Annotated in this window: 95 protein-coding genes and 4 pseudogenes (2 of these 99 cut by a window edge); 52 read left to right on the top strand and 47 right to left on the bottom strand. The window is 71.0% G+C overall.

Features of this window, described 5'->3' with window-relative positions:
• Together purB and mug are read left to right on the top strand one after the other, a co-directional pair.
• Window positions 1–837 carry the 3' portion of an adenylosuccinate lyase gene (gene purB / locus AB0Q96_RS12720; RefSeq protein ID WP_365324509.1) on the top strand. 606 nt of this gene lie to the left of the window's left edge, so only the last 837 of its 1443 coding nucleotides appear in the window; the start codon falls outside the window, past its left edge; it ends in the stop codon at window positions 835–837.
• On the top strand, window positions 834–1406 hold the full coding sequence (gene mug / locus AB0Q96_RS12715) for a G/U mismatch-specific DNA glycosylase (protein WP_365324747.1): 573 nt from the start codon (window positions 834–836) through the stop codon (window positions 1404–1406). The genes purB and mug overlap by 4 nt, the downstream gene beginning before the upstream one ends.
• Window positions 1407–1539: 133 nt before the next feature.
• Here the strand turns inward: mug and AB0Q96_RS12710 are convergent, their stop codons facing one another.
• A complete protein-coding gene (locus AB0Q96_RS12710; protein ID WP_365324507.1) occupies window positions 1540–1923 on the bottom strand; it encodes a hypothetical protein in 384 nt (127 codons plus the stop codon).
• A 142-nt stretch (window positions 1924–2065) separates the two neighbouring features.
• Here AB0Q96_RS12710 and AB0Q96_RS12705 point away from each other — a divergent pair, with 142 nt between their 5' ends.
• Complete coding sequence (locus AB0Q96_RS12705; RefSeq protein ID WP_365324505.1) at window positions 2066–3223, top strand: ROK family transcriptional regulator; 1158 nt, start codon at window positions 2066–2068, stop codon at window positions 3221–3223.
• A gap of 115 nt (window positions 3224–3338) precedes the next feature.
• Here the strand turns inward: AB0Q96_RS12705 and AB0Q96_RS12700 are convergent, their stop codons facing one another.
• Both AB0Q96_RS12700 and sigJ read right to left on the bottom strand, forming a co-directional pair.
• Window positions 3339–4079, bottom strand: a complete 741-nt coding sequence (locus tag AB0Q96_RS12700; protein ID WP_365324503.1) for a GntR family transcriptional regulator — start codon at window positions 4077–4079, stop codon at window positions 3339–3341.
• A gap of 259 nt (window positions 4080–4338) precedes the next feature.
• Window positions 4339–5253 carry an RNA polymerase sigma factor SigJ gene (gene sigJ / locus AB0Q96_RS12695; RefSeq protein ID WP_365324745.1) on the bottom strand — a complete coding sequence of 305 codons (915 nt, stop codon included), beginning with the start codon at window positions 5251–5253 and terminating at the stop codon, window positions 4339–4341.
• 194 nt (window positions 5254–5447) lie between these two features.
• Between sigJ and AB0Q96_RS12690 the strand changes: the two genes are divergently transcribed.
• Window positions 5448–6287, top strand: coding sequence for an alpha/beta fold hydrolase (locus tag AB0Q96_RS12690; RefSeq protein ID WP_365324501.1), 840 nt, complete (start codon window positions 5448–5450; stop codon window positions 6285–6287).
• A 39-nt stretch (window positions 6288–6326) separates the two neighbouring features.
• Here the strand turns inward: AB0Q96_RS12690 and AB0Q96_RS12685 are convergent.
• A pseudogene (locus tag AB0Q96_RS12685) lies at window positions 6327–6926 on the bottom strand (EamA family transporter); the annotation flags it as partial.
• 284 nt (window positions 6927–7210) lie between these two features.
• Here AB0Q96_RS12685 and AB0Q96_RS12680 point away from each other — a divergent pair.
• The 5 genes from AB0Q96_RS12680 to AB0Q96_RS12660 all read left to right on the top strand — a co-directional run bounded on the left by AB0Q96_RS12680 (window position 7211) and on the right by AB0Q96_RS12660 (window position 16360).
• A complete protein-coding gene (locus AB0Q96_RS12680; RefSeq protein ID WP_365324499.1) occupies window positions 7211–8707 on the top strand; it encodes a PLP-dependent aminotransferase family protein in 1497 nt (498 codons plus the stop codon).
• A gap of 146 nt (window positions 8708–8853) precedes the next feature.
• Window positions 8854–10437 (top strand): alkaline phosphatase D family protein, encoded by a 1584-nt coding sequence (locus AB0Q96_RS12675; protein ID WP_365324497.1) that lies wholly within the window; start codon window positions 8854–8856, stop codon window positions 10435–10437.
• Between the two features lie 139 nt (window positions 10438–10576).
• Complete coding sequence (locus AB0Q96_RS12670; RefSeq protein ID WP_365324495.1) at window positions 10577–12004, top strand: SWIM zinc finger family protein; 1428 nt, start codon at window positions 10577–10579, stop codon at window positions 12002–12004.
• A gap of 161 nt (window positions 12005–12165) precedes the next feature.
• Window positions 12166–14856 (top strand): DUF6493 family protein, encoded by a 2691-nt coding sequence (locus tag AB0Q96_RS12665; protein ID WP_365324493.1) that lies wholly within the window; start codon window positions 12166–12168, stop codon window positions 14854–14856.
• Between the two features lie 106 nt (window positions 14857–14962).
• Window positions 14963–16360, top strand: a complete 1398-nt coding sequence (locus tag AB0Q96_RS12660) for a GNAT family N-acetyltransferase (RefSeq protein ID WP_365324743.1) — start codon at window positions 14963–14965, stop codon at window positions 16358–16360.
• Here the strand turns inward: AB0Q96_RS12660 and AB0Q96_RS12655 are convergent.
• Window positions 16281–16640: pseudogene (locus AB0Q96_RS12655) on the bottom strand (PLP-dependent transferase); the annotation flags it as partial. The gene AB0Q96_RS12660 and the pseudogene AB0Q96_RS12655 sit on opposite strands and share 80 nt — an antisense overlap.
• Before the next feature lie 60 nt (window positions 16641–16700).
• Here AB0Q96_RS12655 and AB0Q96_RS12650 point away from each other — a divergent pair.
• From AB0Q96_RS12650 to AB0Q96_RS12640, 3 genes are all read left to right on the top strand, one after another.
• The gene (locus AB0Q96_RS12650) at window positions 16701–17198 is read left to right on the top strand and encodes an Lrp/AsnC family transcriptional regulator (protein WP_365324491.1); all 498 of its coding nucleotides are present in this window, start codon (window positions 16701–16703) and stop codon (window positions 17196–17198) included.
• Window positions 17199–17247: 49 nt separating this feature from the next.
• Window positions 17248–18966, top strand: coding sequence for a DUF885 domain-containing protein (locus AB0Q96_RS12645; protein WP_365324489.1), 1719 nt, complete (start codon window positions 17248–17250; stop codon window positions 18964–18966).
• Window positions 18967–19053: 87 nt separating this feature from the next.
• Complete coding sequence (locus AB0Q96_RS12640) at window positions 19054–19503, top strand: Lrp/AsnC family transcriptional regulator (protein WP_365324487.1); 450 nt, start codon at window positions 19054–19056, stop codon at window positions 19501–19503.
• Here the strand turns inward: AB0Q96_RS12640 and AB0Q96_RS12635 are convergent.
• The 3 genes from AB0Q96_RS12635 to AB0Q96_RS12625 all read right to left on the bottom strand — a co-directional run bounded on the left by AB0Q96_RS12635 (window position 19493) and on the right by AB0Q96_RS12625 (window position 24396).
• The gene (locus AB0Q96_RS12635) at window positions 19493–22534 is read right to left on the bottom strand and encodes an SMC family ATPase (protein WP_365324485.1); all 3042 of its coding nucleotides are present in this window, start codon (window positions 22532–22534) and stop codon (window positions 19493–19495) included. The two genes, AB0Q96_RS12640 and AB0Q96_RS12635, sit on opposite strands and share 11 nt — an antisense overlap.
• Entirely contained in the window at window positions 22531–23703 is a 1173-nt protein-coding gene (locus AB0Q96_RS12630) for an exonuclease SbcCD subunit D (RefSeq protein ID WP_365324483.1), read from the bottom strand. Before AB0Q96_RS12630 ends, AB0Q96_RS12635 begins: the two co-directional genes overlap by 4 nt.
• 66 nt (window positions 23704–23769) lie before the next feature.
• Window positions 23770–24396 (bottom strand): YigZ family protein, encoded by a 627-nt coding sequence (locus AB0Q96_RS12625; protein ID WP_365324481.1) that lies wholly within the window; start codon window positions 24394–24396, stop codon window positions 23770–23772.
• Between the two features lie 98 nt (window positions 24397–24494).
• Between AB0Q96_RS12625 and AB0Q96_RS12620 the strand changes: the two genes are divergently transcribed.
• Window positions 24495–24902 (top strand): CoA-binding protein, encoded by a 408-nt coding sequence (locus AB0Q96_RS12620; RefSeq protein WP_365324479.1) that lies wholly within the window; start codon window positions 24495–24497, stop codon window positions 24900–24902.
• 10 nt (window positions 24903–24912) lie between these two features.
• Here AB0Q96_RS12620 and AB0Q96_RS12615 read toward each other — a convergent pair whose 3' ends face one another.
• Both AB0Q96_RS12615 and AB0Q96_RS12610 read right to left on the bottom strand, forming a co-directional pair.
• Window positions 24913–25473, bottom strand: a complete 561-nt coding sequence (locus tag AB0Q96_RS12615; protein ID WP_365324477.1) for a YbaK/EbsC family protein — start codon at window positions 25471–25473, stop codon at window positions 24913–24915.
• Between the two features lie 133 nt (window positions 25474–25606).
• Window positions 25607–26179 carry an XRE family transcriptional regulator gene (locus tag AB0Q96_RS12610; protein WP_365324475.1) on the bottom strand — a complete coding sequence of 191 codons (573 nt, stop codon included), beginning with the start codon at window positions 26177–26179 and terminating at the stop codon, window positions 25607–25609.
• A gap of 104 nt (window positions 26180–26283) precedes the next feature.
• On the opposite strand from AB0Q96_RS12610, the gene AB0Q96_RS12605 reads away from it, so the two are divergent.
• Entirely contained in the window at window positions 26284–27150 is an 867-nt protein-coding gene (locus AB0Q96_RS12605; RefSeq protein WP_365324741.1) for a DMT family transporter, read from the top strand.
• A 258-nt stretch (window positions 27151–27408) separates the two neighbouring features.
• Here AB0Q96_RS12605 and AB0Q96_RS12600 read toward each other — a convergent pair whose 3' ends face one another.
• Window positions 27409–28194 (bottom strand): acyltransferase, encoded by a 786-nt coding sequence (locus AB0Q96_RS12600; protein ID WP_365324473.1) that lies wholly within the window; start codon window positions 28192–28194, stop codon window positions 27409–27411.
• Between the two features lie 122 nt (window positions 28195–28316).
• Between AB0Q96_RS12600 and AB0Q96_RS12595 the strand changes: the two genes are divergently transcribed.
• The gene (locus tag AB0Q96_RS12595; RefSeq protein WP_365324471.1) at window positions 28317–28844 is read left to right on the top strand and encodes a gamma carbonic anhydrase family protein; all 528 of its coding nucleotides are present in this window, start codon (window positions 28317–28319) and stop codon (window positions 28842–28844) included.
• 60 nt (window positions 28845–28904) lie between these two features.
• On the opposite strand, the gene AB0Q96_RS12590 is transcribed toward AB0Q96_RS12595, so the two are convergent.
• The 4 genes from AB0Q96_RS12590 to AB0Q96_RS12575 all read right to left on the bottom strand — a co-directional run bounded on the left by AB0Q96_RS12590 (window position 28905) and on the right by AB0Q96_RS12575 (window position 33714).
• A complete protein-coding gene (locus tag AB0Q96_RS12590) occupies window positions 28905–29651 on the bottom strand; it encodes a hypothetical protein (RefSeq protein WP_365324469.1) in 747 nt (248 codons plus the stop codon).
• Window positions 29652–29754: 103 nt separating this feature from the next.
• Window positions 29755–30417 carry a DedA family protein gene (locus AB0Q96_RS12585; RefSeq protein ID WP_365324468.1) on the bottom strand — a complete coding sequence of 221 codons (663 nt, stop codon included), beginning with the start codon at window positions 30415–30417 and terminating at the stop codon, window positions 29755–29757.
• Window positions 30418–30465: 48 nt separating this feature from the next.
• Window positions 30466–33009 (bottom strand): glycoside hydrolase family 3 C-terminal domain-containing protein, encoded by a 2544-nt coding sequence (locus tag AB0Q96_RS12580; RefSeq protein ID WP_365324467.1) that lies wholly within the window; start codon window positions 33007–33009, stop codon window positions 30466–30468.
• A 267-nt stretch (window positions 33010–33276) separates the two neighbouring features.
• The gene (locus AB0Q96_RS12575; protein WP_365324739.1) at window positions 33277–33714 is read right to left on the bottom strand and encodes a DUF4442 domain-containing protein; all 438 of its coding nucleotides are present in this window, start codon (window positions 33712–33714) and stop codon (window positions 33277–33279) included.
• 109 nt (window positions 33715–33823) lie between these two features.
• Between AB0Q96_RS12575 and AB0Q96_RS12570 the strand changes: the two genes are divergently transcribed.
• Together AB0Q96_RS12570 and AB0Q96_RS12565 are read left to right on the top strand one after the other, a co-directional pair.
• The gene (locus AB0Q96_RS12570; RefSeq protein WP_365324466.1) at window positions 33824–34915 is read left to right on the top strand and encodes a hypothetical protein; all 1092 of its coding nucleotides are present in this window, start codon (window positions 33824–33826) and stop codon (window positions 34913–34915) included.
• Window positions 34912–36228 carry an MFS transporter gene (locus tag AB0Q96_RS12565; protein WP_365324737.1) on the top strand — a complete coding sequence of 439 codons (1317 nt, stop codon included), beginning with the start codon at window positions 34912–34914 and terminating at the stop codon, window positions 36226–36228. The genes AB0Q96_RS12570 and AB0Q96_RS12565 overlap by 4 nt, the downstream gene beginning before the upstream one ends.
• On the opposite strand, the gene AB0Q96_RS12560 is transcribed toward AB0Q96_RS12565, so the two are convergent.
• From AB0Q96_RS12560 to AB0Q96_RS12545, 4 genes are all read right to left on the bottom strand, one after another.
• A complete protein-coding gene (locus AB0Q96_RS12560; RefSeq protein ID WP_365324464.1) occupies window positions 36190–37035 on the bottom strand; it encodes a fused MFS/spermidine synthase in 846 nt (281 codons plus the stop codon). The two genes, AB0Q96_RS12565 and AB0Q96_RS12560, sit on opposite strands and share 39 nt — an antisense overlap.
• A 139-nt stretch (window positions 37036–37174) precedes the next feature.
• Window positions 37175–38353 (bottom strand): elongation factor Tu, encoded by a 1179-nt coding sequence (tuf, locus tag AB0Q96_RS12555; protein ID WP_365324462.1) that lies wholly within the window; start codon window positions 38351–38353, stop codon window positions 37175–37177.
• Window positions 38354–38449: 96 nt separating this feature from the next.
• A complete protein-coding gene (locus AB0Q96_RS12550) occupies window positions 38450–38671 on the bottom strand; it encodes a hypothetical protein (RefSeq protein ID WP_365324460.1) in 222 nt (73 codons plus the stop codon).
• Window positions 38672–38723: 52 nt separating this feature from the next.
• Window positions 38724–39434 carry a DNA alkylation repair protein gene (locus AB0Q96_RS12545; RefSeq protein ID WP_365324458.1) on the bottom strand — a complete coding sequence of 237 codons (711 nt, stop codon included), beginning with the start codon at window positions 39432–39434 and terminating at the stop codon, window positions 38724–38726.
• A gap of 87 nt (window positions 39435–39521) precedes the next feature.
• Between AB0Q96_RS12545 and AB0Q96_RS12540 the strand changes: the two genes are divergently transcribed.
• Window positions 39522–40253 carry a TVP38/TMEM64 family protein gene (locus AB0Q96_RS12540; RefSeq protein ID WP_365324456.1) on the top strand — a complete coding sequence of 244 codons (732 nt, stop codon included), beginning with the start codon at window positions 39522–39524 and terminating at the stop codon, window positions 40251–40253.
• Between the two features lie 86 nt (window positions 40254–40339).
• Here AB0Q96_RS12540 and AB0Q96_RS12535 read toward each other — a convergent pair whose 3' ends face one another.
• A complete protein-coding gene (locus tag AB0Q96_RS12535; protein WP_365324454.1) occupies window positions 40340–41509 on the bottom strand; it encodes a thiolase family protein in 1170 nt (389 codons plus the stop codon).
• A 113-nt stretch (window positions 41510–41622) separates the two neighbouring features.
• On the opposite strand from AB0Q96_RS12535, the gene AB0Q96_RS12530 reads away from it, so the two are divergent.
• Window positions 41623–42084, top strand: coding sequence for a helix-turn-helix domain-containing protein (locus tag AB0Q96_RS12530; protein WP_365324452.1), 462 nt, complete (start codon window positions 41623–41625; stop codon window positions 42082–42084).
• A 115-nt stretch (window positions 42085–42199) separates the two neighbouring features.
• Window positions 42200–43072 carry an undecaprenyl-diphosphate phosphatase gene (locus tag AB0Q96_RS12525; protein WP_365324451.1) on the top strand — a complete coding sequence of 291 codons (873 nt, stop codon included), beginning with the start codon at window positions 42200–42202 and terminating at the stop codon, window positions 43070–43072.
• Window positions 43073–43119: 47 nt separating this feature from the next.
• Here the strand turns inward: AB0Q96_RS12525 and AB0Q96_RS12520 are convergent, their stop codons facing one another.
• Complete coding sequence (locus tag AB0Q96_RS12520; RefSeq protein ID WP_365324449.1) at window positions 43120–43713, bottom strand: flavin reductase family protein; 594 nt, start codon at window positions 43711–43713, stop codon at window positions 43120–43122.
• Window positions 43714–43795: 82 nt separating this feature from the next.
• On the opposite strand from AB0Q96_RS12520, the gene AB0Q96_RS12515 reads away from it, so the two are divergent.
• A complete protein-coding gene (locus tag AB0Q96_RS12515) occupies window positions 43796–44233 on the top strand; it encodes a nuclear transport factor 2 family protein (protein WP_365324447.1) in 438 nt (145 codons plus the stop codon).
• Window positions 44234–44313: 80 nt separating this feature from the next.
• Complete coding sequence (gene lnt, locus AB0Q96_RS12510; protein WP_365324445.1) at window positions 44314–45909, top strand: apolipoprotein N-acyltransferase; 1596 nt, start codon at window positions 44314–44316, stop codon at window positions 45907–45909.
• Here the strand turns inward: lnt and AB0Q96_RS12505 are convergent.
• Window positions 45833–46738, bottom strand: a complete 906-nt coding sequence (locus tag AB0Q96_RS12505; RefSeq protein WP_365324443.1) for a Gfo/Idh/MocA family oxidoreductase — start codon at window positions 46736–46738, stop codon at window positions 45833–45835. The two genes, lnt and AB0Q96_RS12505, sit on opposite strands and share 77 nt — an antisense overlap.
• Before the next feature lie 193 nt (window positions 46739–46931).
• Between AB0Q96_RS12505 and AB0Q96_RS12500 the strand changes: the two genes are divergently transcribed.
• Window positions 46932–47462, top strand: coding sequence for a DinB family protein (locus AB0Q96_RS12500; protein ID WP_365324441.1), 531 nt, complete (start codon window positions 46932–46934; stop codon window positions 47460–47462).
• Between the two features lie 109 nt (window positions 47463–47571).
• Complete coding sequence (locus AB0Q96_RS12495; protein WP_365324439.1) at window positions 47572–48057, top strand: hypothetical protein; 486 nt, start codon at window positions 47572–47574, stop codon at window positions 48055–48057.
• On the opposite strand, the gene AB0Q96_RS12490 is transcribed toward AB0Q96_RS12495, so the two are convergent.
• The 10 genes from AB0Q96_RS12490 to AB0Q96_RS12445 all read right to left on the bottom strand — a co-directional run bounded on the left by AB0Q96_RS12490 (window position 48045) and on the right by AB0Q96_RS12445 (window position 56239).
• A complete protein-coding gene (locus AB0Q96_RS12490; RefSeq protein WP_365324735.1) occupies window positions 48045–48488 on the bottom strand; it encodes a hypothetical protein in 444 nt (147 codons plus the stop codon). The genes AB0Q96_RS12495 and AB0Q96_RS12490 overlap by 13 nt on opposite strands.
• A gap of 121 nt (window positions 48489–48609) precedes the next feature.
• Window positions 48610–49293: a uracil-DNA glycosylase gene (gene ung / locus AB0Q96_RS12485; protein ID WP_365324437.1), complete on the bottom strand. Its 684-nt coding sequence runs from the start codon at window positions 49291–49293 to the stop codon at window positions 48610–48612.
• Between the two features lie 129 nt (window positions 49294–49422).
• Window positions 49423–51003 carry an ABC transporter substrate-binding protein gene (locus tag AB0Q96_RS12480; protein WP_365324435.1) on the bottom strand — a complete coding sequence of 527 codons (1581 nt, stop codon included), beginning with the start codon at window positions 51001–51003 and terminating at the stop codon, window positions 49423–49425.
• Window positions 51004–51151: 148 nt separating this feature from the next.
• Window positions 51152–51919 (bottom strand): SDR family oxidoreductase, encoded by a 768-nt coding sequence (locus AB0Q96_RS12475; RefSeq protein ID WP_365324433.1) that lies wholly within the window; start codon window positions 51917–51919, stop codon window positions 51152–51154.
• 26 nt (window positions 51920–51945) lie between these two features.
• Window positions 51946–52707 (bottom strand): 3-oxoacyl-ACP reductase FabG, encoded by a 762-nt coding sequence (fabG, locus tag AB0Q96_RS12470; protein WP_365324431.1) that lies wholly within the window; start codon window positions 52705–52707, stop codon window positions 51946–51948.
• 221 nt (window positions 52708–52928) lie between these two features.
• The gene (locus AB0Q96_RS12465) at window positions 52929–53312 is read right to left on the bottom strand and encodes a DUF3037 domain-containing protein (protein WP_365324429.1); all 384 of its coding nucleotides are present in this window, start codon (window positions 53310–53312) and stop codon (window positions 52929–52931) included.
• Window positions 53309–54148: a HipA family kinase gene (locus AB0Q96_RS12460; protein ID WP_365324427.1), complete on the bottom strand. Its 840-nt coding sequence runs from the start codon at window positions 54146–54148 to the stop codon at window positions 53309–53311. The genes AB0Q96_RS12465 and AB0Q96_RS12460 overlap by 4 nt, the downstream gene beginning before the upstream one ends.
• A 110-nt stretch (window positions 54149–54258) precedes the next feature.
• Window positions 54259–55353, bottom strand: a complete 1095-nt coding sequence (locus AB0Q96_RS12455; protein ID WP_236244484.1) for a site-specific integrase — start codon at window positions 55351–55353, stop codon at window positions 54259–54261.
• 191 nt (window positions 55354–55544) lie between these two features.
• Complete coding sequence (locus AB0Q96_RS12450) at window positions 55545–55850, bottom strand: helix-turn-helix domain-containing protein (RefSeq protein ID WP_086824095.1); 306 nt, start codon at window positions 55848–55850, stop codon at window positions 55545–55547.
• A gap of 191 nt (window positions 55851–56041) precedes the next feature.
• Window positions 56042–56239, bottom strand: a complete 198-nt coding sequence (locus AB0Q96_RS12445; protein WP_365324425.1) for a winged helix-turn-helix transcriptional regulator — start codon at window positions 56237–56239, stop codon at window positions 56042–56044.
• A 389-nt stretch (window positions 56240–56628) separates the two neighbouring features.
• On the opposite strand from AB0Q96_RS12445, the gene AB0Q96_RS12440 reads away from it, so the two are divergent.
• Complete coding sequence (locus AB0Q96_RS12440; protein ID WP_365324422.1) at window positions 56629–57963, top strand: hypothetical protein; 1335 nt, start codon at window positions 56629–56631, stop codon at window positions 57961–57963.
• 66 nt (window positions 57964–58029) lie between these two features.
• Here the strand turns inward: AB0Q96_RS12440 and AB0Q96_RS12435 are convergent.
• The 3 genes and pseudogenes from AB0Q96_RS12435 to AB0Q96_RS12425 form a co-directional block, all read right to left on the bottom strand.
• A pseudogene (locus AB0Q96_RS12435) lies at window positions 58030–58206 on the bottom strand (DUF6879 family protein); the annotation flags it as partial.
• 23 nt (window positions 58207–58229) lie between these two features.
• Window positions 58230–59132: a phosphotransferase gene (locus AB0Q96_RS12430; protein ID WP_365324420.1), complete on the bottom strand. Its 903-nt coding sequence runs from the start codon at window positions 59130–59132 to the stop codon at window positions 58230–58232.
• Window positions 59133–59165: 33 nt separating this feature from the next.
• Entirely contained in the window at window positions 59166–60449 is a 1284-nt protein-coding gene (locus AB0Q96_RS12425; protein ID WP_365324418.1) for a helix-turn-helix transcriptional regulator, read from the bottom strand.
• 439 nt (window positions 60450–60888) lie between these two features.
• Between AB0Q96_RS12425 and AB0Q96_RS12420 the strand changes: the two genes are divergently transcribed.
• The 10 genes from AB0Q96_RS12420 (at window position 60889) to AB0Q96_RS12375 (ending at window position 71160) form a co-directional block, all read left to right on the top strand.
• The gene (locus AB0Q96_RS12420; protein ID WP_365324416.1) at window positions 60889–61434 is read left to right on the top strand and encodes an ATP-binding protein; all 546 of its coding nucleotides are present in this window, start codon (window positions 60889–60891) and stop codon (window positions 61432–61434) included.
• On the top strand, window positions 61431–61994 hold the full coding sequence (locus AB0Q96_RS12415) for an AAA family ATPase (RefSeq protein ID WP_365324414.1): 564 nt from the start codon (window positions 61431–61433) through the stop codon (window positions 61992–61994). The genes AB0Q96_RS12420 and AB0Q96_RS12415 overlap by 4 nt, the downstream gene beginning before the upstream one ends.
• 171 nt (window positions 61995–62165) lie before the next feature.
• Window positions 62166–62363 (top strand): DUF5999 family protein, encoded by a 198-nt coding sequence (locus tag AB0Q96_RS12410; RefSeq protein ID WP_365324412.1) that lies wholly within the window; start codon window positions 62166–62168, stop codon window positions 62361–62363.
• 50 nt (window positions 62364–62413) lie between these two features.
• Window positions 62414–64246, top strand: coding sequence for a glycoside hydrolase family 15 protein (locus AB0Q96_RS12405; RefSeq protein ID WP_365324410.1), 1833 nt, complete (start codon window positions 62414–62416; stop codon window positions 64244–64246).
• Between the two features lie 289 nt (window positions 64247–64535).
• Window positions 64536–65408, top strand: coding sequence for a GNAT family N-acetyltransferase (locus tag AB0Q96_RS12400; protein ID WP_365324408.1), 873 nt, complete (start codon window positions 64536–64538; stop codon window positions 65406–65408).
• A 45-nt stretch (window positions 65409–65453) separates the two neighbouring features.
• Window positions 65454–66974, top strand: coding sequence for a hypothetical protein (locus AB0Q96_RS12395; RefSeq protein WP_365324405.1), 1521 nt, complete (start codon window positions 65454–65456; stop codon window positions 66972–66974).
• Window positions 66967–67431: a hypothetical protein gene (locus AB0Q96_RS12390; RefSeq protein WP_086824661.1), complete on the top strand. Its 465-nt coding sequence runs from the start codon at window positions 66967–66969 to the stop codon at window positions 67429–67431. Before AB0Q96_RS12395 ends, AB0Q96_RS12390 begins: the two co-directional genes overlap by 8 nt.
• Complete coding sequence (locus tag AB0Q96_RS12385) at window positions 67428–68210, top strand: methyltransferase domain-containing protein (protein ID WP_365324403.1); 783 nt, start codon at window positions 67428–67430, stop codon at window positions 68208–68210. Before AB0Q96_RS12390 ends, AB0Q96_RS12385 begins: the two co-directional genes overlap by 4 nt.
• On the top strand, window positions 68207–70135 hold the full coding sequence (locus tag AB0Q96_RS12380; protein WP_365324401.1) for a phosphoribosyltransferase: 1929 nt from the start codon (window positions 68207–68209) through the stop codon (window positions 70133–70135). The genes AB0Q96_RS12385 and AB0Q96_RS12380 overlap by 4 nt, the downstream gene beginning before the upstream one ends.
• Window positions 70129–71160: an HAD hydrolase-like protein gene (locus AB0Q96_RS12375; protein ID WP_365324399.1), complete on the top strand. Its 1032-nt coding sequence runs from the start codon at window positions 70129–70131 to the stop codon at window positions 71158–71160. Before AB0Q96_RS12380 ends, AB0Q96_RS12375 begins: the two co-directional genes overlap by 7 nt.
• Here AB0Q96_RS12375 and AB0Q96_RS12370 read toward each other — a convergent pair.
• Complete coding sequence (locus AB0Q96_RS12370; protein ID WP_365324397.1) at window positions 71060–71614, bottom strand: flavoprotein; 555 nt, start codon at window positions 71612–71614, stop codon at window positions 71060–71062. The two genes, AB0Q96_RS12375 and AB0Q96_RS12370, sit on opposite strands and share 101 nt — an antisense overlap.
• Window positions 71615–71734: 120 nt before the next feature.
• Between AB0Q96_RS12370 and AB0Q96_RS12365 the strand changes: the two genes are divergently transcribed.
• The 13 genes from AB0Q96_RS12365 to AB0Q96_RS12305 all read left to right on the top strand — a co-directional run bounded on the left by AB0Q96_RS12365 (window position 71735) and on the right by AB0Q96_RS12305 (window position 89575).
• A complete protein-coding gene (locus AB0Q96_RS12365) occupies window positions 71735–72919 on the top strand; it encodes a helix-turn-helix transcriptional regulator (protein ID WP_365324395.1) in 1185 nt (394 codons plus the stop codon).
• Window positions 72920–72983: 64 nt separating this feature from the next.
• Window positions 72984–73238, top strand: coding sequence for a hypothetical protein (locus AB0Q96_RS12360; RefSeq protein ID WP_365324393.1), 255 nt, complete (start codon window positions 72984–72986; stop codon window positions 73236–73238).
• Window positions 73239–73440: 202 nt separating this feature from the next.
• Window positions 73441–74865, top strand: coding sequence for an FAD-dependent oxidoreductase (locus tag AB0Q96_RS12355; RefSeq protein ID WP_365324391.1), 1425 nt, complete (start codon window positions 73441–73443; stop codon window positions 74863–74865).
• Window positions 74862–75947: a hypothetical protein gene (locus AB0Q96_RS12350; RefSeq protein ID WP_365324389.1), complete on the top strand. Its 1086-nt coding sequence runs from the start codon at window positions 74862–74864 to the stop codon at window positions 75945–75947. Before AB0Q96_RS12355 ends, AB0Q96_RS12350 begins: the two co-directional genes overlap by 4 nt.
• Window positions 75944–76495 (top strand): hypothetical protein, encoded by a 552-nt coding sequence (locus AB0Q96_RS12345; RefSeq protein WP_365324387.1) that lies wholly within the window; start codon window positions 75944–75946, stop codon window positions 76493–76495. The genes AB0Q96_RS12350 and AB0Q96_RS12345 overlap by 4 nt, the downstream gene beginning before the upstream one ends.
• A gap of 6 nt (window positions 76496–76501) precedes the next feature.
• Entirely contained in the window at window positions 76502–77518 is a 1017-nt protein-coding gene (locus tag AB0Q96_RS12340; RefSeq protein ID WP_365324385.1) for a glycosyltransferase, read from the top strand.
• Entirely contained in the window at window positions 77515–79113 is a 1599-nt protein-coding gene (locus AB0Q96_RS12335; protein WP_365324383.1) for a hypothetical protein, read from the top strand. The genes AB0Q96_RS12340 and AB0Q96_RS12335 overlap by 4 nt, the downstream gene beginning before the upstream one ends.
• Before the next feature lie 43 nt (window positions 79114–79156).
• Window positions 79157–79636 carry an NUDIX domain-containing protein gene (locus tag AB0Q96_RS12330; protein WP_365324381.1) on the top strand — a complete coding sequence of 160 codons (480 nt, stop codon included), beginning with the start codon at window positions 79157–79159 and terminating at the stop codon, window positions 79634–79636.
• Between the two features lie 4 nt (window positions 79637–79640).
• Window positions 79641–80435, top strand: a complete 795-nt coding sequence (locus AB0Q96_RS12325; RefSeq protein ID WP_365324379.1) for a phosphotransferase — start codon at window positions 79641–79643, stop codon at window positions 80433–80435.
• 317 nt (window positions 80436–80752) lie between these two features.
• Window positions 80753–82321, top strand: coding sequence for a TIGR02677 family protein (locus tag AB0Q96_RS12320; RefSeq protein WP_365324377.1), 1569 nt, complete (start codon window positions 80753–80755; stop codon window positions 82319–82321).
• Window positions 82321–83742: a DUF2398 family protein gene (locus AB0Q96_RS12315; protein ID WP_365324375.1), complete on the top strand. Its 1422-nt coding sequence runs from the start codon at window positions 82321–82323 to the stop codon at window positions 83740–83742. The genes AB0Q96_RS12320 and AB0Q96_RS12315 overlap by 1 nt, the downstream gene beginning before the upstream one ends.
• A complete protein-coding gene (locus AB0Q96_RS12310; protein WP_365324374.1) occupies window positions 83739–88058 on the top strand; it encodes an SbcC/MukB-like Walker B domain-containing protein in 4320 nt (1439 codons plus the stop codon). Before AB0Q96_RS12315 ends, AB0Q96_RS12310 begins: the two co-directional genes overlap by 4 nt.
• Window positions 88055–89575 carry a TIGR02679 family protein gene (locus AB0Q96_RS12305; protein WP_365324372.1) on the top strand — a complete coding sequence of 507 codons (1521 nt, stop codon included), beginning with the start codon at window positions 88055–88057 and terminating at the stop codon, window positions 89573–89575. Before AB0Q96_RS12310 ends, AB0Q96_RS12305 begins: the two co-directional genes overlap by 4 nt.
• Window positions 89576–89821: 246 nt before the next feature.
• On the opposite strand, the gene AB0Q96_RS12300 is transcribed toward AB0Q96_RS12305, so the two are convergent.
• The 3 genes from AB0Q96_RS12300 to AB0Q96_RS12290 form a co-directional block, all read right to left on the bottom strand.
• Window positions 89822–90433: an amino acid transporter gene (locus AB0Q96_RS12300; protein WP_365324370.1), complete on the bottom strand. Its 612-nt coding sequence runs from the start codon at window positions 90431–90433 to the stop codon at window positions 89822–89824.
• Window positions 90427–90840, bottom strand: a complete 414-nt coding sequence (locus AB0Q96_RS12295; protein WP_256961703.1) for a GNAT family N-acetyltransferase — start codon at window positions 90838–90840, stop codon at window positions 90427–90429. The genes AB0Q96_RS12300 and AB0Q96_RS12295 overlap by 7 nt, the downstream gene beginning before the upstream one ends.
• Window positions 90841–90995: 155 nt before the next feature.
• Window positions 90996–91469: an NUDIX domain-containing protein gene (locus AB0Q96_RS12290; RefSeq protein WP_086823265.1), complete on the bottom strand. Its 474-nt coding sequence runs from the start codon at window positions 91467–91469 to the stop codon at window positions 90996–90998.
• 86 nt (window positions 91470–91555) lie between these two features.
• Between AB0Q96_RS12290 and AB0Q96_RS12285 the strand changes: the two genes are divergently transcribed.
• Window positions 91556–91939, top strand: a complete 384-nt coding sequence (locus AB0Q96_RS12285; RefSeq protein WP_107484088.1) for an HAD hydrolase-like protein — start codon at window positions 91556–91558, stop codon at window positions 91937–91939.
• Window positions 91940–92260: 321 nt separating this feature from the next.
• Here AB0Q96_RS12285 and AB0Q96_RS12280 read toward each other — a convergent pair whose 3' ends face one another.
• Entirely contained in the window at window positions 92261–92707 is a 447-nt protein-coding gene (locus AB0Q96_RS12280; protein ID WP_086823268.1) for a hypothetical protein, read from the bottom strand.
• A 32-nt stretch (window positions 92708–92739) separates the two neighbouring features.
• Window positions 92740–94281 carry a restriction endonuclease fold toxin-2 domain-containing protein gene (locus AB0Q96_RS12275; protein WP_365324367.1) on the bottom strand — a complete coding sequence of 514 codons (1542 nt, stop codon included), beginning with the start codon at window positions 94279–94281 and terminating at the stop codon, window positions 92740–92742.
• 395 nt (window positions 94282–94676) lie between these two features.
• On the opposite strand from AB0Q96_RS12275, the pseudogene AB0Q96_RS12270 reads away from it, so the two are divergent.
• A pseudogene (locus AB0Q96_RS12270) lies at window positions 94677–94979 on the top strand (hypothetical protein); the annotation flags it as partial.
• A gap of 19 nt (window positions 94980–94998) precedes the next feature.
• On the opposite strand, the gene pglX (AB0Q96_RS12265) reads toward AB0Q96_RS12270, so the two are convergent.
• On the bottom strand, window positions 94999–98589 hold the full coding sequence (gene pglX / locus AB0Q96_RS12265; protein ID WP_365324365.1) for a BREX-2 system adenine-specific DNA-methyltransferase PglX: 3591 nt from the start codon (window positions 98587–98589) through the stop codon (window positions 94999–95001).
• Window positions 98590–98849: 260 nt separating this feature from the next.
• Here pglX (AB0Q96_RS12265) and AB0Q96_RS12260 point away from each other — a divergent pair, with 260 nt between their 5' ends.
• Both AB0Q96_RS12260 and AB0Q96_RS12255 read left to right on the top strand, forming a co-directional pair.
• Window positions 98850–100265: an AAA family ATPase gene (locus AB0Q96_RS12260; protein WP_086823273.1), complete on the top strand. Its 1416-nt coding sequence runs from the start codon at window positions 98850–98852 to the stop codon at window positions 100263–100265.
• The gene (locus AB0Q96_RS12255; protein WP_365324363.1) at window positions 100262–100900 is read left to right on the top strand and encodes a hypothetical protein; all 639 of its coding nucleotides are present in this window, start codon (window positions 100262–100264) and stop codon (window positions 100898–100900) included. Before AB0Q96_RS12260 ends, AB0Q96_RS12255 begins: the two co-directional genes overlap by 4 nt.
• Window positions 100901–101249: 349 nt before the next feature.
• Here AB0Q96_RS12255 and AB0Q96_RS12250 read toward each other — a convergent pair whose 3' ends face one another.
• The 5 genes from AB0Q96_RS12250 to pglX (AB0Q96_RS12230) form a co-directional block, all read right to left on the bottom strand.
• Window positions 101250–103409, bottom strand: coding sequence for a DEAD/DEAH box helicase (locus AB0Q96_RS12250; RefSeq protein WP_179199660.1), 2160 nt, complete (start codon window positions 103407–103409; stop codon window positions 101250–101252).
• A 53-nt stretch (window positions 103410–103462) separates the two neighbouring features.
• The gene (brxD, locus tag AB0Q96_RS12245) at window positions 103463–104773 is read right to left on the bottom strand and encodes a BREX system ATP-binding protein BrxD (RefSeq protein ID WP_365324733.1); all 1311 of its coding nucleotides are present in this window, start codon (window positions 104771–104773) and stop codon (window positions 103463–103465) included.
• A gap of 163 nt (window positions 104774–104936) precedes the next feature.
• Window positions 104937–107852 (bottom strand): BREX-2 system phosphatase PglZ, encoded by a 2916-nt coding sequence (gene pglZ, locus AB0Q96_RS12240; protein ID WP_365324361.1) that lies wholly within the window; start codon window positions 107850–107852, stop codon window positions 104937–104939.
• Window positions 107852–111751, bottom strand: coding sequence for a phage resistance protein (locus AB0Q96_RS12235; RefSeq protein WP_365324359.1), 3900 nt, complete (start codon window positions 111749–111751; stop codon window positions 107852–107854). Before AB0Q96_RS12235 ends, pglZ begins: the two co-directional genes overlap by 1 nt.
• Window positions 111752–111774: 23 nt before the next feature.
• A protein-coding gene (gene pglX / locus AB0Q96_RS12230) for a BREX-2 system adenine-specific DNA-methyltransferase PglX (RefSeq protein ID WP_365324357.1) crosses the window boundary here: on the bottom strand, window positions 111775–115343 show its 3' portion. The gene runs 175 nt beyond the window's last position; only the last 3569 of its 3744 coding nucleotides appear in the window; the start codon falls outside the window, past its right edge — the gene reads right to left on this strand; it ends in the stop codon at window positions 111775–111777.

Here is a 115343-nt window from a genome sequence, read left to right as displayed (position 1 = left end):
ATGCTCGACCTGCTCGGCGGCGACGCCTCGAAGCTGGCCGACCTGGAGCAGCGCATCGCCGGACACCTCGGCTTCGCGCACGCCTTCACCTCGGTCGGCCAGGTCTACCCGCGCTCGCTCGACTACGACGTGGTCACCACCCTGGTGCAGCTGGCCGCCGCCCCGTCGTCGATCGCCAAGACGATCCGTCTGATGGCCGGCCACGAGCTGGTGACCGAGGGCTTCAAGCCCGGCCAGGTCGGCTCGTCGGCCATGCCGCACAAGATGAACACCCGCTCCTGCGAGCGCGTCAACGGCCTGATGGTCATCCTGCGCGGCTACGCGTCGATGACCGGCGAGCTGGCGGGCGACCAGTGGAACGAGGGCGACGTCTCCTGCTCGGTGGTCCGCCGGGTGGCCCTGCCGGACGCGTTCTTCGCCTTCGACGGCCTCCTGGAGACCTTCCTCACCGTCCTGGACGAGTTCGGCGCCTTCCCCGCGGTCGTCGCCCGCGAGCTGGACCGCTACCTGCCGTTCCTGGCCACCACCAAGGTCCTCATGGGCGCCGTCCGCGCCGGTGTCGGCCGCGAGGTCGCCCACGAGGCCATCAAGGAGAACGCCGTCGCCTCCGCCCTCGCCATGCGCGAGCAGGGCGCCGAGCGCAACGAGCTCCTGGACAAGCTGGCCGCCGACGACCGGATCCCGCTGGACCGGGCGCAGCTGGACGCGCTGATGGCCGACAAGCTGTCCTTCACCGGTGCCGCCGCCGACCAGGTCGCCGTCGTGGTCTCCCGCATCGAGGAGATCGCCAAGCAGTACCCGGAGGCCGCCGGCTACACCCCCGGGTCGATCCTCTGACCCGAACCCCCCGGTTCTCCGCCGAGGAGCTCCAGGCCGCCCGTGACCACGTCGTCCCCGACGTGGCCGCGGGCGGCCTTTCGGTCCTCCTGTGCGGGATCAACCCGGGGCTGATGACCGCCGCGACGGGCCACCACTTCGCCCGCCCGGGCAACCGCTTCTGGCCGGTGCTGCACCTGTCCGGCCTCACCCCGCGGCAGCTCGCGCCCGCGGAGCAGGACGAACTCCTCGCGTACGGCCTCGGCATCACCAACGTGGTGGCGCGGGCGACCGCGCGGGCGGACGAACTGAGCGCCGAGGAGTACCGGGAGGGCGGCCGGATCCTGACCGAGAAGGTGGAGCGGCTCGCGCCGCGCTGGCTGGCGGTCGTCGGGGTCACCGCGTACCGCACGGCCTTCGGCGAGAAGAAGGCGCCGATCGGTCCGCAGGAGCGGACGATCGGCACGACCCGGATCTGGGCGCTGCCCAACCCGAGCGGGCTGAACGCGCACTGGACGGCACAGTCGATGGCGGAGGAGTTCGCCCGCCTGCGCGAGGCGGCCGGACTGCCGGACCGACGCGAGGGCTGACCCGGGGACGGCTGGGCGGGGGCTGACCCGGGTCGGCGGTGCGGGGCCGCCACCGGGGACGGCGGAGCGAGGGCTGACCCGAGGTCGGCTGGGCGGTCGCGGGCCGGTTCACGGCGGTGCGGTCGCGGGCCGTTCACGGCGGGTCGACCTCGGTCACGCACACGAGCAGCCGGTACGTATCCCCGGCGGCGGCCAGCAGACCGAGCGCGATCCAGCGCCGCTCCACCCGCCAGAGTTCGACGTCGGGCACGGAGGCGCTCAGCAGGTCCCAGGGCTCCGGCATCCGCTCCCCGCGCTCGGCGCGCAGGAGCAGCGAGCCGAGCGCGAGGCGGTCGGGCGGGCCCCAGCGGGCGGCGAGCAGCCCGGCGAGGGCCGTCCGCTCCGCCTCCGCCTGACCCGCCGGGTCGGGGTCGGCGGCGGCGTCGCCGGTGGCTAACTCGGCCAGGTGGTGGGCGCGGTCGCCGAAGGGGCGGGCCCGCAGCAGGTCGAGGGCGGCGAGGTGCCGGTCCGGGGTCATGGGTCCAGTAAAGCGGCAGGCACCGACAGCTGGTGGTCCGTCAGACGCCCGGCCGCTCCGGTTCCGCACCGGGCGGCACTCGCCCCACCTACGCCCATTGAGTAACATCCGGGCAAAGAGGCGCACGAGCTGGGAGGCACACGTGGGGCGGCTGACCGGCGGAGATCCGTCGCTGCTGCGGCGGATCAACTCCGCGGTGGTACTCCATGCGCTGCGGGGCTCCGACGCGCTGACACTCACGGATCTGACCCGGGTCACGGGCCTGTCACGGCCGACGGTCGAGGGCGTGACCGAGGGGCTCATCGAGGGCGGTCTGGTCGTCGAGTCGGCGCCCGAGGAGGGCGAGGCGCGACGGCAGGGCCGGCCGGCCCGGAGGTTCCGCTTCCGGGCGGAGGCGGGGCACCTGCTCGGCGTGGAGATCGGCCCGCACCGGGTGGCGGCGCTGATCTCCGGTCTGGACGGCCGGATCATCGGCGCGGGCTCCCGTGAGGTGGCCGAGACGGCGCCCGAGGACGAGCGTCTGGACCGGGTGCGGACGGTGGTGGCCGACGTGCTGCGCAGGACCGGGGTGCCCCGGTCGAACCTGCGGGCGGTCGGCGTGGGCACGCCGGGGATCGTGGAGGCGGACGGCACGGTCCGCCTCGGCACCGCGCTGCCCGGCTGGACGGGCCTGGCGCTCGGCGAGCGGCTGCGGCGTTCGTTCCGCTGCCCGGTCATCGTGGAGAACGACGCCAACGCGGCGGCGGTCGCCGAGCACTGGAAGGGTGCCGCGAGCGACTCCGACGACATCGTCTTCGTCCTCGCCGGGCTGAGCCCCGGCGCCGGTTCGCTGATCGGCGGCCGGCTGCACCGCGGTTACGGCGGGGCGGCCGGTGAGATCGGGGCGTTGCACCTGCTCGGCCGGGGCGTCACGCCCGAGCACCTGCTCTCGACCACGGACGAGCCGCTGCACCCGCTGGACGAGCAGGCGGTGGCCGAGGTGTTCGCGCTGGCCCGGCAGGGCGACGCGCGGGCCGGGGCGGCCGTGGAGCGGTTCATCCAGCGCCTGGTGCACGACGTGGCGGCACTGGTGCTCGCGCTCGACCCGGAGCTGGTGGTGATCGGCGGCTGGGCGGCCGGCCTGGACGGGGTGCTGCAGCCGCTCCGCGACGAGCTGGCGCGGTTCTGCCTGCGGCCGCCGCGGGTGGTCCTGTCGATGCTGGGGGAGGCGGCGGTGGGCACGGGCGCGCTGCGGCTGGCGCTCGACCACGTCGAGGAGCAGCTGTTCGCGGTGGACGGCACGGTGTCGGCCCGCCGTTGAGCCGTAGGGCGCGGCCCCGCGCGCGGGGCCGCGCCGTACAACGGAGCGGGCCCGTCGTCCGGGCGCCGTACCGACGGCGTCCGGGCGACGGGCCCGGTCTGTGCGTGCGCGGGGGTCAGGAGGCCATGACCAGGTCTCCGGAGTCGCCGAAGGTGAGCTTGCAGGTGTCGGCCCGGTACGTGGCGACCGACACGGCGGCGGTGCCGCCCTCGGAGAGGTAGCGGGTGGTGACGACGAGGACGGGCGCGCCCGGCAGGCGGTCCAGTTCGCGGGCGTCGTCGGCGCGGGCGGAGCCGAGCTCGACGGAGCGGTCCTGCCCGTCGAGGACGAGGCGCTGGAGCTCGCGCAGCACGGAGCGGGCGCGGTCGACGCCGCCGGGGACGTCGACGGCACCGAGGCCGGGGACGGAACCGGCGGGCACGTAGAGCAGTTCGGCGGCGACCGGCTGGCCCTCGGTGACGCGCAGGCGGCGCACCACGTGCACGGGCTCGTCGGGGGTGATCTCCAGGACGCGGGCGACGGCGGCGGGCGCCGTGCCGGAGGCGGAGTCCACGGACTGCCAGGTGTCCTCGCCGACGCCGGGCCAGGTGTGCTGGGTGGTGGAGACGTCCACGCCGACCCGGGGCGGGGCGACGGTGGTGCCGACTCCGCGGCGGCGCTGCAGGCGGCCCTCCAGCTCCAGCTGCTCCAGGGCCTGCCGGAGCGTGGCGCGCGCGACGCCGAAACGGGCCGCCAGTTCGCGCTCGTTGGGAAGGATCTCCCCGACCGCGAAGTCCGAGTCGAGGGCTTCGCCGATCACGGTCTTGAGGTGCCAGTACTTCGGCTCCGGCACTGATTCCAGCTGCGTGGTCCCCACCCTGATCCTCCGCACATTCGCCGTGTCCCGCGGCGGTTTTCCGCGCCCTTGTTTATTAAAGGTTCCTGCACTAACTCTGCGACCATAAGGCGCCGCACACCCTTGGTCAAGACCAATCCTCCGCCGAACGCCCCCGAATGTGACCCTCTGACCTAGATCGTTCACAGGACGTTCGCGTCGTGGAGAGCCCCGCGCAGCAAAAAGCCCCGCCGGGGACCCCGATCGGGTCCCGGGCGGGGCGGCCGGGGCGGGCGGGACGTCAGTCGAGGACGAGGCCGCGCAGCTTGTCGGGGTTGCGCAGGATGTAGACGCAGGCGATCCGTCCGTCGCGGATGTCGATCTGGAAGACGGAGTCGACCGCTCCGTCGACCAGGGCGACCAGCGCGGGACCGCCGTTGAGCTCGGCGAAGCGGATCGCGAAGGCGTCCTCGGTGCCCTGGGCGATCGCGACCAGGAAGCGGCCGATCTTGTCGGCGGTCTCCATGATCCGCAGCGGGGCCTTGGACTTGCCGCCGCTGTCGCCGACGAGCCGGACGTCGGGGGCGAGGAGGGTGAGCAGCCCTTCGAGGTCGCCGCCCGCGGCGGCGGCGAGGAACCGCTCGGTGAGGGCGCGCCGTTGGGCCGGGTCCACGTCGTAGCGCGGCCGGGCCTCGTCGACGTGCCGGCGGGCGCGGCCGGCGAGCTGGCGGACGGCGGCCTCGGTGCGGTCGAGGGCGGTGGCGATCTCGGTGAAGGGGAGGCCGAACGCCTCGCGCAGGACGAAGACGGCGCGTTCGAGCGGGGAGAGGGACTCCAGGACGACGAGGAGCGCGAGGGAGACGGAGTCGGAGAGCAGAGCGCGCTCGGCGGTGTCGGGCACGGTCGGCCCGAAGTCGGTGACGATCGGCTCGGGCAGCCAGGGGCCGACGTAGGACTCGCGGCGGGAGCTGACCTGGCGGAGCCGGTCGATGGCGAGCCGGGTGGTGACGCGGACGAGGAAGGCGCGGGGTTCGCGCACCTCGGAGCGGTCGTCGGCGGCCCAGCGCAGCCATGCCTCCTGGACCACGTCCTCGGCGTCGGCGGCGCGGCCGAGCATCCGGTAGGCGACGCCGGTGAGCAGCGGGCGGTGCGCTTCGAACAGGCCGGTCGGGTCGGCCTGGCCGGTCTGGACGGTCGGGTCCGTCCGGCTGGTCAGGTCCGTCCGGCTGGTCGGGTCCGTCCGGCTGGTCGGATCGGTCGGGTCGGTCACGGTGTCGGTCGGCACGCTTCCATCCCAGCTCACGCCACGATCCCTGTCCAGTTTCGGGCTCCGGTCTTGAACTCGACTCTACTCACCGGTAATTGTTGCTGACAGGGTGTCTAAGGGGTTTTCCACGACAGGAGCAGCCGATGTCCGCACAGATCTCTTTCCCGGTGGAGTCCCCCGGCGGGCCGCGCACGGTGACGGTCGCGTACGAGCGCAGGGGCCGCGGCGAACCGCTGCTGCTGCTCCACGGGATCGGGCACCACTGGCAGGCCTGGGAGCCGGTGCTCGACGTCCTCGCGACCGAGCGGGACGTCATCGCGGTCGACCTGCCCGGCTTCGGCGCCTCCCCCGCCCTGCCCGAGGGGTACGGGTACGACCTGAGCACCGTCGTGCCAGTGCTCGGCGCCTTCTGCGCGGCCCTCGGCGTTGAACGGCCGCACGTGGCGGGCAACTCCCTCGGCGGGCTGCTCGCCCTGGAGCTCGGCCGCGAGAAGCTGGTGCGCTCGGTGACGGCGCTCTCCCCCGCCGGGTTCTGGTCGGAGGCCGAACGGCGCTACGCGTTCACGACCCTGCGCGCCATGCGGGGCGCCGCGCTCGCGCTGCCCGTCCCGCTGATCGAGCGCCTCTCCCGCAGCGCGGCCGGCCGCACGGCCCTCACCAGCACCATCTACGCGCGCCCCGGGCGCCGTTCACCCGAGGCGGCCGTCGCCGAGACGCTCGCCCTGCGGGAGGCGACCGGCTTCCACCAGACCCTGGCGTCCGGCGGGAGCGTGCTCTTCACCGACGACGTCCCCGCCGTGCCCGTCACCGTGGCCTGGGGCACCCGCGACCGGCTGCTGCTGCGCCGCCAGGGCGTCCGGGCCAAGCGGGTCATCCCCGGCGCGCGCCTGGTCCGGCTTCCGGGCTGCGGCCACGTCCCCATGAACGACGACCCGGCTCTCGTCTCCCGGGTGATCCTCGACGGCAGCCGCCCCGGCGTCTGAACGCGTCCGCGCGAACAGGCCCGTGCCCAGGGCCGCCCCGGCCCCCACCAGGAGGCTTCCGGCGGCCTGCGGCAGGCCGAAGGAGCCGTGCGCGACGGCGGCGGCCGTCAGTGCGGCGGCCACCGGGATGGCGCCCGTGTAGAGAGTGGCCCTCTCCATTCCGATGCGCTGGACGCCCATGTAGAAGAGGACGAAACCGACCACCGTCGCCAGCGCCGCCTGCCACACCAGGGCGCCGGTCTCGACCGCCGTCGGCACGCGGAGGGCGTCGCCGCCGTCAACGAGCAGACCGAGCAGCGCCGACTCCACCGCGGCCACCGCGCACACCACCGCCGTCAGCAGCTTCGGCCCCAGCGGGCGCAGCACCGGCACCGCGAGGACCGTGAAGCCGACCTCGCCCGCGAGGGCCGCCACCGACCAGCCCAGGCCCGCGAGGTCGGTGCGGCCCCAGCCCTGGACGGTGAAGGCGCCCGCGGCGACGAGCAGCGCCCCGTACAGGACCGGGCGGGCGGGCCTGCGGCCCTCCGTCAGGGGGACCAGGACGGCGACGACGACCGGCGCGCAGCCGACCAGGACGCCGGGGACGGCGGGCTCGGCGGTCCGCTCGGCGGCCAGGACGGCCAGGTTGAAGCCGACCATGCCGACGGCGGCGACCAGGGCCACCCGCAGCCACTGCCGCGCGGTGAGGGCCCGCAGCGGTCCGAGGGCCCCGCGGCCGAGGAGGGGCAGCAGGAGCAGGCAGGCGGCGGCGTAGCGCAGCGCCTGCCCGCCCGCGTACGGATAGGCGCCGAGCAGGCTGTTGGCGGTGAAGGAGGCGCCGACGAGGGCGTAGGCGACGGTCACCAGGAGGGCGCCGCGCAGGGAGTTCGCGTTCATGGTCCCGACGCTAGGAAGCGGCGCTCTCCGCATTAAGGTCCACTTCCATGACGTCATCGGGGACCACTTGGGGCGCGGGCCGGGGGGACGCCCCGCCGGCCGCCCCCTCCGCCGGTGTCCCGCAGCCCGCCTGGGAGCTGCTCCTCCCGGCGGCGGGCGCTCCCGCGCGGGGGCGCGGCCGGGCGCTCCAGGAGGCGCTGCGGGAGGCGGTGCGGACGGGCCGGATCGGCCCCGGTACCCGGCTGCCGTCGAGCCGCGCCCTCGCCGCCGACCTCGGCGTCTCGCGGGGCCTGGTGACCGAGGTGTACGAGCAGCTCACGGCGGAGGGCTACCTGCGCAGCGACCGCGGTTCGGGCACCTGGGTGGGCGGGGCGGCGCGTTCCGCCGCGCCGGGCGTACGGGACCTGGCGCCGCGCGCGCCGGGCGCGCGGAGCATGCGGGTCGACTTCCGTTCCGGCACGCCCGATCTGGCGCTCTTCCCGCGCGCCGCGTGGGGCGCCGCGCAGCGGGCGGTGCTCGCCGAGCTCGCCCACCGGCAGCTCGGCTATCCCGATCCGCGCGGGCTGCCGGAACTGCGCGCCGCCCTCGCCGCGCTCCTCACGCGCAGGCGCGGGGTGGTGGCCGATCCCGAGCGTCTGGTGGTGTGTTCGGGGGTGGCGCAGGCCGCGACGCTGCTGGGCTTCGTGCTGCGGGCGCGCGGGGTGCGCACGGTGGGCGTCGAGGATCCGGGGAGCCCCGAGCACGCCCGGCTGTTCGCCGCGACGGGCGTGGACACGGTGTGGCTCCCGGTCGACGAGGAGGGCCTGGAGCCGGGGCCGCTGGCCGCGTCCGGGGTGCGCGCCGTGGTGGCGACGCCCTCGCACCAGTTCCCGTCCGGGATCGCCTACTCGGCGCGGCGCCGGGCCGAACTCCTCGACTGGGCGCGGTCGGTGGACGGCTTCGTCCTGGAGGACGACTACGACGGCGACTTCCGCTACGACCGGGCCCCGGTGGGCGCGCTCCAGGGGCTCGACCCGGAGCGGGTGGCGTACGCCGGCTCGGTGAGCAAGTCACTCGCGCCCGGGATGCGGCTGGGCTGGATGCTGGTGCCGGAGTCCCTGCTCGACGAGGTGGTCGAGCGCAAGCGCACCATGGACCTCGGCAACCCGGCCCTCGACCAGGCCGTCCTGGCCCGCTTCGTGACCGGCGGCGGATACGACCGGCAGCTGCGCCGCTGCCAGCGCGCCTACCGCGAGCGCAGGGACGCCCTGGTGACCGCCCTGGAGCGGCACTTCCCGGGCAGCACCGTGCGCGGCATCGCGGCGGGCCTCCACCTCATCGCCCATCTGCCGCCGGAACACGGTCCGACCGCGCGTCTCCTGGACCGTGCCCGGGCGGCGGGGGTGTCCCTGCGCCCGCTGGAGGAGTACGGCACGGCACGGCCGACGGACGGGGCGGTCCGCCTGGTCCTCGGGTACGCGCATCTGACGCCGGGGGAGATCGCCCGGGGCGTGGCGCTGTTGGCGGGGCGGCGGGGGGACGGGCGGCGCGGGGCGGCGGGCTGACGGGCCCGGGCCCGGTGCGCGCGGGGCGGCCCCGCCCGGCCGGCCGCCGCCCCCGGCCCCGTTGTTCACGCGGGGTTCGGCTTCGCGCCTCCCCCGGGCGCTAGGCATGGGGGCGGCCCATCCCGCCGAGCCCCGGAGGCGCTTCGATGTCCCACCGCACGCCCGCCACTCCCCCTGCCCGCCGCACGGTCCTGCGCGGATCGCTGGCCGCTTCGGCCGCCGCCCTCGGCGTCGGCGCCGGCGCGTTCGCGACCCCGGCGCTCGCGCTCTCCGGGCGCCCGTCGGCCGCGTGGGGGGTGCAGACCGGTGACGTGACCGCGCACGCGGGCCTGGTGTGGGTCCGTTCGGACCGGCCGGCCCGCATGATCGTCGAGACCTCGTCCGGCGAATCGTTCCGCCGCGTCCACCGCCACTACGGGCCGCTCCTGGGGCCCGGCACCGACTTCACCGGCACCACCGCGCTGCGCGGGCTCCCGGCGGGCGAGCAGATCCACTACCGGGTCACCCTGGCGGACCCGGACGACCCGCGCCGTACCGGCGAGCCCGTCACCGGCACCTTCCGCACGGCGCCCGACCGGCGCCGCGACGGGGTGCGGTTCCTCTGGTCGGGCGACATCGCGGGGCAGGGCTGGGGCATCAACCCGGACATCGGCGGCTTCCGCGCGTACGAGGAGATGCGCCGGCTGAACCCGGACTTCTTCCTGTGCAGCGGTGACACCATCTACGCGGACGGCGTCATCCAGCCCAGCGTCACGCTGCCCGACGGACGCGTCTGGCGGAACGTCACCACGCCCGAGAAGTCGAAGGTCGCCGAGACCCTGGACGAGTACCGCGGCAACTTCCGCTACAACCTCCTCGACCACAACGTGCGCGCCTTCAACGCGCAGGTGCCGTCCATCGTGCAGTGGGACGACCACGAGGTCCGCAACAACTGGTACCCGGGACAGATCCTGGACGACCCGCGCTACACGGAGAAGGACGTCGACGTCCTCGCGGCCCGCGCCTCGCGCGCGTTCGGCGAGTACTTCCCCGTCTCCACGCTCCACGCGCGCGGCGCCGAGCGCCGGATGAACCGGGTGGTGCGGTACGGGCCGCTGCTCGACGTGTTCGTGCTCGACATGCGCTCGTACCGCAACGCCAACTCGCCGGGCCGGCAGGCCGACGACACCACCGGCATCCTCGGCGCGGAACAACTGGAGTGGCTGAAGCGGGAGCTGAGCCGCTCGCGCGCGGTGTGGAAGGTGCTCGCCGCGGACATGCCGCTCGGGCTCGTGGTCACCGACGGGGCCACCGACTTCGAGGCGGTCGCCCAGGGCGACCCGGGCGCGCCGCTCGGCCGCGAGCTGCAGATCGCCGAACTGCTCCGGTTCGTCAAGCACCGGCGGATCACCGGCACGCTGTGGCTCACGGCGGACGTCCACTACACCTCGGCGCAGCACTACGCGCCGGAGCGCGCCGCCTTCAAGGACTTCGCTCCTTTCTGGGAGTTCGTCTCCGGACCGCTGGCGGCGGGCGGCTTCCCGGCCAACAAGCTGGACGCCACCTTCGGGCCCGACCGGGTCTTCGTACGGGCGCCGGAACGGGCCAACCTCTCGCCGATGGAGACCCCGCAGTACTTCGGCGAGGTCGACATCGACGGCGACAGCGGGGAACTGACGGTCCGCCTGCGCGCCGAGGGCGGCACGGTGCTGTTCAGCAAGGTGCTCCAGCCGGGCCGCGTCGGGCAGTGACGCCGCGCCGGACAGCCGGCGCCGAACGGTCCTCGCACGGGTGGCCGGGACCGCCCCGAACCGCGGGCCGGGCGGCCCGAATTGCCTGGTCAGGGGCGGCCACGGCCGATTGTCAGTGCCGGGTCCTACCGTTTTTCCCATGACGCGATCCGTACAGGCGCTCGCCTACGCACGCCCTTCCGCCCTGGAGTCCCTGGGCTCCGGCCGGCTGCTCGGACTGGAGACCTCGGGGGGCCTCACGCCACGCGGCGCCGAGGCCCGGCCCCGGTTCTTCACCGGCTTCCTCAGCTCGCCCCAGATCGCCGCGCGCGGCCTGCTCGCCGTCGCCGACGTCGCCGCGGCCCGCTACTACCAGCGGATGCGGCCGGCGTCGCTGGACCCGGTGGTCACGGGCAACGGCGACCGGCTGCGGTTCGAGTCCTTCTCGGGCTGCGGTGGGGTGTACGCCCGCCTGGACGTGCTGAGCGCGGGCCTGGACGGGGCGGAGACCGGCCACGGCACGACCAACGTGGACGTGAACAACCCGCTGCGCGAGGCCCTTTCCCGGATCACCGGCGACGACCCGCTGCATCTGCGGGTCGGACCCGACGAACTGGCGGTCACCACCCTCGACGGCCCGGTCGTGGAGAAGAAGGTGCCGCTGCCGGACCGCTGGCTGCGCGGCTTCGCCGAGGCGCAGGTCGCCTCCGCCGGCTTCGACCTGCGCGCGGAGCTGTCGGGAGCGGAGGCGGTGCGCTTCCTGCGCTCGCTGCCGCGCACGCGGGCCCGGGGCGCCGCCCCGCTGTGGGTGGTGCCGTCCGGCCGGACGCTGCGGCCCACCACGCGGCCCGTCCCGGGCGCGGTCTGCCTGGCCGGACCCGACCGGCTCGTCGCCCTGGAGCGGGTGCTGCGGCACGCGACGGCGCTGCGGGTGTACGGGCCGGTGCCGGACGGCGGGCCCGCGCCGAGCGCCTGGGAGGTGGAGCTGCCCGGGATGCGGCTCACCCTGACCCTGTCCCCCGACTCGGCGCGCGGCTTCTCCGGCGAGGGCGGCGTCCTGGAGGCGCTGGCCACCGACGAGGCGGCCGGGGACGCGGAGCTGGTCTCGGTGCTGCTCGCCTGGGAGCCGCGGATCGACCCGGCGGACCTGGCCGAGCAGGCGGGCCTCTCCGTGGACCGGGTCCGGGCCGCGCTGACCCGGCTCGGCACGGCGGGACGGGTGGGGTACGACGTGGCCGACGCGGCCTACTTCCACCGGGAGCTGCCGTACGACGCGGACCGCGCCGAGCGGCACAACCCGCGGCTGGTCGACGCGCGCGCCCTGCTCGCCCACGGCGCGGTCGCCCTCGACGGCGACCTGGCCACGGTGGTCTCGGCGGACCGGCGCTACCAGGTACGGGAGTCGGCCGGCGGGCGGCTGAACTGCACCTGCGCCTGGTGGGCGGAGTACCGGGGCCGGCGGGGCCCCTGCAAGCACGCCCTCGCGGTGCGGATGGCCCGGCGGGGCGCGGCCGTCGGCACGCCCGGCGACGCGGGGGCCGTCGGGGCCGTCGGAGCGCCGGCCTCCCTCACCGGGGGTGCTCGATGACGCGGATCGGCACGGACATCGGCACGGCCCCGGACACGGGCACGGGCACGGGCACAGGCACAGGCACGGGCACGGGCACAGGCACAGGCACAGGCACAGACAGGGAGATCGACATCGCCACTGACACGGGCACGGGCACGGGCACGGACACAGGTACGGACATGAACGCGAGCGCGCGTGCGGGCGCGACCCTCGACGCGGCCGCCTCCACGGCCTCCGCCGCCCAGGTCGAGCAGTTGCTCGTCGCGGTGCGGCAGGGGCGGCGGGGCGATGTGCCCGGTCTGGTCGAGGCCCTCGGCGCGGCCGGGCGCAAGGCGGCGGTTCCCGGGCTGAAGGAGCTGCGCAAGGAGGTCCGCGGCTGGGACTGGGGGCGGTGGCGGGAGCAGCGGAAGGTGCGGGGCGCGCTGCGGCTCGCGGGGGCCGGCTGCCTCACGGGGGCGGCCGCCGCCGCGGACTGGATCGGCGGGCGCGACTTCCAGGAGTGGGGGACCGAGAGCCGCGCGGTGCTCGGCGTGCTCGCGCACCGCGACCACGCGTGGCTGACGGAGGTGGCGCGGCGGCTCGCGGAGCGGCCGACCATGGCGGAGGAGGAGTACGGCCTCGTGCACGGGCTCGTCCTGCTGACCGGCTGCCCGGCACCGGCCACCGACTCCTATGTCCGCGGCTGGACCGCGGCCTTGGACCGCCGCGACCTCGTCGCGAGTCTGCGGCAGGACCCGCAGACCCCGGTCCTCGTCCCGCGCCTCCTCGATCTGACCGAGACCCCGGAGGCGGTCGGCTGGCAGACCGCCGCCGCTTCCGACGACGGGCGCTCCCACTGGCCCGGCGCGCTGGCGGTCCTGGCCGCCGAGGGGCTGCTCGACCGGGCGGAGCTGGTCGACGCCTGTGTGGCCCGGCTGCTGCGGGGCGGCCGGCCGCGCGATCTGCGGCTGTCGCTCGCCCTGCTCCAGGCCGTCGGGGCCACGGACGAGGAGCGAAGGGCCCGGATCCCGGACTGGCTCGGCATGGTGGCCGACGGATCTTCGCCGGTGGCCGCGCACGCGCAGGAGGTGCTGGCGGGGCTCGCCCTCGACGGCGTCCTGCCGGTGCGGGAGCTGGCGGAGATGTCCGGCTCTGTGCTGTTCCGCACCGAGAAGAAGCTGGTGCGGGCGCAGTTGACGCTGTTGTCGAAGGTGCTGCGGCAGGCGCCGGATGCGGCGGACGAGCTGCTGCCGGTGGTGATGGACGCGTTCGGGCACGAGGACACGGCGATCCAGGAGCGGGCCCTGAAGCTCGTGGGCCGCCATCTCTCCGGTGTGGACGGGCAGGTCCGCGAGGAGCTGGCCGGGGCGGCGGTGCTGCTGAGCCCGATGCACCGGGCGGCGGCCGTCGAGCTGTTCGGGGCGGCGGCGGACGGCGGGGCGCTCCCCTATGAGGAGGTGCTGCCGCCGGTGCCGGAGCCGCGTCCGGTGGCGCCGACGGCGGGGAGCCTCGCCGAGCTGATCGAGGACCTGGTCACCGTCGTGCGGCGGCCCGGCGAGCCGGAGGAGTTCGAGCGCGCCCTGGACGGTCTCGTCCGGCACGCGCACGGGGACCGGGCGGCGCTGACGGCCGCGGTGCGGGAGACCTTCGGCGACGCGCACTGGATGCGCGGCGGGGACCACTTCGGGTACGGCCCGCAGGGGCTCATGGTCGTGATGGCCGCTCTGGCGGGCACGGTGCGCGTCTCGCGGATCACGGACGGGCGTCGCCGCGCCACGGCGACCTGCGGTCACGCGGGGCCCTCCGGGGTGGTGGAGGCCCGGTTGTGGGAGGCCGCGTGGCTGATCGCCTCGTCGGCTCCGGTGCCGTTCCTCCTCGCGACGCCGACGCTGCACACCGGTGCGATCGACGCCCCGGTGCTGGTCGAGCGGTTGGGGGCGTACCGGGACGCGGGGGCCGAGCCGGCCCCCGTCGACCTCGCCCAGGCGCTGCTGCGGGTGCGGAGGTCCGGCCCGGGGGTGGCCGAGGCCGCCGAGGCGGCGGCGGCGCTGGGCACCCGGGCGGGCGAGCGGCTCGCGGCGTGGCTGTCGGCGGACGTCTCGCTCGCGCCCGGGGTGCGTTTCCTGGACCGGGGGCCCGACATCCGCTCCGGGCGGTGGTGGCTGGCGGACCGGGTCGTGGTGGCGTTCCGGGAGCGGCGGACGATACGGGAGGAGTTCCCGCCGCCGTTCCAGTGGCTGAGCGGCGAGTCCACCGAGGCGGCCCGTCGGTGCCGTCACTGGTCGGGGCTGGAGTCGCACTGGCCGGGCGTGCTGCCGCAGGACCGGGAGCCGCTGGCGGTGTGGCTGCTGCCGGAGGTGGGCAACGGGTCCGAGTGGGACGCCCGGGGCTCGGCCCGGGGGCTGACCGCGCTCGCCGAGGGCGAGGGGCCGGTGGGTCCCGCCGTCCATGCCGCGCTGGCCGTGGGCCTCGGCGGCCGGCACGCGGAGGACCGGCTGACCGCCGTCGACGCGCTCCTGGTCCTCGCGGCCCGGGGCGAGCTGGACGCGCCGGCGCTGGGCGGGCGGCTCGTACCGCTGCTGGCCGAGGGCACGGTGAAGCCGAACCGGCTCGCGGACGCGGCCCGTACGGCGGCGGCGACCGGGGCGTACGGGACGGTCTGGGCGGTGCTCGCGGAGCTGCTGCCGGGGCTGCTCGCCGCGCCGAAGCCGTCGCGCGGGCTCGGGGAGCTCCTCGCGGTGGGCGCCGAGTGCGTCGAGCGGTGCGGGGCCGTGGGCTCGCTGCCGGGTCTCGCGGAGGCGGCGGCGCGGGCGGGTTCCTCGCAGGCGGTGGTGCAGGCGCGCCGGCTGCTGAGCGCGCTCGGCCAGGGAGCCGATCAGGTCGCGTCATAACCTGTCGAAATCGACCACAAAGCCAGCAGATCGGCACTTAACCCGTCGGTCACAAAGCGTTCGTGATCACGCAACACCGCTGGGTCACAGTGAGGTCATGGACTCCATGAATCCCCGCAAGAGCGCCCGCCCCACCCACCGCTGGCGGCACGACGTCATCGAGCTGGCCGCGATGTTCACCGCCGTGGTGGTGGCCGATTCGATCGCCAAGACCATCGCCAAGGGGCCCGACGGCCCCTATCTGCTGGTGTTCTCGGCGATCGCGCTGGTCGCCACCGCCGCGTTCCACACCTGGTGGGCGCGGCGACGCGGCCATGCGCCGCCCGCCGACGATCCCGGCGGCAGCGGTGAGCACCCGCCGCCGGCGGCCGGGACCGGTCCCGTGGAGGAGTCCGCGGGCACGGTCCTGTGGCGGATGCGGACCACGGTCCGCGACACCCCGGGCAGCCTCGCCGCGCTGTGCTCGGTGCTGGCCCGCCACGGCGTCGACATCCTGACCCTGCAGACCCACCCGCTCGCCGACGGGACCGTCGACGAGTTCCTGCTGCGGGCGCCCGCCGCCCTGGAGACCGGCACGCTCACCCGGGCGGTCGCCTCGGCCGGCGGCAACGACACCTGGACCGAGCGGGCCGACGCCCACGACCTCGTGGACACCCCGACCCGGCTGCTCGGCCTCGCCACCCGCACCGCCCTCGACTCGGCCGAACTCCCGCTGGCCCTGCGCCAGCTGCTCGGCCGGTGCACCCTCCACTCGATCCCCGCCGTCTCCCTCAGCGGCCGCCCCAACGGCGAGACCGCCCCGGTGGAGGGCGTCCTGGAGGAGACCAGCATGCGGCTGCGCGACCCGAACGGCGGCACGCTGGTCATCGAGCGGCCCTATCTGCCGTTCACCCCGACCGAGTTCGCCCGCGCCCGGGCGCTCGTCGAGCTCGACGCCCGCCTCGGCCCCCGCGTCCCGCGCGGCCAGGACGTGCTCACCCTGCCCGAGGGCAACGCGATCGCCGTCCGGCGCGCCGACCAGCGCGACCTGGCCGCCGCGCGCGCCCTGCACGACCGCTGCTCCCAGCGGACCCTGCGACTGCGCTACCACGGCCCGGTCGGCGACGCCGACCGCTACCTCGACCACCTGCTCAGCCCGCGCTTCGGCCGCACCCTCGCCGCGCAGACGGCCTCCGGCCGGATCGTCGCCCTCGGCCACCTGCTCTGGGACGGCGACGAGACCGAGGTCGCCCTCATGGTCGAGGACGACTGGCAGCGCCGCGGCATCGGCGCCGAACTCCTCGGCCGCCTGGTGGCGATGGCCGAGGAGGCCGGTTGCGACAGCGTCTACGCGGTGACCCAGTCCTCCAACACCGGGATGGTCGCCGCCATGCGCGGCCTGAACCTGCCGCTGGACTATCAGATCGAGGAGGGCACCCTGGTCGTCACCGCCCGGCTGGACGGCCGGCCGGCGGACCCGCGGGAACCGGCTCCGCGCCCGGAGCAGCGGCCGGCCGGGCGCTGAGCGCCCACGCCAGGTCCCGCCACAGGTCCCCGACGTCCTCCGGACCCATCGACATCCGCGGCAGCCGCTCGCCGATCCCGCCGGGGTGATCAGCCGCACCCAGGCGATCACCCCGTGCGGGTCCCCGTACACCTCGAAGGCGACCGTCGCCCCGCCGATCCGCGCCCATCGCCCCGCCCATCCACGGAGAGCGCACCCGCGCGATCCGCGGATCGCCGGCCGGCCCGCGGACGGGCTCCGCGACCGTCGAGGACGCCGCCCGTTCCCTGAGGGTGTCGATGGGCGGCACCGCGAACGGATACCGGCCCGTAGCGGGAAATCGCCGTGCTACGTTCGGCCGATGGCCGATTCTGTCGCACTGGACACGGTCGATCTGCACCTCCTTCGCCTGCTGCAGAACGACGCCCGGACCACCTACCGTGAGCTCGCCTCCGAGGTCGGCGTGGCTCCCTCCACCTGTCTCGACCGGGTGGCCCGACTGCGTCGCTCCGGAGTGATCCTCGGTCACCGCCTACAGCTGAATCCGGCCAAACTCGGCCGGGGGCTCGAAGCGCTGCTGCTGGTCCAGGTCCGCCCGCACCGGCGTGAACTCATCGGCCCGTTCGTCGACCGCATCCGGGCTCTGCCCGAGTCACGGGCCCTGTTCCATCTCACCGGACCCGACGACTACGTGGTGCACGTGGCCGTCGCCGACCCCGCCGACCTGCAGCGTCTCGTCCTGGACGAGTTCACCTCGCGGCGCGAGGTGGCCCGGGTCGAGACCCGGCTGATCTTCCAGCAGTGGGAGTGCGGACCCCTGCTCCCCCCGGTTCCGGGCGCTCATTTGTCAGCCGACTGAGATCGATCGAGGGTGACGCGGGCAGCTCGCCCGGGTGAGGATGACTCCCATGCCAGAGACTTCCAGCATCGTGCTTCCCCGTCAGGTCGCCGACGAATACGTCGACGCACTCATCGAACTCGACCCGATCACCGGTACCTACCTGGGAGTCAAGGAGAGTTCGGGTCGCCTCCCCGACTTCTCCCCCGCCGGCCAGGAGGCCATGGCCGAGCTCGCCCGTCGCACCCTCGCCCTCCTCGACGAGGCCGAGGGCCGGACCGGCGCCGAGGACGAGGCTGAGCGGCGCTGCGCCCGGCTGCTGCGGGAACGGCTGAACGCCCAGCTCATCGTCCACGACGGGGACGAGGGCCTGTGCACGGTGAGCAACCTCCGCTCGCCCGCGCACAGCGTGCGTCTCTCCTTCACCATGCTGCCCACCGAGACCGAGGAGGACTGGACGGCGGTCGGCAGCCGGCTGCGCGCGGTCCCCGAGGCCCTGGCCGGCTACCGCGCCTCGCTCGCCCTCGGCCTGGAGCGCGGGATGCTCGGCGGGCCGCGGGCCACCGCCACCTTCGTCGGCCAGCTCACCGAGTGGGCGGGCGCGGGCGGCACCGGCGAGAACGGTGAACCGCGCGGCTGGTTCGAGGAGTTCGCCTCGGCCGCCGACGAGCCGGTCGGCAAGGAGCTGCGCACCGAGCTGGTGGAGGCCGGCGCGGGCGCCGACCGGGCCGTCGTCGAGCTGCGCGACTGGATGCGCGACGTGTACACCCCGGCCGTGGCCGGCGCCCCGGACACGGTGGGCCGCGAGCGCTACCGCCGCTGGTCGCGCTTCTTCAACGGTACCGAGCTGGACCTCGACCAGGCCTACGCGTACGGCTGGTCCGAGTACCACCGGCTGCTCGGCGAGATGCGCGGCGAGGCCGAGCGCATCCTGCCCGGCGCGGGCCCCTGGGAGGCGCTCGCCCACCTCGACGAGCACGGCACCCACATCGAGGGCGTCGACGAGGTGCGGGCCTGGCTCCAGCAGCTCATGGACGAGGCGATCGAGTCGCTGGACGGCACCCACTTCGAACTCGCCGAGCGGGTGCGCCGGGTGGAGTCCCGGATCGCCCCGCCCGGCGGCGCAGCCGCCCCGTACTACACCGGCCCGTCCGAGGACTTCACGCGCCCCGGCCGCACCTGGCTGCCGGTCGACGGGCAGACCCGCTTCCCCGTGTACGACCTGGTGTCGACCTGGTACCACGAGGGCGTGCCCGGGCACCATCTGCAGATCGCGCAGTGGGCGCACGTGGCCGACCGGCTCTCCCGCTACCAGGCCACCATCGGCAAGGTGAGCGCCAACACCGAGGGCTGGGCGCTGTACGCCGAGCGCCTGATGGACGAGCTCGGCTTCCTCGGCGACGCGGAGCGGCGGCTCGGTTACCTGGACGGCCAGATGATGCGGGCCTGTCGGGTCATCGTCGACATCGGCATGCACCTGGGTCTGGAGATCCCGGCGGACTCGCCGTTCCACCCGGGCGAGCGCTGGACGCCGGAGCTGGCGCAGGAGTTCTTCCAGCGGCACAGCAGCCGCCCGCCGGCCTTCGTGGAGAGCGAGATGACCCGCTACCTGTCGATGCCCGGCCAGGCCATCGGCTACAAGCTGGGCGAGCGGGCCTGGCTGCTCGGCCGGGCCAACGCGCAGGCGGCGCACGGCGACTCGTTCGACGCGAAGGCCTGGCACATGGCCGCCCTGTCGCAGGGGCCGCTCGGGCTGGACGACCTGGTGGACGAGCTGTCCCGGCTCTGACCGGCGTGCGCCGGCCGGGCGGTCCGAGGCGGGGAAGTCCCCGGGGCTCGCTTGCGCTCCCGGGGATTTCCCTGCAAGGTCACGCCCATGACCAGCGGATACATCCCGGACGCCACGGACTGGCGGATTCTCGATGCCCTCCAGGAGCAGGGCCGGGCCAGTTTCGCCGAGCTCGCCCGCGCGGTGTCCATGTCGGCCTCGGCGGTGACCGAGCGGGTGCGGCGCCTGGAGGAGGCCGGGGTGATCGCCGGGTACACGGCGGTCATCGACCAGGAACGGCTCGGCCTGCCGATCCTCGCCTTCGTGCGGCTGCGCTACCCGAACGGCAACTACAAGCCCTTCCACGACCTCGTGGCGGCCACGCCCGAGATCCTGGAGGCGCACCACGTGACGGGTGACGACTGCTTCGTCCTGAAGGTCGCCACCCGGTCCATGAAGCACCTGGAGGAGATCTCCGGGAAGGTGGGCACGCTCGGCTCGGTCACCACCAGCGTGGTGTACTCCTCGCCGCTCCCCCGGCGGGCCATCAGCCGCTGAGCGCTTCCCCTCCGGTCCGGAGCCGGACCGCCGAGCCGTGCCGGTCCTTGACGACCTCCAGCTGGGCCGGGATGCGCCGGCGCAGGTCGCCGACGTGGCTGACGATGCCGACGCTGCGGTCCCGCTCGCGCAGCGAGTCCAGGACGTCCAGGACCTCGTCGAGGGTCTGGTCGTCGAGGCTGCCGAAGCCCTCGTCGATGAAGAGGGTGTCGAGCCGGATCCCGCCCGCCTCGTCGGTCACGACGTCGGCGAGGCCGAGGGCCAGCGCGAGGGAGGCGAAGAAGGTCTCGCCGCCGGAGAGGGTGGCGGTGTCGCGCTCGTTGCCGGTCCAGGCGTCGACGACGTGCAGGCCGAGCCCGGCGCGCCGGCCGCCGCTGCGGGCGTCGGAGTGGACCAGGGTGTAGCGGCCGGAGGACATGCGCTGGAGGCGGGCGGTGGCCGCGGCGGCGACCTGTTCGAGGCGGGCGGCGAGCACGTACGACTCCAGGCGCATCTTGCGCTCGTTGTCGGCGGAGGTGCCGGCGGTGAGGGCGGCGAGCCCGGCCACCCGCTCGTACTCCTCGCGGAGCGGTCCGAGGCGGCGGGACTCGGTGTCGGCCTGCCGGGAGAGCCGGGACAGTTCGGCGCCCCGCTCGCGTACGGCGGCGAGGGCGGTGGCGGCCTCGCGCAGGGCGCGTCCGGCGGCGGAGTGGACGGTGGCGGCGGCGCCCGGGTCGGCGGGCGGGAGCGCGGCGGCGGCCGAGGTGGCGGGCTCGGCGAGCCGGTCGGCAACGGCGGCGGCCTCGGCGTCCCAGGCGTCGACGCGCTGCTGGAGGCCGCGGCGGGTGGCCTCGGCGAGCAGCGCGTCGGCGGCCTCGGCGGGGGTGTCGAACCCGTTGCGGAAGGCGGCGTCCGCCAGCCGGGCGTCGGCCTGCTTCAGCGCGCCCGCCGTCTGCTCGGCGGCCCGTACGGTCTCGGTGGCCTCGATCAGCAGGGTGATGCGGCGCTCCAGGACCGTGGCGTACGCGGCGACGCTGCCGGACGCGCCCCTGGTGCGGTCGAGTTCGGCCTCCAGGGCGTTGTGCTGCTGCTCCAGCGCCTCGCGCCGCGAGGTGCGCGCGGCTACCCGGCGCTCGGCCTCGCGCTGGGCGGCGCCCCGCTCCTCGTACTCGCGCTCGGCGCGGGCCAGCGCCTCGCGGGCGGCGTGGGTCCGGGCGGCGAGGGCGTGCGCCTCGGCGTGCTCGCGGGTCAGCGCCTCGACCTGGTGGGCGAGTTCGGCGACGCTCGGCCCGGCTCCGGGGTCGGCCGTCGGGCCGGTGTCCGGGGCGAGGGCCTCGCGGGCCGCCGCCTCCCGGGCCTCGGTGGTGGCGGCGACGGCGGTCTCGGCCGCGGTGCGGGTCTCGTCGGCGCGGGTGTAGGCGGCGTAGGCGGCGTCCTCGGCGGCGCGGTCCACGTGGTCGGCGGTGGCGCGGGCGGGGTCGGGGTGGGCGGCGGAGCCGCAGACCTGGCAGGGGGCGCCGGGTTCGAGGGCGGCGGCGAGCTCGGCCGCGATGCCGCGCAGGCGCCGGGACTTGAGGTCCAGCCAGCTCTCGTGGGCCTCGTTGCGCCGCTCGCGGGCGGTGGCGAGCCGGTCGTGGGAGGCGGCGAGTTCGCGGGCCAGGTCGTCGCGGCGGCGGGCCGCGGCGAGTCGTCGGCGGGCCGGGTCGAGGCGGCCCGCGAGGTGCTCGGCGCGGGCCGTGGCGTCCTGGGCGGCCTCCACGTGCCGCTGGAGCCGGGCGTGGTGCGGCTCCCAGCCGGCCAGCCAGTCGGCGGCGTCCTGGAGGAACTCCTCGTCGGCGCGGGCCTCCCGGTCCAGGGTGGCGCGCTCGGCGGCGAGCTCGGCGCTGCGGAGCTCGGCCCGGCGGGCGGACTCCAGGCCGCCGCGCTCCTCGCGGAGCCGTCGTTCCCGCGCGGAGAGCTCTTCTGCACCGGCCTCGGCGAGCTCCGGGGGGAGGCCGGAGCGGACGCGGCCGAGGGCGGCGCTCGCGGTGCGGTGCGCCCGCTCGGCGTCCTCGCGCAGGTCGAGCGCGGGGGCGACCCGGTCGGCCTTGAGGGAACGGTCCAGGGACTCCTGCCAGGCGTCGCGCCGGGGGCGCCGCTCGGCCAGCTCCTCGCGGCGGCGGACGGCGTCGGCGTGCCGGGCCTGGCGGTCGGCGAGCTCCCGGGCCGCGTCGAGCGCCGCGCGGGCGCCGGTCTCGCGCCGCTCGGCGGCGTCGAGGCGCAGGCTCGCGATGGTGAGGTGCTCGCGGGCCTCGGTGCGGGCGAGGGCGGCGCGGGTCCTGACGGCCTCGGCGAGGCCCGGCTCCCCGGGGCGTTCCGCGACGGCGGGGCCGCCGTCGCCGGCGGCCTGGGCCATCCGGTGGGCGAGGGCCAGCAGTCGCTCGTCGCCCTCGCGGACCTGGTGTTCGGCGGACCGGCGCAGTTCGGCGAGGCGCTCCTCGACGGCGGCGAAGCGGCGGGTGTCGAAGAGGCGCCCGAGGAGCCGGCCGCGGGCCTCGGCGTCGGAGCGCAGGAAGCGGGCGAAGTCGCCCTGGGGCAGCAGGACGACCTGGCAGAACTGTTCGCGGCTCATGCCGAGGAGCTGGGTGATCTCCTCGCCGATCTCCTGGTGGGAGCGGCTGAGGCCCACCCATGCGGCGGTCTCCGGGTCGTAGTGGCGGAGCGTGCTCTGGGCCTTCTCGGTGGTGAAGCCGCCGCCGCGCTTCTTGGGGCGCTGCTGTGCGGGCCGCCGGGTGATCTCCAGGCGCCGTTCTCCCACGGTGAGTTCGAGGGTGACCTCGGTGGGGGTGCCGAGGGGGGCGTGGTCGCTGCGGAGGCTGGTGCCGGGGGCCTGGCGGGCGCCGGGGACGGCCCCGTACAGGGCGAAGCAGACGGCGTCGAGGACGGAGGTCTTGCCGGCTCCGGTGGGGCCGTGGAGGAGGAAGAGCCCGGCCGTAGACAGGGCGTCGAAGTCGATCTCCTGGGTGCTGCCGAAGGGCCCGAACGCGGTGATGGCCAGGCGGTGCAGTCTCACCGGTCGCTCACCTCGCGCGCGGCGGCGTCCACCCGGACGGCGTCGAAGGCGCCGTACAGGACCGCTCGTTCGGCGCCGTCGGGGCCGCTGCCACCGCGTACGTGGGCCACGAAGTCCTCCGCGATCTGCCGGTCGTCACGGCCCTGGAGCCGCCGGGCGTAGGAGACGAGCGGGTCGTCGTCGGTGCGTTCGGGGTCGAAGACCAGGTGGAGGGTGTGCGGGAAGCGCTCGGCGAGCCGGGCCATGGGCTCGGCGGGGCGCACCGGGTCGGTGAGGGTGGCCTCGACCCAGGACTCCTCGTGGCGGGTGAGGCCGGGCTCGGCGAGCAGGTCGTCGAGCCGGCCCCGGATCCGGGCGAGCGGCCGGGGCACCGGGCAGTCGACGCGCTCGGCGGTCTCGACGGCGCCGTCGGCGCCGAGGTCGATCAGCCACATGGTCTTGCGGTGGTCGGCCTCGGAGAAGGAGTAGGCGAGCGGTGAGCCGGAGTAGCGGACCCGGGGGGTGACGGTCTGGCTGCCGTGGAGGTGCCCGAGGGCCACGTAGTCGACGCCGTCGAAGACGCCGGCGGGCACGGAGTCGACGCCGCCGACGGTGATGTCGCGCTCGCTGTCGCTGGGCTCGCCGCCCGCCACGAAGGCGTGCGCGAGGACGACGGAGCGGGTGCCTTCGGGGCGGGTCGCGAGGTCGGCGCGGACCCGGTCCATGGCGGCGGTGAGCACGGCCTCGTGACCGGCCTTCTCGGCTCCGAACTGCTCGCGGACCAGGGCCGGTTCGAGGTAGGGCAGCCCGTAGAGGGCGACGTCGCCGTGGGCGTCGGCGAGGACGACGGGGGTGCCCGCGCCGGCCGGGTCGGTGCGCAGGTGGATGCCGGCGCGCTCGATGAGTCCGGCGCCGACGCCGAGGCGGCGGGCGGAGTCGTGGTTGCCGGAGATCATGACGGTGGGCACCCCGGCGTCGGCGAGCCGGTGCAGGGCGGTGTCGAAGAGCTCGACGGCGGTGAGCGGGGGCACGGCCCGGTCGTAGACGTCACCGGCGACGAGGACGGCGTCCACGGCGCGCTCGCGCACCGTCGCCACCAGGTGGTCGAGGAAAGCGGCCTGGGCGTCGAGCAGGGCGACCCGGTGGAACGACCGTCCCAGGTGCCAGTCCGACGTGTGCAGAAGCCTCATGAGGCCCGAGCGTATCCGTGCGGTACGACAGTGGCGGCGCCGTCGCGCGGGGCCGGCGGCAGCGGCTCACGCATCGCCGTACGCCTCTCCCCCGAGCTCGAACCCGGCGGTGCCCGCCGTCACATCGGCGAGCCAGGCGGTGAACTGAGTCACATCGGCGTCGGGCAGTCCGATCCCGATGGTGACCTCGGCGCCGTAGCTCACCTCGCGGACGGACCGCCCGGTGGCGCGGAGATCGTTCTGCAGCTTCCCCGCGCGCTGGTGGTCGACGGTGACGGTGGCGAGCCGGTAGCGGTGCCGGGTGACGGTGCCGAGCTCGTCCAGGGCCTCGCCGACGACCCCTCCGTACGCGCGGATGAGGCCGCCCGCGCCCAGCTTCACGCCCCCGTAGTAGCGGGTGACGACGGCGGCGACGTACCGCATCTCGCGGCGCAGCAGCATCTGCAGCATGGGCACGCCCGCGGTGCCCCCGGGCTCGCCGTCGTCGGACGCCTTCTGGACGGAGGCGTCGGCGCCGACGACGTACGCGAAGCAGTTGTGGGTGGCGGTGGGGTGCTCGCGACGGATGCGCGCGACGAACGCCTGCGCCTCCTCCTCGGTGGCGACGGGCGCGAGCGCGCAGATGAAGCGCGATCGGTTGATCTCGGACTCGTGGACGCCCTCGCCGGCGAGCGTGCGGTACTGCTCCTGCATCCCGCCAGCCTAAGCGCCCGGCGCGGGAACACCGTCCCGGCCGTCGCGGTTGCAGGCTCTGGAAGACCCAGCAGACCCGATGCGCCAGGAGGCGGAGCATGTACGGCAGCCCGGAGACCATCCGCAGGATCCTCACGGAGAGCGGCGACACCTGGGCGGTCGTCGGCCTGTCCAACAACCGGGGGCGGGCCGCCTACGGGGTGGCCCAGACGCTCCAGCGCTTCGGCAAGCGGGTCGTGCCGGTCCATCCGAAGGCGGAGACGGTCCACGGGGAGCAGGGGTACGCGTCGCTGGCCGACATCCCGTTCCCGGTGGATGTGGTGGACGTCTTCGTGAACAGCGAGCTGGCGGGCGCGGTCGCGGACCAGGCGGTCGCGGTGGGCGCGAAGGCGGTGTGGTTCCAGCTCGACGTCGTCGACACCGAGGCGTACGACCGGACCCGGGAGGCGGGCCTGGAGATGGTGATGGACCGCTGCCCCGCCATCGAGATCCCGCGCCTCGGCTGACCGCCGGGGCTCAGCCCTCGCGGCCGAGGCCCTCCAGGACGACCGCGCCGGGCAGTTCCGCGAACGCCTTGCCCGGCACGAGCAGCTTGCCGCGGCGCCGTCCGCTGCCGACCAGCACCCAGGGCAGGTCCACGACGGTGGCGTCGACCAGGACGGGCCAGGCGGCGGGCAGGCCGATGGGGGTGATCCCGCCGTACTCCATGCCGGTCTCGCCGGTCGCGGTGTCCATCGGCGCGAAGCCGGCCTTGCGGGAGCCGAGCTGTCGGCGGACGGCGCCGTTGACGTCGACCCGGGTCGACGAGCGCACCACGCAGGCGGCCAGGGTCGTCGTCTCGCCGCGCCGGCCGGCGACGATCACGCAGTTGGCGGAGGCGGCGAGCAGCTCCTGCCCGTGGTGCGCGACGAAGGCGGCGGTGTCGGCGATGGCCGGGTCGGTGTCGACGTAGAGGATCTCGGCCGCCGGGACACCGCCCTCCCAGGCGCGTACGGCGGCGGCGACCGGTGCGGTCAGCAGTTCCAGGCAGTCGGGGGCGGGCCGGACGTCGTCGAAGTCTCCGAGGGGTGCGCGCATGCCGGGCACGCTAACAAGTCCGCGTCCCGGCCGGGCAGGCGTCTCGGCGTACGGGCAGGGCTCGGCGTACGGGACGACCCGGGTGTACGGGCGGGGCTAGGCGTACGGGACGAGCTCAGCGGACCGGCTGGGCTCAGCGGACCGGCGGGATGGACACCGCCAGGGTCATCTGGACGGTCCGGTCGCCGTCGTTGCGGTAGGCGTGCGGCACGTTGCCCTCGAAGACGGCGGAGGTGCCGGCCGGGAGGGCGTGCTCCTCGCCCTCGACGACGAGGGTGAGGGTGCCCTCCGTGACGTGCAGGAGCTCGGTGGTGCCGTCGGGGTGCGGGTCGGAGGCGGTGCCGTCGCCCGGCATCAGGGTGTAGGACCACAGCTCCAGGGGGCCGCGGGCCTCGGTGCCGACCAGGAGGGTGGTCTGGCTGCCGGTGGAGGTGGACCACATGCGGACGGCCTGGCCGGGCGGGACGAGACGGACCTGCGGGCCCTGCTCGTAGTCGAGGAGCGTCGTGATGGAGACGCCGAGGGCGTCGGCCAGCTTCACGGTGGTGCCGACGCTGGGGTTGGTGCGGGCCTGCTCGATCTGGATGATCATGCCCCGGCTGACCCCCGCCCGGGCGGCGAGCGCGTCCAGGGTGAAGCCGCGCTCGTTGCGCCAGCGCTTCAGGTTCCGGGCGAGCGACTGCGTGAGCTGGTCGAGGTCCGACACATTCCGTCCAATATTTTGAATGACAGAGTTCAATACACTGCACTACGGTGTGATGCACCCGATTGTTCACTGCACTGTACTGCGAGGAACCCCCCATGACCGCCCTGACGGCCGTCTTCGCCCTGGCCACCAGCCTGCTCTGGGGCCTCGCCGACTTCGGCGGCGGACTGCTCACCCGGCGCTTCCCCGCCCTGACGGTCGTGGTCGTCTCGCAGAGCCTCGCCGTCCTGGTCCTCGGCTCCGTCGTCCTCGCCACCGGCGCCTGGCGCGAGACCGGCCCCCTGCTCTGGTACGCGGTCGCGGCCGGCGTGGTCGGCCCCGCGGCCATGCTCGCCTTCTACAAGGCGCTCGCCCTCGGCCCGATGGGCGTGGTCTCCCCGCTCGGCTCGCTCGGCGTCGTCGTCCCCGTCTCCGTCGGGCTGCTCGTCGGCGACCGGCCGGGGACGGCGCAGTTCGCCGGGATCGCGGTGGCCGTGCTCGGCGTCGTCCTCGCGGGCGGCCCCGAGCTGCGCGGGGCGCCGGTCCAGCGGCAGGCGGTGCTGCTGACCCTCGTCGCGGCCTTCGGCTTCGGCGCGGTGATGGCCCTCATCTCCGAGGCGTCCACCACCCTGACCGGCCTCTTCCTCGCCCTCTTCGTCCAGCGCGTCACCAACGTGGCCGTCGGCGGCGGTGCGCTGTGGCTCTCCGTACGGCGCGGCGGACGGGCGCTGCCCGAGGGCGGCGGCCTGCGCGCGGTCTGGGCGGTCCTCCCGGCCCTGGCCTTCGTGGGCCTCGCCGACGTCGCCGCCAACGGCACCTACGCGCTGGCCGCGCAGCGCGGTCCGGTGACGGTCGCCGCGGTCCTCGCCAGCCTCTACCCGGTGGTGACGGCACTCGCCGCGCGCGGGGTGCTCAAGGAACGCCTCCGCGCCGTCCAGGCGGCCGGCGCGGGCCTAGCCCTGGTCGGCACGGTGCTGCTCGCGACGGGCTAGGGCGGGCGGAGGGCCGCGCTCGGGCCGGCCCGCTCGGGCCGTCCCGCTCGGGCCGTCCCGGTCAGGCCGCCCGGGTCGGACAGTCCACCCCGGTCAGTCCACCCCGGACAGTCCCGCCCAGGGCCGTCAGTCCACCCCGGACCGTCCCGCCCAGGGCCGTCAGCCCAACCCGGACCGTCCCACCCAGGGCCGTCAGCCCAACCCGGACCGTCCCACCCAGGGCCGTCAGCCCAACCCGGACCGTCCCACCCAGGGCCGTCAGCTCTCCAGGTCGGCCAGATCGGCCAGGTCCTTCAGGTCCTTCAGCTCGTCCGGGTCGAGTGCGGCCAGTGCCCCGAGCTGGTCCGCCGTCATGCCGGCCGGGATCGCGCGCGGGGCGGGCGTCCGCAGCGGCGGCTGCCAGCCCTTCTCCGGGTCGTAGGAGCGGACCACCTTGGCGGGCGCGCCCGCCACCACCGCGTGGTCGGGCACCTCGCCCCGTACGACCGCGCCGGCGGCGACCACGACGTTGCGGCCGATCCGGGCGCCGGGCAGGATCACCGCGCCCGTTCCCAGCCAGCAGCCGGGTCCTATGACGACCGGCTCGGAGCGGGGCCACTGGCGTCCGACCGGCACGTCCGGGTCGTCGTAGCTGTGGTTGGTCGAGGTGATGTAGACGTACGGGCCGCAGTAGGTGTCGGAGCCGATGGTGATCGGCGCGTCGGCGATCACGTGGCTGCCTCGGCCGAGGACGACACCGTCGCCGAGGGTCAGCACGGTGTCCTCGCCGAGGTCCAGGTCCGGCAGCATGCCGGCGGTCAGCGTGACCTGCTCGGCGATGATGCAGCAGGCCCCGATCTCGATCCAGCGCTCGCCGAAGACCGTGCCCTGGGGGAACGCGAGCCGGGTGCCCTCGCCGATGCGGCGGAACCGCAGCCGCCCGGGGTGCTCGGCGGTGACGGCGCCCGCCTGCTGGATCCGGCGCCAACCGCCTTGCAGGGCGCGGGCGACGACCCGGCGCCGCCAGGCGCTGAGCGAGGAGAACGTGTTTCTGTTCCGGGGCACCCGGACACCGTAGTCGGCGGTGTCGTGGCTGATCAGTGCGGTGCGCTGTGATGTCCGTCATGGGCCACGGCTACGCTTCGCCGCAAGGCGCGACCGACGGAGCGAACGAGCAGGAGCGAGTCATGACAGAGGCGTTGATCAGGGCCGTGGGCGGCAAGGAGCCGCAGGTGGACCCGACGGCGTTCACCGCGCCGACCTCGGTGGTCCTCGGCGAGGTCACCCTCGGGCCCCGGGCCAGCGTCTGGTACCACGCGGTGCTGCGCGCGGACTGCGGCCCGATCGAGATCGGCGAGGACGCCAACGTGCAGGACAACTGCACCGTCCACGTCGACCCGGGCTACCCGGTGTCGATCGGCGCGCGGGTGACGATCGGCCACAACGCGACCGTCCACGGCTGTGTCATCGAGGACGACGTGCTGGTCGGCATGGGTGCCACGATCCTCAACGGGGCCAGGATCGGCGCGGGTTCGCTGGTCGCCGCGCAGGCGCTGGTCCCGCAGGGCATGGAGGTGCCGCCCGGTTCGCTCGTGGCGGGCGTCCCGGCGAAGGTGCGGCGCCCGCTGACCGAGGAGGAGCTGGCGGGCATCCGGCTGAACGCCGAGATGTACCTGCACCTGGCCAAGGGCCACGCCGAGGCCTTCGAGGACTGAGGGGCGCCGCGCCCGGACCCGTACCGCCGTGGGCGGCGGGGTCCGGCCCGGCCGCCCCGCTCACACCCGGCCGGGGCGGGGGCGCGTCTTCCGGTCGGCGCGGCCCTCGACGAGCGCCTGGCGGATCTCGGCGGCGGTCCGGCGGGCGTACTCGCTGGTGGCGGTCGTCTCGGCGGTGCCGGGGACGAAGCGGTGTTCCGGCTGCTTGCAGTACCCGCAGGGGCCGCCGTCGTGGATCAGCCGCCCGTCCTCACAGGCCGGGTTCTGGCAGGGGCCGCGGCCGACGAGGAACTCGGCGATCTCCTGCGGGGCCCAGCGGCGCCGGTTGTCCTCGTCGCGCTCGTGGATGGCGTTCGACCAGCGGGTGTGCCAGCGGCGTTCGACCCGGTCGAGGAGCTGGGCGGGGGTCCGGTGGGTGAGCTCGTCGGCCAGGATGTCGGGCAGGTTCCGCGGCAGGCGGTGGCCGAGGGCCTGGAGCAGCGGCTGGGGGAAGCCCTGCATGACGAAGCCGATGGGGTCGGTGCCCGGGCCCCGCTTCCAGGTGCGGCACCGGCAGGTGCCCTCCGCGGGGACGGGGCCGCCGCAGCGCCCGCAGCGGCCCCGGCAGTCCGCGCACAGCCCGTTGTCCAGCCCGTCGAGGTGGGGCGCCGGTGCCCGTCCGCACTGCACGCAGCAGGCGGCGCACATCCCGCAGAGGCGTTCGTCGCCGATCCGGGTCGACCAGGAGCGCTGCTGGCAGCGGCAGCAGAGGTGCGACCTGCAGTAGTCGCCGTGCGCGCCGTCGTAACGGCCGAGGTTCTCGAGCACGACGCTCCTTTCTGACTTACGACGGGTCGCCGCGCCCCGATCCGGGGGCGGCGATCCGCTCACGTGCGGAGAGGGGCCTTGTTCGGGGCCCCTCGCCCGCCGCCTACTCGGCGGCGGCGGTCGCCTCGGCGGCGGTGGCCTCGGCGCGGGCGGTGGCCTGGGCCGCGGCCTTCTTGGCCCGGTTCTTCAGGATGAGCATCGAGGCGAGGCCGATGAGGACCGCGAGGACCAGGCCCAGCCAGGAGAAGCGCTTGAGCCATGCCTCGGCGACGATGCCGACCGAGTAGATGACGGCGGTGGTGCCGCCGGCCCAGAGGATGCCGCCGAGGACGTTGGCGGTGAGGAACTTCCAGTACGGCATGCGCAGGACGCCCGCGAGCGGTCCGGCGAAGATCCGCAGCAGGGCGACGAAGCGGCCGAAGAAGACCGCCCACATGCCCCACTTCTCGAAGGAGCGCTCCGCGAGGCCGATGTTGGCCTCGCTGAAGTGCTTCGGGAACTTCCGGCCCAGCGTGGCGAGCAGTGGCCGGCCGCCCTTGCGCCCGATCGCGTAGCCGATCGAGTCGCCGATGATCGCGCCGGCGCTGGCGCAGGCACCGAGGACGTACGGGTCGATCTCGCCGTGCTGCGACGCGAGCAGCGCCGAGCTGACGAGGACGATCTCGCCGGGCAGCGGGATGCCCAGGCTCTCGACCCCGATCACCACCCCGACCAGCGCGTAGACGGCGACCGCGGGGATCGTCTCCAGCCACTCCTGGACGTGCACGCGGGTACCTCTCCCGTATCGGCGACCGAACCCGGGCAGCCTACCCGGTCACGGCGTGCCGACCCGGGTCTCGGTCCCCAGGCGGAAGGCCCGGGAGGACGATCCGACCCGCAGTTCGCGGCGTCCGGTGCCGAGGATCCAGCCGTGCCGGGCCGGATCCCAGGAGGAGAGGGTGCGGGCGGCGACCCGGACGGTGACGCGGCGCCGCTCGCCGAGCGCGAGCTCCAGCCGCCGGTATCCGGCGAGGAGGCGGCGCGGCTGGTCGACGCCGAGGGCGGCGAGGTCCGGCGAGGGGCCCAGGTAGACCTGGGCGACCTCGACGCCGCGGCGGGTGCCGGTGTTGATCACGGTGAAACCGACGTCGAGGCCGTCGTCGGCGGGGGTGACCCGCAGGTCGGCGTAGGTGAAGCGGGTGTACGAGAGGCCGTGGCCGAAGGGGAAGAGCGGGGTCACGTCGTGGGCGTCGTACCAGCGGTGTCCGACGTGGACGCCCTCCCCGTACTCCTCGATCCCGTCCTTCCCGGGGTAGCGGACCGGATCGCCCGCGGTGGGGTGGCGGTCCTCGGCGGCGGGGAAGGTCTGGGTGAGCCGGCCGCCGGGGTCGGCGTCGCCGAAGAGCACGGCGGCGGTGGCGGCGGCGCCCTCCTGGCCCGGGTAGTACATCTGGAGCACGGCCGCCGTGCCGTCCAGCCACGGCATGGTGACGGCCGAGGAGGTGTTCAGGACCACGGTGGTACGGGGGTTGGCGGCGGTCACCGCGGCGATCAGGTCCTCCTGGCGGCCCGGCAGGGCGAGACCGGTGCGGTCGCGGCCCTCGGTGGCGTCCTCGCAGGCGAAGAGCACCACGGTGCGCGCGGCGCGGGCGGCGGCGACGGCCTCGGCCCGGTCGGCGGCCCGGGTGGCGCCGGTGGCGGCGCGCAGCCGGACCAGCTGCCCCTTGGCGCCGCCCTGCGCGGTGACGGTGAGCCGGTGGGTGCCGGCGGCGAGGCGGCGGTCGGCGCGGCGCACGGCCAGGCCGTCGGCGGCGCGCCCGCCGAGTCCGCCGGCGAAGAACGCGGCGCCGCCCGCCGTGGCGGGGAAGAGCTCGACGCCGTCGAGGGTGACGCCGGGGCGCTTGCCGCCGTAGTGGAGGAAGAAGCTCCAGTCGTCGTCCTCGGTGACGGTGAGGGTGCCCTCGTGGTGCCAGGTCTCGGCGGCGGCGACGCCGACGGCGTCGAGGTCCCGGGCGGGCACGGTGGGCGGCAGCGGCTTGCCGTAGAGGTCCTCGCCGAGGGCGTACGTGACGGTGGCACCGTCGCCGGCGCGGGCGCGCAGGGCGTCGAGCGGGCTGGTGGCCGTGTCGGGGACGACGTGGGCGCTGCCGCCGCCGCTGACGAAGGGGACCGCGCCGGTGGGGCCGATGACGGCGATCGAACGGGCGGCGCGGCCGGTCAGCGGGAGCGCCCCGCCCTCGTTGCGCAGCAGGGTGGCCCCGGCGGTCGCGACGCGGAGCGCGAGGCGGGCCCCGGCCGCGGCGTCGCGGGTGGGGCGTGCGACGTCCTCGTCGAGGAGGCCGAAGCGCTCGCGCACGGAGAGGAAGCGGGCGACGGCGGTGTCGACGACGTCGCGTCCGATCCGCCCGTCCTCGACGGCCCGGCGCAGGGCTGCGCCGTAGTAGGCGCCGCCGGGCATCTCCATGTCGCAGCCGGCGGTGAGGGCGGCGACGGTGGAGTGGACGGCGCCCCAGTCGCTCATGACCCAGCCCTCGAAGCCCCACTCCGCGCGCAGGATGTCGGTGAGCAGGGCGCTGTTCTCGGTGGCGTGGACGCCGTCGACCTTGTTGTACGCGGCCATGACGGCGCCCGCCCCGGCGGCGACGGCGGCCTCGAAGCCGCGCAGTTCGGTCTCGTGGAGGGTCTGCTCGTCGGCCCGCACGTCGACGGACATCCGGTCGCGTTCCTGGTTGTTGAGGGCGAGGTGCTTGACGGTGGCGACGAGGCCCTCGGCCTGGATGCCGCGGATCTCCTCGGCGACGAGGTCGGCGGAGAGCAGCGGGTCCTCGGAGAAGGTCTCGAAGTTGCGGCCCGCGTAGGGGGTGCGGATGAGGTTGACCATCGGCGACAGGAGGACGTCCTGGCCGAGTGCGCGGCCCTCGTGGCCGATGACCTGCCCGTACGCGCGGGCGAGCGCGGGGTCGAAGGCGGCGGCGAGCATCACGGGCGCGGGCAGCGCGGTGGCCCGGCGGGCGACCCGGACACCGGCGGGTCCGTCGGCGAGCCGGAGCGGCGGGATGCCGAGGCGGGGGACGCCGGGCACGTATCCGGCCTGACCGAGGCCGGCGGGGTCGGTGGCGCCGTGCAGGAGGGTGGTCTTCTCGTCGAGGGTGAGCTGCGCGACGAGCGTGCGGACGCGTTCACTCAGCCGCGCGGGCACCGGGCGGCCGGCCGGCGCACCCGGCCGGGGCGGTGCGGCGAGGGCGCGGCCCGCGCCGGCGGTCACGGCGGAGAGGGCCGCCGCTCCGGCGAGGGCGAGCAGGAGCCGACGCCGGGAGGGGTGGCGGGGCGCCGAGGCGGAGCCGGACTCGTCCTGTTCCTGACGGGGAGTGTGGGGCACGGCGGCGCTCCTTCGGACCGGCACGATTCCTGCGATCATGCGTTGATCGCACTATGCGTGACGGTTCGTCCGATTCCGCGCCGCCGTGCCGGGGAGCCACGGGAGGAGCGACTCCCGGGGGACCCGCGGAGTCATGGGGCCGGCGGGACGCCTAGGGACCCCCTGCCCCTGGATGTCCAGATGCCCGGATGCCCGGGCGTCCAGGCATCCGGGCGTCCGGGTGGCAGGGCGTCAGGCATCCGGGCGCCCCCAGGGCCCCGGAGGACGTCAGGAGTTGGGCCGGAGCGTCCACACGACGGTCATCTCGCCGGTGACGGCGCCGTCCTCGCGCGTGATGTCGATGCGCACGGGGAACTCGGGGCGCTCGCCCGCGTCGAGTTCGGCGACGACGTCGGCGATCGGGCGGCCGAGGGTGGCGGTGGCGGTGACGACGCCCATGGCCAGCTTCTTGTAGCCGATCTCGGCCTTGACGGCGAGCGGCACGGCGCGGCCGAGCTGGTCGCCGAAGGCGGCGATGACGATCGCGCCGCTGGCCGACTCGGCCAGGGTGAACATGGCGCCGGCGTGCGGGCCGCCGACGTGGTTGTGGTAGTCGGCCTGGTCCGGCAGGCGCACGACGGCGCGCTCGGCGGTGGTCTCCAGGAACTCGAGGTTGAGGGTCCTGGCCATGGGCACCGTGGCGGCGAGCATCTCGCCGACGGTCATCTGGTCTGCGCTCATGACCCGTGATGTTACCCACGGGTAGCAGTCTTCGCCATCCCCGCACGGGGGCGGCCGTAGCCTGGCCGGTGCCGCACCTCTATCGTTACTCGCCATGTGGCCAGGACAGCAGCCGCCCGGGGGCGAGCAGAACCCGCAGGACCAGAGTCAGAACCCGTACGCCCAGCCGGGCCAGCCCGGCTACGGGCAGCCGAACCCTTACGCGCAGCCGGGTTACCAGCAGCCCGGCCCGTACGGGCAGCAGCCGACGCAGCCCGGTTACGGGCCGCAGAACCCGCCGTACGGGCAGCAGCCGCAGGCCAACCCGTACCAGCAGCCGACCGTGCCGCAGTACACCGTGCCCGGCCCGGTCCAGCCGGGCGGCGGGGACGGTGGCAAGAAGAAGCAGACCACCGTCGTCGCGATCGTCGCCGCCGTCGCCGTGCTCGCCGCGGCCGGGGTCGCCGGCTACCTCGTGCTCGGCAAGGACGACGACAAGAAGAACCAGGCCGACGACCCGAAGCCGGTCACCCCGTCCTCGGCGCCCGCCACCTCTTCGGCCCCGCCGCTCGACAACCCGCGCGACGCCGCCGACCACCAGCCCGTGATCCCCGGCTGGAAGGTCGTCTACAACCCCAAGTACGGCACGCTGTTCGACGTACCGCCCGCGTGGGAGGTGTCGAAGCAGGGCGTGATCACCTTCTTCGAGGACGAGAAGAAGGGCGACGGCTCCCCCGTCGTCACCATGTCCTCGCCCGCGCACTTCAAGAGCAACTGGTGCGCCTACGACACCGACAAGAACGGCACCCAGGAGACCTGGGGCCTGAGCACCGCCGGCACCAAGGGCGGCCAGGGCGCCAAGAACACCGACGAGGCCGCCTACAACGAGGCGGGCAACTGGGTGTGGGCGGGCTACGCGCAGCACATGCCCAAGGGCACCATCAAGATCACCAAGGCCGTTCCGTACACCACGAAGTCCGGCCTCAAGGGCAGCATGTCCACCGCCACCGCCCCCGGCATCAAGAAGCGCAACAAGTGCGAGTCCGACGGCAAGTCGCTCGCCTTCTCCTTCAAGAACGCCAAGGGCGACTTCTCCTCCTTCGTCCTGTACGCCGCCGCCGGCGTGAACGAGGAACTGCCCAACGCCACCGTGCAGCAGATCCTCTCCACGGTCCGCCTCGCCCCGGAGTCCCCGGAGTCGTCCTGAACCGCGCACGCATACCCGGCTGGGCCGGGCGGAACTACCTGCTCCTGACCGCCGCCGCGATCATCACCAACCTGGGCACCCACGGCGCCCTGATCGCGGCGGCGTTCGCCGTCATCCAGTCCGGCGGCGACGGCGGCGACGTCGGCCTGGTCGCGATGGCCCGCACGCTGCCCCTCGTACTCTTCCTGCTCATCGGCGGCGCCATCGCCGACCGGGTCCCCCGGCACCGGGTGATGGTCGCCGCCAACGCCCTCAACTGCGTCTCCCAGGCCGTGTTCGCCGTCCTCGTCCTCACCGGCGAGGCCCGGCTGTGGCACATGATGCTGCTGACCGCCCTGTGCGGCACCGGACAGGCGTTCTTCAACCCCGCCGCCGAGGGCATGCTGATGTCCAGCGTCAGCGGCGAGCAGGTCAGCCGCGCCTTCGCGCTCTTCCGGATGGCGATGCACGGCGCCGGCATCGGCGGCGCCGCGCTGGGCGGCGCGCTGATCGCCGCCGTCGGCCCCGGCTGGGTGCTCGCCGTCGACGCGGTGGCCTTCGCCCTCGCCGGAGCGCTGCGCGCCTTCCTCGACGTACGGCACATCCCCGAGCGCGCGGCGGGCGGTGGACTCCTCGCCGACCTGCGCGAGGGCTGGGACGAGTTCGCGAGCCGCCCCTGGCTCTGGGCGATCGTCGCCCAGTTCTCCATCGTGGTGGCGCTGGTCGGCGCGGCCGAGTCGGTGTACGGGCCGCTGGTCGCCCGGGACGAGCTGGGCGGCGCCCGGCCGTGGGGGCTCGCGCTCGCCGCGTTCGGCGTGGGCACGCTGGCCGGCGCGCTCCTGATGATCCGCTGGAAACCACGCCGGATGCTGCTCGTGGGCACCCTCTGCGTCTTCCCCATCGCGCTGCCGTCGGCGGCGCTCGCGGTGCCGCTGGACGTGGTCGGCCTGTCGGCCGCGATGTTCGTCAGCGGCGTGGCCATCGAGGTGTTCGGCGTCTCCTGGATGACGGCGCTGCACCAGGAGATCCCGGAGGACAAGCTGTCCCGGGTCTCGGCCTACGACTGGTTCGGCTCGACTGCGATGCTGCCCCTGTCCACGGCGCTGGCCGGTCCGGCCGAGGGCGTCTTCGGGCGCGGCAACGCGCTGTGGGGCTCGGCCGCGCTGATCGTGCTGGTCACCGCGCTGGTGCTGCTCGTGCCCGACGTACGGAATCTGACCCGGCGTACGAAGCGGGTGTCGGGCGCGACGCCGGACGCGCCGGACGCGCCGGACGCGCACGAGACCGCCGGGAGCTCAGCCGATCCCGAAGGCTCCCTCCGGGGGAAGGGGTGACGGTACGGCCTCCGCGTCCCGCACCGGTCGCGCGTCGCCGGTGAGACGGGCCAGCGGCTCGCCCCACTCCACGCGCGCCGGGAAGGCGTCGGCCGCCGTGCGGCGGGCCAGGCGCGCGGTGTCGATCGGGCGGTCGGAGGCGACGAGCACGGCGTTGCCGAAGCGCCGGCCGCGCAGCACCGCCGGTTCGGCGATCAGCGCGAGCTCGGGGAAGACGGCCGCGAAGGTGGCGAGCTGGGAGCGGAGGAACGGGAACGGCGCCCCGTCCGCGAGGTTCGCCGCGTAGGTCCCGCCGGGCCGCAGCACCCGCCGGGCCTGCCGGGCGTACTCCACCGACGTGAGGTGGGCCGGCACCCGCGAGCCGCCGAACACGTCCGCGACCAGCAGGTCCGCCGAGGCGTCGGGGGCGGCCTCCAGCCACTCCCGGGCGTCCGCCCCGTGCACCACGATCCCCGACCCCTCGGGCACCGGCAGGTGCTCGGCCACCAGCGCGAGCAGCCCCCGGTCCGCCTCGGCGACGTCCTGCCGCGAGCCGGGCCGGGTCGCGGCGACGTACCGGGGCAAGGTGAGCGCCCCGCCGCCCAGGTGCACGACGTCGAGCGCGACGCCCTCGTCGGCGGCATGGTCGACGACATGGGCGAGCCGCTGCGCGTACTCGAACTCCAGGTGCGTCGGGTCGTCGAGGTCGACGTACGACTGCGGCGCACCGTCGACCGTGAGCAGCCACCCCCGCTCGGTGTCCACGTCGGGCATGAGCCGCGCGGTACCCCAGTCGACATCTCGGATCACGGGAATCTGCTCGTTCACGCCTTCATTCTGCCGGTACGGCCCCGCCGGGCGGTGCGGGGGCGGCGCGGGGGCGGGGAACGCGGGGGCGCAGGCGGGGAGGCGCGGAGCGGACGGCGACCGCCCGGCGGACAGCCGCCGCCCCACGTCCCCCCACCCGTCAGAGCACCTCCGTCACCGTCCCCGCGCCGACCGTGCGTCCGCCCTCGCGGATCGCGAAGCCGAGCCCCGGCTCCAGGGGCGTGTCGCGGCCGAGCTCGACGGTCATGGTGACCGTCTCACCGGGCCGGGCGGCGGCGCGCTCGCCGAGGTCGACGGCGCCGACGACGTCGGCCGTGCGCAGGTAGAACTGCGGCCGGTACCCGGTCGTGACGGGCGTGCTGCGGCCGCCTTCGCCGGCGGCGAGCACGTACACCCGCGCCGTGAAACGACGGCGTGGCACGAGACTTCCGGGCTCCGCCACCACGTGGCCGCGTCGGACCGCGCCGCGCGGCACCCCGCGCAGCAGGAGCGCCACGTTGTCGCCGGCCTGGGCCGACTCCATCGGCTTGCCGAAGGTCTCGACGCCGGTCACCACGGTCTCGGTGTCCGTGCCGGGCACCTGGACGCGGTCGCCGACCCGTACGCTGCCGCGCTCGACGGCCCCGGTCACGACGGTGCCGCGGCCGGTGATGGTGAGCACGTTCTCGACGGGCAGCAGGAACGGGGCGTCCACGTACCGCACCGGTACCGGCACGTACGTGTCCACGGCGTCGAGGAGGGCCTCGATGGACGCGGTCCAGCGCGGGTCGCCCTCCAGCGCCCGCAGGCCGGAGACCCGGATCACCGGCACGCCGTCGCCGCCGTAGCCGTGCGCGGTGAGCAGCTCCCGTACCTCCAGCTCGACCAGGTCGGTCAGCTCGTCGTCCGCGCCGTCGGCCTTGTTGAGCGCGACGACGATGTGGTCGACGCCGACCTGCCGGGCGAGCAGGACGTGCTCGGCGGTCTGCGGCATGATCCCGTCGAGCGCGGAGACGACGAGGATCGCGCCGTCGAGCTGGGCCGCGCCCGTGACCATGTTCTTGATGTAGTCGGCGTGCCCGGGCATGTCGACGTGGGCGTAGTGGCGGGTCTCGGTCTCGTACTCGACGTGCGTCACGTTGATCGTGATGCCGCGGCGCGCCTCCTCGGGGGCGCGGTCGATCCGCTCGAAGGGGACGTACGAGGTGGGGCCGCCGGTGGCCCGCTCGCTGAGGACCTTGGTGAGGGCGGCCGTGAGGGTGGTCTTGCCGTGGTCGACGTGGCCCATGGTGCCGATGTTGAGGTGCGGCTTGGTACGCGCGTACGCCTGCTTGGACATGGCTGGATCGCTCGTTTCGGTGCTCGAAGCTGTGTGGGGACCCCGGGGCCGGACCGACCCTCCCCCTGTGGGGTCCGCCGGACGATCCGGGGAGGGTCAGCTTCGGTCGCCGCCGAGCGCCGGCACGGAGGCGCCGACGGGTGCGCAGACGCAGGCCGGTGCGCAGGCGCAGGCCAGGGCGGCGGCCCAGACCGGTACCGGGACGCGGACCGGTGCGGGGACGGCGAGGAAGACGGAGAGCGGAGCGGAGACGCGCACGGCAGCCTTCGGCGCGTCCGCGACTGCGGACGGCGCTGCGAGGAAGGCGTACCGGGACATGCCCACGATCATGGCCGCCCGAGGTCTCCGGGTCGACCGAATTTCCTCGTGCTCAGAGGTTCTTGAGGGCCTCGCGCACGGAGAGCGGGGAGAGCCGGGAGGTGTTCTGGGCGACGAAGGCGCGCACCTCGGCGGGATCGGTCTTGGCGTACTCGCGCAGGCTCCAGCCGATCGCCTTGCGGATGAAGAAGTCCGGGTGGCCGGAGCGGAGCAGGCAGTAGGAGAAGAGGCGCTCGGTGTCGGTGGCGTCCTTGAAGCGCAGCTGGTGCAGGATCGCGGTGCGCGCCACCCACAGGTCCTCGTCGGCGACCCAGGCGTCCATGCGGGAGGCGAGCGCGGGGTCGGCGGCGACGAGCGGTCCGACGACGTGGGAGGCGAGGTGGTCGACGGTGTCCCACCACGAGACGGTGGTCACGAGGGCGTGGGCGACCGGCAGGAAGCGGGACGAGCAGCGCTTCACGTGGCGGCGCAGGTAGTCGACGGCGAAGTAGTGGTACTCCCGCTCGGGCAGGGCGAAGCAGCGCAGGGCGACGGCGGCGCAGTCGGCCTCGTCGGGGACGGGGGTGCCGGCCAGGACGGTACGGGACAGGGCGCGGCGCTCCGGCGTCCGCAGCCCGAGGAAGGGCGCGACGCCCTTCATGTACGCGATCATCTCCTGCGCCCGGAAGGGGTCGCCGCCCGTGGGGTAGAGCTCCGTGAGCCGGGCCAGCACGGTGTCGGCGAGGGCACTGTCGGGGACGGCGGGGGTGGCGGCGGAGGTCACCGCCTCACTTTAGGGCGGGTCCGGGGGCGGCGCCGGGCATGGTGCTCATTACGGCGATCACATGCGCTCTTCGGTTACTCTCCCCGGATGTTCGAGCCCGTGTCCGTCCGCCGCTCCAGGGTGCTGCTCGCGCCCAAGGCCCGGCTGGCGTATCTCGCCGTGATCCTGCTCGCCGCGGGGTCGTCGGTGCTGCTCTTCGAGCCGCAGCGACTGCTCTCGGCCGGCTGGCCGCCCCAGTTGAGCGGCGCGGGCGCGGTCGTGGTCTTCGGACTGCTGTACGGGGTGTGCACGGCGGCCCTCGTGCCCCGGCCGCTGCTGAACCTGGCGGCCGGCGCTCTCTTCGGCGCCCCGGCGGGCTTCGCCGCGTCCCTCGGGGGCACGGTCCTGGGCGCGGGCATCTCGTTCGCGCTGGGCAGGGCGCTGGGGCAGGACGCCCTGCGCCCGTACGTGCGCGGGCGCTGGCTGCTGGCGGCCGACGGGCAGCTGAGCCGGCACGGGTTCCGGTCGATGCTGGCGATCCGGCTCTTCCCGGGGATGCCGTTCGCCGTGGCCAACTACGGTGCGGCCGTCTCCCGTATGAAGTACCTGCCCTTCCTCCTCGCGACGGGCCTCGGCTCCGTCCCGAACACGGCGGCGTACGTGGTCGCGGGCAGCGAGGCCACCTCGCCGACCTCCCCCGCCTTCCTGATCTCCATGGGGTTCATCGTCCTGTCGGTGGCGGGGGCCGCCGTGGTCGGCTGGCGCAAACGCCACCGCCTGCGCGGACCCGCGGGGGAACCGACGGAGACGGAGCCCCGACTGGAGTCGGTGTCGGCCTGACCGAACTCCGGATCCTGGATCCTGGATCCTGGATCCAATCCCTCACATCGCTTCCCCTCGCATCGCTTCCCTCACATCGCTCCCCCTCACATCGCTTCGACGATCATCGCGTTGGCCAACCCGCCCGCCTCGCACATCGCCTGGAGCCCGTACCGGCCGCCCCGTGCCCGCAGCGCGTGCACCAGAGTGGTGGTCAGGCGGGTGCCGCTCGCGCCCAGGGGGTGGCCGAGGGCGATCGCGCCGCCGTGGACGTTGACCCGGTCCAGGTCGGCGCCGGTCTCCTGGCGCCAGGCGAGCACGACGCTCGCGAAGGCCTCGTTGATCTCGAAGAGGTCGATGTCGGCGAGGTCGAGACCGGCCCGGCGCAGCACCTTCTCGGTGGCCGGGATCACCCCGGTCAGCATGAGCAGCGGGTCGGAGCCGGTCACCGCGAAGGAGTGGAGCCGGGCGAGCGGGCGCAGGCCGAGGCGGCGCGCGGTCCCGGCCTCCATGACGAGGACGGCGGAGGCACCGTCGTTGACGGGGCTGCTGTTCCCCGCGGTGACCGACCAGTCGATCTGCGGGAAGCATTCGGCGAAGCCGGGGTCCTGGAAGGCGGGCCGGAGGCCGGCGAGGACCTCGGGAGTGGTCGCGGGCCGCACGGACTCGTCGCGACGCACCTGCCCGTACGGGACGACCTCGGCGTCGAAGTGTCCGGCCGCCCAGCTCCGCGCGGCCTTCGCGTGGGAGGCGGCGGCGAACTCGTCCATGGCCGCGCGGCCGAGGGACCACTTCGCGGCGATGAGCTCCGCGCTGATCCCCTGCGGGACCAGGCCCTCCGGGTAGCGCTCGGCGACTCCGGGCCCGAAGGGGTCGGCGCCGGGCGGCACGTTGGACCACATCGGGACCCGGCTCATGGACTCGACCCCGCAGGCCACCGCGATGTCGTAGGCGCCGGACAGCACCCCCTGGGCGGCGAAGTGCACGGCCTGCTGGGAGGAGCCGCACTGCCGGTCGACGGTCGTGGCGGGCACGGTCTCCGGCAGTCCGGCGCCCAGCCAGGCGTAGCGGGTGGTGTTCATGGCCTGCTCGCCGACCTGGTCGACAGTACCGCCGATGACGTCGTCGACGAGGGCGGGGTCGATCCCGGTGCGGTCGACCAGGGCGCGCAGGGTGTGGGAGAGCAGGGCGACGGGATGGACGTCGGCGAGGGCTCCGCCGGGCTTGCCCTTCCCTATCGGCGTACGGACGGCTTCGACGATGACGGCGTCGCGCATGACACGGCTCCAGGAGGATGAGTTGGAGAACTGGACCAACACCTGTCGGTAACATAACCCAGTGAGTTTGATTTTCCAACCTTCACCCGCGCGTCTGCCTTAGTCTTGGGCACATGAAGGCCGCTCCCCGCCCTTGCTCCATCGCCGACACCCTGGCGCTCGTCGGTGAGAAGTACTCCCTCCTCGTCCTGCGCGAGGTCTCGCTCGGCGTCCACCGCTTCGACCGGATCGCGCGGAACACGGGCGCGCCGCGCGACATCCTCACCGCCCGCCTCAAGCGCCTCGTCGAGGCCGGGATCCTGGAGAAGGTCGAGTACAGCGACCGCCCCAAGCGCTACGAGTACCGGGCGACGCCGGCCGGTGACGAGCTGCAACCGGTCCTCGTCACGCTGATGGCCTGGGGCGACCGCCACCTCAACCAGGACCGGCGCCCGACGCTCCTGGAGCACAGCTGCGGCGAGCTGCTGAGCCCCCGCGTGATCTGCGCGAGCTGCGGCGACGAGGCGGACGCCGCGAGCCTCAAGGCCCTCGTCCAGGTGCCCGGCTGGACGACCGCGGGACCCGTCGAGAGCTGAGCCCGCTCCCCCGTCAGGTGCGGGACCGCCCTGCGAACGGGCCCTTCATCTTGGGGAGGTACGCTGCGCAGCGACCTTCTGACCGCACGCGTACAAACGGGACGGCCCTGGCCCCATGAGTTGGTTCGAATCATTCATCCTCGGACTCGTCCAGGGGCTGACGGAGTTCCTTCCCATCTCCTCCAGCGCGCATCTGCGACTCACCGCCGCGTTCGCCGGCTGGGAGGACCCCGGTGCGGCGTTCACGGCGATCACCCAGATCGGCACCGAGGCCGCGGTGCTCATCTACTTCCGCAAGGACATCGCGCGGATCGTCTCGGCCTGGTTCCGCTCGCTCTTCGACAAGTCGATGCGCTCCGACCACGACGCGCAGATGGGCTGGCTCGTCATCGTCGGCTCGCTCCCGATCGGCATCCTCGGCGTCACGCTGAAGGACCAGGTCGAGGGCCCCTTCCGCGATCTGCGGCTGATCGCCACCACCCTCATCGTGATGGGCATCGTGCTCGGCATCGCGGACCGGCTCGCGGCCCGCGACGAGGTCGGCGGGCGGCACCGGGCCATCCGCGAGCGCAAGTCGCTGAAGGAACTGGGCGTACGGGACGGCCTCATCTTCGGCTTCTGCCAGGCGATGGCCCTGATCCCGGGCGTCTCCCGCTCCGGCGCCACCATCTCCGGCGGCCTCTTCATGGGCTACACCCGCGAGGCGGCCGCCCGCTACTCGTTCCTCCTCGCCATCCCGGCGGTGCTCGCCTCGGGCGTGTTCGAGCTGAAGGACGCGGGCGAGGGACACGTCTCCTGGGGCCCGACGATCTTCGCCACGATCATCGCGTTCGGCGTCGGCTACGCGGTGATCGCCTGGTTCATGAAGTTCATCACCACGAAGTCCTTCATGCCCTTCGTGATCTACCGGATCCTCCTCGGCATCCTCCTCTTCGTCCTGGTCGGCACGGACGTCCTCAGCCCCCACGCGGGCGAGTCCGCGGGCTGACCCGCGGTGCGGGGCCCGGCGAGACCGCGCCCCGCACCCGCCTCGGTTCAGCCCTGGTACGGCACGCGCGCCAGCTCCGTGATGCCGCCGAGCGTGCCCCACTCGTTCTTGCCGAGCCGGGACAGCGGCCGCATCCGTGTCATCTCCGGATGGCCGTCGACGAGCACCGACTCGTCCACCGCCGCGTGCACCACCCGGCCGAAGACCACCGTCGAGTCGCCGATCCGCAGCGTGCTGTGCAGCTCGCACTCCAGAGCCACGGGTGACCGGGCGACCCGCGGCGGCCGGACCCGCAGGCTCGGCTCCCGCTCGACGTCGCACGCGTCGAACTCGCTGGTCCCGCGCGGGAAGTTCGTCGCCGTCGCGTTGACCGCGCCGAAGAGGCCCTCGGGGGCGAGGTTCACGACGAACTCGCCCGTCTCCTCCACGTTGCGCAGCGAGTCCTTGCGGCCCACCGAGGTGAACTGGACGACCGGCGGCACGACCGAGGAGATGGTGAAGAAGGAGTGCGGGGCGAGGTTGTCCGTCCCGTCGGCGCCCGTCGTCGACACCCAGGCGATGGGCCGGGGCACGACGGTGGCGGTGAGCAGCCGGTAGAAGGAGTTCCGGTCGGTCCGCTCCGGATCGATGTTCATGCGCATGGCCGAAAGTATGACGGGTCTCGTACCAAGCCCCGCCCGCACGCCCCTTGGCGCCCGGCCCGCTCTGCCCGACACTGAACCGATGACGCAGCGCGTGGATCTCGCGACCGTGATGGACCGGCTCGCCATCGACGACCTGATCACCGGCTACGCGGTGGCCGTGGACGACGCGGACTGGGCGGCGTACCGCGCGCTGTTCACCGCGGACGGACGCGCCGACTACAGCGGTTCCGGGGGGATCGAGGGCCCGGCCGCCGAGGTCGCCGACTGGCTCGCGGAGACGATGCTCCTGTTCCCCGTACGCCAGCACCTCATCGTCAACCGGCGGTTCCGCATCCAGGATCCGGGCGGCTACCCGGGCGACGGCGCGACGGTGCGCGCCGACTACCTGAACCCCATGCGCTTCGCGTCGGGCGAGGACTTCGTGTGCGGCGGGCGCTACACGTTCACGCTGCGTCGCACGGCCGGCGGCTGGTTGCTGCGTTCGGTCGTCGTCGAGGAGAAGTGGCGCCGGATGTGAGGCCGGGCGGCGGGGCCGCGCGCACACTGGTGGGGGTCCCCTCGGACGGAGTCCGGGGAAGCGACGCCGGGAGGCACGCCATGCGCAATCCGTTCGCGGGTCAGGGCCCCCGGTCCTGGCTCGGCCGGTCCGCGCTCGCCCTGCTCCTGGGCGCCCTGCCCGCGCTCGCCTTCCCGGCGCCGTCGCTGTGGTGGTGCGCGTACGTCGCCCTCGTCCCCTGGATGCTGCTGATCCGCACGGCGCCGAGCGCGCGCCGGGCCGGTCTCGACGGCTGGTGCGGCGGCATCGGCTTCATGCTGGGCGTGCACCAGTGGCTGCTGCCGAGCCTGCACGTCTTCCTGCTCGTCCTGGCCGCGCTCCTGGGTCTGCTGTGGCTGCCGTGGGGCTGGCTGGTGCGGGCGATGCTGGCCGGCCGGCCGTCGGGCGGGCGGGCCGCCGCCGCGCTGGTCGTCGTCCCGTCCGGCTGGCTGCTGGTCGAGCTGGCCCGTTCCTGGGAGGGGCTGGGCGGACCGTGGGGGCTGCTCGGGGCCAGCCAGTGGCAGGTGCCGCCCGCGCTGCGGCTCGCCTCGGTCGGCGGGGTCTGGCTGGTGAGCCTGCTCGTGGTGGCGGTGAACACGGCCCTCGCCCTGCTCGTCGCGGTGCGGCCGCTGCGCCGTACCGCGCTGGCAGGCCTGGTGGGCTGCGCCCTGGTGCTGGGGCTGGCCTGGTGGGGCACGGGTCCGCCCCGCACCGGCGGCACGGCGCGGATCGCGGTGGTCCAGCCGGGCGTGTTCGACGGTCCGGGCGGCGTGGACCGGCGCTTCGCCCGCGCCGAGGAGCTGACCAGGACGCTCGCCGGGCAGCGTCCTGACCTGGTGGTGTGGGGCGAGAGCAGCGTCGGCGCGGACCTGGGGGCCCGGCCGGACCTCGCGGCCCGGCTCACCACGCTGTCCCGGACCGTCGGCGCGCCGCTCCTGGTGAACGTGGACGCGCGCCGCTCCGACCGGCCGGGCATCTACAAGAGCGCGATCCTGATCGGTCCCCAGGGCCCGACCGGCGAGCGCTACGACAAGATGCGTCTCGTGCCGTTCGGCGAGTACGTCCCGGCGCGCGCGCTGCTCGGCTGGGCCACCTCCGTCGGCAAGGGGGCCGCGGGCGAGGACCGCAGGCGGGGCACCCGACCGGTCGTGATGACGCTCCCCGCCCCGCCCGAGGGCGGCCGGCCGCTGCGGATCGGGCCGCTGGTCTGCTTCGAGTCCGCCTTCCCCGACATGAGCCGGCGCCTGGTCAGGGACGGCGCGGACGTGGTGGTCGTACAGTCGGCGACCTCCACGTTCCAGGACACGTGGGCACCCGCGCAGCACGCCTCGCTGGCGGCGCTGCGGGCCGCGGAGTCGGGGCGGCCGGTGGTGCACGCGACGCTGACCGGGATCAGCGCCGCGTACGCCCCCGACGGGCGGCGGACCGGCCCCGAGCTCGGCACCGACCGCAGCGCCGCCGTCGTCTACACGCTCCCCCTGGCGCGGACCGTCACGGTCTACGACCGCTTCGGCGACTGGCCGGTGTACGTGGCGATCCTGGTGATCGGGGCGCTGTGCGCGGCCGAGGGGGCGCGGACGCTCAGGAGGCCTGGTCGAGGGACTCCCGTACCACCCGCTCGCACAGCTCGTGGCTCAGCAGGGCGTCCCGTGCGCTGAGCAGCCGCCCCTCGCGTACGGAGTCGAGGAAGCCCAGGACGGCCTGCTCGATGCCGCGCTGGCGGGCCACCGGCACCCAGTCGCCGCGGCGGCGCACGGTGGGCTGGCCCTTGTGGTCGACGATCTCGGAGAGGTTGAGGACCTGGCGCTTGGAGTCCTGCCCGGACACCTCCAGGATCTCCTCGGTGGAGCCGTTCAGACGGTTCATCATGCCGATCGCGGTGAAGCCGTCGCCGGAGAGCTGGAGCACGACGTGGTGCATGAGCCCCTCGCGGACGCGGGCGCGCACGTCGACGTGGTCGACCTCGCCGGGCACCAGGAAGCGCAGGGTGTCGACGACGTGGATGAAGTCGTCGAGGACGAACGTGCGCGGGTCCTCGGGCAGTCCGACGCGGTTCTTCTGGAGCAGGATCAGCTCGCGTGGGTGCTCCACGCACTGGGCGTACCCGGGGGCGAGCCTGCGGTTGAAGCCGACGGCGAGGCTGACGGCCCGCTTCTCGGCGAGCTCCACGATCCGTTCGGAGTCGGCGTACTCGTACGCGAGGGGCTTGTCGACATAGGTCGGCACCCCCGCTTCCAGGAGGCGGGTGGTGATCTCGGCGTGCGCGGCGGTCGAGGCGTGCACGAAGGCGGCGTCGAGGCCGACGGAGAGGAGCGAGTCCAGGTCGGTGTGCCGGCGCGCGGCGGGCAGGTGGTAGCCGTCGGCGACCCGGTCGAGGGTGGCGCGGGTCCGGGTCTGCAGGTGGAGTTCGACCCCGGGAAGAGCGGACAGGACGGGCAGATAGGCCTTCTGCGCGATGTCGCCGAGTCCGATGCAGCCAACCTTCACGGGTGCTCCTTGTCACTGTGTCGCGGTGTGCTCGTTCGTGTCCGGCGCCCGGAGGGCCGTACGCGCCGGTCAGCTTACGCGCGGCGGTACGGCGTCCACCGAGGCGGCCTCCGGGCCGGCCCGCCCGCGCACCCCGCGTGGAAGCCCCCCAAACCACTGGCCCGGCGAACGATCTTGGGCAACGATGCGGGGCATGACCACCGAACAGACCGACACCGGCGCCCGCCTCGACCCCGACACCCTCACCGGCGAACGGGAGGCCCTGGAGCAGTGGCTCGACTTCCATCGGGCGACCCTCGCGATGAAGTGCGAGGGCCTCGACGACGCCCAGCTGCGCACCGTCTCCGCCCCGCCCTCGGACCTCAATCTGATGGGCCTGGTCCGGCACATGGCCGAGGTGGAGCGCGGCTGGTTCCGGCGCGTTCTGGCCGGTGAGACGGAGGCCGACTGGATCTACACCACCAAGGAGGACCACGACGCCGACATCCACGTCGGCGCCGAGGACACCTGGGAGGAGGCCTACGCGACCTGGCAGCGAGAGATCGCCGTCGCCAGGGCCAACGCCGCCGGCCGGGGCCTCGACGAGCTGGGCAGCGGGACCCACCGCACCGGCCGGACCTTCAACCTGCGCTGGATCTACCTGCACATGATCGAGGAGTACGCGCGCCACAACGGCCACGCCGACCTCATCAGGGAGCGGATCGACGGCGCCACCGGGGACTGAGCCCCCGCCCGGACGGGCCGGGTCAGCCCGCGTCGGGTGATCACCCGTGCGGGGCATTCCCCGCGAGTAGGGGTGTGCGAAACCCGGGCCGACCAGCAGAGTTGCGCGGGTGCATGGAACGAGAACCACAGTGAGGATCCTGGCCGGGGTCGCGATGGCCGCCCTTTCGGGCTGTGTCGCGGTGCAGGCGCCGCCCGCGGCCCCCGTGCCGGTCCCGAGTCCGGCGGGCGAGCTGCCCGGCCAGGACGTCGCACCGCAGATCGTCCAGGGCCCGGCCAGGGAGGCCCTGGAGGCGGCGATGCCCGATCCCCCGGCCCCCGGGCCGCGCGCGTCCGTCGCGCGGCAGCCCGGCGCGGACGACGGGCGCGGCGGGCGGGACGCCGGCACCGGCGGCACGTCCGGCTCCGCGCGGCACCACGCGAAGCAGCCGCACGCGCCCCACGGGCAGCGGCCCCGCCACCCGGACATCGGCCTGCCCGGGCTCCTCGACCCGCCCCGCTCCGCGGCCGAGGTCTGCGAACTGGGCTCGCGGTACGGCGGCTGGAGCCCGGAGAGCGAGCAGGCGAGGATCTGTCGTGGCACCTACGGGCGCTGACCCCGCAGCCGTACCTCCAGGCGCTCGATCGCGGCCCGCACCCCGTTGCCGTACCCGTCGTCGTCCAGGGCCACGGAGGCGGCGCGGGCCCGGTCCAGGTGGACGCGGGCCGCGTCCGGGTGGGCCAGCTTCACGTAGTCGGCGGCCAGGTTGAGGTGGAGCGAGGGGTAGAGGGCGCGGAGCGCCACCGCCGAGTCGTGGCGGGCCAGCCGGTCCTCGTCGAGCCCCTCGGCGGCCGTCAGGGCCCGCAGGTCCCAGGCCAGCTCGGTGTCGGGGTCGTCCTGCGCGTCGGCCATGTAGTGGGCGAGGGTGCAGCGGTGCAGCGGGTCGCCGTCCGGTCCGAGCTGGGCCCAGATCTCGACGAAGCGGTTGCGGGCCTCTTCCCTGTCCCCGCCGTGGAGGAGCATCATCGCCTGCCCGATCCTGGTCATGACGCCGTCGTCCGACACCTGCTGCCCGGTCACTGCCACCTCCACACGCTGTCGATCCGGCCCCCGGTACGAACGGGCCGGATCCGACGCTAGCCGCAGCCGCGCCGGATCCGGCCGAGGCTCAGCCGAGGTCGGGGACGCGCCAGTCGATCGGCTCGTGACCCTGCGCGGCGACGGCCTCGTCGATCTGGGTGAAGGGGCGGGAGCCGAAGAACTTCTTCGCCGAGAGCGGCGAGGGGTGGGCGCCCTTCACCACCACGTGCCGCTCCTCGTCGATGAGGGGCAGCTTCTTCTGCGCGTAGTTCCCCCAGAGCACGAAGACCGCCGGGTCGGGCCGCGAGGCCACCGCCGTGATCACCGCGTCGGTGAACTTCTCCCAGCCCTTGCCCTTGTGCGAGTTCGCCTCGCCGGCCCGGACGGTGAGCACCGCGTTGAGCAGCAGGACGCCCTGCTCGGCCCACGGCATCAGATAGCCGTTGTCGGGGATCGGGTGCCCGAGCTCGGCCTGCATCTCCTTGTAGATGTTGCGCAGCGAGGGCGGGGTCTTCACGCCGGGGCGGACGGAGAAGCAGAGCCCGTGGCCCTGGCCCTCGCCGTGGTACGGGTCCTGGCCGAGGACCAGGACCTTCACCTGGTCGAAGGGGGTCGCGGCGAGGGCCGCGAAGACCTCCTCGCGCGGCGGGTAGACCGGCCCGTTGGCCCGCTCCTCCTCGACGAACTCGGTGAGCTGCTTGAAGTACGGCTTCTGCAGCTCGTCGCCGAGGACGCCGCGCCAGGACTCGGGCAGCATGTCGGTGTCGGTCACGTCCACAACCTCCGGTGGGTGTATCGCCTTTACGTACGAGAACCTACCGGGAGCCACTGACAACGCCGTCCGCCGTCCGCTTCCCCCGGGGGGAGCGGACGGCGGACGGCGGTTCGGGGGCGGCGACCGCTACCAGCTGGTGCGGCGGCTGAGCTCCCACAGCTGCATGACGGTCTGCGGGTCGAGGGCCCGCTCGCCGCCGCCGATGTCCTCGCTGGCCGCGATGTACAGCTTGCCCTGCCACAGCGGGAGCAGCCGGACGTCCTGGACCATGATCTCCTGGGCCTGCGCGAACTCGTCCGTGACGGCCCCGCGGTCGCTCTCGCGCCGGGACTTCGGGATCAGCTCGTCGGTGATCTTCGGGCTGACGTACGGGGTGCCGAGGACGTTCTCCTTGCCCATGAAGGGGGCGACGAAGTTGTCCGGGTCCGGGAAGTCGGGGAACCAGCCGCGGCCGAAGACCGGGTACTGGCCCTTCTGGTAGCCGGCCTGGAACTCCTTCCACGGCTTGCCGTGCAGGGCCACCTCGAAGAGGCCGCTCTCCTCCAGCTGCCGCTTGAGCTCGGTGAACTCGGCGGCGGTCGAGGAGCCGTACCGGTCGGTGGTGTACCAGAAGTCCAGCTTGACCGGCTTGGTGATGCCGGCGTCGCGCAGGATGGACTTCGCCTTGGAGGCGTCCGGGCCGCCGAAGCGGTCGTAGAACTTGGTGGTGTGGCCCGAGATGCCCTTGGGGACCATCGAGTACAGCGGCTCGGCGGTGCCCTGGTAGACCTTGTTCACCAGCTCGTCGCGGTCGACGAGCTGCGCGATGGCCTTGCGGACGGGCAGCCGGGCGACGGACTCGTCACGGGTGTTGAAGACCAGGTAGCGGATGTCCGCACCGGTGGACTCGACGAGCTGGAGCCCCTTGTTCTCCGGCTTGTCGGCCTGGAGCGCGACGACCTCCTCGGCGGTGAGGCCGCGGTAGGTGGCGTCGATCTCCTTCTTCTTCAGGGCGGCGACCATGGGCTCGGACTCCTTGAAGTACCGAATGGTCACGCCGCCGTTCTTGCGGTCGGCGAAGCCCTTGTAGCTGGGGTTGCGGGTCAGCTCGGCCTTCTGGCCCTCGGCGTACGAGTCGAGGACGTACGGGCCGGAGCCGACCAGCTTGCCGTCCTTGCGGAGCTGGTCCGCCGGGTACTCGGCCGGGTCGACGATGGACATGGCCGGGGTCGCGAGGATGAACGGGAAGGTCGCGTCCGACTTGTTCAGCCGGAAGACCACCGTGCGGTCGTCGGTCGCCTCGATCTTGTCGAGCGAGCCCAGCATGCCGTTGGGGCCGCCCTGGACGTCGATCGTGCGGATGCGCTCGATCGAGTACTGGACGGCCTTGGCGTCCAGCTTGTGCCCGTTGGAGAAGGTCAGACCGTCATGGAGGACGCACTCGAAGACCCGGCTCGAGCTCCCCTCCTTGAACTTGCAGTCCGCCGCGTCCGACTGCGGACTGGTGGTGCCGGTCGGAAAACTCACGAGCGTCTGGAAGACATTCCGGAAAAGCTCCCAGGAATTGTCCCAGGCGGCCGCCGGATCAAGCGTGGACGGAGAACTCGTCGTACCGATGACGATTCTCTGATCCCCTGCGGATTCACCGTCCGAAAACACACTGCATCCGGACAGGAGGGATATGGACGCAAGGGCTGCAGCGGCCTGCAGACTGGTCCGGTTGAACACGTGCACGCTCCTCGTTCAGCCTGGGGTCGGCCGACGATACCGCAGCGCCCCGCCAGGTCAATGTTCGGCCCTGGCGGGGCACTTGAGGCATTCAGCATATAACCGGGGCCAAACCGGTCATGAATTCAGGAAAGTGTCCGGATATCGGTCACCCGACACCGGCGTTCAGGAAAAGACCGCCGTCGACGACGAGCGTCTGGCCGGTGATCCAGTCCGACTGGGCCGAGGTGAGGAAGGCGGCGGCCCCGCCGATGTCCTGCGGCTCGCCGAGCCGGCCGAGGAGGTACGGGGCGGCCGCCTCGGCCTCCCGGCCCTCGTACAGCGCCGCGGCGAACTTCGTCTTCACGACGGCCGGGGCGATGGCGTTGACCCGGACCGAGGGCGCGAACTCGTGCGCCAGCTGGAGGGTCAGGTTGATCATGGCCGCCTTGCTCATCCCGTACGCGCCGATGAACGGCGACGGGGCGAGGCCGGCGATCGAGGCGATGTTCACGATCGCCCCACCGTGCTCCTTCTGCCAGGCCCGGTAGGTCTGCTGGGCGAAGCCGAGGGCCGACACCACGTTGGTCTCGAAGACCTTGCGGGCCACGTTCAGGTCCAGCTCGGCGATCGGCCCGAAGACCGGGTTGGTGCCGGCGTTGTTGACCAGGAAGTCCACCCGCCCGAAGGCCTCCATGGTGGCGGCGACCGCGGCGGCCTGGTGGGCCTCGTCGTGCGCCTTGCCGGGCACGGCGATCACCCGGTCGGCGCCGAGCCGCTCCACGGCCTCCTTGAGGGCCTCCTCGCCCCGTCCGGTGATGCAGACCCGGTCGCCGCGGGCGACCAGGGCCTCGGCGACGCCGTAGCCGATGCCCCGGCTCGCGCCGGTGACCAGGGCGACCTTGCCCGACAGCTCGGGCGGTTCCGGTGCGCTCATCGCGTTCTCCTCTCCGCTCCCGCGCGTCAGTTGAGCGGGCCGCCGGCCACGTACATGACCTGCCCGGAGACGAAGCCGGCGTCGTCGCCCGTGAAGAAGGCGATGGCGTTGGCGACGTCCTCGGGACGGCCGACCCGCTGGACCGGGATCATCGTGGCGGCCGCGGCCTGGAACTCCTCGAAGCCCATCCCGACCCGCTCGGCGGTCTGCGCGGTCATCTCGGTGACGATGAAGCCGGGGGCGACGGCGTTGGCGGTGACGCCGAACTTGCCGAGCTCCTTGGCGAGGGTCTTGGTCAGGCCCTGCAGACCGGCCTTGACGGCGGAGTAGTTGGCCTGGCCCCGGTTGCCGAGCGCCGAGGAGGAGGAGAGCGAGACGATCCGGCCGAAGCCCGCGTCCACCATGTGCTTCTGGCAGGCCTTGGCCATCAGGAACGCGCCCTTGAGGTGCACGTTCATCACGAGGTCCCAGTCCGACTCGGACATCTTGAAGAGCAGGTTGTCGCGGAGCACGCCCGCGTTGTTGACCAGGATGGTCGGCGCGCCGAGCTCGGCGGCGACGCGCGCGACGGCGGCCTCCACCTGGGCGCTGTCGGAGACGTCGCAGCCGACGGCGAGCGCGGTGCCGCCCGCGGCGGTGATCTTCTCGACGGTGTCCTTGCAGGCCGCCTCGTCGAGGTCGAGTACGGCGACGGCCCGGCCCTCGGCGGCGAGCCGGACGGCGGTGGCGGCTCCGATGCCGCGAGCCGCACCGGTGACGACGGCTACGCGCTGCTCGGTGGTGGACATGCTTGGTTCTCCTCGCCCTTGGAACATCCCTGGTTACGGTCCGTACCGGCGACCGCCCGCTCTCCCGCACATGAGCGACCGCTTAGTATCGTCCGCAGACGAGACGCTAGAAGCCCTGGCACCCGGTGTCAACGGCCCACCGGGTGCACCGGCCCACTCGCGTGGGAGCCGCGTACGAGCAAGGCGCGAGCCCCGTTCGAGTGGCGTTCGAGCGCGGCGTGCTAGCGGACCAGCAGTTCGAGCAGGCGTTCCACCTCGGCCTCGGGGTCGGCCGTCAGACCGGTGTGCACCGGCCCCGGCTGGACCACCGTCGAACGGGGCGCGATCAGCCAGCGGAAGCGCCGTCCGGCGTCGTCCCCGGCGGCCTGGCCCGCGTCGGCGCCGCCGAGGCAGACGCCCTCGACCGCGCGCAGCGCGGCCCGTACGCCGGCGATGTCGGCGGCCGGGTCGAGCACGCCGAGCTTGGCCGGGTCCAGGTGGGTGCGGGCCGCCACGTAGGAGCGGGCCCGGCAGTAGACGACCACGCCGGCGTTGAAGCACTCGCCCCGCTCCACTCGGGGCACGACGCGCAGCAGCGCGTACTCGAAGACATCGCGATCGGTCACGTGGTGCTGTCCTTCTGGGTGGGGCGCGGGGCGAGACGTTCGGCGAGCCAGCCGGGGGCCTGCTGGGGCCGCCGTTCGGTGCGGGGGCCGAGGGTGATGCGCTCGTGGATCGTCGCGGCGCGCGGCAGCAGCGCCTCCACGTAGGCCGCCCGCAACGCGTCGGTGCTCGCGAAGCCGGGCTCGTCGACCAGCCACTCGTCGGGCACGTCGGCGGCGACCTCGTCGAGGAGTTCGCGGGTCACCAGGGGTGCCAGCTCGGCCGCCGCGGCCGCGATGTCGGGCCCGAAGGGGGCCAGGGCGTGGTCCGAGGCGTCGTAGGGCTTGGCGGCGGACGCCTGCGCGCCGGGCCAGTTGTGGTGCCAGATCATGGTGGCGCCGTGGTCGATGAGCCACAGGTCGCCGTGCCAGACCAGCATGTTGGGGTTGCGCCAGGACCGGTCGACGTTGTTGATCACGGCGTCGAACCAGACGACCTTGCCGGCCTCCTTCGGGTCCACCTCGTAGGCGAGCGGATCGAAGCCGAGCGAGCCGGGCAGGAAGTCCATGCCGAGGTTGAGTCCGCCGCTCGCCTTGAGCAGCTCCTGCACCTCCTGGTCGGGCTCGGAGAGCCCGATGACCGGGTCGAGCTGGATGCCGACCAGCTCCGGCACCCGCAGCCCGAGCCGCCGGGCGAGCTGCCCGCAGATCACTTCGGCGACCAGGGTCTTGCGGCCCTGCCCGGCGCCGGTGAATTTCATGACGTACGTGCCGAGATCGTCGGCCTCGACGATCCCGGGGAGCGAGCCACCCTCACGCAAGGGCGTGACATAGCGGGTTGCTACGACCTCTTCCAACACTTTCCCAGGCCACCCATCTCTTCAACCTTGCAATCCACGGAAGACTTCTCCGGAGCGTAGAGGCCGAGAACACGGGTCAACAGCGCTGGGGAGAATCTGGGGAGTTTCGGCTAGCAAGCTGATCCCCCGCGCTCCCCAAGCAGACCGTCGATGGTGCCGCGCCCCTTGCTGCCGGCCTCCGGCATGAAGTGAGCATAGTAACCGAGAGTGATCGCAGGCGAGGAGTGTCCGAGCCACCGAGCCAGGGTCACGACGGACTCGCCGGCTTCCAACATGATCGAGGCGTAGGTGTGCCGAAGCACATGGAAGCCGTCCTTCGGGGCCGCCGCCCACTGCCAGGCTTTCGCCCCCTCGGCGCGCGGCGGGATGACGCCCGCCTTGGCCAACGCGGGCTTCCAGGTGTAGGTGTTCCATGTGTTCACCGCGACAGCGTTCCCGAAGCGCGTGGTGAGCAGCAGGGAGAACTTCTTCCTCTCCCCCTCCGGCTTCCCCCACGGCAGCTCCACTTCTACCGGCGGGAACGCTTCGATGTGACGCTTGAGTTCCTCGGCTACCGAAGGGGGCAGGTCCACCGTGCGGATCTTCTTCCCCTTCGGCAAGGCGAAGTACAGCCTTCCGTGAATCGCCTGTACTTGACGCCGAACGTGCAGCAGGCCGCGCCCGTAGTCGATGTCCTCGGGACTGAGCCCGAAGACCTCCCCCTGGCGGAGTCCGCACCCCAGGCCGACTACGACGGCGATCCTGTTCCGCTCGCTGATGGCATCGCGGACTCGCAGTGCCGTGTCCATCGGCCACGCGTCGCGCCGCTCCCGTGGCGACTTGGGCCACCGCACGGATTTCGCGTGCATAGGGTTGCGCGCGAGGCGTTTGTCGTCGACGGCCGCTTCCAGGATGGAGGAAAGCTCGGACAGGATGCCGCGCTGGTAGTCGACTGACGAGACTGTCGACTCCAGCTTGGTTATGAACGCGCGCAGATCCGTTGCAGCGATACTCCTGAGCGGAAGCTGGCCCAGGTGCGGGACGATATGGAGACGCCACCTACGCTCCTGGCTGTCCTGGGTTTTCGGAGCACCGCCTCGCCCTGGTGCCCAGTGCGTCGCGATGTAGTCGGCCAGCGTGATGGACCCGTCGCGCGGGTCTACGAACTCGCCTCGCTCCTCGTCCGTGGCCGCCCGGCGAAGCCACGCCTTGGCATCCTCCAGCACATCAAAGGATCGGTCTCGCACCCCAGGTATGCCAGCGACCTTGTACCGCTTGCCTTTACCGTAGCGAGCGGTCTTCTCCCTTCTCCCGGTGGCCGGATCCTTCTTCTTCTTGAGCCACCGATCCTCGATATAGCCCGCCAAACAAGTCTCCTTTCAAGAGGGTACGAACGCGTCCGACAACATTCGATGCGTCAAGCACCGGGGTTCCGACGTCGCTGCGGAGCCGCGCTGAGTGGGTTCAAAGCAGGGTTAGAGCGAGAGTCCGCACGTTCCTGGTCATGGATCCAGGCGTCGAGGGCTGTCCGCCGATACATGACGCGACCACGAGGGCCCATGCGAAAGCTCGGCGGGCCCTGCCGTCGATGCCGCCAGACATAGAGGGTGTGCGGTGATATGCCGAGGTACGCGGCGGCATCCTTTACGTTGAGAAAGCAGGCGCGGCCAGCGCTGACGGGGTCAGGCACAGCTGAGGGAGCGAGCAGCGATCGTGTGGGCATGGAGCGCTTCCTGTGAGAGACGAAAGAGAACGGGCACGGGCAGCCCACGTCCACTACGGCTCCACCGCCAAGCACAGCCGGATGCGAACACCTGAATGGTCCTGACGATCGCCGGTTTGGCTAACCGGCGATCATCGGCTATGTTGCGCGCGCCCCACCGATGAGCTCGCAGTACCTCGGATGGGTTTCCGTCAGGAAGCCAACCGGTACGAGCTCAGGGCCGGTGAGGCACCGTCTGCAACGAGCACCAGCAAACCGTCAGCTACTAGACGATCCAGATTTCGCGCTACGCGGCCCTCCGGAACATTCACGGCACGGGCCACGCGCCTCCTCGTGGCCCGGGTGCGCTGCAATATGCACGAGAACTGCGCGGTCGCGACCCCAGCCATACGGACCTCCTACGCAGGAACCACTCCAGGCCGCCAATCGCACAAGTCTGGGATTGCAATCCCCCCCTCCCTTCCTGTCGAGCACCTCCTCGCCCGCCTTGGCGTTTTCGGGATGTTGTACGTTGACATGCTCCCGGCCTAGGTTCCAGTCTCTTGCCGTCAATTCTCGTCTGCCGTAAGCGAATGCCCGCTACCACCCCGGAAGTCGGCCACTTTGGGCGCGATAGGAAGTCGCTGCAAATGAGCATGCGGGGGGCACCGGTCGCGATCCGCAAGTCGCTGTCCGCTTTTGCTGTAATGCGGACCGGACGAGGGACTGGTCCAGGGCCAGCCGGGAGGAAGCGCCGAACGTTCGGGAAAATCCCCGCATCCTCGCCTGCGGATGCGTCATGATCACGGGCATGCACCCTCGTGACGAAGAGATATGGCGGGCGATCGACCAGGGCCGCCGGGCGATCGACTGGGAGGCGTGGTTCGGTTGTCCGGAGGGTGCCGGCTACCTGTCCCCCGCAGGTCATCAGGTGACCGCACGCGCCGTGGCCGGCCTCACCGCGTTCTTCAACAGCCGCTGGCTGCCCAAGGCCGTGGTCCCCTCCCCCGCCCCGGGTCGAGCCAGCGACACCTTCGTCGGTCTGGGCCGACACGCCCCGGTGCTCCAGTTCATGAACGGAGCCGCCCCGGGAGCATGGGTGGAAGCAGTGCGGTGGTGGGCCGCATACGCCTATCTGGAGGAAGCCGCGGTGCCGGGCATAGCCTCGGTCAAGCGGGATGCACGCTGCGACGTCACCCTGTCCCGGTTCCTGCATTCCCAGACACAGGCCCGGCTCGCACTCATGGGGGCGGCCCACGGACTCAGGGTCGAGCTGGAGCCGGCGAAAGCCAGTGGCGGCCCCGGCGATGTTCGTATCGGCCCCGTCTTCATCGAGGTCGTCACCTTCGCCGAAGATCAGAAGTTCCAGGACTACGAGAGGTTCCGCGAGAACGTCCGGGCTCATCTCTTCGCCCTGGACAGGGGCCGTGACATCTACTGGGAAGGTGACCTCCCCGAACTCCTCAGCGGCGGCGACTTCGAGACCTGGAAGAAACGGACCGAGGAGGCCGCCCAACAGTGCGCGGCCTTGGAGGCCGCGGTCGATGTCCTCAGCAGCGCCGGGAGGCGGCTGACCGTACGCCCCGGCACGGCTCCCCAGGGCACCACCCTGACCGGGGCCACCGTGGAGAGCGACCAGGGCAGGCGGCTCCTGGACAAGGTGCACGGCAAGTGCGCCAAAACGGCAGGGGCAGGCACCGCCTGGATCTGGGTGGAGGACCACAGCGGTCTCTTCCACTTCCCGACGCCCTTCGCCGAGATGTCGCTCGCCGCCAAGACCGATGCGCTCGCGGACCTGTTGGGGCCGCTCCTAGCGGAGTACGTCCACGTCGCCGGGATCGTCGTCTCGAACGCGGCCCGCCGACGCCTGCCGCTTCCGCCGAACGAGGACGCGCTCCGCCCCGCCGCACAGGGCTTCCGGCGAGGACTGCCCCTCGACCGGGTCCGGGAAACGATCATGATCCCCCGACGAATCCTTCTGCCTGAACAGACCAGCCTGATCGCCCGAATGTGCGACGCCGAAGCCAATGCGCTCGACTGGGCTCTGGGGAAGCTCGGTATTCCCCACGGTGTCGCATCGCTCCTGGCCGACTCCTCGACGCCGCAGCGGGTCTCCCCTCTGTGGACACCGTGAGCTTGCCGAGGCGGTAAGACGGCGTGGAGAACCGTGCTTGAGTCCGGTGAGGGTGGGACGGTAAGGCTAGAGCGTAAACTCCTCGCGCGGGATGGCCCGTTCCCAGACGACCTCGAACGCGGCGATCACCATCTTGACCGTGGCCGAGTCCTCATTGAACTCGTGTCCCGCCCACTCGCCATCACCGGTGAACCAGTGGAACAGCACGAGACGGCCGTCGATCAGCCAGAGGTCGTTGCCGGGGCAGCAGGGCTCCAGGCCGAACGCTAGAGGATGTTCCAGGGGAGCTGCGTGTCCCTCCTCCTGAGCCCGTCGAATCGCCGCCGGATCTCACTCAAAGACTCAGGAGCATGTCGAACTTTTCGTGCGTTAGTGGTGATCATGCGCAGCTCCCGAATATCACGCAAAACCGAGTAGCCGGCGCATTTCGTTACGTCCCACCCGTAGGTGCTCGCGAAGGCTTGGTAGTGAGCTTGGCCGTAGCCGAACCGCCGGCAGTGGACTTCGACCGTGACGAGGTCCCATTCCGGCTGACCATGGGCGACCGTGTCCCAGTCGCACAGCACCGCAGATCCGTCGGTGGTGTGCAACGCGTTTCGGTGCTGTGGGTCGCCCTGTATCAGTCCGGGGGGAAGCGCGAAGTCGACTCCCCACAATGCCCCCTCGAGTCGGTCTGCCTCCTCCTCCATGTATCGGATGGCTGCGGCAGGGAGACATGTGATCGCGGTCAGTGAGCGGCGGATCGCACGGATGTTGTCGTGCTCAGCAAGGGCGATCGGGGGCGGAGGCAGCGAGTGGAGCGCCTTGAGGGGACCGGCCAGCTGCCCGGCCGCCACCGGGTGCTCGGGTTGTGGCAGGTAGGTCCAGAAGGTGACAGAGTGCCCATCTACGATCAGCGGCTGATCGCAGGGGTGCAGCGGGGCGGTAGGAAAGCCTGCTTCGATGAGCCAGCGTACGAAGGTAACTGTGCGCGCAACGCTCTCGACGTCCGTTCCCTTCCGAGCGATCTTGGCCACCACCTGCTCCTTCTCCAGGAGGAGAACCGCGTTGGTGTGACCGCGCAGCAGACGCGCATCACGGCTGTCGAGGCCGGCCTTCGCGCAGGCCCGCTCTAGTACCTGGTACATCTCGAACTCGTCGAACCCACCCGGGGCCGGCGTGATTGTCATGTCGCACAGGCTTACCGACACGGGCCCGTCCTGTCACATCCGGCCTGGCGGAAGCTCGATGATCTCAAGAAGCTCGCGCGCCGCCCGGCCTGTCCGTATCACCGCCGGAAGGACCTGTACAACCTCGCGGGCTCTTTCCTCCACGATCGGTGTGCGGTGGGCGGGGTCCATCCGCAGGAAGGTAGCGCCGGCCAGCTGGCACGCTTCGTCAGGACTTCGGTCCCGCGCGTAGCAGATGGCTGCTTCAAGCCGGAGGAGGGCAGGATCGATCCCTGTCTTGTCCTGGTAGAGGACGAGCGCCTGCTCCTGGACTTGGCGGGCCTCGCGCGTGTGCCCGAGAGCGGTCAGCGTCCCGCTCTTGTAGAGCAGGTAGCGGCGCTCCGGAAAGGCGAAGGCATCGTCCGCCGAGTCTCCGCCGAACTGTTCAAACACCTTCGTCGCGTAGCGCAGTGCGGCCTCGGCCTCGGCCTCGGCGCCGAGCTTGGCCAAGGCCCGAGCCTCGGCCGCCGCCGCGAAGGCGTGCGTGGCACTGGTTCGTGCTCTACTACTGATCACCCTGGCCTCCCGGCACAGACTCACCGCGTTGGCGACCGGACCGTAGTAGAAGGGCAGCATCGCCGCCTGAGCCCTGACGCGGGCTCGAAGCTCCGAGTTTCCGCTGTCGTCCGCAGCGGTACGCGCTGTGGCGTACCAAGATCGCGACCGCGTGAGGTCGCCGAGCTTCATGAGCGCGTCGGCAGTCAGAGTGGAAAGCATCGCCGTCAGCTCCGAGAGCCGAACTTGGACGACGGCCGGCTGTCGGCATGCGGCCAACTCCTCGACCTCGGCAAGCAGGTCCAGAAGGCGGGTGAGCATCAGAGCCGGCGGGGTGGAGATGTACTCCTGGCTGGCCCAAAGGACCATCTCGTCGATGTGGTCCAGCTGGCTGGAGTTGACCGTCGCGGAGGCGAGGGTACGGTCCACAGCACGCCGCGCGGCGTCGACCCTGTGCGAGAGGTGCTCGGCAGCCGTCGGGATCCACTCGCCGATGGCGGACATGGGGGTGACCTCGGCGCGGTGCACATGCCGGGACTCTGCCCGGAAGACGATGCCGGCGACAGCCTCGGTGTCTTCCAGGCCCAGATCACTGGGCGAGCAGCCATAGAAGGCGGCGAGCACGAGCACGGTGGAGCGAAGCGGTTGATGCCCTCCCGTTTCCCAAAGCCGCAGCTGTTCCACGGTGACCCGGGGGGCCCTGTCCAGGTGAGAGACGAGCTCGCGGATCTGGTCCGCTGCCTCGGCCAGGGTAAGACCCTTGGCCAGACGTTGTGCGCGCAAGGGGGAGACGGAGCAGTGCGCCTGAATCGTGCGGGCGATCTCGTCGGTTGAGTGTCCGCGTTCGGCACCGCTCTCACGTAACCGCTTTGCGCAGGACGGACGATGAGGTCCAGGGCCAGGTCGCATGGAGTTGATTCCCTTCGAACTCGCCGACCAGCGTACTGACATGCCGTCCGCTCTGCGTCAAGAAAACGCGGCTCCGTCAAGTACGGCCCTGGAAATACGTGAAGCGTCACGCAAGCCAGTCACGTATACGTGAACCGTCACGGTTGCCGCTCCTGGTGCACGAGGGCAACTCTTGCCCCCCTCGGGCTTCCCGAGACCACAAACCGCTCGCCGGCCACGACACCTGACGGTCCTGGCTCGTGAGCCCGCGGGTGCCGCCGCGCTCCGGACATCGGCCGGCGGCACCCGCCATCCAGGATTGGGGGTGCGCTCAATGACGTCGACCCGGAAGACCGGGCAGTTCCTCGCTGTCCTGGCGCACGATGTCGAGGCGAAACTGACGACGATCCAGCTCGCGAACTCGGAATATGCCGTGCCCAAGTCGCGGCAGTTCCTCCAGGAAGAGCTCCTCGGCTGGGGATTCAGCGGCGAAGACGAGCTGACGGGCCGCGTCCTTCTCGTGGCCAGCGAGCTGGTGACGAACTCCGTGCTTCATGGTCGAACTCGGCCGACGTGCGAGACCGAGACGCTCGGGCTGTCGCTCTCCGTCAAACCCGGCGCGGCACTCGGCATCCTGGTGACCGACAACTCGCCGAAGGTTCCTGCGCCGGTGTTCCGGCCCGACACCGCGGACGGTGGGCGCGGTCTCCGGCTCGTCTCCGCGATTGCCGACCACTGGACGGCTGCTCCCGCGACACGTGACGGAGAGGTTGTCGGCAAGGGAGTGTGGGCCTTCTTCCGCTGGCCGGGCGAGGCGGAGGTACCCGCTCGTAAACCCGAGGTCGCCTCGATCGGATGCACGGCTGTGGAGGCGCGGTGATCGTCGCCATCGGCGGTCGGCCGCGTACGGGCAAGTCGGAATTGGCCAGGCATCTCGCGATCGTCATCGGCGGGGTCCTGCTCGACCTCGCCCAACTGCGAACCGTGCTGTTCCCTACATCCCGCACCACCTCGCACGAGCAAGCGGCCCGCCTCTACGAGTGGCTGCTGCAGGCCGCGGTGTGGAATCTCCACCAGCGCCCCACTTCCCCGGTAGTCCTCGATGCTCATCCCCTCACACGGGCCCGCGATGTGCGAGCGCTCCGGCATCTCGCCAGCGGTATAGGCCACCGGCTTCACGTCATCGAATGCATCCGCACAGCCCCTGTGTCGGAGGATCCCGCTCAAAAGGCCCACCAGGACGCTGAAGGGCCCCCTGGAGATGCCAGGAGCACGGGTTCGATTCTGGCTCCGAAGATCGTCGTGGACACCCAACAGCCCATGGCCGAGTGCGTCACGGAGATTCTGCACGCACTCGCCGGCTCCCCTAGAACTGAGCGATTTCCGCACGCGCCGCATCCCTACGCCACCGAGCCACCCACGGCTTATTCCTGCCACTGATAGCCGCACGACGCACGGAGTAGAGCGAACGTCCGTCTGGCTCCCTGGCTCCTCCCGGCCTCCGAGCGCTCCGCAATCTCCGCTCGGGCCCCCCGGGAACTGACCACCGGAAGCCGCTGGCTTGCTCGTCCACCGCTCCCGTCTCCTGCCGTACCCACAAGGACTCCCACCATGTGTCAGCACCAACCCCCGTGCCCGAGCTCCGACTCCGCAGACCGTGAGGCGGCCCGTCTCTCGGCCCATCACCCCGAGCAGGGGTGGAGCCTTCTGTGCAACGGCGTCCTGCTCTTCGACGACACCGGCGAACTGCTCCCCGACGGCCAGATCGTCGCCCCTCACCGTGCCCTGCCGACGGCGGTGGCAGCGTGAAGCTCCCTTCCCCGCGTCCCCCCGCGGAGATCCCCCACCGCCCTCGGCGGGTGGGCCGGATTGAGGACCACGGCCTCGTCGGCAACGGGCGCACCGGCGCGCTGGTCGACCGCGACGGCAGCATCGACTGGATGTGTCTGCCGCGCTTCGACTCCGCAGCCGCGTTCACCGCGCTGCTGGGCAGCGAGAACCACGGCATGTGGCGCATCGGGCCCGCCGGGCCGCACGGCACCGCGCCCGCCGCCGACGGGCGGCGCTATCTCGACGGCACGCTGATCCTGGAATCCACCTGGATCACTCCCTCCGGCACCATCCAGCTTCTCGACTTCATGCCCTTCACCGAAAAGGACGACGTGACGCAACTGGTCCGGATCATCAAGGGCGTCAGCGGCCGGGTCCCGATGCGGTCCGTCCTTCGGGCCCGCCCCGGTTACGGCCGGGCTGTTCCGCGGCTCGACATCGCCGGCCGCCAGGCGAGCGTCGGCCTGGGCGACGGCCGCCTCTGGCTCGACACCGACGCCCCCACCCGCGCGTCCGGCGGCGACCTGATCTCCGAGTTCAGCGTCGCAAAGGACGAGCAACTGGCCTTCGCGCTCGCGTGGCAGCCCGGGGGCGACGAGCCGCCCCCGCTTCCCGCGCCGGGAGGGCTGCTGAAGCAGACCGAGGACTTCTGGGCGGGCTGGACGGCCAAGTCCACGTACTCCGGCCCCCACTGGGAGGCGGTCGAGCGCTCTCTCATCACGTTGAAAACCCTCCAGTACGGACCGACCGGCGGATTCGTGGCTGCTCCGACCACCTCGCTGCCCGAGGAAATCGGCGGCGAGCGCAACTGGGACTACCGCTACTGCTGGCCTCGTGACTCCGCCATGACGGTCGAAGCCCTTCTCAGCTGCGGCTACGTGGAGGAGGCCCGGGCCTGGATCGGCTGGCTGCGAACAGCCATCGGCGGCCGGCCCGAGAGCCTGCAGGCCATTTACCGGGTCGATGGCAGCCGAGAGCTGACCGAGGCCGAGCTCGGCTGGCTGCCTGGCTTCGAGAACTCCGCCCCGGTCCGCATCGGGAACGGAGCCGCGAAGCAGCTACAGCTCGATGTGTACGGCGAGATCGTCGGCGCCCTGTACGCGGCCCAGGAGCACGATCCGGAGCTGGCTGCTGTCGTAGCCCCGATCATCACGGACCTCGTCGCGTGCCTGGAGATCCTCTGGGAGCAGCCGGACGAGGGAATCTGGGAAGTCCGTGGTCCGCGCCGGCACTTCGTGCACTCCAAGGTGATGGCCTGGTGCGCGGTCGACCGTGCGGTCAGGCTCATCGAGGGTGGCCGTGCCGAAGGGCCACTGCAGAGGTGGCGTGAGCTGCGCAACGCGATCCACCAGCAGGTGTGCGAGCGAGGATACGACGAGGAACGCAACACCTTTACGCAGTCGTACGGCTCGACGGAGCTGGACGTCTCCCTGTTGCAGATCGTGACGACCGGGTTCCTGCCGCCGGACGACAAGCGGGTCATCGGCACGGTCGAGGCGATCCAGCAGGAGCTGTCCACGACGGGCGGGTTCCTGCTGCGCTACCGCACCGGGGGCGAGGTGCCGGGCGTCGACGGCCTCGCCGGCGACGAGGGCACCTTCCTCATCGGCTCGGGGTGGTTGATCGTGGCGCTCTGCACCATCGGCCGCGTCAACGAAGCCGAGATCCTCCTGGAGAGCCTGCTCCGGATCCGCAGCGACCTCGGCCTGCTCGCCGAGGAGTGGGACGTTCAGCACCAGCGCCAGCTGGGCAACTTCCCGCAGGGGTTCTCACACATCGCTGTCATTCAGGCGATCCGGGCCGTCGCAACCGCCCGCGCTTCTCAGGGGCGCCGGATCGCTGCGGGGGTGATCGGGCGGTGAGTGCCTCTTTTTCGTTACCGGCGGGTGGGCTGAGGCAGACGCGGGGGCGGCACCGGGCTTCGCAGGGCCGAACCTCCGGCCTCGTCCTGATCGGGGCGAACCTGATCGGTCTGACGCTGGTCGGCTGCATGGTCGCTGACGAGTCCAACGACTCCCGCAACTTTGGAGCAGCGGTGACGATCCCGGACATGGCTTCTGCCGAAGAGCAGCCGTCGAAGACGGCCAACGCCACGGCAGCATCCGACCCCACGGCCCGCCCGGTTGGCCTCGCAGGACACGGGGAGGCGGCATGAGCACCGATTCCATCGACATCGCCGTACATGCGGGCGCCCTGTCGGACGGGCTGTGTGAGCAGCTCGCGGTCGTTGGACAGCGGGGCATCGCGGGGTTCAGCGACGACCGCCCGGTCAGTGCCTCGCTGGTGCGGTCGAGACTGACGAACGCTCTGACCGGCGCGCCTCCGGTACTCGTGCTCGCCAGAGCCGACGAGGAACTGGTCGGGTGGTGCGCGGTCCGGCACCCCGAACCCCACGAGGCTCGCGCCCGTTTGTGGGGGCCGGTCGTCGATCCGCGCGTACGCCGGTCCGGTCTGGGTTCGCAGCTGCTGCGAGAGGTCACCGGACTGGTCGTGTGGCCGTTGGTGACCACGGATGTGCCTCTGGACCGGCCTGGCGCCGCCGAGTTCTTCGCCGGAGCGGAGTGGTGTGTGCTGGACGAGGTGACCGTCCTGCGCGGTGTCCCGCTCACGGGGAGTATGGAGATCGTCGGCAACGGCGTCGGGTTCGACGACCTGGATGGATACGTTGCTGCGGCGGCGCGCCAGTTCGGTGGGCATCCGGTCGGGTTCGCTGAGGCGACGCTACGGCGATGGCGGGACGACGCGCGGTTCCAGCCCGAGCACCTGTTGCTCGACCCGCAGACCGGATCGCTGCTGCTGGCCCTCGCCCAGCACAACGAAGCCAGCAGCGAGCTGCTCCTGGCGGAGCTGTGGGCGGCACCCAGCGCACGTCGGCCGCTGATCCGGGCCGCGCACACGGTGGCTGCCCGCCAGGGCCTGGAGGTCGTGCGCGCGGTGACCCGAGACGATCCGACGCCGTTCGTCGCCTGCGGCATGACCGTCATGGGCCGCTGCCTGATCTTCACACCGCCCGGCGACCGCTAAGCCCGGCTCTTCACCATCGGCCCCATCTGAATTGAGAGGAAACCCATGTCCCTTTTTCTGGAGTCGCCCGTGGTCCACTCGGTCGACTTCGTCGGCCGCAAGGCCGAGGCCCAGCAGCTGACCGACACGCTCGTCGAGCGCCTGCGTGCCGCTCCCCTCGTACGCGAGATGCTTTTCGACGACGAGCAGGGATCCTGGGTGTGCGCGCTCGCCGACGGCGGGCGGGGGCGTCTGGCGCTGGCCGCGCCGGCCGATCCCGCCGCGGTCGCGGACCGGACCCACCGGATTGTGGCGACCTTCGAGAAGGGCAACCTCCACGATCGGACGTTCTTCTTCCAGACCGTCACACATCTGCCGTTCACCGACTCGGAGATGGCCGCCGTCGCCTCGGAGCTGCCCTTGACGAGCACGCTGCCGGAGCGCTGGCCGAACAAGCCGCTCGCCGACGTCGGGCTGGTACTGACCATCCACCACATGCGTGACTTCCTTGTCCTGGTCAACAGCCTGGTCGAGCTCGGCGTCGATCCGGCGCACATGACGGTGATCGACAAGGAGTACCAGTACGCCAACTCCCGCCGTGTCGACGCCCACCTCGTGCAGCGTCTCGGGATCACGGTGTGGCGCTACCGGGACCTGCGTGTGGGGCTGGAGGACCATGTGTCGCGGGTGACCGCGGCGGGCAAGCGCAGCATCGTCATGGACGACGGAGGATACGTCCTGCCGATGGTGCTGAAGGAACTTCCCGAGAGTGCCGGGCACTTCATCGGTCTTGTGGAGCAGACCACCTCCGGTATCCGGAAGCTGGCCGGGTTCGACCTCCCGCTCCCGCTGTTCAGCGTGGCCGAGAGCGACATGAAGGGCATGATTGAGTCCTACGGCATCGCCGACGCCGCGGTCCGAAACACCCTGCGGCTGCTTCCGGACGAGAAGTTCGAGGGCCAGGCTGCACTTGTGCTCGGCTTCGGCCGGATCGGCCGCGAGGTGGCCCGCGTCCTGGACAGTCGGCGGATGCGGGTGGCGGTGTTCGACGCCGACATCACGCGCCTGGTCGCCGCGCACGAGGAAGGTTTCCTCACCGGCCGGTCGCTGACCGAGCTGGTGGACTCCCACCAGCCGCGGCTGGTCATCGGCTGCGTCGGCAGCCGCAGCTTCGGTCTGGAGCAGGCCAGGCTCCTGCCCCCTCGTTCGTTCCTGGTCAGCACCACGAGCCGGAACTATGAGTTCGCGCTTGACGAGCTGCGCGAGGGCAGCAAGGCGGTGCGGGACCGGGGCGTGCTCGGCACCGGCTACCTGTTCCCCGACGGGTCGGAGGTCGTCGTCGTGGGTCACGGCATGCCCATCAACTTCCACTTCGCCGAGAGCCTGTCCAACAGGTACGTGGACCTGGTGATGGCCGGGCTCGCCGTCGGCGCGGTCGCGGTGGCCCAGGGAGGCGAGCGGCGGCTGCAGCCCGGACACAACCTCGCCGCCACCAACGAGATCCTGGCCGAGTCCGGGATCGTCGACGCCTATTACCAGCTCTACGGCCCCGCCATCACCACGGCGACGGGGAGCGGGCATGGGTGAGCGGATCTTCGCCCTCAACGATCTGACCGGCACCGACTCGGTCTGCCCCTGCCTGTCGTGCCACCTGGGGACCGTATTCGCCGAGCACTTGACCGACCTGCGCACCGGGTATCCCGGGCGGGTCACGCCGCTGGGACACCGGGGTGCCGGGCCGGGAAAGACTGCGGTGCCGCATCTGGTCGCCCTGCGCCTGGGCGAAGGGCTGCTCGACGTCGTGGTGTGGGAGGAGATGAGCCCCGCCCAGCTCGCCGCGTGGCTCCCATACGCCGAGACCCGCGCGCGCGTGCCGCAGCTGGCCCAGCGGATACCGAGCCTCGTCCGCATCCGGCAGGCCCTACGCGCCGGCACGTTCGCCCCCGCGGGTGAGGCCGGCGCCGCGCTGGCGGGCGACCGTTACCCCTCATTCCGCTTTTTCGTCGAGCACTGGCCCCAGATCAAGAAGGAGTTCTCCGCATGAACACCGAATCCAGCGACTTCGGCACCGTCGGCACCGACTACGCCTCCTACTCCGAGGGCGGGCGCGGCAGGCTGCGGCACGAGATCGTGGCGCGCCGCGTCCTTGAGGAGCTCGGCGACAAGCCCGCCCGCGTCCTGGACGTCGGCTGCGGCGACGGCGAGATGGTGCTGCGCCTGGCAGCGGCAGGGCATCACATCACCGGGGCCGAGGTCTCCTCCGACATGCTCAAGCGCGCCGAGGAGAAGCTGGCCGCGGCCGGCCTGGCCGAGGACGTGAGGCTCGTCGAGGCCGACATCTACGACCTGCCCTTCGACGGCGAGGTCTTCGACGCGGTGTGCTGCCACGGCGTCGTGATGTACCTGCCCGACTCCGCCGAGCCCATCGCCAATCTCGCCCGACTCGTCGCCCCCGGCGGCATCCTCAGCGTTCTCACCAAGAACACCCTCGCTGTCGGAGTGCGCGAAGCCCTGCGCGGCCAGTACGACACGGCCCTGGCCCAGATCGAGACCACCCAGGCAGCGAGCATGGGCAACCTTGGCATCATCACGCGTGGCGACGCCCCCTACCGTCTGAACCAGCTCGCCAGCGACAACGGCCTGGTCCCGCTGCCTTGGCAGGGCGTGCGGATCTTCCACGACCACCTCGGCAATGACTGGCGACCGGAGGAGGACGTTTTCCAGAAGGCGCTGGCCACGGAGTGGGCCGCCTCCATCCAGAGCCCCTACCGGGAGCTCGGCCGTCTCGTGCACGCCGTCGCCCGCCGCGAGGCAACCGCATGACCACGGTTCCTGTCAGGCCGCTGACCGTCGGCGCCCTCGCTCGCGACCTCGTCGCGAGCGCGGGCCAGGCGGTCAGCGCCCTGCGCTGCTACGAGACGCTCGCCGCACTCTGGGTCCGGTCCGAAGACCGTCGCCTGCCGACGGCCGAGCGGCTGCGGGCCTCCACCCTGCGCGCCGCCGGGCGGCTCATCCGCGGCGAGATGCAGGTGGCCGCCCCAGACGCAGATCTCGTGCCATGTGAGCTGACCAGCGACGAGTCGATCGTGCACCTCCCGGCGTCCCTGGCCATCCAGGGCGTGGAGTGGCCCGACATCGTCCAGCTCTCCGAGCTGTGGCTGTCAGCCCAGTCGAACGGATGGCCGGTCGCGGTGGTGGGCGTGCGGACGGGCGGGGCCTATCTCGCTCCTCTCGTCGCCGCCCGCCTCGCCCGCGAAGGGCTCGACGTCCACCTCGCCTCCGTACGACCGGGCGAGCGAATCACGCCGGGCCGGCCCAGGGTCCTGCTGGTGGACGACCCGCCGCTGACCGGCCGGACCCTTGTGTCCCTCGCGCAGCGCCTGGCCGAACCCGGCAACGCCGACGTCCTTGTTCCGGTCTTCCGTGACGACGACGCCCAACCGCTGCGGGACGCCGGCATCTCGGTCACCGTCCTGCCGCGCTCCCGCTGGGCCTCCACCCGCCGCCTCGCCTCGGGCGCGCTCGACACTTACCTGGTCAAGGAGGCCACGTGGCTCGGCCGCACCAAAGCGCCGGTGAGCGTGGTGGGCTTCCGGCCGGGGAGGGAGAACTCAGCACTGGCCGCATGGCCGGGCTTGCGGCGCCGCTCCCCCGCCAGGGCCGCCTTCACCCTGTCGACCCGGCACGGCCGGCAACCGGTGGTGGCGTCCTGGGTTCCGCCCGGCATCTTCGGTGACGCGGCCCGCGCGACGGCCACCGCGTTGTCGAGCGCTCTGACGCCGGCCACCGTGGGTGTCGCACCAGCCATGGTGATCAGCGAAGACCTGAGCACGTCCGTCCAGCTGCCCCCGCGTGGGGACTTCTGGCTCGACGACGCAGTCGGCTACGCCCTGGACCGCTCCGTCCAGCTCCCCGTTGCGATGAGCCTGCGCGCTCCCGCTCCCATCCCGGCGGCCTTGAAGACGGTCGCCACCGCGCTCACTAGCGGCAACCCAGGGATGGTCCTGCCCCGGCTGCACCGCTGGGTGATGTCGATGGGGTCCTCGGTGCCGGACGGCCGGTGCGAGGCAGAGAAGTGGCTCATCGACGCCGAAGGCGGCCTGCGCAAAACCGGCCACCTCACCCACGCCTACCGCCGCGACAACGAACTGCTCACCCCGCTCGTCGACCTGGCCGCCATCATCGTCGCGTTCGGCACCGACCTGAAGACGGTGGCCGCCGCCGTCGACCAGCGCCTTCCCGACGATGATTCCTGCCTGCCGGCGCTCGCGACGGCCATGCTCTGCTACGGCGTCGCCCGGGGTGAACAACTGCCCCGCACCTACAACCCGGAGCGAGCAGCAGCCACGGCGAGAGAGGCGCACCGTCTCCAGCGGGCCATGATCGACGCCGCGCTCGTCCTGCAGGAAGCACTGCACATTCCGGTGAGCTCACGGACGCCGGTGCTTCGCAGGTGGCGGCACCAGCCCGCGGCTCTACTCCAGCCCATGCTGCCCTTCCGAGGCCGTCCGGCACCCAAGGCTCCGCGGATCGATACCCGGAACGTCGAGGAAGCGGTCACCCGGTGGGCCGAGGGCCGGTTCGAGCCGGTACAGGCCGGCAGCACCCTGCTGCTGGCGCCGCTCGGCCCCGCCTCGACCTGGCAGCACGCGACCGCCGAGCTCGGTGACCTCGCTGCCCGGCTCCCCCACCCCCACCTGCTCGCCTGGTGCGGCGTGCCCCTCGTCCAGCTGGAGGAAACGTGCTGATCTTCGACTTCGACGGCGTCCTGCACGACTCCCGCGAACGGGCCTGGCGCGCTTACCAGACCGCCCGCAGCGAGATGGAGTTGTGGGATCTGCCCGACCTGGCCGGTCCGGACGAGCTGCCCCAGATCTATCAGGGCGTGCTCAGCCAGTCGCTGACCCGCTGGATCCCGTACGAGGCGGCTGAGCTGTTCTGGCAGCGGCATGCCGGGCTCACCGACCTCACTGCCGACGAAGACGGGCATGGCGTCATGCCTGACCTCGTCGGCGTCCTCGGTGATCTTGCGGGCCGCGCCGGGTACGGCATCGTGACCGGCAGCCACGGCACCACGGTCGAACGCCTGCTGCGACGGAATCTCGACGAGGACGCGATGCCGCGGGTGCTGCTCTCGCGGGACGAGGCCGGTAGCAAGGCGCTCAAACTCCAGCTGATGCACCGGCAATACGGTGCGACCGCCTATATCGGCGACACCGGTAGCGACATCCGTCACGCCCACGCCGCCGACCTGGAGGCCGTCGCCGTCAGCTACGGATACGCCGACGTCGACGACCTCACCGCCGCCGGCCCTGACCTCGTCCTCCACACAGCGGCCGAGCTCGCCTCATGGTGCCGCGTCTGGCATCGTGGCGGCCATCGGAACGGTCTTCGGCGTCATGACCCAGATGAACCAGGTTCGCCCGGCAATAGGCGGCAGGGCGTAACGCCCGGGTCGCACCATCTGGACGGAGCGACCCCGCGCTGGGGCCTTCAAGCTCACGGCCGATTCCCAGCCTCAAGCCCCCCTGATCCGTTCCAGGGCCTCGTCTTCACAGGGAGCAAAAGGAGGGCCTGGGTGAGGTGGGGGCGGACCCGGCCGTTCTGCGTCCCGCGGGTCGCAGTGACAGGGCCTTGCCCGTGCACTCCGTTCCGGCACGGCGGGAAGGAATCTAGGCGATGGAGGTCGGGCCGAGGTTGTCGGCGACGGCGTCCAGGGCGGCCCGCCACGGGTACGTGGCGGGATTACCCTGGCCCGGCTCGTTCGGGATGAAGCCGCCCTCGCCGTACAGCACCCGAACCCCCGCGCTCCGGAGTGCGTCGATCGAGCGCTCGAACTGCGGGTGCGCGACGTATGCCCGGTTCACGCACGGCATCATCGCCATGGGGATGCCCTTGCCGATGCCCTCGGCAACTACGCCGACGAGCCACTTGTCCGTGATCCCGAGCGCCCACTGGTTGATCGTGTTGAAGGTCGCCGGCGCGACGATCACGGCGTCCGGCTTCGGCCATACGTCCGGCTGTCCGGGGAGGCGGTAGTCCCAGCGGACGGGGTGGCCGGTGAGGGCGGCGAGGCCGTCGAGGGAGTCGGCGAGCCAGCGGGCGGCCGTCGGGGTGAGACCGAGGCATACGTCCCATCCGTCGGCCTGCGCCTCCTCGATGACGCGTGCGACGTCGAAGACCGGCGGGGCTGCGCTGCTGAACAGGTACAGGGTCGGAGTGGTCATGGGGGTATCCGATCACAGCCGGGCCGCCGCCAACTTGGCGGAGTCCCCTGTGAATCCGCCTCTCGCGGCAGAGAGCAGCGCGTAGCGTTCCGGGTGACGGGTCAGAGACGGGAGTCCGGTATGCCGACGCGGGACGGGGACCACACCGGTACGCGGATCAAGGAGCAGCGGAGGCTGGCGGGGCTGACGCAGCGGGAGCTGTCCGACCGGATTCCGTACTCGTACAGCTGGCTCACCCAGGTCGAGTGCGGAGCCCGGCCGGCGTCCTCGGACTTCGTCGCGGCCGTCGCGCGGGCGCTGCGGATCGATGTCACGGTGCTGACGGGTCAGCCGTACGTGACGCAGATGCAGGAGGACCGGCTCGCGGAGCTGATCCGGCCGATCCGTGAGTCCCTCGACCTGTACGACCTCGGCGACGAACCCCAGGTCACCACGCGCACGGCCGAGGAGCTCGTCACCGCCACCGAGGAATTGTGTGCCCATGTCCGCGCCACCCATCTGCACGCGGCGGCGGCAGCCCTTCCGGACGTCATCACGGAGCTGACCGTCCTGTGCTGGCGCTCGCCGACGACGGAGCTGTGGCAGGCCCTCGGTTCCGCCTACCGCACCGCGCACGACGTCACGGTGAAGCTGGGGTACTTCGATCTCGCCAGCGTCGCCCTCGACCGGCTCGGCTGGGCCGCGGAGCGGGCCTCGGATCCCTGCCTGGCGGCCATGCGGCAGTACTTCCGGGGACTGGTCTACTTCCGCGAAGGGGAGTACGGCATCGGCCTGCGCCTGGTCGGCTCCGGCCACAGACTGCTCGGCCCGGGCGACTCGACCCGCGAAGCCCTCACCGTCGCTGGCCAGCTTCACCTCGGCGGCTCCGTGCTTGCCGCGCGGGCGGAGGACGCTAGCGCGGCCGCCGACCACATCGCACGGGCCCGCGAGTACGCGGGGCGGGTCGGAGACGCCAGCAAGGTGCACTGGCTCAATTTCGGCCCGGTGAACGTGGCCTTGCACGAGATGACCGTGGCGATGGAGATGCGTCAGTACGACGAGGCGCTGCGGCAAGCCAAGGCGATCAAGCTGCCGGCCTCGATCGCGACGTCTCGCCGCGCGCACTTCTTCATCGACCGGGCCCTCATTGAGATGGAACTGGGCAAAGCAGAGCCGTCGTTGAGGTCGCTCTGGGCGGCGCGGCGAGCGGCGCCGGAGCAGACCCGCTATCACCCTGGTGCCAGGGAGACGATCCGCGGGCTCGTTCACCTCTCCCGCCGGACGCCGGAGCCGTTGCGGAACATGGCGGGCTGGATCGGCATGTAGGGGCAGCTGGGACTCTCGCTCAAGTGAAAGAGTTTCCAGGGTCCGCAGTGGCCACGATGGCGGCGTGAGCGATGACACGGACCTGACCGAGGAATTGTTGGACGGGCTGTCTCCCGAAGCAGTGGAGCAGGCCCGTGCGGCCATGGCGCGCCGCGAGGGACCCGCTGACGTGGAGACCTGCGACTACTGCCGGTCCGTCAGCGAGACGATGTTCCAGGCGCTCGCGGACGGCAAGGGCTTCGAGGAGCAGGTGGAGGTGGCCTACTTCCACATCCACAACGCACACGTGGACCCGGACACCGAGGGGCCGGCGACCTGAGGCTCCTCCGGCTTGCGCCGGCCGGACCCTGTCGGCGGCCCGCGCTCACGCACCAACCCCTCGTGGTCGAAGCCGACGCTGAGCAGGGTGCCCCCGCCGCTTCTTCGTGCATCGGCGGTGGGGTCACCCCGCCCCCGTTCTGTCACCGCCGCCCGCCGGACGCGGGCCATAGCTTTACCGCCTGCCGATCGAAGGAGGCTTCATGCCCGATTCACCGCACGTCTTACCCTCCGAGAGGATTGTCATTCTCGGCGCCGGCCCTTGTGGCCTGGCCTGTGCGGACGAGTTGAAGCGGCTGGGTCACCGTTCCTGGACGCTGCTGGAGGCGGCCCCTCTGCCCGGCGGACTTGCCTCGTCCGTGGTCGATTCGGCCGGCTTCACTTGGGACCTGGGGGGGCACGTGGTCTTCTCCCACTTCGGCGAGTTCGACAGGCTGCTTGCCGAGCTGTTCGCCCCCGACGAGCTGCTGCATCACGACCGGTCGTCCTACATCCGCTTCCGCGACCGATGGGTGCCCTACCCCTTCCAGCAATACCTCCACCGTCTCCCGGCCGAGGACGCCGAGGCGTGTGTGCACGATCTTCTTCGCGCCTGCCAGCGGCGCGAGGAGGGGAAGGCCGCGGGTATGGACTTCGCCACGTGGCTGCAGGCGATGTACGGATCGGGCCTGGTGGAGCGGTTCTTCGGCCCGTACAACTCCAAGGTCTGGGCGATGTCTCCTGAGCAGATGGCCTCGTCCTGGGTCGCTGAACGCGTCGCCCCGGTCGATCCCGGTGAAATCCTGGCTGCCTTCTCGGGGACCGCTCCGCCGGCCCGCCGGTGGGGACCCAACGCCACCTTCGCCTTCCCCGTCCGCGGCGGCACCGGAGAGATCTGGCGCCGCCTGGCCGCACGGCTCGACGACGGCCTGCGGACGTCAGTCCGCGCGGTCGCCGTCGACCCGGCCGCCCGCACTGTCACGCTCTCCGACGGCGAGCTCATCGGCTTCGACCACCTGGTGGCCACCGGTCCCCTTGACCAGCTCTCCGCCATCACGGCCGGCGCCCCGGGCACGGTGCGAGCGGCAGCCGGACGGCTGCGGCACACCACGGTGGCCATGGTCGGCCTCGGCTACGAGACCCCGACCACCGACGAACGGTCCTGGCTGTACTTCCCCCAGCCTGAGGTGCCGTTCTACCGAGCCACGAACTTCAGCAAGTACGCGCCTGCCAACGTCCCCGGCGCCGACACAATGGCGTTCAGTGCGTGGATGACCGAGACCTCCCTGCTGCCGGGAACCCGGCTGGACCACCGCCGGCTCATCCGCGACTGCGACCAGGCCCTGCGACGCCACGGCCTCGTCCCCGAGGACGCGCCGCTGGCCAGTACCCACCTGGAACTGATCGACTACGCCTACCCGATACCCACCCTCGACCGTGATGAGGCCCTGGACACAGTGGTGCCGTGGATGGAGTCCCAAGGAATCTACCCACGAGGCCGGTTCGGGACGTGGCGGTACGAGATCGGCAACATGGACCACGCGGTGAAGATGGGCATAGACATCGCCCGACGCCTGGTGCACGGCGCCACTGAAGAACTCCTCATTCCGGCACCCGACGCCATGGCGGCAACAGGGGGACGGAGGTGAGCGGCCGCAGCAACGGGCCGGTCGCCTTCGCCGGGCACCGCTTCGACGTCCGCACCGACGAGACCTTCCACGCTGACCAGAGCATCCACCTGCAGAACTTCTCCCCCGAGACCTCGCCGGCACCGCTATGCGGGCAGCTCACGCAGATACGCATCCACCACAGCGAAAACCTCTTTCGCGACCACGGAGCCCGCCTGGCCGATGCACAGTCGCTGGAGGTATTGCCGTTCCGCGGCGAGCCGTACCTGTCCTCATGGCTCGGGCAGGTCCGCTGGTGGAGGCCCGACCCCGCCTCGCACCTGCCGGCAGACCACCTGTACGCCCGCGACGCGACGGGCCGGCTTCACATCGTGCTGCACCCAGGGACCGACCGCGGCGAGCGGTACGCCCTGCGGGTGATCCGCGAGGTCGTCCTGCGCTGCGCCGAACACCGCGGCTGGACCACCTTCCACGCCGCAGCCGCCACGGTCGACGGCCACGGGATACTGATCGTCGGCCCATCCGGGGCCGGCAAGACCACCCTGCTCACGTCCCTGGCCGCCCACCGCCGCGCCGACCTCGTCGGGTCTGACCGCGTACTGGTCACCGAGTCGGCCGCGAGCGTGGTCGGGGTACCGATCTCGGTCCGGATCGCCGGCGGCACCCTGTCCGCGCTAGCCCCGAACAGCAGCCTTCCGCCGCACAGCGTGCTGCCGACCGACTTCGGCACGCCCCTCAAAGCCTCGTGGACCCCGAACGACTTCGCTGGCGCCTTCGCCGTCCGTGTGAGGGAAAGCGCCCCGCTGCGGCTCGTCGTGCTCCCGCGGCTCCATGACGACGACCGGGACATCAGCATCGCCTTCCCTGGCGCGGCGGCGGCTCGCGCCGCGCTCGCCGCAGTGTGCTGCACCCCGCACGACGAGGACTGGCTGCACCCGTGGTTCGCCGACCGCACCCGTCCCGAGGGCGAACTGGCCCGGCAGGCCGCCGACGTCATGGACGACCTGGTCGCCCGGGTGCCGGTGATGCAGGTGACCGTCGGAGTGCACACCCCTCACCTGCTGGAACGGCTCGCAGACGCCGTCGCGAGGAGGCTTCCGTGATACCCAAGCGCATCGCGCTGGTCGGCCCGGTCGCCTCCGGGAAGTCCACCCTCGCCGCCGCCATCGCGGCCCACACCGGCCTGCCCCACCTCGACCTGGACGAGCTGTTCTGGGGACCGAGGTGGACCCCTGTCGGCCCGGAGCTCTTCCACGCCCGCGTCCGAAACGCACTAGCCTCGGACATCTGGATCGCCGACGGCAACTACGGCGGCGAAGTCGGCGAGACACTGCTGGCCCGCGCCGAACTCGTCCTCTGGCTCGACCTGCCGCTGAAGATCTGCCTGCCCCGGCTGATCCACCGCTCGCTCCGGCGGGCCGGCACCCGGCAGGAGCTGTTCGCCGGGAACCGGGAGACCTTCAGCCACCTGCTCGCCCGCGACTCGATCCTGTGGTGGGGCCCGGCCCACCACCGCCGGCACCGCCGCCGCTGGGCCGAACATCTCCACCCGGACCAGGCCGACGGCCAGCCCGTCGTCCACCTCAACCGCCCCCACGCCATCACCGGCCGACTGCGATCCCTCGGTCTACTCGCCCCGAAGGAGGCGTGAGCCGCCGTGATCGCCTCCGTCGTCCGCGTCCCCTGGCACACCGCCCACGGCGGCTACGACCGCCTTCTCGACCACCTCCCCGAAGTCCGCCGCATCACCCCACCCGCCGGACCGCTCGCCACCAGGGCGGCCGGTCAGGCCCACCGTCTGCTTGCCCGAAGCTGCCCGCTGCCCTTCTACCCGGCCGAGCACTGCGCCACCGACCTGCACCTGCTGGCCTCTCGCTCGGCCGCCCACGTGCTGTACGGGGACGAGCAGTACTGGTTCTCCCGCCGCCGCCTCGGCCCGACCGCCGTCACCTATCACCAGCCGCCCGCATACCTCCAGCAGCACCTGCCGGCCCGCACGTGGCGAAAGCTCGCGCCGACCGCCGAACGCATCGTCGTCCTCGACCCGCACCAGCAGGCGTTCTTCGCCGACCTGGTGCCCGCCGACCGCGTGCACCTGGTACCCCACGGGATCGACACCACCGCCTTCACTCCGGCGCCCGCACCGCTCCCGTCGGACCGGCCGCTGGTGCTGACCGTCGGCTGGTGGCTGCGGGACTGGACCGTCCTGGACGCGGTCCACGAGCGGCTGCATCGCCGCTACGGCGACGGGGTCGAGCTGGTCGTCGTCACCCGCCAGGCCCGTACCCGGGCCTGGCACCCGGCCGCTCGCGTCCTCGAAGGCGTCGCCGAGCAGACCCTGGTCGCGCTGTACCGGCAGGCAGCCGTGATGCTGCTGCCGCTACTCGACGCGACCGCCAACAACGCGCTCCTGGAGGCGATGGCCTGCGGCACGCCGGTCGTCGCCACCGACGTCGGCGGCATCCGCCACTACACGGGAGAGGCAGCCCAGCTCCCCCCGCCCGGCGACGCCGCCGCGGCGACGGAGGCGGTGGAGAAGGTCCTCGCCGAGACCGGCACCGCCGCGCACGCCGCCAGGCGGTCCTCCGCCCGCGAACGGGCGGAACAGTTCGCCTGGCCCCTCGTCGCCGACCAAATGCGCAGCGTCTACCACCTGATGGAGGGAGAACGGTGACCGCGGCCGAGATGTGGCTGCAGGCCACCGTGCCCGTCCTGCTGACACTGCTGCTGGCCCGCGCGCTGTGGGCCTTGATCGCGGTCGAGGTATGCGCGAGATGGCTCCTCGCCTCCGCCGGCAGCACACCCATTGGGACGCAGGCGAGGCAGGACGCGGTGCCGTGGCTGGTGGTGCTACTGCCGATGCTGCGTGAGCAGACCATCGCGGAGGAGACGGTGACCGCGTTCAGGGCACTCGACTACCCACGCGACCGCGCCGCCGTCGTGGTCATCACCACCGAACGCGAAGTCTCCGCACGTGCCGGACACCGCGACCGGCTGGCGGCCCTGACCGCCCACGCCCCGCTAGAGGCAGGGCAGTTGCGGGGCCTGTTTCCGGCCGACCGCTGCCGCAAGGTCGCCGAGACGGTCAACGCCGAACGACCAGCCGACCGGCTACGGGTGCTGACCGAACTGTTCGACACCGAGCCGACCACCGCCGACATCGTGACGGCCCTCGCCGCCCGCCTGCCGGACGGAGGGCTGCCGCTGGTGCACCTCCACCAGCCCGATGTCGGCGGACGCAAAGCCGGACAGCTCAACTTCGCCCTCGACCGCCTGCAGCGGGTTCTCGGCCCGCTCGGGTGGAGGGAGGACGAGCACGCTGACGACACGTACGCAGTGGTCTACGACGCCGACGCGGCCCCCGACCGCCGCACTCTTCAGGCGTTCGCCACCGAGGCCACCGCACACCGGACCCGCACCCGGCACGCCCCGGCCCTGATCCAGCAGCAGCGGCTGCCGCTGCTGGCCCGCCGCCCCTTTCCGGCCGGCCCGGTCGGTCTGCTGCTGGAGGGGGAATGGGCCTACCAGCTGCGGCGCTCCCTCGGCATCGAACTCGCCCGCGTCCGCCTCCACCGCTTCCTGGCCGCCTCACGTCTGCCGGAGGCGGTCCGGATGTGGATGCGGCCCATGGTGTACGGGGTGGGCTGCGGCATGGCCGTCCATCTCCCTGCCGTCCGAGCGCTCGACGGCTTCCCCGAACCGATGGAAGACCTCGGCACCGGGCACCGGCTGTCCCTGCTCGGCGCCGACCTCACCGCCTCCACCGTCGCCGTCCTCGACGAGCCCTACACCGAACCTTCCGGACTGGCCAACCTCCACGCGCTGGCCTTCACGGCCTCCGCCCGCCCGGACCGCCACGCTGCCGCCGTCGCGCACCTTCCCTCCGCCCTCTCCCGCCCAGCCAGGGTGGTCCTGGTGGCCCGGGAGTGGGCGGACGAGGCCGCCTGGCTGCTCGGCGCCCCGCTGATCGCGGCGGCCGTCCTGTCCGCCTGGTGGGTCGGGCCCGTCTGGACGGCCGTCGCGGCTGCTGGCGTGCTGCTGCACGGCCCCGTGGCCACCGCCCGGCTACTGACCCTCGCCCCGGCCCTGCACGCGGCCGTCACCCCACCGCCCGGTCTCGCCCCCCTGCCCCGGACGTCCCCGGCCCACCTGGCATCGCTGGTCGCAGCCAGCCCGTTCCAGCCATTCGTACGACTGGCCGGACCCTGGCAGCTGATCTTCGCGAAGGTAGCCGGACGCCACCGCGGATTCGGCAAGACTGAACGCTGACAACCCTTCCCACCCACCACCGAAGCAGAGTTGGAGCCCACTCGTGGCCGAGCCTGTCACCCCGACCATCCGCACCTCCGCCAAAGCCGTCGTCGTCCACGGTGGTCAGGTCCTGCTCCAACGAGCCAACTGGGAGGGCCAGGACTGCTACTTCCTGCCCGGCGGCGGCCAGAACCCCGGCGAACCCCTCGACCAGACCGCCCGCCGCGAGGTCCACGAGGAAACCGGCCTGACCGTCACCGTGGACAAGCTGCTGTGGCTGCGCGAGTACATCGGCGCCAACCACGACCACGCCGACACCGAGGCCGGCACCCACCGCATCGAAGCGATCTTCCACTGCACCCCCGAAGGCGACCCCGGCCGCCTCGGCGGACACGCCGAAGATGACGTGCAGACCGGCCTGGAATGGGTGGAACTGGAGAAGGTTCCCGGTCTGAACCTGCTGCCCCACGCCCTCCGGCAGCCGATCGCCGGCCTCGCCACGGGCCAGCCCTCATCCGGCTATCTCGGCGACGTCGCCTGAACCCGTGGCGGCGATAGACGGCAGGGTTCCCGACAGCGCCCGGGAAATCACCACCGGACAGGCCAACCGCGTCTGGTACATCGACGGCCCAGTGCCGTATGTACTCAAGCACTACAGCGACCCGAACCGCGCCGCCAACGAGGCCGCCGCCCTGGCCCTCCTCACCATGCACGGCGCCCCGGCGCCCGAGCTCCTCGGGTCCGGTCCCGGGGGCAGTCCGGCGTGGACCGCGCAGACCGCGGCCCACGCCGAGCCCGTGCCCGCCGGCCAGCTCCTTCACGAGCTGGCCGGCCCCCTCGCCGCGGTCCACCGCATCACGGGCCCCCATACCGGTCGGCTCGCCGGAGCCCGGCAGTACCGCACCTGGCACCGCTACCTTCACGGCCGTCTCGACACGTACACGGCTGCCGCACCCGACCTCGCGCCCGCCGCGGCAGCGCTCCGCCGCCAACTCGACACCACGGACCTGGACATCGAGCCCAGACTGCTGCACCACGACCTGCAGCCGGGCCACCTCGTCAGGCCCGCGGTCGGCGGGGCACTGCTGCTGGACTGGGAACTCGCCGCCTTCGGCGACCCGCTGTCCGACCTCGCCCGCCTCGCCGTCCGTCTCGACCTCACCGACCCCACCGACGTGTTTCAGGTCGTCCACCAGCCCGCTCCGAACGCCGTCCGCAGGTTCCAGGTGTACTGGCGCATTCATCAGTTCGCCGACGCAGCCCTCAGCACCGATCCGACCGTACGGCAACGCGGCCGGGCTCGCCTGGGGCGAGAGCTATGCCCACTCCTTCCCGCGTGAACCACGACCTGTCGCAGGCTCCTCGCTGTTCACCGCCGCCGAGCGGCGACTCGGCGAATCCAACGGTTCTGGAAGATCGGCGGCCAGGAACTGGTTCAGCCGCCCCAATCCACGCGCACGGGTTCGCAGGTGAGGGCGCTGCCGAGACTTGCGAGGGCGGCGACAGCGTCGGGGCGGCAGAGCGTTCGAAGGGGGCGAGGCCATCCGATTCTGCCGAGAGCGCTGAAGAGGGCGGAAGATGCTTCTCGTCCGACCTCGATTGTCAGTGGTGTCTGTCAGGGTATGCGCAATGCGTGGCGAAACGAGGGGCGGCGTAAGTGTTCCAGCGTGATGACTCTGGAGTCTCCGAGTCATTCGATCTTGATTCATTGACGGTGAGCGACCGCCTGCGACTGTTCAACTTCACGCAGCGCGATGATCCGGTCGCCTATCTGTGGGTGCTGCGGGCGATGAACGTGCTGCGGGCCGTGCACCAGTTGCAGGTTCACCCTGACGACGTAGCGAACGCGCTGAAGGAGCTCGCCACGGAGCACGACGAAGTACCGTCCGCCGCGGACCTGAATCTGCGGGGCATGCTCGACAACCTCTCCTCGGACGACGAGCAGGTCCTCTACCGAGTGGAAGATCCCTTGCGGTGCGGCAATCTTGCTGCGTACCGGAACCGGCAGTCGGTCTACCAGTTCACGGAGATCGGCTACCGCGTCTACCGCGCGGTGGAGGAGGTCATCGGCTCCCGCGTGCAGGACGCGAACCTGTCGCGGCTGGTCTTCGCGGACATCCTGGCGGACTTCAAGGCGCTGGCAGCAGCGAACCGGGAGGGCGACCGAGACGAGGTGTACCGCAAGCTCGCACGCCTCGACAGCGTACTGGAGGACATGACTCAGCGGGCGGCGCGTTTCTATCTGACCCTGAACGACGTCGCGCGCACGACGGATGTCTCTCCCGAGACGTTCCTGCGCTACAAGCATGCGCTACTGGCGCACATGAGTGAGTTCACAGCGGAACTGGAGCGCTACGCGCCACGGCTGGCCGAGGCCGTGTACGAGGTGGAAGACAGCGGGGTGGAGACCCTGCTGGAGCGGGCCGCCGCAGTGGATGAGCGGCCCATGATGCGGCCGGCCGCGCGGCTTGAGGACTGGCGGCGGCGGTGGATGGGGCTGCGCCAGTGGTTCTTGGCGGACGGCCCTGTGGAGACCAAGGCCGCTCATCTGCAAGGTGCGACGCGCACGGCTATTTCGGGGGTCATCGCCCTGCTGCGGCAGGTGACGGAGTCACGTCGAGGAGGGGTGAGCCGGACCACCCAGCTCCGGCATCTTGCCGCGTGGGCAGCGGCTGCGCCGGATGAGCAGGCTGCGAACGCCCTCGTGTCCGCCGCTTTCGACCTGCGCTCGGTACGTCATCTGTCGGGTGCCCACGACGACGATGACCAGATCTCGCCGCGGACGACGTGGTGGGATGCGCCTGGCGTGGAGGTCAGCATCAGCCTGTTCCGGCATGGCAAGCGGCCGGCACCGGGTGGCCCGCAGCCGGTCCGCACGCGCCGTGGCGCCCATGCCCGGCTGCGTGAGCAGCAGTTGGCGGATCGGGCCGCGGACCGGGAGGCCGCGAAGGATCTTCTGGACCATGGGCCGCATGACCGGGTGCTGAACGAGGCGGAGACCCGCGCCGTGCTCAAGCTGCTGACCCGTGCCCTGCAGGTGCGAACGGTCGTCGCGGGCCGACTACGTTCCGGCACCGGCAGCAGCGACGTCCTGACGCTACGCCTGGTCCCGAACGAGCGCGGCAGCCAGCTGCGGACCGAGACCGGCACGCTGCACCTGCCTGGCTTCGCTCTGGAGATCAAGCCCCATGGTGCGATGCGCCGACGCCGAACGGAGAAGTCCTGATGCCCGCCCATCGCGTAGCCGCCTCCGTGGAGACCGCAGACCTTGGCTCGTACCAGCAAGCGGCGCGGCTCATGCTGCTGCACGGCGTCGTCACCGAGAGCTATCCCCGGGCCAAGGCGCTTGCACTGGTGCTGCAATGGGCTGACGAACTGGCCAAGGACTTCCGTGACCTGTTCGGCTACTCCTTGCAGACAAGCGCCCGTCACGCACGGCTGCTGCGGCGGCTGGACGCCTTCGACGCCGGCCAGGCGTTCCTCACGGTGAAGAGCAAGCGACCGTTCGACCGGCGGCGGCTGGCCTACCTCTGCCTGATCCTGGCCTGCCTGCACCGGTCACGCATCGAGATCAACCTCGCCGATCTCGTCAAACTGCTCACGCCGTCCGCGAACGCGATCGAGCACCTGGGCTTCGATGCGACCGCACCAGGCCACAAGGACGCAGTCGTTGACGTGATGGATTGGCTCGTCGACCGGGGTGCCCTGCGGATCTCCGATGGCTCCATGGAGGACTGGGCCCGTGACCACGACCGCGGGGACGCGTTGTTCGACATCGACCACGACACCTGCGCGGCGCTTTTCCGGCCGAACAAACCGCTGCAGCACCTGGTCAGCGCTGCTGGGCTGTTGGACACTCCGACCGCCGGCACCGGGCGCGACCCCCGTCGGCGCTTTGCTGCCCAGCGAGCCCGACGGCTGCTGATCGAGTACCCGGTGGTCTACTTCAGCGACACCGACGCGGAGACCGCGACAGCGCTGCGCCAGCCCACCCTGGCCGAGGACATCGCACGGCTGACCGGGTTGCCTGTCGAGCGCCGGGCCGAGGGGATCATGCTCGTCGACACCACAGGGCACTTTACGGACAAGCGGTTCCCCGGCCGCGGCGGAGCCGTCAACCGGACTGCCGGGCTGATGCTCGCGAAGATCGCGGACCTGCGGGAAGACCCGCACCGGGCCAGCAGCCTTCAGTACCTCCTGCCCACCGATCCAGGTGAGGAACACGCGGACCTGCTCAGCCGCATCGATATGGCCCTGCCGCAGGCGGGCACGCTCGAAGCCTTGGCGCACGACCCGCACGCGGACGCTGGCGAGCATGCGGCCGAGGCCGATCCGGACGCCCCGGAGCATGAGGGGCAGACGAGCTTGCCCTTCGTGGAACACGGCACGCTGGAGCAGATGATCACCGAGCTCTATGCGGAGTTCGGCCCCTCGTCCTTCACCAACAAGTGGCAGGCCGATCCCGGCGGGCTACTGGCGGAGGCGGTCGCGCTCCTGGCGGACCTGCGCCTGGTCCACATCGTCCCCGGCGGGATTCTGATCCGGCCCGCGGCCGGCCGCTACCGCAATATCACCGCCGTCCTACCGCGCCCCACGCACGACGGCCAGTTCGCTCTTGACTTCCCCACTGAGGAAACCTCTCGATGACGCTCATCCCTCACTCCCGCACCGCTGACCAGTCGGAGGTCCGCTTCAAGCCCACCCGCGCCGGAGTGATCGGCCTATGGGACTACACCGACGAGGAGTTCGTCTTCGCCGACGGACGCCTGGTCCTGCGCGGGCACAACGGTTCCGGCAAGACCAAGGCCCTGGAGGTTCTCTTCCCCCTGGTCCTGGACGGTGTCCTCGACGCGAGGCGTCTCGATCCGTTCAGCGGCGAGGAGCGCACCATGAAGTCGAACCTGCTCTACAAAGGGCAGGAGTCCGCATACGGCTATGTGTGGATGGAGTTCGCCCGCACCGCACCCGACGGTGAGGTCATCGAAGCCGTCACCGTAGGGATCGGCATGCGGGTGACCAAGCCGATGTCCACGCCGGCCCGCTTCTTCTTCGTCACCGACGGCCGAGTCGGCATCGACTTCGGCCTGCTGGACGCCGCCTCGCGCCCGCTGCGGGAGAACGCCCTGAAGAAGCTCCTGGGTGAAGGAGCCACCTACGCTACGGCGGAGGCGTACCGGGAGGCGATCGACGACCGGCTGTTCGGGCTGGGCCGCGAGCGCTACAACCAGCTGGTCAACCTTCTGCTCCAGCTCCGGCGCCCTCTCCTGGCCAAGGACCTCGACCCGGTCAAGGTGTCCGACACCCTCACCGCCGGCCTGCGCCCCGTCGACGAGGACCTGATCCTGCAGTCCGCCCGCGATTTCGAGAACCTCGCCGAGATCCAAGCGCTCCTCAATGCCCTGACTGGGGCGGACACCGCGGTCCGGACCTTCTTGCGTGAATACTCCAGTTATCTGCGCACCCATGCCCGTGACCGCGTGGACCATGTCACCGGACGCATTCAGGACACAGCCGCGCAGTGCGAGACGATCATGGAGGCGGCGGAGGACCGCCGCACCGCCGAGCGGCAGCTGGCCTCCTCACAGGACGAGCGGGATACCGCCGAACGACGGTGCAAAAAGCTCAGCGCGAGCCTGGCCGAGTACAAGAACCACGACGCCATCAAGCAGCAGGACGGTCTCAAGGAGCTGCGCGATCGCGTGCGCAACGAGCGCCAGGGCATCGCCGAGAGCGGCCGCCACCTCAGCCGGGCCCAGGAGGGCCTGGCCACCCTCAAAGGGGAGGCTGAGCGCGCTCTCCTGAGACACGATGAGCTGCGCAAGGACGCTGCCCGGCACACCCACAGTCTCATGGACGCGGCGCGCCGCTGCGGCATCCTGCACGACAACGACACACTGGATCTCGGCGCCGATCTGGACACGGACGTGGCGGGCCGGGTTGCCGCGCGCCGCAGCGAAGTGGAGGACGTACGCGCCCACCTCAGCGCGTCCGAGAACGCCGCGAAGGACCAGGAGCGCGAGCAGGAGCACGCTGACGCGGCGAGCGGTGAGCTGACCGAGACCGAGCGGCAATCCGCCGCCGCAGCTGAGAAGCTCGAGATCGTCCGCGCCACGGCCGACGAGGAGCTGGAGGAATTCATCAGCCGCTGGAGCGGCAGTGCCGACACCGCGGTCTTGGTCGCCGCCGACGGTGACGTGCTGCGTGCCGCCATCGCCGCGGTGGGGGAACCCGAAGCAGCCCCGCTGCCGGAGGAGTTTCGTTCCCTCACCGACCAGCGCCGCACCAGTGCTCTGACGCGCGTCGAGACCTTGAAGCGGGAGTACGGCGACATCGCGGGCGCCCTGCGAGCCAGGCGGACAGAGCGCGACACCGTGGCAGCGGAAGGCGACGACGCGCCCCCGCCCAGTGACTTGCGTCCCGCCAGCCGCGATGCGCGGCCCGGTGCGCCGTTCTGGCAGCTTGTGCGGTTCGCCGAGGGCGTTCCCAACGATCATGCGGCTGCGGTGGAGGGCGCCCTGTACGCGGCCGGCCTGCTCACCGCCTGGCTGCACCCTGACCTTGCGCTGACCGACCGGGCACTGCACGACAAGGTCGCCGACGCCTATCTGCGCCCGCTGCCTCCCGACCAGCGGCCGACCGGACGCACCCTGGCCGACGTACTGGTCGTCGAAGATCAGCAGCTCGTCACCGCCGCAGCCGTACAGGCTGTCCTGGCGTCCATCGCCGTAACGGACGACGCCCCTGCGCCGGACGGCGCGCTGCGCGCTCCTGCGGTCACGACCAGCTCGCACTTCTGCCTCGGCATCCAGGTCGGTGCGCATCCCAAGGATCAGCCGGAGTACATCGGGGCCACCGCACGAGCCGCCCGCCGGCGCGAGCGGCTGCGCCTGCTCGAAGAATCCATCGCCGTCCTGGAAGCTCAGCTCGCCGGCATCGAAGAGCAGCAGAGGTACGCACAGGAAGCATTCGACGACTTCGACCGCGCCCGGCATGAGCTCCCGCGCACCCAACCGATCATCCAGGCAGTGGGTCAGGTGGCGGTGGTGGCGGAGAAGGCCGCCGGCGCACGCCGCCGCCTCACCGAAGCCCGCAAGCGGCTCGACGGAGCGATTGCGCGAGCCCACGAGAAGAACCGGCAGCTTCGGCATGCTGCCACGGCCGCACGGCTGCCCACCCGTCGTGAGGAACTGGACAACGTCGCGCAGGCCATCGACGACCTCTCCGACGCCGGCAAGGCGCTCTCCACCTGCCGTGAGCAAGCCGATGCGGCCGAGCGCGACATCGCCGGCCGCAAGGAGATCATCGAAGCGCAGACCGAGTCCTGCTCAGAGCAGGCTGAGGCACTACAGGCGCGTAAGGATGAGTTCGCCCTTCAGGAGGAACGTCTGCGCACTCAGGAAGCGACGCTCGAAGCTCCTCTGCAGGAGATTCTGCAGCAGATCGCGGACGCGGAGGAGCAGCTCACCACGGCGCAGAAGACGTACGACCGTGCGAAGAAGGACGCGGAAGAGCATCGAGACCGGCTTCTGAAGGCTGATCACGCCCTGGAGTTCGGCCGTACAGCACTCGCCACGGCCGTGGCGGAGCAGGTGCGCACCACGCTCACGCTGGAGCCATATGCCCGACCCGACCTTCTCGGCCTCCTCGAAGCGAACGCCGAGACCATCTGGCTGCCCCACGACATGTGGCCGAGCCCCGAGCAGGCAGTCCAGGCCCTCATGGACAGCCTGACCTCGCCCGGCATTCCCCTCACGGGCATCGAAGCCGCCCAGAGCGTCGTCCCCGCATCCGTCGCTTCCTTGGTCAACACGCTCGATGAGGCGACCCAGGGCCGGCCAATCACCGCGAGCCTCCTGAAGACCGTGACATCCAAGATCTCTAGCGCTATCACCGCGCTGGAGGCAGCCCTGCTGGAGTCCGATCAGGGCTACCTCTTCGAGTGGGAGTCGGCCGGTGACATCATCCTGGCCCGGGTCACCGACAGTGAAGGCCCCGCCCCCGTAGCGGACTTCGCCCGTCGCCTGGCCGAACAGCTCGCCGATCAGAGCGTGCTGCTGGAAGACAGGGAACGGACCGTTCTGGAGGACGGCCTCCTGACCGGGCTGGCCGAGCAGATCCACGATCGCACCGTCGCCGCCCGCGACCTGGTCAAGAGCATGGATGCCGACACCCGTTCCAAGCCGATGTCCTCCGGTACCACCGTGGGCATCAACTGGATCACCTCCGACGCGCTCACCGACTCCCAGCAGGCCGTCAACAAACTGCTCGACAAGGACGCCTCCGGTCTCGGACCGGCCGGACTGGCCGAGCTCCGCTCCCACCTGCGCAGCCAGATCCGCGCGAGGGCTGCTGCCGACAAGAAGAGGAGCTACCAGCAGGTGATCGCGGAGGTCCTGGACTATCGCGCCTGGCGCAAGTTCGAACTCCGGCTGTTCCGGCCGGGCATGAGCGAAGAGGAGCGGAAGAAGGGAGAACTGCTCACCAAGGCCAAGCACAGCGTGATGTCCGGTGGCGAGAAGTCCGCCTCCATCCACCTTCCGCTCTTCGCAGCCGCCCACGCGCAGTACAGCTCCGCCTACCCCACGTGCCCGCGGCTGATCGCCCTTGACGAGGCTTTCGCCGGCATCGACGAGAAGTACCGCCCCGACCTGCTCGCCCTCACAGCCAAGTTCGACCTCGACCTCTTCATGACGGGCTACGACCTGTGGATCACCTACCCTGACGTGCCGCAGATCTCGCACTACGACATGAAGCACGACGAGGCGTCCCACACCGTCTCCGCCATGCTGCTGGTCTGGGACGGCGAACAGATCCTCGACGACCTCGAGTACCCCGGATCCGACGATCTCGCCGCCGAACTCCTTGGCTTCACGCCCCGCCGGCACGTTCCCGCGGGGGCAGGACTGCTCGCGGACATCCCCGAGGACGAGCCGACGAACGACAAGGTCGAGGAGACAGAATGACGGGGTCGACAGAAGCATACGAGCGCTACCGGGCTCCCGAGTTCCGCCGGCTCCTGGCTGCTGCCCGGCGCTCGCTCGAGCGCAACGGCGGCGAGGTCAAGGGCTCCATCGGCCTGGGCAACCCGACCACGGCCGAACGTAACGCCATCATCGGCATCACCGGTACGTACCGGTCGCCCGACGTCCAACGCATCACCATCCCCCTCTCCGTGCTGGAGGAAAGCGTCCGCAACATCACGGGCATGTCGCTCCGCGATGTCCTAGAGCGGATCGGCCCCGGGCTACGCTTTCGGGCCGATGAGCGGGCCGCACTCGATCAGGCCCGGCAGAGGATCCTCGCTGAGGGCGAGGCCAGCCCGCTGCACGCCGAGCACGCCTGGTACCGGGAATGGCTGGCCGACCTTGCGTCCGACGGCACCGTCACCGGGCTGATCAACAAGAAGGGCACTCACCTCTTCAGCCAGGCCGTCCGCGTCCTGGAACACCTCTACAGCCGGCCAAGCGACGCTCCACCGATCATGCTGCCCGCCTTGGCCGACGCCGCCACAGGAGACACCAAGGCCCTCAATCCCGGCCGCGGCTCTCTGCCGACACTGGTCCTGCGGGCCTTGGCCATGGCACGCGGAGTCCCACTCGGATCAGGGGCCGAGCCTCGGCGTGAGTTGTGGGACGCCTTCGACGTCATCGTCGACGACTTGGCCAGCCGTGTCCTCGTCCTCAACCTCCCCGGGACCGGCCAGGGGCTGGGCCAGTGGCTCACCGACGCCGCCCGCTACGGCACTCCCTTCCACATCACCCTCCACCAGCTCATCACCCTGCCGATCACCGTGAACCTGCACACGGTGTACGTCTGCGAGAACCCGGCCGTGCTCCGTCGTGCCGCCGGTGAGCTCGGTGCCAGCAGTCCGCCGCTGATCTGCACCGAGGGGCGCCCCTCGACCGCGTTTCACCGGCTGGCGCAACTGATCGTCGAAGCTGGCGGCACCTTGTGCTACCACGGCGACTTCGACTGGCCGGGCATCGATATGACCAACCAGCTCCGAACCCGCTACCAGGCCGAACCTTGGCGAATGAGCACTGAGGACTACCTCAGCGCGGTGCGTACCGACAGCGATCACGTCCAGCTGAGCGGCAAAGCCCAGGCCACCGCCTGGGAGCCAGAGCTCGCCGAGGCCATGGAACGGGAAAACCGCGCCGTCTACGAAGAGGCCGTCGCTGACGCCCTGCTAGCGGATTGGAAGATTCCGGCTGGTCGCATTCCCCCTGGGCGTGAAGTTACGACCAGAGCAGAAGTTGAGCGTCATGATGGGGAAGAGGCGCCCGTACGAGACGTAGTTCCGCCGAGAAGGGATAGTGACGGAGACCTGGAAGTCTGCTGCGGAGGTCGCGCGGGTCCCGGACAGGTAGGCGAGCGCAGTCACAACCAGACATCGCGATCACCCTATGGCGCGTTGCGCGACAACGAGGTCACCCAGGCAGATCACCGACGCACCAGTATCCCCGACCCGGAGCAATGACCGCTTGAACTCCCCCAGATCGCCAGCCTGGCAGGGGACACCCGTGCCCGCAGCGGTCTACACCACCGCTATGCCCTTCGCGGCAACCGCCCTGCGCACGTTTGCCCACGCCGAAACCCCGATGGGCAGAGGCGTACGTGGGACGGTTTCCTGACTAGGTAACGCCCCCAACGGGGGTACCTCGCCCCGCCGTTCACACAGCGCTTCGCGTCCCCGTCAAGGCACGCTGACTGTCCGGTTCCGACGCTACTCCCCGAGCTGCTCGATCCACGGGTGCGGCCCGTACGTGCTGCCGATCGCCTGCACGAGCCATTCCCGCTGTCCGGTGTCGAGGATCGGCAGCACCGCGGCGAAGTCGACCGCGTCCCTGGGCCGCGGCTGCTTCGCCTTGTAGTAGAGCTGAATCTCCGGCCGCAGGTAGGGGATGCCGGCCGCGGAGACTGCCCCCAGGTCCGTGAGGTCGCACCGCACATAGCGGTCCCGCCTCGACACCCACTCGTCGCCCTCGGCCTCGTCGAGCATCACTTGAATCCGCCACGGCGCCGGCGCGGTGGGACGGCACCAGACGTCATGCACACCAACCGGCAGGAGCTCGCCAGGCCGCCACGGCCGTAGGTTCCCAGGCGGGTCAGCAGCCCACCACTGCCACCCGACGAGTACCTCCTGAACGGCAAGCTGGTCTCGGCGCAGCACGAGGACGTCGATGTCGTGATGCTCGCGGAACGACCGGCCCGTGGCGAGCTCGATGGCATGACCGCCCGCGATCCACCACGGGGCAGCCGTCTTCGAGAACAGCGCGGCGACCTCACTCAGCGGTGCTGGCTGCCAGCTCTGCCCGAGGCCCTGACCAGTCACCATTCACTGCTCGCGCTCGGTGCGCGCCAGATCATCGCGACATCAGGCCGGACAACGAAGCCCATCGTCTCGTACAGAGGGCGGCCGGCCGCCGAGGCGTACAGATCGATGACTGTGCAGCCCTGCCCGGCTAGCCAATCACGCGCGGCCGTAACGCAGGCCCAGCCGTACCCATGACGGCGGTGCGCCGGGTCGGTGGCCACTGACCCGATGTGCCCGACATAGGGGGCACTGTTCCCCGGGCTGGGGAGTCGAGGAGTGCAGGTTCCAGCGGCGCACGCGGCCAGGCCGCCGCTCCCCGTGTCAACGACGAAGATGGCGAACAGCGGGTCGTCAAGGCGCTGGGCGAATGCCGTTGTGCACTCCGCCGCCCATCGCGGAGCGGGCTCTGTACCAGGCGACCCGAACATGATCCATCGCAGCCGGACCAGCGCAGGCGCATCCGCAACCACGGCGCGACGGGCTAACTCCCGGACCGGCATGCGTTCTTCCTTTCACGCAGGTGTGGCAATATTCGGCTGGTACCCGGTACTGCGCACCGGCCGCATCCACATGTCGCCGGCACTCATGCGGAGGGCCAAGCGTATTCGCTGTACGTGACGCCGTCGGCGATGTGCCGCAGGGCGACCGCGAGGTACGGAGGCAGAGGCGCGGGGAGGCTGCTGGGCTTGTGCCACTGCCAGCCCTCGCACTTGTCTGGCTCGGGGTTCCCGATCTGGCCGTGCCAGCGGACGACCTCGAAGAAGAAGGCGATCCGCCGTGACCCGGCGTGCGTGGACACGTGGTGCATCAGGTGCACGAACCGCACGTCGGAGGGGTCGGCGGCGGCGCCCGTTTCCTCGGTAAACTCCCGGGCGGCTGCCAGCGTGGCGGGCTCGTGGTCCTCCATCAGCCCGGCCGGTACCTGGTACATGCCAGGGAACACAGGCTGGCTGCGGCGTCGCCCCATCAGGATCTCGTCGCCCTGGCGGACGATCAGGTGAACGTCGGCGTAGTGAGCGGCGTACGTACGGTCAGACTCCGTGGTCTTCTCAGGCATGGCTCTCCTCCGATCGTCAAGGCCGGTCACGCTACAGGGCGCCTCCGTAATCGGCGGCGGAATTCGGCCGCCAACACCATCGACTCATGGGCGGGTGGCGATCAGGGCTTCGGTGCGGATGTGTTCCTCGAACTTCCCGTCGGGCTGCAGCCGGCGCAACCGCATACGTCGGAGACACCGGCAGCGACGTACGCCACGCGCGTGCCGCCGACCTACGGGCCATCGCCGTCAGCTACGGATACGCCGACATCGCCGACCTGACCACCGCCGGCCCCGACCTCGTACTCCACACCCCTCCGAGCTCGCCACCTGGTGCCACAGCCCCCGTTCCGCCGGCTCACAGCCGCGACCGAGTGCCACTGAGCACTGACGGCCTTCTCTCTCCGGCATCCCCAGCCCACCAAGGGCCTCCTCCGCCATGCCCGCACCCCCCATCTCGCCAAGGACGACCCGCCACCGCGACGAGCTGACCAGGCTCGCGCGTGCCAGGCGGACGGCCTTCCCTAGCGGCCGGTTGGTTAACCGACAAGCGCAAGCCTGCGGTCGCTTCCCCGCTATCCGCCCCCGGCCCTCTGCCGGCGTAGCTGGAGGACCGCTCGGGCGATAAGCCGGCCCGCATGTACCTGCTGGGTGAGGGCTGGGGGCGCTTCGCCAGCACTCCCTAGGCGAACGAGCCGGGCGCGCTACTCAGGATGACCGGAGCACCAACTGGGCCGGCATCGCGAACAGCCGCTTCGCCCGAGGCGCGAAAGGTCTTCATGTGGCCGTGATCCCCAGGGGGATGCTCGCTGTCAGTCCAGCCCGCCGGTGGCTTCGAGGTGGGCGAGGAAGGTGGCCACGAGGCGTGGGCGGGGGACGTGAGGGACGAGCGCGTCGGGCAGGTCGGCCTCAAGGCCCCATTCGGTGTTGAAGGTGATGCTGCTGCTGTCCGGGACGACGCTGTCCCACAGCCACTTGACGAACTCCGCTGCGGCATGGGCCGTGCAGTCCTCGATGGCGATGCCTTCCGGGGACAGCTTGGCCATGCCCTCCAGCTCCTCCTCGCCGAGCATGATGCCGAAGTGCATGACGGACCCACGAACGGGACCCTGTTCTCCCTCATCGATACGGATGAACGTATCCGTCTTCCGCTCGCGCAGTTTGGCCTCGATCCCCTCGTAGGTCAGGCCCCAGGTGGAACCCTCGGTGGGGCCGAAGACGTACATGGTGCGGAGTTCGGCCAGTTCGGACGCGTCCACGCGCTCGCTCCCTCATCGTGTGCTGCCGTTGGTCAGGGTACGTATCGGGCGTAGCCCTTGACGCCGTAGGCCGCCATCATCACGCGCCAGTAGGCCACGGAATCCGGGTTGTTGGTGACCGTCTCCACGCCCCGCATCTCCTTGTTGCGTGGGTCGTTGAGAGCGGCGTTGTACTTCGTGAGTTCCTTGCGGTCCTTGTCGTACAGGAAGTCCTTCTTGCCGGTCTGGTGGCTCGCGCGGAGTTCGTCGAGTGAGCGGTAGCACGGCTTGTTCGGCTTGTTGACGTACTTGGCCTCGATCGCCATGCCGTCGCGGTTCCGGAAGCCGTCGACCATCAGGGTGCTGTTGGGGCTGATGCCGGGTGGGATGGGGACCTCGTACTCGGGGTATCCAGCGACCCGCTTCTGGTAGGCGACCTCTGCGGGCTTCCCGCCGGACACGTCTCCGGCGCGCAGAGAGTTCAGCCATGTCTGGAAGTTCTGCTGCTCAGGGGCGCTGAGGGGCGGGAAGCGCGGGTCTGGAGGTGTCGGTGGGGCTATCGGCTGTACGCGAGGGCCGTTCGGCGGCCGGTAGCCCACGGGGACCAGGAGAGGTACCCGGATCAGTGGAGCGAGGAAGGGTGGCAGGGACGGAAGGGGTAGGAAGCCGCCTCCGTCCGGCTGCGGCATGGGGACCTTGGCCTGCGAGCTGTCGAGCGCCGGCGCGATGTTCCCCAGGCGCGCGATGCGCATGTCGCCGGCGACGAGCTCGTGCAGCCCGCCGTCGTGTCCCTCACCACCGAACTGCGGTCGTTCCCAGATGGCGAGTGGCTCGCCGAAGAGGGGGCTTTCCTCGTCCGGGATCCTCTTCAGCGCCGTTTCGATGTGATCCGCGTACGCGTCGCAGGCGTGGGCGATCATCCGGCAGGCGGACGGAAGGTTCGCCATCAGGGTCTCGTCCTCGCCGACCTCGGAGGGAGGTGGTGTCTTGCCGACGAACACAGTGAAGAAGGTCTGGACGGCTGCGGCGGTCTCGCCGAGCTGCTGCGCTGTCGCGGTACGCCAGGCGCTTTCGGAGTCCCAGTAGGCGTCGTCCAGGATGCCCGCCGCCGAACGCCAGGCGTTGGCCGTCTTGCGGAGCTTGTCCCGCTGGCCGTGGAAGCGCGAGCTGAGCAGGTACTGGTCGGTCCAACTGGTCTCGCCGACGACCTCGGGGAGCTCCTCGGCGTTGTGGCTGGCACGCGGATTGCAGTCCGGCCTCGAAGGCTGCGCCCCGATGTCGGGTCCCACGCTCTGGCCGAGCAGGGAGGCGGCGATCGCGCTCTCCTGCTTGAGGAAGTCCTCGGTGGCCTTCAGCATGGCACCCGCACCGTTCGCCATCACCTGGTGAGCGAGGCCGGCCGCATCGAAGACGGTCTTCACGGCCGGCTTGTAGACGGCGGCGAAGGCCCGGCCGGCGTTGTCGTCACCCGCCATCCCGCCATGAGCGCTGAGCTCCGTGAACAGCAGGCCCAGCATGTCGTAGATCAAGTCCCGCAGCCGCACCATGGACCACGAAGCGTTGACGTAGTTCCCCGCCTTGTGCTGAAGATTCAAGACTCCCCCGTGCCCTCGACCACCAGGCTGTTCCACGGACCGTACATGCTGACGAAGCGAGGAGATCCACTGCTCGAGGCACGAGGAGCGGTTGTGGCCGATTCCTATCGGAGACAGGCGCGGCCATGGCCGCCGCGCGACAACCTGATGGTGCATGTGGAAGCCTGGGCACACCGGGGGTTCACCTGATCACGTACAGGTGAGGTGGGATGGACAGCGGGGTAGAGCGACGTTGTCTGGTGTGCCTTGCGAAGCTCAGCCGGTTCAGATTCAGAATCACGATGCGACCCCTGCCGACCGAGCGTGACTCCCACGGGCATCTGGCTGCGACGCCACGCCACCAGCGCCACCGTCGACCGTTCGGGAAACAGTAGGCAGCGCCCGTCACCCTCTCCTTCACCGCCATGCTTCCGGCGAACGGCACCGACGGCGGCCCCTGGCAGACCTGGGCATGGTCCCCACCCAGCGGCCGCTGGAAGCCGTACGTGCAGGCCACCGCTCAACTCCACGCCGCCGACCTGGGAATCCCAATAGGCGAGGAGCGGATCGCCCAGACCGCCCACCCGTACTCGCCGCAGTCCGACTCCAACTGCCGGATCCTCGCTCCTACATCGTCTACGTGGATGGAGATGCTGCGGAGCGGATCTGGGCCGGCCTTCGCGATCTGTCCCTGGCCGGCGGGCAGCCCACGGAAGTGAATACCCCGCGGTGGCACGTTCATTTGCCCCTTGAAGCAGCCTTCGGTGGCCTCCAGGAGGTCAAGTCCTGGACACTGAGCCCGTGGGCCGCGCATAGATCGTCGAGCTCCCGTTGGTATCTCTCAGCCTGCCCGACATCCGAACCGGCCGCAGTCAATGTCTCCCATTGACGTACCCAAGGGATCAGCTCCTGGATGCCGGCAAGCAGGGGAGCAACTTCGTGGGGCCTCGGGCGCCCCTGTTGCTGGAGCGCATTGACCAGGTCTTGAAGTACAAGAACACGGTCCGAATCGCTCCAGCCAGACCAACCGAACAGTAGGCTGCCCTGCGCGCCAGCAGCGCTGGGATAGGACACGAAGCGTTCACGGGGAATGTCCAGGCTGCCGCGGAGAGGCCAGTAGTGAGCTTGGCGGAAGTCGGCGGCTCTGAACTTCGGCGGGACGGGGATTCCCAATGACTCTCCCGTCCTATCCTCGCTGCGCTGGAGGCGCCACACCTGCTCCCAATCGGCACGTTTCCGCAGCCCAGATTCCTTGTACCTCAGAGCCGATGCATAGGGCACGTGCTCATCAGCCAGGATCGCCGCAAGCACGTCACGGAGCCTCGAGTCTCGTCTCCCGAGATGGTCAGTCGCATAAAGCGCGGCCACGGAACGCACTGCGGCATCGGCATCTAGACGCTGCGCCAGTTCATTGATGGTGCGGGGACACGGGTGTTTGGCACCGTTCCTGCGCTCGAACCAGAGTTGCTCGTCCTCACAACGATCGAGCAGCCAGTTACGGAGGGCTCGCTCCTCCTGCTTCTCCCATGATTCCTGCAACCACCGTCGCTTGTACTCCGGTCGCTCGACGATAGCGATTTGCCGGTGGGTCTCGATGGCGTCGATTCTTGCCTGGACGACGTCCTTGTAGGCAGTCGGCCAGTGCCGGGGGATCTCGGTAATGGGTGTTGCACCATGCCGTACGAACCACGAGTCCGAAGCCTTCTCGGCGAGCATTCTGCGTGCGAGCACGATTTCGAAGGCCCGCTCCCCCAGCCGCAGCGAAGGCAGTGCAACATCGGTGGAGATCGTCAGGCGTTCACGCTCATCGGCAGACAAGACTCCGTAGGAACCATAGACCTCCCAGTCCAGTTCCTCCTGAAGGGTGATCATCTGACGCTGTGTCGCTTTGTAGGCGGCGCTGGCCACGTCCAAGGCGCTTCGGGTGGGTGGATTTCCCTCCGCACAGACCGTGCTCGGCGCATGGGCATTCAGCAACTGGGCCAATGCGTTCAGTTGTCGCGCGCGATCTGATGGAACAATGGCCGGCAGGGGAAGACGAGAGAGGGACGCCGTGGCAAAGCGGTAGGCCCGGGCCCATTCCTCACCAGGCTGGGCGATTCCAGGCCCATCGGCGCCGATAGCGGATCCAGTCTGCTTGAGCCAAAAGCAGACCGTCGACGAATTGAGCACTCCCAGTAGCGCAATATATTCGCCCTGCGCTACGGAAGGCGCCAGTCGAAGTGCGGGCGCGGTCCTGCTGAACACCCGTCCACCCTGTTCCAAGGCGAAGCGATTATGCGTAGCTACTGCTGCGAATGTGATCAATGGCCCCTGACCGGCATCGCGAGACCGATACCTCCATGCCCACCAGGGCCCGTCACCGGATCTCGAAGACTGACGTGCCCCGAGAGCCGACCGAAGAACCTGGCGCATCGTCCAGAGGTGCCGGCCCCATGCGGCACTGACATCCAGGGGCAGAAGTGTGCCGTCTTCTCCATACGGGGCCAGAACGTCCGTCGACACTGCCGCGCGCCAGTCCCCTACGGTCTCGGCAGTGACAATGCCTTGAGCCAGCCTGGCCGAGTCCAGGTGCCGAAGGAACCAAGGTCGCCCAAGAGAGAAGACATCCGGCTGTCCCAGGTCCGCAACAACCCGAGCCCCGTCGGCCAGGACATCGGCCAATCGCCGGGGAGCGCGTGAGATGAGGTCCATGAGGTCCGCACTCCCACCACCACTCAGTGTCCATGGGAAGCGGGAGAAGCGCTGCCGGGGTTCGTCCTCGACGGTCACCCATTCAGAGGTGCTGCCGGGTCGGTGGATCTGATCGAGGATCGACTTCCACACGATCCCCTCAGCCGGATCCATTGGCTTCGTCGGCTCACCGTGCACGCCGAGGACCGACCGCACACGGGTGTCGCCCATGGTCGGGGCATTCCGGCCGACCAGAATCAGGGTCGGGGTCCCATGGCCAGGTACGTACACGCCGGAGGTATCGATGACATGCGTCAACGCCACACTCGGAAGGAACTCATCGATCAGCTTCTCACCGAACTCACGATTGGCAAACGAACTGGTCGTGTACTGACCGACATAGCCGCCGGGAGCGTCATTGGTCTTTCTCACCGCCAACTGGAACATGCACTTCGTGAAGAGTACCGAAAGCGGGAACACACCTGAGGCCACGTCATAGGCTGCTCGGTATGCCGCGTTTCTTGCCTTGTCCCGCACCGCGATAAAGGGGGGTTCCGAAATAACGACGTGATAGGAATTCCGCCCTAGCAGGTCACACGTCTCCGAAAATTCGTCGACATCCTCAACCGTGCCAGCACTGTCCCCCTCCCAGTCTTCGAGGAGGTGCAGCGAGGTACCCCCTGGCGCGCCGCGCCCGTCCAGCAGGGCGTCACCTACCGCCACGTTGATCACATGCCCCGGCAACTCACTCAGCAGCCTGCAACCGCTTTCCCTCGCAGCGGCCATGAGCAGTCTGAACCGGGTGACACTCACGGCGAACGGGTTGATGTCGCAGCCATGGACAGAATCCAGGGTCCGGTGGATCAGCTCGGAATCCGGGGTTCCGGGAGCCGCCGCACGCCAGGCATTCAGAAGCCGCTCGAAGAGTCCCAGCGGAAACTCTCCCGACCCACAGGCTGGATCGATTCCGCGGAACCCCTGGGGACCGAACTCCGCAATGGCTGGATCCACCGTGAGGTCCAGGACGAAATCCACGATGAAGGCAGGCGTCTGAACTAGCGAGAAAGCCTTTCGCGCGGTCTCACTAATGTCCTGATACAGGTCGCCGAGGAAACGGGTACCGAGTTCCGGATCAGTAAAGTCGAACCGAAGGGATCCGTCTTCGCCTCGAGTTCTCCAGAACGCAATCAATTTAGCAGCACCCTGCGGCGACGGACGCAGTGCCCACAAGGCGTTGCGCGCCCCGTCGAAAATGCGGGCCATCGCTACGTGTGACTCGGCCAGGTGCGTGAACGCCTCGGCCAGCCAGTCCTGGGCGTTGGCCCCAGGATGGTCCGAAAGATAAACGTGCTGCCGTTCCTCCGCCTCCACCAATCGCTGGCCCGGCCCTGCGATGAAGGGCCGGTCGATGAGGGTGTTGTCTTCGCAGAAGCGCACGAACACCGTGCCCATCACCCACGCAACGGCAGCCTGGGTGATGTGCTCGTCCCGCCAGGCGCCATACGTGGCGGCAGTGCGACGGGATGCCCGCGCGTGTTCGTACATAGCTCGCAGGCCGCCACGGTACCTGTCGACGTCTTCGCTGCGTTCGCGGAGGTCCGCCTCCAGCGCCCGCACCTGCTTCCGCACGTCAGCGACAAACGCGGCCCTGTCCATTGAGGACGTCCCCGTATCAGCTCCGTCACTCGGAGGCACAGCGACCTCTCCTCCGTACGTCGTCGACGTCCTCGACCCACTGTCTCGTCGGATACATCCTGCCAGCTCTCCGGGCGAAGCCACGGTTTCGTCGCCGGCCAGCACCAGATGCATCCGCCTGTCGTTGCCTGACGCACTATCATTCCTATGCGGACCGGCCGTAACACAGCCAGGTAGCGCGGTTCAGGGGGCACGCTGAGATCGGACCAACGAGGGGACACATGCTGACACGGCTCGAAGTCAGTGGCTTCAAGAACCTTCTGGATCTCAGAGTCGAGTTCGGTCCCTTCACCTGCATCGCGGGAGAGAACGGCACCGGGAAGTCGAACGTCTTCGACGCGATCCACTTCCTGAGTCTGCTCGCCGACCTCTCCATGATCGAGGCTGCCCAGACAGTCCGCGGAACCCACGGCACGCTGCACGGTGACGCGCGAGACCTGTTCTGGAACGGTTACTCGGACGGCGAGCACCTGATGACGTTCGCTGCAGAGATGATCGTCCCCGGTGAGGTGGAGGACGACTTCGGCCGACTGGCCGAACCGACGTCCACGTTCCTCCGCTACGAGCTCCACCTCGGCTACCAGCCGCCGCAGCGCGGTGAGCGGGGCGGCAGGCTGACCCTGCGGTACGAGAACCTCAGCCGGATCAGCCCTGGTGAGGCTCCCGCACATCTACGCTTCCCACACCGCGCCACAGACTTTCGCAAGGCCGTGGTGCGTGCACGCCGCTCGACCGCTCCCTACATCTCCACGTCTCTCGAGACGGGCGACGCCGTCATCAGCATTCACGCCGATGCCGGCCGTAGAGGCCAGCCGCGCCCGGCACCGGCGAGCCGGGCGCCCCAGACCATGCTCTCCACGATCAACAGGAACGACGACCCGACCATCCTGGCTGCCCGGCGGGAAATGCAGTCTTGGCGCCGACTGGCCCTCGAACCCTCCGCACTACGCACCTCCGACCGCTATTCGGATCCCAGCGAGATGCAGCCCGACGGCCTGCACCTACCGAGGAGCCTGGACCGCGTGGCCCGGGAGAAGTCTCCAAAGGACCCCGCACGTGTCTATTCACGGGTCGCAGGGCGCCTGTCGGACCTGTCGGGACTGCACGTCAAGACGTTGCACGTCGATGCTGACGACACACGGGAACTCCTGACGATCAAACTCCACGAGATCGACGGCATGGTATTGCCAGCCCGCAGCCTGTCAGAGGGGACCCTGCGTTTCCTTGCCCTGTGCGTCCTGCTGGAAGACCCCCAGACACATGGCCTGCTCTGCATGGAAGAGCCGGAGAACGGCATCCATCCAGCCAACCTCTCCGCGATGGTCGAACTCGTACGCGATCTGGCGGTCGATCCGTCGCTACCTGTGGACGAGGACAATCCCTTCCGGCAAGTTCTGATCAACACGCACTCGCCAGGCGTTGTACGACTCGTCGGCGCGGCGGACTTGCTGATCGCCGATACCACCACCGTTCCGGGGATTAGCGGCAAGGTCGCGCGCGGCTTGCGACTGCGTCCCCTGGCCGATACTTGGCGTGCCGCCGGCGCCGAAAAGGGCTACGGCACCAAGGCCGACATCCTGGCGTACCTCACGTCCTCGCCGGAGGATCGGCTGACCCTTCAGGAGAGCGCCTCATGACCGTGCGTGCCCTCTACCTCTGCGAGGGATCCAGTGACACGGGCCTGCGGTTTCACATCGAGGCGATTGCAGCCGATATGGGCAGGGAAATCCTGGTAACGGTTCCCGAGCTGGACCGCCTGCCGAAGAAGCCCGGTCGCACGGTCGAGGACAAGCTACGAGCCGCACAGCAACTTAGTGACAGTGGCCACGCGTACGACCTCGTGGTCATCCACCGCGACTCTGACAGCGGGCCCCCGGATCGTCGACGTACGGAAATCGCGGAAGCTGTGGCCGCAGTGAGCCCCGGCGTGGCGCATGTGCCCGTGATCCCTGTGCGGATGCTTGAGGCATGGCTGCTGCTCGATCAGGCTGCGATCCGCGAAGTCGCAGGCAACCCGAACGGCAAGGTGCCACTCAACCTTCCGAAACCGGCACGAGTAGAGTCGGTGTCAGATCCCAAGGCCGTGCTCAAGCAAGCGATCGCCACGGCCAGCGAGGAAAGGGGTCGCGGTCTGCAGAAACTCCAAGCTCGCTTCTCCGCGAACCGTGCACGTCTCCTTCAGATGCTGGACCGTGCAGGGCCCGTTAAACAGCTCGCATCCTGGCAATCCTTCACGGACGATCTGCGTGACGCGCTGGGTAGCAGCCGCTGAATGCCTGACGTCAGGGAACGCTTGATCCCCCCTATGCGTGCCTGCAACATTTCTTGGCCAGCAACTCGACGCGCTCCTGCACGATTCCGAGCGACCACGTCGCCTGTAGAGGTGATCACTCCAACGACACGACGGCGAACTCTCGACGGCTTCCAGCCCAGAGGGCTGTCACAGCGTCCCCAGCCAATGGTCCCCGCCCGAGTCAGGCACCGGAACATCCCACACCAGACCCCGCGTCGTTGCGTAGGACTGTGCGGCGCTGCCTGACTTTGGAGCGACCGTCAGCGGCCGGTTCCTGATGAGGGAGGCTTCGGCTGCTGCCTGAAGGTCGGCAGACCAAGGTGGGTATTCAGCTGCTCCAATCCACTCGTACGACCTCGCGGGCGGCGGCAAGGGCGCTTTCGAAGTCGGCGAGGCGTTCGGCGAGCGTGGTCGTGGCGAGTCGAGGCGGAAGGGCCGCGGAGAATTTCAGGCCGCGGACGGCGCGCGGGTCGACGGTGGGAAAAGTGAGGGAGTTAGGGAGTTCAGCGCGGGCGATGTTCCAGTCGTCGAGCCTAAGGTCCTGACGGAGACGGACGTGGGTGTCGGTGGGGCGCTGAACGGGGTCGGCGAGGTTGCCGAGGGAGGCCGTGAGAGTGGCATTGGCGCGATAGCCGGCCCAAGTCCACCAACGGGTAGCGTCGGCGTTGCGGATCAACAAGGCGCCTGCTGGGTGTACTTCGTGGGGTGCGCGGTCCATGCGGAGTTCGGCGAGGGTGGCGGTGGCGCGGCGCGTGAGGCGGACGTCAGGGTCGGTGCCGAGGAGGACGTCGCGCATGGCGCGGGTGAGGGCGTAGGAGAGACCGCGGGCTTCGCTTCCCTGCCATTTGGCGATGCCGCCGTCTTCGACGGGTTCGACGAAGGCGCGACGTCGAGCCCAGTCAATGAAGGTGACCTGCCAGCTACGGCCGGCCAAGAGCAGGCGTCGCGGGCCTGGGCGTTCCTCGGTGAGAACGGTGGGGTCGGTGGTCCCGATCTCCGTGCGTCCGGCAAGCACGGTGAACTCGGGTGGTGCCGTGAAGGAAGCGGTCAGCTCCATGAAGTGGCGACGGCCGAAGTGCTTCTCGGCTTCGGTGCCGATGAACAGCATGCCGCCGTCGCTGTCGAGGAATCCGCCTTCGACGAGGTGGGACAGGAGGGGGGCGGCGGAGCGGTCGAAGGGAGCCAGACCGTTCCATTGTTCGGGCCACAGGCGGTCGCCAAGGCGGTGTTCCTGCAGGGTGACAGCAAGGAGTTGTTGTGCAACGAGATGGCGGGGCGAGGGGGGCGGGGTGACAGGTTCGACCCAGCCTCGGGACCACAGGGTGAGGAGGCCGGCGGCTTGGAGGAGGGCGTCGGGCCGGGTGGCGAGGAACAGGCAGTTACGGGAGGTGCCGGTGCGGCGTCCGGTACGGCCGATGCGTTGCAGGAAAGAGGCCACCGTGCTGGGTGAGTCGATCTGGATGACGCGGTCGAGGTCGCCGACGTCGATACCGAGCTCGAGGGTTGAGGTGGAGACGATGACACAGTCGCGTGCTTCGGCGAATGCCTGCTCGGAGCGGGCGCGTTCGTCAGTGGAGAGAGAGGCATGGGAGAGGAACACGGTGACATCGCGTGTTCGTAGTGCCGCGCCGAGCTCTTCCACCTGCTTGCGCGAGTCACAGAAGACGAGCCGTTTTTCGCCCTTGTGCAGGGCGGAGATCACTTTGGCAGCGTTGGCGAGGGACCCGACGTAGTCGAGTTCCACCTCGCCGGCGGGGCGCGGGAGATTTTCGGCGTCGGTTGTTGCGGTCGCGCTGGCCGGCAGGGTCACTCCGGGGGCGACGACTCGGCCGGGGCGGTCGGCGGGGCTGGCGCCCTGGAGCCAGGTGAGCAGGGTGTCGGGGTTGCCGACGGTGGCGGAGAGGCCGATGCGCTGGATCCGTTGGCCGGTCAGTCGCTCCAGGCGTTCGAGTACGGCGAGCAGGTGCCAGCCGCGGTCGTCCCCCGCGAAGGCGTGCACCTCATCGACGACGACGGCGCGTACGCGGCCCAGCATGTGTGTGTGATCGGTCTTGACGCTGATGAGCATCGCTTCGAGGGACTCGGGCGTCGTTAGCAGGAAGTCGGGAGACTCGGTGCGGATGCGGCGGCGTACGGACTCGGGGGTGTCGCCGTGCCAGAGCGCGGCTCGGCGGCCCAGCCACTGGGCGTAGCTGTCGACCCGGTGCACCAGGTTGTTCAGGAGTGCCTTCAGGGGGGCAAGGTAGAGGACGGAGGTACCGGTCCAGTGCTTTTCCCGCATTGCGGACAACATCGGGAAGGTGGCGGCCTCCGTCTTCCCGCCGGCGGTCGGCGCGAGCAGGATCGCGTCCTCGCCGTCCATCAGCGGGTGCACGGCCGCCTTCTGCAGGGGGCGCAGATCCGGCCACCCGAGCGTGTTGACGATGTGGTGCAGGACCACCGGGTCGAGGCGTTCCACTGGGTCGGTGGCGCGCGGCTGATCCTGCACGTCTATGGCTCCTGCGCTGGTCGTCAGAGGTCGGGACTTCGAGGAAGGGCTCTTCAGAGCTCGAGGTCGAGGTCGTCCGCAGAGGCGACCGGCGTGGGCGCGGCGAAGTTCCGTTCGGTGGCGGTGAGGTCGCCGCTGGAGACCGTGAGCTTGTAGTGCGCGCGCGGGTCGAAGTCGGGGAACTGGTCGATCCGGTCGAGCACATCTCCGACCAGCTTCTTCAGGTACAGCCGTGGTGCTACTCCGACCCTTCCGCCAAGAGCACCACCCACGGCCCGTGCCAGGTCGGTGAGATACGAATCGTCGGCGAGCTGCTTGATTCGGTCGGGGGACTGGGAGCCTTCCGCGTACAGGTCGCGGATGGTGGCGCCCAGGCCGGTCAGTGACTGCTCGGTGAATCCAGGCAGCCGGATCTGGACGGCCCGTGGGTTGTCGAAGCGGGGGTCGGTGGTGAAGTCGGTGGCGAGGCGCTGGGCGAGTGGTGCGAGTCGCTGTACACCCTGCTGTCCGTCGTAGAAGGCAGGCGTTCCTGTGATGACGAGGTACAGGCCAGGGAAGCGGCCGGAGTGAACCTCGTCGATGAGCTGCCGCAGCGCGTTGAGCGCCTTGTCGCGTGCGTCGGAACGAACCCGCTGCAGGGTCTCCACTTCGTCCAGCACGAGGACGAGTCCGGCGTGCCCGGCGTCACGGAGCACGGTGAGCAGGCCCTGCAAGAAGCCGAAGGCACCGAAGTGGTCCAGGTCGCCGCGGACGCCTGCGCTGCGCCGGGCGGCTGCGGCGACGTGTGGCTGGCCACCGAGCCAGGCCATGACCGCGGCGGCGGTGGCCTCGTCTCCGGCGTCCAGGGACTGCTTGTATCCGCGCAGGGCGGTGGCGAACGCGGGGGCATGCCGGGAGACCTCGGCAAGCCGGGCAGTGAGAAGCCGGTCCACGGCCTGCGGCAGCTCGGTCTCGCTCACGCCGTCGGCGAGCGCGTCCTCCTCCAGGGCGTAGAACCACGCGTCGACGACCGGCCGCAGTGCGCTGGGTGGGAAACTCACGGTGGTCAGGCGTTCGGTGAGCCGCCGGTAGACGGTCTCGAGCTTGTGCAGTGGGGTCTCGGTCTCCGACACCTGCACTTCGGCTACGGCGAACGTGCGTCGTTTGGCGCGTTCGCCGAGCCAGCGGGTGAAGAAGGTCTTGCCGGATCCGTACTCACCACGCACGGCCTTGAACACCGAGCCGCCGCTGGCGACGGCGTCCAGTTCCTCGTCGATTGCCCCTTCGAAGCGGCCCAGGCCGGTCGCGAGCAGGTCGAGGCCGCTTTCCGGGACAGCCCCGCGCCGCAGCGCATCCACCACGGCGCGCCGTCGCACGACGCCGATCGAGGTGGCGGCCCCTGATGCTGAAGATCCAAACGCGTTCACCCGAACAGTCTCCCACCCGGCCGCCCACCTGGCCGGATTCCGACGCCAAAGCCTGGCATCCAGCCCGCTGACCGGGCGGGCCGGGAGACCGGCCCGCCCGTCGCGGCCGCAGTGTGCTGGCTCACAACCCGAACTGCTCGATCAGCTTGGCGCGGTGCAGGCGCAGGGTGCGGTTGTCGGGAAGGATCTCCAGGATCTGAGCTCCGTCGTAATTGAGGATCTGGGCCAGGGTCGTGGCGAAGCCGCGGGCCCGGGTGGCGGGTTGGCCGACGCGTTCGGCCAGGGCGGTCATCGGCAGGGTGCCGGCCTCAACGAGCGCGGCCAAGGCTTGCGGGGCGGCTTTGGCCAGAGACTTGCGTGCGAGCAGGTCCAGCTGCGCCTGGTACAGCTCGGTGGCCATGAGCCGCTCGACCAGGGCAACCGCAGGGTCTTCGGACTGGTTGGAGGTGGCTGCCGTCTCGGACTCGGCCGCCGACTGCCCGGGTTCCTGCGGTACGGGGGCTACCACCTCGTCCTCGCCGAACAGGCTGATGGCGCCCTCGGGCGCGGGCGGGGCGGCCTTCTTGGTCTGCTTCCGGCGCGGGCTCGCCACGGCTGCGTCGGGCACGGCACCTGCGTCCGCTTCGTTCTTGGCTCCGGCCTCGACGACGCCACGACCCTCGCCGTCCTCGGTCCACCAGGAGGGGGTCGGGTCGCCCAGCTCCCGCCATCCGATCGGCGGCTCGGCGCCGAAGGGAAGCAGGGCGAGGAGCGGGATGGTGAACTCTGCGAGAGTTACCCCGCCGTGGTAGCCCGCCTTGAGCGCGGTGTACCGGGTGTCGTGGTCCCGCAACGCGACGATCCGCGATCCGGGCTCCGGCCAGACCACCCGAGGTCCGGACAGCTCGATCTCGGCCGGAGCGACGGGTCCACGAGGAGTGCGGTGGCGGGCCGAGCCAATCGTGCCGCTGGCCGCGTCGAGCTTGGTGCCGCGCCGCTCGACTACATGGCCGTGGTCGGAGGTGAGCAGCACGGTCATGCCATGCGCACGGGCAGCCCGCAGCAACGGTTCCAGACCGCCGATCTCCCTGGCCCGCCACGCGCCGTCGCCGAGTTTCTGCTCCTTGCCGAGGCGGTCATCGACCGTGTTGAGTACGACCGCGACATGGGTGCGCTCATCGGCGAGGGCTTCGGTGAGGGCAGTGGAGAACGGCGAGCCGGTGTCGGGGCCGCGCAGGTCATCCTTGTGGAACACGACCGCCGGAGCCCCGTTCCAGCAGGAGTGCTGGGGGAAGAGCCGCTTCTCGTCGCTCTGGTCGCCCTTCATCAGGGTGCCGGCGAACAACGAGGTCCGGGATACGGCCGTGAGGGTGGGCAGCGCGGCAGCCACGGCGCGCCGGACGGGCGCCCCGGCCGCAGCGGGCAGCGGGTCGAACTCCGCCCACTGCCCCCGGAGTTCTTCGCCAAGCTCCGCAGCTATCGCCGCGCTCATCCCATCCACGAGCAGGAGCAGAACCCGTCGGCCAGGGCTGGCAACGACAGGCGCGACAACGCGGTCCAGCAAGCTCTCCACGGTGAGCATGGCGCCGGGAGCGGTGCCACCCGCGGTCCACACCGCGAGCCGCTCGGAGAATGCACGGTCCAGCTCGCGGCGCTTGTCCCGCGCCTGCGCGCCGATCCGGCTGTACGCGTCGGCGAGTACGTCGTCTGGGTCGCCGCCCGCTTCGAGGTGTTCCAAGGCTCGGTCCACCCAGCCGAGTTCGTACATCTGGCGTGCGGTGCCCTCAGCGACCGAGGCGATATCGGCCTCAGGCGAGCCGGCAAGCCACTGCCGCAACCGTGCCGCCATCCTCACCCGCTCAATACGGGCCCGGGTGGCACCATCGGCGGCCAGAGCATGGTCGGCCAGCGCGGTGACGGCAGCGGTGACCGTGTCGGTGCCGCCGTCGGCAAGGGCACGACCAGCCGCAGTGAAGCGGGCGTCGAGTCCGGCCGAGAGTAGCGGGCTGGCAGCCGCGGCAGCCTGTGCCCCGAACTGGGCCACGAGCTGCGCGGCCCGAGTCAGGACCGGGTCGGCGAGCCGGTGCTCGCCCCGGTCGACGAGACCGCGGACGAACGCCTCGCCGCTGGATCCGAAGGAGGCCAGGAGTCTGTCGAGGTCGTCGCCCTGGGCTGGCGGCTGGTCGCCGAGCCACCGCTCGGCGCGCCCCCGCGCCCGGTACAAGTCGTGGTCAGCCTCCGCGTGCCCCCACAAGGCGGCACAGACGACCGCGTAGGCGGCTGCGTCTGCACCGTGTTCGGCGTTCACCAGGGCGGTGATGATCTTTCCGGTGGAGCCGCCCTGCTCGGGTTCGGCGAGGAAGCGGGCCAAGCCGGCCCGCTCCGGTCCGCGCAGGTCGCGCAGGAGATCGGGGCCGCCAGGCGTGAGGGTCCATCGGAACAGTGCGACGGGGTCGATACGGTCTCCGTCGTCGTGTGCGGCGGCCCCGCCCAGCGCATCCGTGTCGTGACGGCCGATCCTTAGACGGCGCCTGGCCAGCCGGGTGAGCGCCTCGTCTCGGGAGAGCACTCCCTTACCCAACGAGGGCCAGCCGCGGGTGGCCGCAGCGTCGAGAAGCGCTTCGGCCGCCCAGGTCTCGCCGCGCAGCCGCCCGTCGAGGCCACGTGCGTCGAACGCCTCCTGCACGACCTCCCAGTTGTCGACAGACCGGATCCTGCCGCCGTAGACGCGGGCGAGCAGCCCTGGGTCGAGGTCGGTGTCCTCGCGGTCGGTGAGGACGACCAGGACCTTGGGGTCAGGGGGAGTCACTGCGTCAAGGTGGCCCAAGATCTGCTCGTGTACAGCCAATACCGAGGGCCCGACGGCTACCCGCGCCCGCAGCCCGCCCGCCGTCTGCTGCACGGCGGGCCCGTCCCAGGCCGGATCGGCCCGCAACAGCAGGACGCGGACCGTGCCGTCGCCGAGCCGGCTGCGGGCGGCGAGGTACTGGCGGACGGTCCCCGCCGGCAGCCGGGCGAGACCGGCGGACGCGGGCGCTGTGGTGACCGAGTCGGACATCAGTCGACAACCTTCCAGACGACCTCGACGGCAGCGTTGGGGTTCTCGGCCGCGAGCGCCGCGAGCGCCGCCTGCAGCTCGGCGCCAGCCCGTGCAGCGGTGGTCCGCCCACCGCCGGAGCGGGCCACGGACCGCGACGGCGTACGGGGCCCAGGCTGCGCCACCGGTTCCGGCAGCACCTGCGGGTGGGCGGAGCCGCCGTTCAGGTCCACATCGTCGGAACTCGGCATCGGAGTGGCGGGCGGTTGGGGACGCTCGGCCGTGTTCTGCCGAGACCTCAGCAGGGACAGCACCTCTCGGCCGCCGGCATTCAGCACTCCCGGCAGGTCGGGGTAGTCACCCGGATCGCCGGCGGCGGCATCCCGCACCCGCTCCAGGACGGCCGCGCCGTCCACACCGAGGGTGTCGGCCAGGCCCAGCTGGTCCCAGCTGGTGTTCTGCAGCGCGGCGGCGACCTTCCCTGCGCTCTTAAGGGACATGGCGTAGCGGTGTGCGGTGAAGTCGCCGAGGTCGAAGCGGGCGAGCCGGTCAACGACGGTCTTGGCCTCGACGCTGGCTTCCGTCACCGACTTCACCAGCTCCTGCGCCCTCCTGGCAAGGACGAGGCGGGGCGAGTCGTCGTCGAGGCGGAGGAAGGCCCGGTGCTTCTCCAGTTCCCCGACGAGCCGCCCGGCGTCCTGGGCGAGCGCTGCGGCGGCCTGCTTGATCTGTCCGGCGAACTGGTTGACGATCCGCCCACGCCGCAGTTGCGGCGCCCGGTCCCCGAGGATGGTCTCGTACCGCTTGCGCGCCTCTGTCCAGTCTTCCTCACTGGGCAACGGCTGCTCGCGCAGGGCGTAGTCCCGCTTCAGCTCGTGCGGTGCGGGCGCCGGTTCGACGGGGACTCCACCGCGCACCCACACCCGGTCGGTTGTCTCCGCGTAGGCGGCGGCGAGCAGTCGGCGCAGCGGCTCGGGCAGTCCGCGCGGTTCGGGAAGGTCACTCCAGTCGGAGAGCTTGACCAGGGTCGGTTCGGCGGCGCCGTCCCGGCGGGCCTGGCTGGTGAAGTGGTCGGGCCAGGCGGTGGACTGCCGGTAATACGCCTCCCGCATGGTGCCAAGGCCCAGGCCACCCGCGATCCGCGCCATGGTCTTGCGGTCCTTGCCGTCGACCTCGACCTGTCCGTCGCGGTCCTCGGCGGCCTTGCGTACGTACTCGAAGACGGTCCTGATCTCGGCGGGCTTCACGGGCTTGCCGCTGCCGTCGGGGTCCAGGTCGGGGTGGGCGGGGTACTGGTGGGCGAGCAGCTTGCCAGCCAGGTCGCGGGCGGCGGCGTCCAGCGGCGCGCCGAGCGGAAGCCGAAGCTCGGGCACATCCTGCTGGGCGACCAGGTGGGTGTCGAAGCCGAGGTCGACGACCCCTTCCTGCTTCTGCGCGAGCCCGTACGCCTGCCGCAGGGCCTGGGTGACGCGCTCCGTGAGGATGTCGCGTTGCGACTGCAGCATGCTCTTGGCGCGCGCCTTGTCGTCGGCGTTGAGGCTGCGTGCGAATTCGGAGTCGAAGCGAGCCTCGTCGGCAAGAGCCTTGTCGATGACGACGAGACGCTCGAAGTCACTGCGGGAGGCGTCGGTCAGGTGGGTGGGCAGCCAGGCCAGGGTGCGTGAGTCGCCGCCCGGCTTCTCCCGCAGGGCGCGCAGCCGCTGCAGGTCGTCCATCGGGCCGAACTCGCCCTCGTCGTAAGGGTAGTCGACGACGATCCGCCAGGCGTCGTCCTGGCTGGGCCGCAAGGTCGCCTCGGACAGCGAGTCGACGTCGGCGACGTTGCCGAAGACCACTTCAACCTGCCGTTCGGTGCCCTTCCACACCAGGTCGAGCACGTCGTACGCGTCGAAGCCGCCGGGCCCGTCACCGACTCCGAGCGCGTCCTTGAGCAGGCTGCGCATCTTGGTACGCCGGTTGTTCTGGTTGTTGTGGACTTGGGCGTTGGCGAGGACGGCGTCCAGGTCGACGCCCGTGAGCTCCAGGCGGACCACCGCACCCGGCCCGGTACCGATGACCTTGATCTCGGGGAAGGTCGCCGCCCACTCCTTCGCCTTCTGCTCGAGCCGGCCGACTTCGGTGCCCGCGATGCGGGTGGTGATGGAACCGTGGTTGAGGGCGTGCAGCCGCGCCAGGGTGAGGTCGGCGAGCGCGGGCACACTGGGCGCGAGCGCTGAGAGCAGCAGGGTCTGCAGGAGCCGGCTGTCGCCGGTGAAGTCGCGGCAGCGGGCTGCGAGCTGCGGGTCGCCGAGGCTCTCGGGACGGCGTCGGTACGCCTCGACCTGGTCCTCGGTGACCTGGTTGGTCTTCAGCAGGTACGGGCGGAGCTTGTCCCGGTACAGCTTGTCGGCGGCCTCGAAGTGGACATTGGTCTCCCCGCTGAACGCCTTGTCGCCGCCGCCCGCGATCGCCGGGTACAGATCGCCGAGCGGCACGAGCTGCCCGAGCCGCCAGTCGTCGCGGTGGTCAACGAGCAGCTGGCTCATCAGTTTCAGGCCGGTGCGGGAGCGCTGCAGCGCGGCGGAGATGTGCACCAGGGTGTCCATGAACGCCGGCGGGAACGGGTACGTCCGCCGGAACGCGTCCTCGTCCGCGCCTGTGGTGGACTTGTCGTGGCCGAGCAGGGTGTCCCACACGTCCGGGCCGAGCTTCTTGGCCTCGGCGAACGCCGCCTCCACCTTCATCTCCGCCTCGGGGGTGGCGGGCTTGAGCAGGCGGGCCTGCGCGATCTGCGGAAGGTTGCGATCCTCCAGGACGACCTTGTCGAATCGCCCGCCGCTGAGCTTCAGGCTGTCCTGCACGGCTGCCTCGGCGGCACCCGACATCTCCTCGCCGACCAGTTCGCGCAGGTCGCGCTGGCGGGCGATGAACGACACCACCGGGATGGCGCGCCGCTCGTCGCCGCCCTCCACGAAGTTCGTGATCTTGTCGGATTCGCGTGAGACGAACCTCTGGTCGTGAATGCGGGAGGCCAGCCACAGGATCAGCTCGTCCATGAAGAGGACAAGTCCGTCGTAGCCGAGGGACTTGGCGTGCGCGGCGATGATGCCGAGCCCCTTGTCCAAGGAAACGAACCCGTCGGCGTCCTCGGAGGCGTTGCGCGAGAACGCCGGGAACAGGGTCTGGGTGAGGTCCTGCACAAGGCGGGCCCGCAATTCCGGCGCTGTGGAAGGGTTCTCCAGGTCGAGACCCTTGGTGTTCTCGTGCTCCTCCGGAGCGTTCACCGCCTGGTCAAGCAGCTCAGTGGTCCAGGTGAAGGAGTCGCCCCACTCGTCCATCTGGCCATCGCCGGCGTCAGCAAGCTGCTCGATCACTCGGTCGTCGCCGTTGCGGCGGCGCTGTTCGGCGAAGTCCTCGAAGAGCCCGTCGGTCCGGTAGACCTGCGGCAGCGGGCAGCCAGGGTGCAGTTTGCGTACGTGCTCCACGTACTTGCCGAGCACGCGCTGTTCAAGGGACTTGGAGCCCAGCATGTGGTACGGCACCAACAGGAACTTGCGGTCATCCGCGTCCAGCCAGGAGTGACGGGCCCGTACCGGGTCGAGGTCCCCGCGCTCCCGGGCCGCCTGGTTTCCCGACAGGAGCGCGTAGAGCACGGCCATGAAGTGCGACTTACCGGAACCGAACGAGCCATGCAGATAGGCCGCCTTCGACGAGCGGCTGTCGAGCGCCGACTTGATCAAGTCAAGGGCCTCGTCAAAGTTGCCGAGCAGCCGGTCGGTGACGACGTAGTCCTTCAACGCCGCCTCGGCCCCCTCAGGGGTGACCGCCTCGTTCAGCTTCAGCACGAAGTCGGATGTGGACACCGACTCCGGGATGTCGATCAACTCCCGCAGCAGCGGCCGGTCCTCGGGGCGAGGGTTGTTCCTGTTCATGAACGCCATGGTGTCTTAGCTCCTCGCCCTGCTCAGTCGGACTCTACGCCGGTAGCGGCATCGGTGACGTTGTCCGTGACGGACATCTGGACGGCGGCCTTCGCGCCCGTTCGCTTCTTGGGCGCGGCTGCCTTCTTCGCGCCCCCGCGGGTGGCGGCGGCCGGGCGCCAGGCCCGCAATGCGTCGTCGGTCAGCCCGAGCTCGCCCTGCTTCTGCTGCCTGAACGCCAGGATCTCGGCGGCCGGCGACGCCCCGAACTCCGGGTCGTACTCGCCGTACCACTGCTCCAGCCACGGCTGCAGCTCAAGCAGCCCGGCCAGGTACGGCACAAGGTCCTCGTCACCGAGCCCGGCCTGCTGGATATACGAGGCGAGCGCGAGGCCCTGCTCCAAGTGGTCCCAGCCAGCCCACCCGTACAGCTCCGGCGACTGCGCGTTGACCGTGCCGTACGACAGGAACCGTTCCTTGGGCACGTCGAGCTTGCCACGCGCACGCCAGTAGCTCGGCTTCAGAAAGTCCGCCGCGGTGTACTTCGGCGGCACGGGCGTCCGCTCACGGACCTTCCGCTTGGCGGGCTCGTCAGGAGCGGCGTCCTCCTCCCGCTGCTTCTCCCACACGTACTCCCAGTCGGCGCGCTTCTTAAGCCCGGCCGGCTTGTACCGCAGCGCAGACACGAACGGCACGTGCTCCTCAGACAGCAACTCCCGTACGGTCTTTACCAGATCCTGCCGAGGCGCGTACAACTCGGCAACGGCGGCGAAGCCCTCGTCGGCGGATAGGCTTTCAACGAGGCGAGCGAGAGTGGTTACCGTGGGGTTCCCACTGACGTCGAACCAATGCATGCGATCTTCGACCCGATCGAGCAGCCAGGACTTCAACGCCTTCTGCCGCATCGTGTCCCAGCCCTCAGTTGCCCAGCGCCGCTTGTACTCCGGGCGCTCCACCATGCCGATTGCGCGATTCGACTCGATGACCTCGATTCGCCTCTGCACGAGCGCCCTGTACTCAGTAGGCCAGTTCGCAGGGATTTCCCTGATCTGCGTGGACCCGTGCCGCTTGAACCACTCGTCGCTGGCCTCCCCAGCAGCAACCCGCCGCGCGAGCACGATTTCGAAGGCCCGCTCGCCGAGGGCAATTTCGGGCACTGCAGAAGCGTCGGGCAGGCGCAAATCCTCAGAGTGTAGGCCATAGAGGCTATACACCTGCCAGTCCAGTTCTTCTTGGAGTGCGATCATGCGCGCGCGGATCGAGTCGTATCGGGCCTTGGCTTCACGGAAGGCGGTGGCGGTGGGAACGGCCTCCACGACCGAGGCGGCAGGCACCGTCAGCGAAAGCTGCTGGGCGAGAGCGTCGAGCTCGATGGCAAGGGAAGTCGGGTATTCAGGGGGGAGGGGGAATTCTTGAAGCTTGGTACCGGTGAACTCGTAGAAGCGTTCCCACGCCTGCGATTTGTAGCCCTCGTTTACACCCTGACTACCCTTGTCATGGCTCACCATTTTCAGCCAGAACCCGGCCGTGGAGCTATTCAGCAGCCCGAGCAGCCGTACATGATCTTCCTCGGTCGCCGCCCCATCGAGCTTGACAACCGGTGCCGTCCTAGTAAAGGAGTTGCCGTCGCGATCAAGAATGAAGTGATTATGCGTAGCAACGAAAGCGAAGTTGATCGACCACGAGTGCGCCTCTTTATCCTTCGGGAGCTGGTGCCATCCCCACCAGGGGCGCGCTTCAGTGAAGTAAGTGCGTCCCCCGAAGGTGGAACGATTGCCCAACTCGCTGCGATTAGGCCACAGAATCCGTTCGAGATTCGGCATCGACTTAAGCGGAGCAATCCCCCGACTACCGTCATAGGGGTGGATGATGTGATCTCCAGGCGCAAGCACATAGTCACGCACCTCATCTCCGACACCAATTCGCTTGACAAACACATCCTCTGCGTTGCGCATCTTCAGCACCCTGCTGGGCACGATTAGGGCATCATCAGCGTGCGTATCACCGTAGAACCCGATGCGAAGGACTTGGCCCTTGAGCTGACCCGAACCCGATTTCGCCAACGTCTGCACGAGCTCAAGGCCACCATCAGCAAGAACCCATGGCTTCTTGCTGAAGTACACCCGCCGGTCGAGATCCTCTACAGAAACCCAGTTGCCAGCGGTGCCCGCTTCATCGATCTGCTGAACGATTGCCCGCCATACCAATCCCTCTTCCGCCTTCTCCGGCGCCGAGGGTTCTCCCTGAACGCTCCGGACAGTCCGGATCGTCGCCTGCCGTTGCGATCCCCCCCTCGATCGCCCGACGAGGATCACCGTCGGCGTCCCGTGCCCCGGGATATACGCTCCTGATGTGTCGATGACTTCGGTGAGTTCGACCTTGTGAGCGAAATACTCCTCAATGAGCTTCGCGCCAAATTCGCGCTTCATGAAGGAGTTCGCAGTGATCTGACCGACCAAGCCGTAGCCGTTCCCGTCGTCGCCACCCCGCTTGGCCAGTTCGAAGAACCGCTGGGCAAAGGGGACAGAAAGCGCGTACGTACCCGCGCAGGCGTCGTATAGCTCCCGGTACAGTTGGTTGAGCTTCTTGTCCTTGACCGTGATGTAGGGCGGGTTGCCCACCACCACGTGGTAGCGCCTCTCCTGCAGGATCCCGGGGTACTCGTGGACGTCCTCCGTCGCGTATGAGAACTTGGCGAGCGGGTCACCACCCGCCTCATCAGACCCGAATCCCAGCTGCAGCTCCAGCTGCCGGTCCTTGATGAGGGAGTCGCCGACCGCGAGCTGGATGGGCCACTCATAGTGCTTTGCCTCCTCGAAGGTCCGCATGCCGCTTGCGGCCATTGCGGCGACCAGGAGTCGGAACCGTGCCACCGCGACCGCGAAGGGATTGAGGTCGACCCCGTGCACCGAGTTGAGAGCCGCCCGCACTCGCTCGTACGAGCCCACCCCGGGCCGCTGCTCGGCCCACATCCGCACCAGCCGGCGGAACGCTCCGAGGACGAAGTGTCCGGACCCGCAGGTCGGGTCGATCATCTTCAGCTCTTCGAAGCCGAACTCCCGCACTGCTGGGGTCATCGTCCGGTCGAGGATGAACTCCTCGACGAACTCCGGCGTCTGCAGCAGCGCGTACGTCTTGCGCGCCGCCTCGCTCAGGTCCTGGTACAGGTCACCCAGGAACCGGGTGTCCCAACCCTCGGTGCCGTCCTCACTCAGCGGGTCGCTGAAGTCGTGCACGAGAGCCGGGCCGCCGGCCCCACCGCCGCTGGCCCCGTCGGCCTCTCCCTCGCCGGTGCGCTGCTCCCGCCAGAACGCTAGCAGCGCGCCGGCCCCGTCGTGCGACAGCGGAATCTGGTAGAGCGGGTTGTGGTCACGGTCGAAGAGCAGCCGCCCGGCCTGGCCGGTGCCCAGTTCAGCGAACGCGGTCTCAAGCCATCCCCGGTATGTCGGGTCCGAATCCTTCTCCAGGTACTCCTCGTACCGCGCCTGCGCGGTCTCCCGCCCCGCCACGTCGGGGGAAGTGATGTACGGCTCGGCAATCAGATGGTTGTCCTCGCTGAAGCGGACGAAGACGGTGCCGAGCACCCAGGCCACGGCGACCTGGGTGATCCGCT

This window comes from Streptomyces sp. NPDC093111, from assembly GCF_040683955.1.
Taxonomy (GTDB): domain Bacteria; phylum Actinomycetota; class Actinomycetes; order Streptomycetales; family Streptomycetaceae; genus Streptomyces.
Note: the sequence above shows the minus strand (reverse complement) of the source record. Positions and strands in the feature narration are given on the sequence as shown.

What these genes read in the sequence shown, in the direction of transcription:
- AB0Q96_RS12710 (WP_365324507.1), bottom strand. Translation starts at nt 1,923, where the DNA reads ATGACCCCGGACCGGCACCTCGCCGCCCTCGACCTGCTGCGGGCCCGC.
- AB0Q96_RS12690 (WP_365324501.1), top strand. Translation starts at nt 5,448, where the DNA reads ATGTCCGCACAGATCTCTTTCCCGGTGGAGTCCCCCGGCGGGCCGCGC.
- AB0Q96_RS12680 (WP_365324499.1), top strand. Translation starts at nt 7,211, where the DNA reads ATGACGTCATCGGGGACCACTTGGGGCGCGGGCCGGGGGGACGCCCCG.
- AB0Q96_RS12675 (WP_365324497.1), top strand. Translation starts at nt 8,854, where the DNA reads ATGTCCCACCGCACGCCCGCCACTCCCCCTGCCCGCCGCACGGTCCTG.
- AB0Q96_RS12670 (WP_365324495.1), top strand. Translation starts at nt 10,577, where the DNA reads ATGACGCGATCCGTACAGGCGCTCGCCTACGCACGCCCTTCCGCCCTG.
- AB0Q96_RS12665 (WP_365324493.1), top strand. Translation starts at nt 12,166, where the DNA reads ATGAACGCGAGCGCGCGTGCGGGCGCGACCCTCGACGCGGCCGCCTCC.
- AB0Q96_RS12660 (WP_365324743.1), top strand. Translation starts at nt 14,963, where the DNA reads ATGAATCCCCGCAAGAGCGCCCGCCCCACCCACCGCTGGCGGCACGAC.
- AB0Q96_RS12650 (WP_365324491.1), top strand. Translation starts at nt 16,701, where the DNA reads ATGGCCGATTCTGTCGCACTGGACACGGTCGATCTGCACCTCCTTCGC.
- AB0Q96_RS12645 (WP_365324489.1), top strand. Translation starts at nt 17,248, where the DNA reads ATGCCAGAGACTTCCAGCATCGTGCTTCCCCGTCAGGTCGCCGACGAA.
- AB0Q96_RS12640 (WP_365324487.1), top strand. Translation starts at nt 19,054, where the DNA reads ATGACCAGCGGATACATCCCGGACGCCACGGACTGGCGGATTCTCGAT.
- AB0Q96_RS12630 (WP_365324483.1), bottom strand. Translation starts at nt 23,703, where the DNA reads ATGAGGCTTCTGCACACGTCGGACTGGCACCTGGGACGGTCGTTCCAC.
- AB0Q96_RS12625 (WP_365324481.1), bottom strand. Translation starts at nt 24,396, where the DNA reads ATGCAGGAGCAGTACCGCACGCTCGCCGGCGAGGGCGTCCACGAGTCC.
- AB0Q96_RS12620 (WP_365324479.1), top strand. Translation starts at nt 24,495, where the DNA reads ATGTACGGCAGCCCGGAGACCATCCGCAGGATCCTCACGGAGAGCGGC.
- AB0Q96_RS12615 (WP_365324477.1), bottom strand. Translation starts at nt 25,473, where the DNA reads ATGCGCGCACCCCTCGGAGACTTCGACGACGTCCGGCCCGCCCCCGAC.
- AB0Q96_RS12595 (WP_365324471.1), top strand. Translation starts at nt 28,317, where the DNA reads ATGACAGAGGCGTTGATCAGGGCCGTGGGCGGCAAGGAGCCGCAGGTG.
- AB0Q96_RS12575 (WP_365324739.1), bottom strand. Translation starts at nt 33,714, where the DNA reads ATGACCGTCGGCGAGATGCTCGCCGCCACGGTGCCCATGGCCAGGACC.
- AB0Q96_RS12570 (WP_365324466.1), top strand. Translation starts at nt 33,824, where the DNA reads ATGTGGCCAGGACAGCAGCCGCCCGGGGGCGAGCAGAACCCGCAGGAC.
- tuf (WP_365324462.1), bottom strand. Translation starts at nt 38,353, where the DNA reads ATGTCCAAGCAGGCGTACGCGCGTACCAAGCCGCACCTCAACATCGGC.
- AB0Q96_RS12550 (WP_365324460.1), bottom strand. Translation starts at nt 38,671, where the DNA reads ATGTCCCGGTACGCCTTCCTCGCAGCGCCGTCCGCAGTCGCGGACGCG.
- AB0Q96_RS12540 (WP_365324456.1), top strand. Translation starts at nt 39,522, where the DNA reads ATGTTCGAGCCCGTGTCCGTCCGCCGCTCCAGGGTGCTGCTCGCGCCC.
- AB0Q96_RS12535 (WP_365324454.1), bottom strand. Translation starts at nt 41,509, where the DNA reads ATGCGCGACGCCGTCATCGTCGAAGCCGTCCGTACGCCGATAGGGAAG.
- AB0Q96_RS12530 (WP_365324452.1), top strand. Translation starts at nt 41,623, where the DNA reads ATGAAGGCCGCTCCCCGCCCTTGCTCCATCGCCGACACCCTGGCGCTC.
- AB0Q96_RS12525 (WP_365324451.1), top strand. Translation starts at nt 42,200, where the DNA reads ATGAGTTGGTTCGAATCATTCATCCTCGGACTCGTCCAGGGGCTGACG.
- AB0Q96_RS12520 (WP_365324449.1), bottom strand. Translation starts at nt 43,713, where the DNA reads ATGCGCATGAACATCGATCCGGAGCGGACCGACCGGAACTCCTTCTAC.
- AB0Q96_RS12515 (WP_365324447.1), top strand. Translation starts at nt 43,796, where the DNA reads ATGACGCAGCGCGTGGATCTCGCGACCGTGATGGACCGGCTCGCCATC.
- lnt (WP_365324445.1), top strand. Translation starts at nt 44,314, where the DNA reads ATGCGCAATCCGTTCGCGGGTCAGGGCCCCCGGTCCTGGCTCGGCCGG.
- AB0Q96_RS12500 (WP_365324441.1), top strand. Translation starts at nt 46,932, where the DNA reads ATGACCACCGAACAGACCGACACCGGCGCCCGCCTCGACCCCGACACC.
- AB0Q96_RS12490 (WP_365324735.1), bottom strand. Translation starts at nt 48,488, where the DNA reads ATGACCAGGATCGGGCAGGCGATGATGCTCCTCCACGGCGGGGACAGG.
- AB0Q96_RS12475 (WP_365324433.1), bottom strand. Translation starts at nt 51,919, where the DNA reads ATGAGCGCACCGGAACCGCCCGAGCTGTCGGGCAAGGTCGCCCTGGTC.
- fabG (WP_365324431.1), bottom strand. Translation starts at nt 52,707, where the DNA reads ATGTCCACCACCGAGCAGCGCGTAGCCGTCGTCACCGGTGCGGCTCGC.
- AB0Q96_RS12450 (WP_086824095.1), bottom strand. Translation starts at nt 55,850, where the DNA reads ATGCCCACACGATCGCTGCTCGCTCCCTCAGCTGTGCCTGACCCCGTC.
- AB0Q96_RS12445 (WP_365324425.1), bottom strand. Translation starts at nt 56,239, where the DNA reads ATGGCTGGGGTCGCGACCGCGCAGTTCTCGTGCATATTGCAGCGCACC.
- AB0Q96_RS12440 (WP_365324422.1), top strand. Translation starts at nt 56,629, where the DNA reads ATGATCACGGGCATGCACCCTCGTGACGAAGAGATATGGCGGGCGATC.
- AB0Q96_RS12430 (WP_365324420.1), bottom strand. Translation starts at nt 59,132, where the DNA reads ATGACAATCACGCCGGCCCCGGGTGGGTTCGACGAGTTCGAGATGTAC.
- AB0Q96_RS12420 (WP_365324416.1), top strand. Translation starts at nt 60,889, where the DNA reads ATGACGTCGACCCGGAAGACCGGGCAGTTCCTCGCTGTCCTGGCGCAC.
- AB0Q96_RS12410 (WP_365324412.1), top strand. Translation starts at nt 62,166, where the DNA reads ATGTGTCAGCACCAACCCCCGTGCCCGAGCTCCGACTCCGCAGACCGT.
- AB0Q96_RS12400 (WP_365324408.1), top strand. Translation starts at nt 64,536, where the DNA reads ATGAGCACCGATTCCATCGACATCGCCGTACATGCGGGCGCCCTGTCG.
- AB0Q96_RS12395 (WP_365324405.1), top strand. Translation starts at nt 65,454, where the DNA reads ATGTCCCTTTTTCTGGAGTCGCCCGTGGTCCACTCGGTCGACTTCGTC.
- AB0Q96_RS12390 (WP_086824661.1), top strand. Translation starts at nt 66,967, where the DNA reads ATGGGTGAGCGGATCTTCGCCCTCAACGATCTGACCGGCACCGACTCG.
- AB0Q96_RS12385 (WP_365324403.1), top strand. Translation starts at nt 67,428, where the DNA reads ATGAACACCGAATCCAGCGACTTCGGCACCGTCGGCACCGACTACGCC.
- AB0Q96_RS12380 (WP_365324401.1), top strand. Translation starts at nt 68,207, where the DNA reads ATGACCACGGTTCCTGTCAGGCCGCTGACCGTCGGCGCCCTCGCTCGC.
- AB0Q96_RS12370 (WP_365324397.1), bottom strand. Translation starts at nt 71,614, where the DNA reads ATGACCACTCCGACCCTGTACCTGTTCAGCAGCGCAGCCCCGCCGGTC.
- AB0Q96_RS12365 (WP_365324395.1), top strand. Translation starts at nt 71,735, where the DNA reads ATGCCGACGCGGGACGGGGACCACACCGGTACGCGGATCAAGGAGCAG.
- AB0Q96_RS12355 (WP_365324391.1), top strand. Translation starts at nt 73,441, where the DNA reads ATGCCCGATTCACCGCACGTCTTACCCTCCGAGAGGATTGTCATTCTC.
- AB0Q96_RS12315 (WP_365324375.1), top strand. Translation starts at nt 82,321, where the DNA reads ATGCCCGCCCATCGCGTAGCCGCCTCCGTGGAGACCGCAGACCTTGGC.
- AB0Q96_RS12310 (WP_365324374.1), top strand. Translation starts at nt 83,739, where the DNA reads ATGACGCTCATCCCTCACTCCCGCACCGCTGACCAGTCGGAGGTCCGC.
- AB0Q96_RS12305 (WP_365324372.1), top strand. Translation starts at nt 88,055, where the DNA reads ATGACGGGGTCGACAGAAGCATACGAGCGCTACCGGGCTCCCGAGTTC.
- AB0Q96_RS12300 (WP_365324370.1), bottom strand. Translation starts at nt 90,433, where the DNA reads ATGGTGACTGGTCAGGGCCTCGGGCAGAGCTGGCAGCCAGCACCGCTG.
- AB0Q96_RS12295 (WP_256961703.1), bottom strand. Translation starts at nt 90,840, where the DNA reads ATGTTCGGGTCGCCTGGTACAGAGCCCGCTCCGCGATGGGCGGCGGAG.
- AB0Q96_RS12290 (WP_086823265.1), bottom strand. Translation starts at nt 91,469, where the DNA reads ATGCCTGAGAAGACCACGGAGTCTGACCGTACGTACGCCGCTCACTAC.
- AB0Q96_RS12285 (WP_107484088.1), top strand. Translation starts at nt 91,556, where the DNA reads ATGGGCGGGTGGCGATCAGGGCTTCGGTGCGGATGTGTTCCTCGAACT.
- pglX (WP_365324365.1), bottom strand. Translation starts at nt 98,589, where the DNA reads ATGGACAGGGCCGCGTTTGTCGCTGACGTGCGGAAGCAGGTGCGGGCG.
- AB0Q96_RS12260 (WP_086823273.1), top strand. Translation starts at nt 98,850, where the DNA reads ATGCTGACACGGCTCGAAGTCAGTGGCTTCAAGAACCTTCTGGATCTC.
- AB0Q96_RS12255 (WP_365324363.1), top strand. Translation starts at nt 100,262, where the DNA reads ATGACCGTGCGTGCCCTCTACCTCTGCGAGGGATCCAGTGACACGGGC.
- pglZ (WP_365324361.1), bottom strand. Translation starts at nt 107,852, where the DNA reads ATGTCCGACTCGGTCACCACAGCGCCCGCGTCCGCCGGTCTCGCCCGG.
- AB0Q96_RS12235 (WP_365324359.1), bottom strand. Translation starts at nt 111,751, where the DNA reads ATGGCGTTCATGAACAGGAACAACCCTCGCCCCGAGGACCGGCCGCTG.